The sequence below is a fragment of the Maricaulis sp. genome (assembly GCF_015665295.1).
In the GTDB taxonomy this organism is placed as follows: Bacteria; Pseudomonadota; Alphaproteobacteria; order Caulobacterales; family Maricaulaceae; genus Maricaulis.
In genome coordinates, this window is record NZ_JADFAJ010000014.1 from 1 (window position 1) to 108,979 (window position 108,979).

Consider the following 108,979-nt stretch of genomic DNA (forward strand, 5'->3'; position numbering starts at 1 on the left):
GCACCGATATGGGCACGATCGGCCGGGCCCGCGTGGAATAGCGCCAGACCGGCCGCCCGCCATCACCCCGCAATCCGGCATGGCAGGCATGTGCATTCGGCCGAAGGAATGTCTTGATTTTGTTTCGCGGACGCGTATTTTCCGCCGCTTCCCAACCGGCGCGCCTATAGCTCAGTTGGTAGAGCAGCTGACTCTTAATCAGCGGGTCCTAGGTTCGAATCCTAGTGGGCGCACCAATTACCTCCTGACCAGAATGACCGTTTGCCGGCACATCCCGGCGTTGACCGCGCGGCCCGTCTTCGATGATGGTGCGTGGCACAAATGGATTGCCAGCCTGGCGAGCCGCCGGAGTACCACCTTGTCCCGACCCTCGCCCCTTTTCCTCCTCCTCCTCTCTGCCCTGACCCTGCTCGCGGGCTGCGCCAGTGCGCCGGCGCATTTGCCTATCGTGGATGCCGGACTGGTGGCCGGGCGGAGTGAGCCAATCCTGATAGCGACCACACGCATGCCTAGCGCGGATCCCGATGTCCGGCTGACGCCGGACCGCGGCGCGCTGCACTTCGCACACGCCGATGTCTGGGTTCCGTCAAACCGGCTGGCCGGCGAGATCATCTATCCGTCCAGACAGGTCGATCCCGCGCGCGAGTTCGCCCTGACCGGCTACCAGCCCGATATCGGGCGTGCCGCCTTCGCGCAAAGGCTTGACCGCCGACTGTCGGCCCTGCCGCTGGCCGAGCGGCATGTGTTTGTCTTTGTGCACGGATTCAACACGCCCTTCTCCGAGGGACTCTACCTCAATGCCCAGATCCTCAATGATTTCGGGGTTCGAACCGTGGCCGTGCATTATGCCTGGCCGTCAGCCGGCCAATGGCCGGCCTATCTCTATGACCGCGACAGCGCGCAATTCGCACGTGACGGCCTGGCCGATACGCTGGAGCAGGTCGCCAACAGCCCCGCCATTTCGATCACCATCCTCGCGCATTCCATGGGGTCGCTGGTGACGATGGAGGCGTTGCGCCAACTCAGCCTTGAGGGCCGCACGGATGTCCTGGCCAAGATTGACCCGGTCATCCTGGCCTCGCCGGACATTGATTTCGACGTCTTCCTGAACCAGCTCGATTCCCTCGACCCGCCCCCCGGCCACATGACCGTTCTGGTCTCCGGTCGCGACCGGGCCCTGGCCCTGTCCGACACGCTGCGCGGTGGCGGTCAGACACGGCTCGGGATCGGACGCCAGCGCGATACGCTGATTGAACGCGGCATTGCAGTAATCGATCTGACCGGACTGCAGGACGGCACCCTGCTCGGCCATATCGATTTTGCGGCTTCGGAGACATTGATGCAGCTGGCCGCGAACGGCGCCCTGTCACAGGCGCTGAACGGCGAAATGGGTCAGTCGCGCAAAAGCGGGCTTGGCGCGCTGTCCGACATTGCCGCCCGGATCATCTACCTGCCGGCGCGGGCACTCGGCGAACGCTGACGCCTTGCCGGACGGCCAAACAAAAAGCGCCCGGACCGAGGGGGGAGAGGGTCCGGGCGCCTGTGTTGCGGGGCGACATCAAGGGGGGAGAGATCAGCCAGCCTCGCGAACCTCGGTGAGGAAGGTTTCAACCGTGGAATTCAGTTTCTCGGCACGTTCGGACACGGTCCGCACGGCGCGCAGCACGTCCTGTGAGGCATCGCCGGTCTGACGGGCCGAACGCGACACGACATCGACATTGTCCGAGACCGCCCGGGCACTGGTCGCCGCATGGGCCACCGAGCTCGAGATCTCGCGGGTCGAGGCGCTCTGTTCTTCCGCAGCGGCGGCAATCGCGGAGGCCGAGCGGGAGATTTCGCCGACCGCGCGGGTCACATCCTCGATCGAGGCGGACGAGGAGGCGGCGGCTTCCTGGATCGCCTGGATCTGGTCGCGGATATCGTCCGTGGCCTTGGCGGTCTGGGCGGCGAGTGATTTGACCTCCGACGCCACGACCGCGAAACCCTTGCCGGCTTCACCGGCGCGAGCCGCCTCGATGGTGGCGTTGAGCGCCAGAAGGTTGGTCTGCTCGGAAATGTCATTGATCAGCTGGACCACATTGCCGATCTCCTGCGCCGCAGCGCCGAGATTGTCGACCACGGCGCGAACCGACTTGGCCCGCTCGTCAGCCTGGCTGGCCATGTCGGAGGAGCCCTGGATCTGCTGGGTCACTTCGGCGATCGAGGCGGTCAGCTCTTCGGACGCCGCAGCGACGGATTCGACATTGGCCGAGGCCTGCGCGGCTGAAGACGCCATCTGGCCGGACTGCTCGGAGCCCTCGGTTGCGGCCTGGGACAGCTGTTCGGCGATGGCAGACATCGAGGAGCAGGCCTCGTTGACTTCGCCCAGCATCGACATGACTTCGGCATCGAAGGCCTGGGCCAGATCATTGAGTCTGGCTGCGCGGCGCTCATTGGCTTCCGCCTGGGCACGCTGCTCGGTCTCGAGTGCTTCGGCCTGCAGGCCCTTGTCGCGGAAACGGCTGAGGCTCTGAACCACGGCACCCAACTCGTCCGAGCGTTCCAGGGCGGCAATATCAAGGCTGTAATCGCCGTCGGCCAGGGTTTCAGTCGCCGCGGCGATCTTGCGTACAGAGGACGAGATCTGGCGACCAAACAGAACGGCCAGGGCGATCAGGGCGACGCCGACACCAATGGTCATTCCGACGAACAGGATGATCGAATTGCGCACGCCGGTCTCGGTGGCAGCCGCATCCATGCGCGCCAGCGAGGCGCCTTCGAGCGCGAGATCATCAAGGTCGGCGCTGATTTCGGCGAACACGGCATCAAACGGCTGCAGGAAGGCGACCGAGCTGGCGAAGTCCAGTTCGAGCATCTGGCCGACAAAATCCAGGGCGTCCTTGTAGAGTGCCAGCTGCTCGACAAGGCTGCTGAACGTATCCGTACCATCGGCGATGTCGGCGCCGGAGCTCTGCAATTCGCTGATCCGGACCGAGAGGCCGTCGACGCGTGTACCGACGGCGTCAAACGAGGCCATCACGTCAATCGGATTGCCCGCGGCCTGGGCAGTCACGACGGCAAGGACTTCGCTGTTGATGGATTGCAGTTCGGACTTGAGGTCTGTGAGTTCGAGCGCGGCATTCATTTCCCGCATCGCACGCTGCTGGCTGTCCGATCCATTCTGCAGCGACCAGGCGCCAAGACCGGCGACCGCGATCAGCGCGATAATGGCGGCGATCGGCGCAACCGCGAAGGATTGCGCGATGGTCAGCCTGAAGAGTGAAGTAGCCTTGCCCATTTTAGTCTCCCAATTGACATCACCGGTCGGCGGCTATGTCGTCCGGCGAATAGTCTGCCCGAATCGCTGAAGTCAGGGTTAACGCCCCGGTGCCGAACGGCACCGGAGCGCTCATTTCGTATTAGAAGCTGCTGGACAGCCCGAACCAGACACGTGACTCGCCCTGGGCGTTCACGCCGGTGTCTTCACCGTCGCCGAAATTGGCGTTCTGGGCGTTCACCGAGACAGCGATATGATCGTTGAAACGGTAACCGGCGCGCAGCGAGACCGCGACATAGGCGTCGAGATCGACTTGCGTCGGGAGACCGAAGACCGGCTGCAGCGGGCTGGTGGTTTCCGCGACATAGTTCACGAAACCGTCCAGCGTCAGGTGCTCGCCCGTCCAGCCGAGATGGCCGTTGAACATATGGGCCGGCGTGGCACCCTCGAAGTTCTGGACGTGGCCGAGGCCGAACGTGCCATCCAGATCATCTTCGGTCTTTTGGTAGGTGTAGTTCGCATCCCAGTCCCAGTGACCTTCCGGATTGCCGGCGAGGCCGAATTCGAAACCGGTCGTGGTGGTGTCACCGCGATTGTCGAACAGCAGGGTCGGGATCGTCACGGCCGGCGGCAGCAGGTCCGGGAAGAGACCGAACTGGCCACGCACGTCTGACGTGTCCTGCATGAACACCGCCGCACGCATGTCAATGCTCGGGGTCAGGCTGCGGTCATAGGCGACCTCGAAACTGTCCACGATCGACGGGATCATGTCCGGATTGCCCGACAGGATGATCGGATTGCCACCGGCGGTCGTCTGCAGGGTGAAGCCGATATCGAAGGAGGTCGGCGCCTGGATGCCGCGCCCCGCCATGAAGCGCATCGAACCACCGAAGGACGGACGCCAGACGAGAGCAGCGTTGTAGGAGTATTCCTCGAAGGAGACCGAGTAATCATCCTGGGTGAAGGCGTAGAGCGCGCTTGGCGCACCGTCGCGGCTCCAGTCAACGACATCATAGCGGCCGGCCAGGGTCAGGTCCCAGGTGTTGGAGAACTTGTGGTTCCACATCACCGAAGCGGCCATCGACTCATAGCCGAAATCGCCATTGCCCGGATCCGGGAAGGAGGCGGTCTGACCGTCGCGGAATTCGACGCCGACACGGAAAGTGTCATTGGTGCCGACCTTGAACAGGTCCTGGATACGGAAGGTCGTCAGCTCGGCGCTGAGTGGACCGAAGCTGTAGGCAATCTCGCTCTCATTGCGATAAACGAGGGCGGAGATCACGCCGAAATCCGTGTCGGCATCCAGCCCGACCTTGTAGGAGCGCAGCTCATAGAGGGCGCGGGCCGAGGAATAGACCGAGGTCATTTCCGACTGGTCGACATTGGTGAAGGTGGCTTCAGCGGTCAGGTTGACCTTGTTGGTCAGGGCAAAACGCCCTTCGATCGCACCGGTTTCGCGCGTGAAGTCCTGCTGGGCAAGGCCCACCGCGTCGATCGTGTTGAGACCGGCCGGCAGTTCGGCGCTTTCGCCATTGCCGTAGCTGATGCGGACGGCGGCGCGATCCCCAAACTGGCGAGCCGCGACGAAGGCGGCGTCGAAACCGCCATCGGTCTCGGCGTTGACGCGGGCGGTGGCATAGTCACCGTGCTGCGGGTTGCGGGTGATGATGTTGACCACACCGGCGACCGCGTTGAAGCCATAGAGAGCCGACTGGGCGCCCTTGACGACTTCGATCTGCTGGATCTCTTCCAGCTGGACCGGCAGGGTCGACCAGGCGGTATAGCCATAGCTGTCGAGATAGACTTCACGGCCGTTCACCAGCACCAGGAGGCGCGGCGAGTACGGGGTGGCGGCGCCACGGATCGAGATCTGGCCGTCGCCGTAACCATAGCGGTTGTAATCGATACCGGCATAGTGACGCAGGATGCCCGGGATGTCGTATTCCGGGAAGCGTTCGATATCGTCCTGGGTGATGATGATCATCGTGGCCGGGACATCCGATGCGCGTTGCGGGGCGCCCGTGGCGCCGGCCGTGACCGGCTCGCCGAACAGGTCGCTCATGGCGGTGTAGTCCAGGGTTTGCGCGGCGGTCGCGGCGGAGAAGGCGAAGCTCAGCGCAAGCACCGAGATCGACGTTGTGAGGAATTGGGTCTTCATGGCAGTTACTCTCTCAAATCTCGGAATACGCTTAGATTTCTTCAATCATCATGGCGAAGGCAGCGGCGAAGGAGACAGACGAGCTGTCGGCTGCGCTGCGATTGACGACAATGCGTACCGACGGTGCGCTCTGGACACCCATCACGCAGCGGGCGCTCTCAACGCAGCCCATGTCTGTGGAAACGGTCATCACGCCCGCCGAGCTGGCGGCACCGTAAACTCCGGCATCACCGGCAGCCGAGCCGAGCAGTACGGCGGCGTCCGCGCCACCGATCGAGCCGGTATCAGCCATCGGGACGAGGCGCGCATTGAGCGTGACGCGGCCGGCGGACAAGCCACCGGACATCGCGGATGCCAGCGCCTGGGCTTCAGCTTCACTCGCTGCGTCGAAAACAATCGCGACCGTCCGGTCAGATCCACTGGCGCCTTCAACGAAGCCGAGGGCCCGACCTATGACTTCCAGATCGCGCTGCGTCGTCTCGGCCACCGCCGGTGTTGTCATGAGAAGTCCGGCCAGAGCCGGCAAAATAAACTTGTGCATTGGGGACACCCCGTCCTGTTCCACTGTCACCGCATTGCGGCGTATGGCGTCGAACTAGGGGAAGGGTATTAACCACGCATTTCGCTGGGGTAATTGGATATTACCTGTACTTGCAATACCGCATGCCCAGCCAAGCCTCTATATGTCTGCGAGGCATTGCCCCGCGCCCCAAAGAAAAAACCGCCAGCAAGCCAAGTATAGTTTGGCCAGGCGCTGCGGTAGCCGGTGCCGCAAAAATCGCCACGGGCGCCGCTTTTTGGCCGCCTTCTCCGGGCTGGATTGCTGTCATGCAAACGCAGGAAAATTTCAGGCCCGATGCCTTGGCGACCGGATTGCTGGTGATCGCGAGCGCCCTTCTGGGTCCCGGCTTGCTGCTTCCGGCCCTGGAAACCCGGCATCTGGGACTATGGGGCGACGAACATTCCATCCTGTCCCTGGGCCTGACCCTGGCCGCCGAGCAGGAATGGATGCTGGCCCTGATCGTCCTGACCTTCTCGGTCGGCTTTCCCCTCGCCAAGCTCGGCTGGATGTGGCGCATGCAAGTGTCCGACACGCTGCCGGAAACCTTCCGGCAGCCCGGCGCACTGCGCTGGCTGGAACGCCTGGGCAAATGGTCGATGGCGGATGTGCTGGTGATGGCGCTGGTGGTCTTCAGCCTGCGCGGCAATCTCATGCTCGAAGCGCGACCCTTGATCGGCGCCTACTGCTTCGCCCTGTCAACCATACTGGCCATGCTCGCCGCCGGTCGCATCATCGCTGCCAACCGGCGACCGGCCGGAGCGAGCTAGCCAGTCGCCGACGGATCAGGTGCCGACGGATCAGGTGCCGGTCCGGCCAGCAATTCGGCAGCCCGGTGGCGCACCTTGTCCAGAACGCCGGCCAGCACGGCAATCTCGCTGTCGTCCAGCCCGGTGAGGAGATCGGCTTCCGCGCCCAGCGCCACGGGCGTGATCTCGCGATAGGTCTGGCGTCCGGCCCCGGTCAGCCGCAGATCGCGCGAGCGTCGGTCCGCCTCGCGTTCTGCCCGGTGGACAAGGCCGCGCTCGACCAGCGCCTTCACGGCCCGGCTCACCGACACCTTGTCCATCGCGGCAATGTCGGACAAGGCCTGCGCCGTCATCGGCTCGGCTTCACCCAGAAGCGCAATGACGCGCCATTCCCAGATCGAAAGGCCGAACCGGTCCTGATAGGCGCGCGCCACCAGCCGGCTCACCTGGTTGGAGGTCACGGCGAGGCGGTAGGGCATGTAGTCGCGCAGGCTCAGCGCGGGCGGGAGCGGGTTCGCATCGGTCATGTCCAAGAGGTGCCGGATGCCGGCAACAGCTGCAAGGCGTTTGTTGGCTCGACGACGCGCTGCCCGGTCGGCTATCGATAACGCATGAATGATCTCGTCACCGCCCCCGCCCCGCCCCGTCTCGCCCTTGATGGCGACAGCCGGACTTTTCCGGTCGCCCGGATTTTCTGCATTGGTCGCAATTACGCGGATCATGCCAAGGAGATGGGTGAGGCGGCCGAAGCGATCTTCTTCACCAAACCGGCCAGCGCGATCTCGACCGCAGCAAGCCTGCCCTACCCGACCGAGACCGCAGATCTGCACCATGAAGTCGAACTGGTCCTCGCCCTGGGCGAAGCCGGCGCCATCGTGGCCTGTGGTACCGGCGTCGATCTCACCAAACGCGACCTGCAGGCCCGGCTGAAGGCGAAGTCCGCGCCATGGGAGATTGCCAAGGGTTTTGATGCCTCGGCCCCCATGGGCAAGCTGAAGCTGGGGCCACCACCGGCCAATGGCACCATCGGGCTGTCGGTCAATGGCAGCGTGCGCCAGTCCGGTGACCTGTCGCAGATGATACTGCCGCCCGCCGCCCTGCTGACAGAGTTGGGACGCTATTTCACCCTGGGCGCCGGCGACCTTGTTTTCACCGGCACACCGGCCGGTGTCAGCGCCCTGCAACCGGGTGACCGGGTGGCAGCCCGGATCGAGGGGCTGCCTCCGCTTGATTTTTCCCTGACAGAACGGAGCTAGTCCGGTCATGACGACGACACTGTATGGTTATTGGCGCTCCAGCGCCGCCTACCGGCTTCGCATCGCGCTCAATCTCAAGGGCGTCAGCTACGACCAGGTGGCGGTCAATCTGAAAGCGGGCGAACAGACCGGCGCCGGCTGGCTGGCCATCCAGCCGCAAGGCCTGGTCCCGGTGCTGGAGCATGATGGTGAGCGGCTCCTGCAATCGCCAGCCATCCTGGAATGGATCGACGAGACCTGGCCGGACCCCGCTTTCCTGCCACGGGACGCGACCGGACGCTGCCGCATACGTGGCTGGGCCTCGATCATCGGCTGTGACATCCACCCGCTGCAGAATCTGCGCGTGCTGAAAGCCGTCGCCGGCGATCTGGGCCAGGGCCCGGACGGCATGAAGGCCTGGGCACAGCGCTGGATGAAAGCGGGTCTCGATGCGCTGGAGACCCTGGTCCGCGCGGCACCGAGGACGGGCGAGTATCTTGGCGGACAACATCCGGGACTGGCCGACATCTACCTGGTCCCGCAGGCCTATAATGCCCGCCGGTGGGGGCTCGACATGGCCGACTGGCCGGCGCTGGCAGCCGCAGACGCGGCCTGCCAGGCCCTGCCGGCCTTTCGCGATGCCGCGCCGCAAAACCAGCCCGACGCGGAAAGCTAGACCGGACGCGTTTCCCAGAAGCTGTTGACGATCCGCCATTCACCCGCGACCCGCAGCAGCAAGACCCACTCGGTCCTGTCAGCCGCCTCGATACGGGCCGCACCGGTTGCCCGGGTCGCCTCGAACACGGTGACGCGCGATGGCGCAGTCGCGACACCCCGGGCGTCAAGACGCATGGCGATCGTCTCGAGGGTTTCCGGGGCCAGATATTCGCGATCGCCGCTGCGATCCACATGACGGCGGTCGAAATCAGGGTAGACGGCGGCGACCACCGCGTCAGCGTCGCCGGCATCCCAGGCTTCGGCGTAGCGCGCCACCACCCCACCGATCAGCTCGATATCATTTGCCCGGTCAGGATTGTCGATCCACTCGAAAGCGCCATAGGCGCAGTTCACCAGGACCCATTCGCCATTGATGCGCGTGCCGACAAAGAAATCATACCAGTCAGCATCTGCGGTGAGCTGGAACAGGCCGGTGTCCGACGTTGTGTCGAAGAAGCGTACATCGACGGTGGAGGTCACCGGATCGAGACGACCGTCTGCATTGTAGAGCTCACCGAGGATTTGCAAATCACCAGGCGTGAGGTTTTCTATCGTCATCCGGCCGAGGCCCTGAAAATCCGGCCGCAAACCCAGCTTGGACAATTCGGGATGGACGGTCGACAGGACCTGTCCGGGGTCGCGCGCATAAAATCCGCGGGCAAAACGATCGGCGAGCGGTTCGAGCGCGGCCTCGGTGGCCGGATCGTCGGCCACGGCGCCGGCGGCAGCTGTGAAATGGAGAATGGCGGCTGCCAATAGCATGCGGATCATCTGTGTCCCCTGTGAAAACCGAGCGCCTTGTTTGCCACGGCGGGACGCGGCGATGAGTTTCAAGTGGGCAAGGTCGTTCACTTGGCCGTGATCAGCGCCGCAGCGGTGCAAAGCGGCGGTGCGCGAGGCCTTCAAGCAGCCACTCCACGGGCCCGGCCCGCAAATACCGGTCGCACAGCCAGATCAGGCCGGACTGCAGCACGCACAGCCCCAGTCCAAGCGCAAACAGGCCGAGCGGCCCGATCCGGCCATACAGGGCAAGGCCGGGCAGGCCGGAGAAGAGCAGGGTCAAGACCAGGATCTGGCCGACTACGACTGACAGCCAGAGATGGCCGGCGCGGATCAGCAGCAATTGCACCGGTTCGGCCAGCCTGAAGCGGACTGCAAGCACGACAAGCGCGGCATAGCCGTAGGCCGTCAACAGCGCCCCGGCTGCATGGGCGGCCATGCCCCGGCTGACCTGCGACGGGGCAAAATCACTGCCCAGCGCGAGCAGCGCCGCCCAGCCATTGAGCGGCAGCCCGATGCCCAGGGTCACGGCGGCGCTGAACACCAGCGGCATGACAGGCCACCGCCCGCCCCAGAAATTGCGCTCGACCAGCTCCATGCCGAGCAGGATCAGTCCGAGCACACCGCCGCCGAGAAAGAACATCTCGACCAGGTGGAATTGCAGCGCCGTGGCCATGTTGTCCGGCAGCCGCGCGAGGAAGCCGGACTGGTGCGAGGCCTCGACCGCCAGGATCCGCGCGGCGTCCAGGCCGAGCAGGTCGGCGAGGCCCATTGTGTCGGGCAGAAGGGCCAGTATGCCGGCACCGGCCAGCAGAATGAGGAATGTCCCGCCGATCAGGGCGCCGAGCGTCATCCAGCGGGTGGCCGGCTGCAGCGCCTGCATCGGCCGTGCAATCATTCCTGCAAGCGCCATCACGGTGATCAGTTCGCCATGCCAGAACAGATAGGCGGCCACCAGGCCGAGCAGGCACATCCAGCCCAGCGTGCCGCGCTCGCCGACCTCTGCGCCCAGCGCCAGGGACGACCCGAACAGGACGACGAGCAGAATATTGAATACCCAGGAAGCGAAGGTCTGGCCGAACCACCAGGCCAGCTGGTCGGCCGGTCCCGGATCAGCGGCCTGCAGCGGCAGCAGGTCGGCCGCCGCCCAGACATGGGCGTAGCCGGGAAGATTGGCGCACAGCAGACCGAAAACGGTCAGGCCAAGCATGATCAGGACACCCGCCTCATCGCTTTCGCTCGCCTGGCTCATGCCGCCTTCCCCGGGGGACCCGCCCCATTTCCGCCATCTTCTTACAAACTCTTCACAAACTTCTCATGTTTGGTGAATTGCGCTCACCGTATGCAGGTAGCAGGCATATGTTCAATACATTCGGGACCCAGGGGCGCACCTGACATGGTCGAATTCATCATCGCCATAATCGAATGGTTCGCCGTGGTCGCCCTGTCCTCGATGGGAATCGAGACGTTGGAGGCCGGCAATTGCGCCGCCGATTCAACCGGGCGGCCCGCCGAATACCGTGAAGCCGCACTGCTGGTGAGTGACGCCGATGCCAAGCTCGGCTGGGCTCGAATTCGCAGCGATGGCTGCAATCAGTGGATGCCTGTTCGCGACGCTCAGGAAATGCCGGAATTGCTCTCGCCTCCGCTGGTCTATAACAGCTGATACGCCGAGCGGCCGTCAATCCACGCGACCTTTCCGCTGCAAATATTGAATTTGCATAGATTATCTGTGTGCCTCACGCGCATCTCCCCCTATTCTCTGTCATGATATCCAGCTCCGGCAGGCGCGCCCGCGCGCCGGCGGGAGGCCGACAGCAGCCAGCCAGGCCCGAAATGACCGAGACCAGCCAAGACCACACGATCGAACTCGCGGAGATGACCATGGCCGACGAGGACAGCAAGCAACCGATCACCGAGACCGGCACCACGGCACTGACCGCGCAGGCCGCACCGGAGGCGAATGCCGGCGACGCACCGCCGCGTGGTGGCAACTGGCTGGTCTGGCTGGGCAATTGCTTTGCGCTGTTCTGGGTCGGTGGCGCCAGCGCCTTCCTTTGGGGCTATCTGGGCATCCAGTCGCTCGAGGCGCTGGGCGGTTACGGCTTCGGCCAGCTGACCGGCCTGTCGGTCTTTGCCCTCCTGCCGGCCCTCATCTTCATCATCGCCGGCATGATGGCGCGCGAGATCGTGCGCAATTCCGCCAATACGCGCCGCGTCGAGATTGCCATCCGCAAACTCTCGGAACCGGCGCAATATGCCCGGCACGAAGTGCAGACCCTGTCCGACGCCGTCTCCGGCGAGGTCGAGCGGATCAATACCGCGCTGGAAAGCGCCCTCGCCCGCCTCGCGGCGATGGAAGAAGTCATCAGCCATCACGCGGAATCGCTCGAGCAATCGGCCAGCGATGCCCGCGACCGCACCGAACACCTGCTCAAGGGGCTGCGCACAGAGCGCCTGCGCCTCGGCGAGGTATCGGAATCGCTCGACGACAAGGCCGCCCTGATCGCCGCCGCGATTTCCGACCAGTCCAAGATGGTTGCTGCTGCCGCCGAACTGGCTGCCAGCCAAGCTTCGGACAGTGAGCGCCGTATCCGCGCCAGCGTCGCGGGCCTCAATGAGGCCGGCAGTGCGGTCACCGAGCGCAGCGATGCCGCAGCCCTTGTGATCGCCGAACGCACGGGCCATCTGCGCGAACTCTCGGACGGGCTCAAGGAGCGTTCGGAAAATCTCGACGCAGCCTATGTGAAACACCGCCAGCGCCTGTCCGACGCCAGTGAGGCGCTGCGCAAGGAGCAGGAAAAGATCGCCGCCGCCCTCGACTTCCACAAGGCCGAGCTGGAAGTCATGGCATCGACCGCCCGCGACGGCGCCGACGCGCTCAATTCCGCTGCCTCCAACGGCGCTGTGGCCTTCCGCGAAGCCGTCGAGGCTGCAATCGAGCGCGCCGACGGCATGGCCGGCCGGGTCCGCGCCGAGACCGAAAGCGCCGCCCAGGAACATGAATCCGCCCTGGCCCGCCTGATCGCTTCGGCCCAGGAAGCCAAGGCCGTGTCCGACGCCGCAATCGACGCGATCGAGGCCCAGGCTGATATCGTCGCCAGCAAGGTCGAGTTGACCAATGAGGCCGCGTATGAAGCCGCCCGTCGCTCGGACGAGGCGTTCGAACTGCGCCTGGCAGAAGCCGACAAGCTGACCAAGCGCGCCTCGGTCGCCGCCGACGAGGCTGCCGAATCCGTCCGCAAGCGCCTCGAATCCGTCCTGGCGTCGGCCCGTTCGGAAACCCAGACCGTCGAGCGCCATATCGATACGATGATCGAACGCCTTGGCGAAATGCCCGGCATGGCGCGTGATCGCGCCCAGGAAGCGGCAGACACGCTGCGTCGCGGGCTTGAGGGCCTCAATGCGGCCGCCATGGCCGCCGCCGAGGAAGCGCAGGAAATCGATGCCGCCTTCCAGGCCCGCATCCGCCAAAACTATGAATTGCTGTCCGATTTCATGTTGCGCATGGGATCGGTCGCGGGCGGGCGCCGGGCGCCGGAGCTGGCGACCAATGAACTGCCTGACCCGCTGGCCGGTCGCAAGGCGCGTCGCGCACCGGCCGAGTCGGCTGAGACGCCGCAAGCCGGGCCGGACAGTGGCGAGCATGACGACATGACCCGTCCGCTTGGCCATAGCGAAGCCTCGACCCAGCCGCGCGCCGACAATGCCGTCGGCTTCCCGGAACGCGGTGGGCGCCGCAACAGCTCAGCGTCCAGCGAGCCAGGCTGGCGCTGGAAGGACCTGCTGTCCTCGATGCCGGAAGACGATGACACCCCGCCGGCCAAGCGCGGCCGGGGCGGGCGCAAGGACAAGGACGGGTCGGAGGACTGATCGCCGGGGCAGCGCGCCCGGTCGGTCAGAACCCCGCCTTGCCGGGACTCATTGTTCGGCGAGGATCCGCGTCCGCTCGGCCGTCCAGTCCGCGATTTCGCGACTGGCGCCACTTGTCGCCTCGTCAAAAGCCGCGATGATGGCAGAGGTCCGGTTGGCATGGGCCCGCACGTCAACCGTCACCACACGGGCACCGGCAAAGCGGCGCCCCTGTTCAGCGACCAGACGCGCGGCGATACGCACCCGCACAAGCGGGACCGTGTCCGGACCTTGATCATAGACAGCCTCGAACTCCTGCAGATCGAGACGCAGCTCATAATCGGCCCGAACGCCGTCATCGGCGCGCGTCGGTGCAAGCCGGCGGTCCTCGGCATTGAAGGTATCAATCATCAGCGACTGGACCAGGCGTGGCGCCGGCGAAATCCACCGCGCCTCCCCGATATAGGCAAGGCTGCCACCGTCCTGCATGACGGCGATCTGGTCACCGGACAGCCCCCGCGGCGCGTTCGGCGTGTCGATCTCGATGATCACCCAGTCCTCACCCGCCAGCTCGACCGGCTGGGGCGATGACAGGCGATAGACGCTGACCGGCTCGGACGCCGGCAACAGCGAGACACAGGCCGAGACCGACAAGGCACCCAAACCGACCAGGGCGGCCCGGACATGGCGTGATCCGTTCATTGCGGCACCTCCACGGTTTCGCGGGGCGCTCCGGCAATGAAGCCGCCCGGATTGCTTTCCACTTCCGACGTGATCCGCTCGAGTGAAGCCACGACGCGGCGCAGATCGGACAGCGTACGATTGAGATCCTCGATACCGCTGTCGGCGAGACTTTCAAGCGCCGGCTGCAAGGTCAGGACGATCTGGTTGGTGTCGGCTGCGGCCTGGTTCACGGCCATCGCCGCCAGCGTCGTCTCATTCGTCGCAAGCGTCATCTCATTGTTGAGGAAGGCATCCGCCGTATCACCGAATTGTTGCAGGGAGGCCGCCGCTTGCGACATGTCACGGGCGGCCGTGTCAATGCTCGCCAGGGTGCGCCGCATGTCCGAGATCAGCGCTTCTTCCTCGGACAGGCGGTCGGTGATCTCGCGGAGATTGGTGAGCGTCGCCGAGACCTCGCCGACATTCTGCTCGCTGAGCAGGGCGGTCAGGCGAAACAGGGCTGACTGGGCAGCATCCAGCACGTCTTCCGAGCCCTCGACAAGGCCTTCCAGCTGGGCGCGCCGGGCAAAGATGCGCGGCGGCGGACGCCCCGCCTCGCTGCGCAGGCGCTCGGCTTCAGGCGTGCCGCCGGTAATCAGGATGTAGGACAGGCCGGTCAGACCCTGCGGCTCAAGCTGGGCGAAACTGTCGACCCGGACCGGGGTCTGGGCCAGCACCTGGATGCGCGCGATGACCCGGCTCTGGTCGTCCAGCTCCAGATCCGTGACCTCGCCGACCTGGATGCCGTTGAAGCGGACCTCGCCGCTTTCGCGCAACCCGCGCACCGGGCCATCGAAGACGATGTCATAGATGGCATAGTCCTCGTCAAAGGAGACCTTGCCGAGCCACAGCGCGAAAAAGCCGCCGGCCGCCAGCAGGAGCACGGCGAACAGGCCGACCAGGGCGTGATGGGCTTTGGTTTCCATGTCCTAGTTCTCCTTGCCGGCCATCGCGGCACGTCCGCGCGGCCCGTGGAAGTATGCCTTGATCCAGGGATGCGGGTTGTTCAACAAGTCCCTGATTGGCGCCACGGCTTCAACCCGCTTGTCGGCCAAAACGGCAACCCGGTCGCAAATCGAGTACAGACTGTCGAGATCGTGCGTGATCATGACCACAGTCAGGCCCAGGGCCTGCGACAATTCCAGGATCAGACTGTCGAAAGCCGCCGCCCCGATCGGATCAAGCCCGGCGGTCGGCTCGTCGAGAAACAGGATTTCCGGATCAAGCGCGAGGGCGCGCGCCAGCGCCGCGCGCTTGCGCATGCCGCCGGACAGTTCAGACGGGAAGCGATCGGCCGCGCTCGGGTCAAGCCCGGCAAGGCCTATTTTCATGCCGGCGATCTCCTCCATCAGCGAGATCGGCATGTCGATATGCTCGCGAAGCGGCGCCATCACGTTCTCCAGAACAGAGAGCGAGGTGAACAACGCGCCGTTCTGGAAGAGGACGCCAAGCCGGCTGTCGATACGCCGGCGTTCACGCTCGGACATTTCCGCCAGGCGCTGGCCGTTGAGCAGGATGTCGCCACCCTCTGGCCGTTTGAGGCCGAGAATGGTGTTGAGCAGCACCGTCTTGCCGGTTCCCGATCCGCCGACGATTCCGAGAATCTCGCCACGCCGCACATCAAGGTCGAGATGCTCGTGCACGACATGCGACCCGAAGGCGCTGCGCAGATTGCGCACCGAGATGAGGATGTCGTCGCTCAAATCCCCAGCTCCAGATACATCATGGCAAACAGGGCTTCGAGCACGATCACGGCGAAGATTGACTGCACCACGGAGGCCGTCACCCGGCGCCCCAGGGATTCCACATCGCCCTTCACCTGCATGCCCTGACGGCAGCCGATGATGGCGACGACGAGGCCGAAGACGGGTGCCTTCGACATGCCGACCCAGAAATGGCTGATATCGAGTTCGCTGTGCAGGCGGGTGAAGAAAAGCGCCGGCGAGATGTCCTGGGCCGACCAGGCCACCAGCATGCCCCCGAAAATACCGGCCACCATCGCCCCGAAGGTCAACAAGGGCGCCATCAGCACGCAGGCGACGACGCGCGGCAGGACCAGCGCCTCGAACGGGTCGAGACCGAGTACGCGCATCGCATCGACCTCCTGCTGCATCTTCATGGCGCCGATCGAGGCGGTGAAGGCACTGTCAGATCGTCCTGCCAGCATGATGGCGGTGATCAGCACGCCGAACTCACGCAGCACGGAAATCCCGACCAGCTCGACGGTGAAAACCGAAAATCCGACGCTCTGCAGCAGGTTGGCGCCCATATAGGCAACCACCGACCCGATGAAGAAGGACAGCACGGCAACGATCGGCAGGGCGTTGACGCCGACCTCTTCCATCGCCCAGACGGTCGGAGTGAGCCGAAAGCGCCAGGGCTGGAGAAAGCAACGCATCCCGGTGGTCAGCGTCTTGCCGAAAAAAGCGAAGGTGTCGACGGCTTCGAGATAGGCGGCTTCCAGGCCAGCGCCGATGCGCGCCATGGCCTTCATGAAGCCGAAGGTGGGCACTTCCTCGGGGCCGCAGACCTGGGTGCGCTGGCGCACTTCCTCGATCAGGCGGCGGGCGGTGCGGTGGCTGCCGACAAAATGGAAATCCGCGTCGGGCGTCGGGCAGCGCCGTGTCGCCCGTCCCAGCAGATAGGCCCCCGCCGTATCGACGCGGCCGAGATGGGTGAGGTCGACGATGATGTCGCAGGGATCATTCGAGCGTTCAACGGCACGGATGGCGCTGTCATGCCGGCCGATCGTATCGACGACCCAATCGCCATGGGGTTCGAGGATCGTGCGCTTGCCTTGCTCGCGCACAACCAGTTCGGCTCTCGCCGGCGATTCGTCCCGCATTCCCCTCATGGCCCCGATCCTAGTCGATATCTTTGTGCGGCGGGAGTGAAGAAACACGATGCAGCAGAAAGGCTGCACCCAGTCCCAACAGGCCCGGAAGCGTCATGAAAGCGAAACCGGCAATCCCGAATTGCGCGAACGCATATCCCGACACCGTCGACATCGCTGCCAGTATGATCCCGCCGGACAAGGCCGAATTGAGGCCTTGCGACAACGCCGTCTGATCGTCTGGCATGTCCTGCGCGGTGAAGCGCAGGAAGCCGACATAGGTGGCGGCGAAGGTCAGCGCGTGCAAGGCCTGCAGCGGAAAAAGCACCCACAGGGGCGGCGCCAGCGCGGTCAGCCCCCAGCGCACCAGCGAGGCGGCGCCACCGATCATCATCAGTTTCGCCGGGCTCAACCGGCCCAGCCAGCCGCGGCCGGACAGCCACAGGAAGGCGATCTCGAAAGCCACGGCAAAGGCCCAGAGCGTGCCGATCATGGCGCCGCTGATACCGGACTGCGACCAGGCATTGGCGGAAACGACATAGTAGAAGGCATGACCGGACTGGGTGAGCGCCGACGCTGCAAGGGCGAGACCGAGCGGGCCGGCCAGCTGGCGGCCGAGCTGTTTCCACTCATCCGGCCGCGGCAGGTGAGCCGAGGGTCGGTGTCCGGGCGGCAACCAGGCTGCGGCCAGCGCCATCAGCCCGCCGGCAATGATGATCCAGGCCAGAACGCTCTCGGTCCCGGTCCGGTCGATGAGCGCGCCGGCGGCAAAATTGGCGACAATGAACAGGCCGGACCCGAAGGCCCGAACGGGACCGAACTCAAAGGCATGATCACGTGCCGCACGCATCGCAAAGGCATCGGTCACCGGGATCTGTCCGAACACCAGCGCGCCGGCGGCAAAGGACAGGACCAGCAGGAGCCACGGCGTCGAGACTGGCAGGTGCAGGGCGAAGACAAGCACGCTGCCGATCGCAAAGGCGAGAATGGGGTCACGATGGCGCACCGCGCGATCCGCCCAGCGCGCACCGATGGGAGACACCAGGGTCCGCCCGATCATGCCGGCGGCGAGGATCCAGCCAATCCATTCCGGCGACACGCCGCGACCGTCCAGCCAGCGCGGGAAATACGGCAGGAAGGCCCCGAACATCAAATAGAAGGCGCCGTAATATGTCGCGAAGCGCAGGGCTGTCGGTTTGACCATCATCTTGTCCCGATCGCGCGCTTCGCTGCAGCGCCGCAATTACCGGCAGGAGCGGCTTGGCGAACAATGTTCACTTCTATAGGTTCGCCGTTCAATTGCCACCGCCGGAATCACGCGTCATGGATGGACATAACCTTGTTTCCGCACAGATGGAAAAGGCGCGTGACACGACGCCCGTGCGGCCCTTGCGCGTGCTGGTCACCGGCTATCGCTCGCATCCCCATGTCGGCGGCCAGGGCGTCTATCTGCGCGAGCTGACACGCGCCCTGGCAGCGCTTGGTCATGAGGTGTCGGTCGCGTCCGGCCCGCCCTATCCCGAGCTTGATCCCGGCATTGCCCTTCACACGCTCCCCTCGCTTGACCTGTTCGCCGAGGACAATGCCTTCCTCGCCTTCCGGCCGCGCCACCTGACCTCCTGGGCCGACCTGTCGGAATGGCTGGCCCATAATTCCGGTGCGTTTGGTGAACCCTATGCCTTCGGGCGAAGGCTGGACCGTTTCCTCAAGGCGCATGACGGCGCGTTCGACGTGATCCATGACAACCAGACGCTCGCCGCCCCGATGCTGCGCATCAACAACCGCATCCCGGTCATCACCACCCTGCACCATCCGATCGCGATCGACCGCGATTACGCCATTGCCGCCGGACGCAAGTGGTGGGAACGGCTTCTGACCCGGCGCTGGTATCGCTTTATCGGCATGCAGGCGCGGACCGCCCGCGCCCTGCCGCGCCATCTCGCCGTCTCGGACGCCGCCCGTCAGACCCATGCCGAGCAATATGGCGTCGACGCGGCACGTGTCCGCGTTGCCTTCAACGGGCTTGATCACGAGACTTTCCGGCCCGCCCCGTCAGTGTCCCGCGAGACCGGCCTGATCGTCACGACGGCGAGCGCCGATGTGCCGATCAAGGGGCTGGACGTGCTGATCGAGGCGCTCGGCCGCGTCGCCGCCGCCCGGCCCACGGCCCGCCTGCACATTATCGGCACGCTGCGTGATGGCCCGGCCAAGCGCATGCTGGCTGCCCATGGCCTGGCCGACCGGGTAACGACCTCCTCCGATCTCACCCGTGCCGAAGTTGCCGGGCTTTACCACCGGGCCCATATCGTGGCCTGCCCGGCCCGCTTCGAAGGCTTCGGCTTCCCGGCCGCCGAGGCCATGGCGTGCGGCGCTGCGGTGGTGGCCAGTGATGGCGGTGCCCTGCCGGAAGTGATTGGCGATGCCGGCCTGGTCTCGCCGGCGGGCGAGGCCGGTGCTATGGCGGAGAACCTGGCGCGCCTGCTCGACGATCCCGAAGCGGCAGCGCGGCTCGGGCAGAAAGCGGCCCTGCGTGCCCGTCGCGAATTCGACTGGTCGAAACACGCCCTCGCCGCCTCGCACCTCTATGTCGAGGCCCTGGCAGAACAGGGCAGGACCTGATCGATGCAAACCATCCGGACTGAAAACCTGGCGCTGGAGCCAGGCATGCGTGTTCTTGATCTGGGCTGCGGTCAGGGCCGGCACCTGCACGGGCTCTACTGGGACGCAACGCCGGTCACCGCCGTCGGGCTGGACCTGTGTTATGAGGACGTCGTCATCGCGCTCGACAAATTCTTCGAACTGCCGCCGCCCGAACCCGCCTCGCCATTGCGCAATGCCGTGCTGACCACCGGTACCGGCGAGAAACTGCCCTTCCCCGACAACACATTCGATCGTGTGATCTGTTCGGAAGTCCTGGAACACGTGCCGGACCCGGAGCTTTTCCTTGCCGAGATCCGCCGTGTTCTGAGACCCGACGGCATTTTCGCCGCCTCGGTGCCGCGTTACTGGACCGAGGCGATCTGCTGGTGGCTATCGGTGGGATATCAGAACTCGCCGGGCGGCCATGTCCGCATATTCCGGTCTGACGGGCTGCGGCGGGATGTTGAGAAGCACGGCTTTCGACGCTTCCGCCGCCATTGGGCGCACGCCCTGCACAGCCCCTATTGGTGGCTGCGCTGCGCCGTCTGGAATCGCCAGGAAGAAAGCCGCCTGGTCGCGCTGTACCGCCGCTTCCTGGAATGGGACCTGATCAAGCGCCCCTGGCTGACGCAGGCCATGGAATGGCTGCTCGACCCGATCCTGGGCAAGTCGGTCGTGATGTATTTCAGGAAGACAAGCTGATGAGCCAACTGGTCGACATCCAGGCCTGCGCCGGTCACATCGCCTCCCTGCAACGCGGCGACGGCACGATCCCGTGGATCGAGGCCGGGGTCTGGGACGCCTGGAACCACGGCGAGGCGACGATGGGCCTGGCAATCGCCGGCCGTGAAGCCGAGACCCTGCGCGCCCTCACCGCCCTGATGGACCGCCAGGAAGCCGATGGCGGCTGGACCGGCGATCTCGGTGCCTCGGTCCCGCTCGACGATGCCAACCGGCGCCTCGTCCCCGGCACGCCAAAGACGGCGCGCGACACCAATTTTACCGGCTATGTCGCGGTTACCGTGCTGCGCAGCCTGCTCGCCCTGAAGGCACTCGACACCCTGCCGCGCTACTGGCCGATGGTCGAAGCAGCAACAAATTTTGTGCTGGCCCACCAGACGTCCCATGGCGACATTGTCTGGCGCGCCCGCGGTGACGAACAGACGCTGACGGAGATCGACAGCCTGCGAGCCGGCAATGCCAGCCTCTACAAGGCGCTGGAATGCGCCTGCCTGATGGGACGCCGCCTTGGCAAGCCGGTCGAGACCTGGCTCGAGGCGCGGCGCCGCATCGGCGCGGCCCTGCGCGAAAATGATGCCCGTTTTGATCGCAAGGGCACCGATCGGCGCGGCTTTGCCATGGACTGGTATTATCCTGCCCTGGCCGGCGTCTTGCCGACCGATATCGGTCGGGCCCGCCTCTATGCGCGCTGGACCGAATTCGTCGAGCCGGGACTGGGTTGTCGCTGCGTTTCGCACGAACCCTGGGTGACGGCTGCCGAGACGGCGGAACTGGCGATGGCTTGCCACGCCGTCGGCAAGACCGAACAGGCCCGCGAGCTGATTGCCAACCTGGCGCCCCTGATCGCCCGCGATGGCGGATACTGGATGGGCTGGCAGTTCGGGGAATCGATCATCTGGCCGCGCGAACGCCCGTCCTGGACGTCCGGTGCGCTGATCATGGCCGCCGATGCGATCGAGGGGCTGAGCCGGGGCAGCGACCTGCTGGTCGCCAATCACCTGCCGGAGTATCCGGCGCCTAGAGCCGCCGCAAGACTTCCAGCGTTCCTGTACGCCTGACCGTCTCGTACAGGCCCGAGGCACAGGCCAGCTTCCAGATCTCGTAGGGCGGACGTCCGCCATCGGCCGGATCCGGAAAGACGTCGTGGATGGCCAGGATGCCGCCCGCAACGACCCGGCCAGCCCAGCCACGATAATCGGCCAGGGCGGCGTCCATGGAATGCCCGCCATCAATGAAAGCCATGCCGAGCGGCGTGGTCCAGTTGGCCGCAATCACCGCCGAGCGCCCGACCAGCGGGATGACACAGTCTTCCAGCCCGGCCCGGAACAGGGTCTCACGCAGGGCCGGCAATGTCTCGACGGCACCCAGCCTGGCATTGAACAGCTCGGGATCGTGATATTCCTCGCCCGGCTGGTGCTCCTCGGACCCGCGGTGATGGTCGAGCGTGTAGAGCACCGTTCCGGCCTGGCGGGCTGCCGGGCCGAGATACAGCGCCGACTTGCCACAATAGGAGCCGATCTCCAGCACCGGGCCAAGACGCCCCGCCTCCACAGCGAGACTTGCCAGCTCGCGGCCTTCCTCAGGATCGAGAAAGCCTTTGACCTCATCGGGATGGAGCATCAGGAGATGGACGGGTTGCGCAGCTGGCGCCGCAATTCGGCCAATTCGTCGGCCCGGTCGCGCAGATCATTGATACGCAGCGCCAGAAGATCGCGCTCGAGGCGCACACCGCTGAGCGCGGGCGCGTCGTGCAAGGCGGTGAGGTCCAGCAGGGCTGTTTCAAACACTGACTGGGCCGTCTGTGCGTGCGCCATCGCGGTCTCGACCGAGCCAAGCGCGTCGGTCACATCCGAGCGCCGCAAACCGGCACCTTCTGTCACAAGGGCCCGCGAGGCCGCATCAATGGCTGCCGCACCCTGCCAGGCGCGGACAATATCGGCGCGGATGAGCTCGGGTGCGCGCGCATCGACAAGGTCGATCCCGCCGACCTCCAGATACAGGGCCAACCCGTCCGGGCCTGATGCATCGGACTGACCGGCCAACTCGTTCATCCAGCGCATGGCAGTCGCCATCGAGCCGGCTTCGCGGATCAGGCCACGATGTTCGAGCTGGTGGGTGAATTCATCGACGGCGGTATCAAGCTGGCGATGCGCCGGCGTCATCGCGGCGCCGGAGCCCGGCAGGCTCGCCGCGGCAATCGATATCGGCGCACTGGCGCAAGCGGAGGCAAGACTGCAAAAACAGATGGCTAGCACGGCTCGCCGAAATGCGCTCATCACACAGAAAATCCCAAGATCGATTGTAAGCCCCAAACCGGACTGGACGATACAGAGCGAAGTCCTGCTAGGCTATGGTTTATTGTGTTTAGGACTGGCTAACGGCACAGTGTCTGACATGGATGCCTCCTACTCCCGCCGCCTTCTCTATCCGCCAATCCGGCCTGCACAGGCTTCGAGGCTGGCAGTCGGGGACGGCCACGACCTCTATGTCGAGGAATGCGGACGCCCCGACGGGCTTCCGGTGGTCACCCTGCATGGAGGTCCCGGCGGCGGCGCTTCGCCGGCCCTGCGCCGGTTTTTCGATCCACGCCGCTATCGCATCATCCTGTTCGATCAGCGCGGCTGCGGGCGTTCGACACCGCATGGCTGTCTGGAACACAATACGACGCAGGACCTGATCGACGATATCGAACGCATTCGCGTGGCGATGGGGGTCGAGAAATGGGTGGTGTTTGGCGGATCCTGGGGCGCGACCCTGGCCCTCGCCTATGCCCGTGCCCATCCGGACCGCTGTGTCGGCCTCATCCTGCGCGGCATCTTCACCTGCACCCAGCGCGAGCTCGACTGGTTTTACAGGGACGGCGCCAACATGCTCTTCCCGGACGCCTGGGAGCGTCTCGTTGACCCGCTGAGCCCGGAAGAGCGCGATGATATCATCCGCGCCTATTACGAGCGCCTGGCAGAGCCTGACATCATTCGTCGCCGTCCCGATGCGCTGGCCTGGTCACGCTGGGAAAGTGCGCTGATCTCGATGACCGGCGACCCGGCCGCGCCGCTGGCCGATCCGGTTCGCGCCGACGCGCTGGCGCGGCTGGAGAGCCACTACTTCTTCCACCGGGGTTTCTTCGAGCGCGACGGCGAGCTGCTCGAGGATGCCGAGCGCTATAACCACCTGCCCGGCGTCATCGTGCAGGGCCGCTATGACGTGGTCACCCCGCCGCAAACGGCATGGAGCCTCGCCCGGGCTTGGCCGCGAGCGAGGCTCCACATGATTGGCGATGCCGGCCATGCGGCCGGCGAGCCGGGCGTGGTCGACGCACTGGTGCGCGCGACCGACGCCTTTGCCGACAAGTTCGGCTAGCCGAGACCCAGCAACGAGCCGAAGGCGCCACCGTTGAACTTGGCATCAAGACCAAGCAACAGGATGAAACCGATCGCCGGCGGCACGACAAACTTCACACAGAAGTGGAAGAAGGCGAACAGCCCGTTCGAAGCGTGGCTCAACTCGGCTCGCATGATCGCCTTGGGAATGACCCAGCCGGTGAAGACCGCAACCAGCAAACCGCCGAGCGGAAGCAGGAAGCTGCCCGAGAGCCAGTCAACGAAGACCCCGCCGAATTCCGACGACCACACCGCGCCGGCGCCGATCATGAAGGCGAAAAAGCCCAGCAGCCAGGCTGCGGTCGGTCGCGAAAAGGAGGAATGCTCCTCGATGAAGGCCACGGTGCCTTCCAGCAGAGAGATCGAGGAGGTGATGGCAGCGATGAAGGCCAGTGCGAAGAAGGCACCGCCGATGATATTGCCGGCCGGCATGTCGGCGAACACGGCGGGCAGCGCGGTGAAGATCAGGCCCAGGCCTTCAGCCGGGTCCATGCCAACCATGAAAACGATCGGGAAGATCATCAGGCCGGCGATCAGCGCAACGGCAGTATCGGCACCGGCGATGATGACCGAGGACGAACCGATATTGGTGTCCTTGGACAGGTAGGAGCCATAGGTGATCATGATGGCCGAAGCGACCGAGACCGAGAAGAAGGCCTGGCCGAGCGCCGCCACAAAGGTCTGCCCGGTCACAGCCGAGAAGTCCGGCGTGAACAGGTAGGCAATCGCCTCACCCGCAGCACCGGTGGTCAGCGAGTAGATGGTCAGGCCGATCAGCATCACGAAGAAAAGCGGCATGAGGATCGTTGCGACCTGCTCGATCCCGCCCTTCAGGCCACGGGCCACGATCAGGACGGTGATCAGCATGAAGCCGGCGTGCCAGGCCAGCTGCGTGAATTCGCCCTGGTAGAAGAGATTGGCACCGTCCGGCTGGCCAAAGCCGCCGGCAAAACCCGCCGCGGAATAGGCCATGACCTGTCCGGCGATCACCGAATAGGTGGTCAGGATGAGAAAACCACCGGCTGTGCAGACCCAGCCGACGACCGCCCAATTGGCGGACTTGCCTGCTTCCTGGGCCATCTTGCGCGTCGATGAAATGGCCGATTGCTGGGCGTGGCGACCGATCGCGATTTCCGCCATCAGCACCGGCAGTGCGAACAGGATCACGCAGCCGATATAGATCAGCACGAAGGCCGAGCCGCCATTCTGGCCCGTCATGAAGGGGAAGCGCCAGAGATTGCCGAGACCAACAGCGGAACCGACCGCTGCGAGAATGAATGCGAAACGCGACGACCAATGCGCGTGCTGACTGGCTGGTGTTGCCGCCATGAGACTCTCCCCTGAAACAGGACGCGTTTGTGCGTCCACCCCTTACTGAATTGCCGCGCACACTTCCCCAACCGGCCCAGCCGGTCAAGCGCGCGACGTTGTTGCAGTGCGGCGCGGCCTCAGCCGAACAGCCCGGCCCCGCGCGGCGGTTCGGCATTGCGATGGATATGGGCGCCGAGGATCAGTCCGAAGCCCGCCATCACCGCGAGTACGACGGTACCGCCATAGGAGATCAGTGGCAGTGGCACGCCGACCACCGGCAGCAATCGCGAGACCATGCCGACATTGATGAAAACATAGGAGGCATAGGTCGTGATGATCCCGATCGTCATCACCCGCAGGAAGGGCGATTTGCAGCTGATCGCGATGATCACGCCCTGTGCCATGATCAGCGCGTTGACGGCCAGCACCGCGATGCCGCCGACAAAACCGAACTCCTCGCCAAGCGCCGTGAAGATATAATCGGTCTGCATCTCCGGCAAATAGCCCAGCTTGGACTGGGTGCCTTCGAGGAAGCCCTTGCCCGTCATGCCGCCCGAGCCGAGTGTGATCACAGCCTGGTTGGGGTGATAATTGATGCCCAGCGGATCGAAATCCGGATTGAGGAAGGCGTGGACGCGGTCCATCTGGTATTCCGCCAGAATGTTCTCAAGACCGTAGAGACCGATCCCGATCACACCGGCGAGACCGACACCGGCCACGATCAGGATGAACCACCAGCTCAAGCCCGCCATGAAGATGACCATCGCGCCGGTCGCCGCCAGCAGAAGCGTCGTGCCCAGATCAGGCTGGCCGACAATCAGCGCGGCCGGCATGCCGATAATCAGCAAGGGCGGCAGGAGGCCGGAGATCGTCGTGACCTTGTCGTCGGGCAGGTCGTGATAGTAACGCGCCAGCGCCAGGACGAGGGCCAGCTTCATGATCTCGGCCGGCTGCATGCGGATCGGGCCGAGATCGACCCAGCGCTGCGAGCCATTGATCGTGACACCATTGACCTCGACCAGGACGAGCAGGATCAGCGCGCCCACATAGACCGGATAGGCTACCCCCATCCAGAAGCGCGGCGGGAACATCGCGATCAGGATCATGCCGACAAAGCCGAGCCCGAAACGGATCACATGATTGATCGCCCAGGGTTCCCAGCTGCCACCGGCGACCGAGTACAACATGCCGACACCGGCCGCGCCGAGCAGCACGAGGAGCAGGACCAGCGTCCAGTTCAGCTCCATCATCTTGCCCGGGATGTCGCGCGGGACGCTCTCGCGGAAGACGGCCATCAGGCACCTCCCGGACGGGCATTGCCGAGATCGGCAAACACGCCGGCCCGGCTCGACGGATCGCGCGCCACGACACGACGCAGGATATCCCGCGCCGGGCGCGTTGCCGACGAGGAACCGCCGCCATGCTCAACCACGACCGAGACCGCGTATCTGGGGTTCTCGACCGGGGCGAAGCAAACGAACAGGCCGTGATCGCGCAGCCGCCAGGGCAGATCCGCCTGCGAGCGGATACCCGCCTCACGCTCGGCCGCGGTGATCGAATAGACCTGCGCCGTCCCGGTCTTGCCGGCCATTTCAACCCCGTCAATCCCGAACGGACTGAGATAGTGGGCCGTTCCGCCGACCTCCTCGACCACGGATCGCAAGCCGCCGCGGACATGGGCCAGTGTCTCGTCACGAAGTCCGATATGCGGGGCGGGCGGCATCATGGCATTGCGGTAGAGCGTCGGCGTCACGGCGCGTCCGGAAGCGACCCGCGACGTCATCACCGCCAGCTGCAGTGGCGAGGCCGTCACATAGCCCTGGCCGATACCGGTATTATAGGTGTCACCGGTCGACCAGCCCTGGTTATACCGGGCCCGTTTCCAGGCCGGGTTGGGCATGTTGCCACGCCGGACACCGGCAATGCCGATATCGAATTCAGCGCCGACCCCCATGCGCGTCGCCATCTCGTAGAGCCGGTCAATGCCGACACGCTGCGCGACTTCATAGAAGTAGATGTCGCAGGAGGTCTGGATCGCGCGATTCATCCCGACAACGCCATGACCCTGCGGGCGCCAGCAATTGAAGGTCCGGTCACCCAGGCGGGTCGATCCGGTGCAGCGCAGGGTCTCGTCGGCGCGGATGACCTCATGCTCGAGAGCCGCGGCCGCCACCACCGCCTTGAAGGTCGAGCCGGGCGGATACGTCCCCTGAATCGCCTTGTGATAGAGCGGGTTGTGGTCATTCTCGCGCAGCGCGGAATAATCCGCCGTCGAGATGCCGCCGACAAACATGTTGGGATCGAAACTGGGCGTGGAGACCAGCGCGATCAGCTCGCCCGTATTGACGTCCATGACCACGGCCGACGCGCTTTCGCTGCCCAGACGCTCATGCGCATAGCGCTGGATGTCGGCATCCAGCGTCAGCACGACATCGCTTCCGGCGACCGGCTGTGTTGATTGTTCGGGCAATTCGCGGATCACGCGGCCACGGGCATTGACCTCGGTTTTCAATGCGCCGGCCTGGCCGCGCAGATCGGCTTCGCGGGCGATCTCCACACCGGTCTTGCCGACCCGGAAACCCGGGTGCCGCAGCAGGCGTTCCGCATCGCGCGGATTATTGGCGATATCCTCGTCATTGGGCGGCTGCACATAGCCGATCACATGGGCAAAGGCGGGGCCATAGGTATAGGACCGCACCTCGCCGACATCCGGTGTGACACCGGCAAGGTCGGGTGCGTTGAGATTGATGGAGGCAAATGTGTTCCAGTCGAGATCGTCAGCAACCGTGATGGCGTGGAAGCTGCGCTGGCTGCGCGCGGTACGCAGGATGCGTTCACGCTCATGATCGTGCAGCGGCAGAAAGGGCTGAAGACGGTCGAGGGCCGAGGCGACATCGCCTGATTGTTCCGGCACCAGCAGGACCCGGTAGCTGTCGCGATTGTCGGCGACCGCCACACCGAAGCGGTCAAGAATGCGGCCGCGCGAAGGTGGCAGGAGGTTGAAATTGAACTGGTTGTCTTCCGACATCAGCCGGTAGCGCTCGGTCTCGAGCACCTGCAGCGAATACAGGCGCGCGCCCAGGCCCAGGAAGGCCAGCCCGCCCGCGCCCGCCATGAGGAGGGCGCGCCGCGTGAATTTCAGATCCTGTTCCTGTCGGTCGGCACGCATGGGCTTGTGTCATCACCCTCCGATAAAGCCGGAGCCACGCGACCGGCGGCGGCGCAGCACCAGATAGGCAGGCAGCGGAAACATCAGGATGGAAGCGATGATCTCGATGATCAATGGCTGCAGGTCGGCCATTTGCTCCAGCGCAAAGCTTCCGGCCGCAAAGGCAATACCGTGCGCCAGCAACAGCGTTGCGCCAAAGCGCAGCAATACCGGCGGCAGATCGCGCGGCATGCCGTCCTCGCCGCGGAAACGGAAGACCGAAATTGCGACCAGATAGGACAGCGCCCACACGCCCATCGGCGCCCCGGTCAGCAGGTCCTGGGTCAGTCCGATGGCAAAGACCGCGACGGGCGGCATGAATTGCGGTCGGACGCCAGCCCACAGGAAAATCGCCATCAGGGTCCAGGTCGGCATGATGGTCAGCCCGTCCACCAGACGCGTCGGCGAGGCCTGCACGATCAGCGCGACCAGGACCGAAGCAATACAGCCGGAAGCCGCCAGCCAGGGCGAGCTGCGTTCTGTCGGCTTTCTCACGGCGCCTCCTCGGTGGCGCTTGCGCCACCCGTATCATCCGCTGCTCCGGCCGGGGCATCGTCGACGTCTTCATCGATGCCGGTCCCGGCATCATCGCCGGTCCCGAGCGTCGGCGGCTGTTCCGGCTCGACCTCCTGGTCCGGCGGGGTCACACGCTCATAGGGCCAGACCCAGACGAAATCGACCGGAGCCTGGTCAGAATAGAGCCGCACCCGCCAGCCGCCATCGCGTGTCGCGACAGCCTCGCCGACCGGCAGGCCGCGCGGCAGGATGCCGTCATCGCCGGACGAGACGATCCGGTCGCCCGGCCGGATGTCCGGTGCCCGGCCGACATAGTCGAGGCGGGGAAATTCCGAATTGTCACCGACCAGGATGGCGCGGGCATTCGAGCGATCGGCCATGACCGGGACGCGGCTGTTCAGGTCGGTGAGCAGCAGGACACGGGCCGAACGGCGGCCGGTCTCATAGACCCGTCCGACCAGGCCATACAGATTGATGACCGGATAACCGTCGCGAATACCGGCCTCGCTGCCGCGGCCGATCAGGCGGGCGCGCACAAAGGGCCCGCGCGGGTCCGCCACGGTCCAGGCACCGATCCGGTCCTCGATGGCGGCGCTTTCAACGTCGAGCGCGTCCTCATAGACCTCGATACGGTCGCGCTGGCGATAGGCGAGATCTTCCCAGTAGCGCGCTTCGATCAATTGCTGGCGCAGCCGGGCGTTTTCCTCGGCCAGCTCCCCCTGCCGGCGCCAGTAGGGACCGATATTCTTTATCCCGCGCAGCGGCTGGGCAGCGAGATCAAGGAGGGGTGCGGCGACGTCGGTAAAGGTGGCGCGGAAGCCGGCGAAAGGTGCGGACCGGGATGCCGGGCGATCAAATGCGATCAACGCGCCGGAGACGACGAGAAGCGCGATGAACAGCGTTCGCGAAAATCGCACGCCGTGCTCAGCATCCTGTCGTGTTGAGCGTCGCGACGCCAACGCCTCACTCCTTCTCCCCCGTTGATGAGGTGGAGATTACACTGCTTCGGAGAGTATGGGACGCCAGATCCGAAGGTCTTCGACGGCCTTGCCACAGCCCAGCACCACACAGGACAGGGCGTCATCGGCCAGGCTGACCGGAAGGCCGGTCCGTTCGCGCAGCTCGGTATCGAGATTGCGCAGCAGCGCCCCGCCACCGGTCAGAACGATGCCCTTGTCGACAATGTCGGCGGCCAGTTCCGGCGGAGTCGCCTCGAGCGCCTGCTTGACCGCTTCAACGATCTGCTCGACCGGCTCGGACAGGCTGTCCGCGATCATCGCTTCCGTCACCGCAATCTCGCGCGGGACGCCATTCATCAGGTCGCGGCCCTTGATATCGAGCGACAGGCCCTCGCCCTTCACCGGCGGCATGGCAGAGCCGATTTCCTTCTTGATCCGCTCGGCCGAGGTCTCGCCGATCAGAAGGTTCGCCGAACGGCGGATATAGTTGATGATGGCTTCGTCCATCTTGTCGCCACCAACGCGGACGGACCGCGAATAGACAATGCCGGAGAGCGACATCACGGCCACCTCGGTCGTGCCGCCGCCGATATCGACGATCATCGATCCGGTCGGCTCGTCGATCGGCAGGCCGGCACCGACGGCAGCCGCCATCGGCTCGTCAATCAGGTAGACCTTGCGGGCACCGGCACCCAGCGCACTTTCGTGGATGGCGCGACGCTCGACGGCCGTGGCACCGGAGGGTACGCAGATCACCACTTGCGGGCTCACCATGGCCCGGCGGTTGTGAACTTTCTGGATGAAATGCTTGATCATTTCCTCGGCGACGTCGAAGTCGGCGATGACGCCGTCGCGCATCGGCCGGATCGCTTCGACATTGCCCGGCGTCTTGCCGAGCATCAGCTTTGCTTCTGCCCCGACCGCTTGCACGTGCTTGCGGCCCTTCTCGATCTTGTAGGCGACGACGGACGGCTCATTGAGGACGACGCCGCGCCCCTTGACGTAGACGAGCGTGTTCGCGGTTCCCAGGTCGATGGCGATATCCGCAGAGAGCAAACCGAAAAGGCTGTTGAGCATGGGGGTGCTGGATCTCGAAATGTGTGGCGGCAAAGCCGCGGTGCAACTGTTTTTCTTGTGCGATGCTCCGCGCGAGATTGCAAGGGGCGCACCGGCATTCAAGCTGATACCCGCCCGGCGTTAACCAGTTTTTGGGAAACAAATACGGGATTGATCGTTTGTCGGCCCGGATTAAGGCTCTTTGGCGGCAGGATCCTGAGACGTCGTGGCGGGAGCGCGGTTCCGGCGCAGCCAGACCCGCGCGACCAGCATGATACCGATCCAGGCGATGGCTGCGGCCGCGAAGGCGATGCCAAGGATGACCTTTCCCTCGGTCAGCATCGAGCGAATGCTCTCACCCATGAGGGCGACGATGAAGATCTTGGGCGCCGATCCCAGTGCCGTGCCGAGTGCAAAGGCCCAATAAGGGGTCCGCGCGACGCCGAACCCCATATTGACGACGATGAAGGGACCGGACGGAACCCAGCGTACCACCATCGACGCCAGCAGGCCGTTTCGGCCGATGAAGTCGGAAATCTTGTTGGCCCAGTCACCGCCATAGCGTTTGAGCAGGCCGGCGCCGAAATAGCGCCCGACAACATAATTCACTCCGGCCGAACACTGGGTGGCGATGAAGGCAAAGACAGCGCCATTGGTCGGTCCGAAGGCGACCAGGGCCGCGGCCATCAAACCGAATTGCGGGGCGCCGAGGAAGGACAAGGCCGTGAAGACGAGAATGGTCAGAGGCAGCGCATACCACTGGCTTGCCGAGGCTTCGAACCAGCTGCCCGCGGCGCCGGGCTCGATTTCGAGCACGAACCGGCCCAGCACGAAGACCAGGCCGACAATCAGGAATAGCGCCACCGACACGCCGATGGCCCGCGCAGCGCGCGCATCCATGCGCAGGATGAAGTCGGTCAGTCTGTTCATCAAAGCGTGAGCCCCGTCAAAACGGCGATCCGCCTAACTAAGCACGCTTTGCGTGACGGGCAATCATGCTGCGCCGTTTTCGCCATCGAGCAGCTGTCCGGCCATGTCGACCGTTTCACCCGAGGCGATGGCCGCCAGTTTCGCGCGCTGGATTGCCAGAACGCCCAATTGCTCGTCGAGCACTTTGAGAATGTCGCGGGCTTCTTCCTGGTCGATCCGGCCCGGGGAGCGCTCGGTCTCGCTCAGGCTTTCCATGATGGCAGAGATATTGCGCGCATTGCGGCGGCTCGCCTCACCGGCCAGGGCCAGCCAGTTGGCATCGTCGGCCTTGGTGATCGGCAGGAAAATGCCGCCGGCGAGGGCCGCAAGATGCTGGGCCGCAGCCGACGCGCCGGACTCGGTCAGCTTGGCGATACGGGCGTAGGAAATCTCATTGGTCGAATCCGGGTCAGCCAGCGCATAGACGCGCGTCCGACTGAGATCGAGCAGCTCCATCACCGAGGGAATGCCGCCGACTTCCTCGAAGACACGCGCCACCACTTCCTTGGGTTCGCCATAGCGCCGAACTTTGACCGGATTGAATGCCATTTCACGCCCCCGCACGCGATTCTTGTTCTGGATACACCTATTACAGGTGGCACGGCTTGTTGGCTATTTCGTGGCACCGTAGATGCGCTTGCGCAAATCCGCGCCGGCCGCCTCGATCGGCAGGTGCCGGTCGGCCGCCCGTTCGGCCTTCATCGCATCGCCCGCCTCATAGGTCTCAACCCATTTGCGCGCAAAGCGGTCGCTCTCGATATCGGCCATGGCGGCGTCGAAGACTGCAGCGAGCTCCGGGCCGGCGATCCGGTCCTCGATCTGGCGGGCGCCGAACTCGGCGGTATCCGAGATCGCCTCATACATGCCGGCAATGCCGCGGGACTGGATCAGGTCCGCCAGGTATTTGATTTCATGAACGCAATCGATATAGGCCATGCGCTCGCTGACGCCGGCGGCGACCAGGCGTGTGAAGCTCGCCTTGGCCAGCGCCACCAGACCGCCGACCAGAACCACCTGCTCGCCGAACAGGTCGGACACCGTCTCCTCGCGGAAACTGGTCGGGAAAATCCCGACCTCGCCCGAGCCGATGGCGGCGAGATAGGCCAGGGCCAGCTCGCGGGCCCGGCCCGAGGCGTCCTGGTGCACGGCCCAGAAGCCGATCAGCCCCTTGCCTTTCTCATACTCCTGACGCACCGCCCCGCCCGGTCCCTTGGCTGCGGCGAGGATGATGTCGGCATCGGCGGGCGGGGTGATCAGCCCGTAATGGATGGAAAACCCGTGACAGACGATCAGCGCCTGGCCGGGCTTGCGAAAGGGTGCGATCGCCTCGGTCCAGATCTGGCGGTGTGCCTCGTCGGCAGCCAGAAGGGAGATGGCATCCGCCCAGGCTGCAGCCTCCGGCACGCTGACCACTGCAAACCCGTCAGCCTCGGCCTTGGCGCGCGAGGGTGAGCCTTCCCGCAACGCGATTCGGATGTCCGCCACGCCGCTGTCGCGCAGGCAAAGCGCGTGCGAGCGCCCGTGATTGCCATAGCCGACAATCGCCAGGCGGCACGTCCTTACAGGCTCCAGATCGATATCGCGCGTATAAAGCGGTTCAGTCGTCTCCACCGTCATCTGCCGACTCACTCCCGGTTTGGCCGGGCTCATAGGACGGGTCATCGGTGCCCATGTCCAGCAGGCCGCGCCAGTCTCCGTCAGCATTGCGATGCCAGACCGTGACATAGGTTCCGCGGGCGACCGGAGCGGACATGTTGTCGCCATCGGTATGGATGCTCCAGACGCCCCAGGTGACGCCGAAATCATCACCGCTGCCGGCAAAGCCTTCCGACGGCTGCCAGTGCAGCAAGGTGTCACCCGTGAAGGGGGCATAAAGCGCCACGAAATTGTCGGTGCCGGTGACCGGCTCGGGCGTGCCGCGAATGAGGCGCCCCTCGCTGGCATCCATCCAGTGGGCAAAGGCGGCTGATGCGCCTTGCTCGGCCGCCATGCTGGCAAAGTCCCGGTCGGCCTGCAGGATGGCCGCGACGGTGTCGTCCGGGCCTTGCGCCAGGGCCGGTGCGGCCAGTGCCAGGGCGAAGCCGGCGCCGGCGAGCAGTGTTTTCATCTTGCGTCCCCCTCGAGAATGGCCGCCAGCGCGTCTCGCGCCACGACCGGATCGAGCGAGGTTATCCGGGCCCAGCTGGCGGCTTGATTACGAAACCATGTCCCCTGCCGCTTGGCGTAGCGGCGGCTGTCGCGCTTGGCGAGCGCGGCCGCCGCCTCCAGCGTCATCTCGCCGCGCAAATGGGCCATGAGTTGTGGCACCCCGAGCGCCTTGCTGGCCGGCAGGTCCGGATCGACACCGCGCGCCGCGAAGGCCGAGACCTCGTCCAGCGCGCCCAGCTCAAGCATGCGGTCAAAGCGTCGGTCGATGCGGGCATAAAGCGCCTCGCGATCCGGTTCGATCACGATGCCGCGCCACGCGCAGCCCGGCAGCGGCGGGACCGTATCGGCCTGGAATTCGCTCAGGGGGCGCCCGGTCTCGAAGACAACTTCGACAATGCGCATCAGACGCTGGCGGTCGGCCGCCTCGACGCGGGAGGCCGCGACCGGATCAAGCCGCAAGGCTTCCGCACGCAGACCCGACAGGCCGGCGATTTCCAGCAAGGCTGCCGTGCGTGCGCGCGCCGCTTCGCCGATCGCCGGTACCGGCGCCAGGCCGCGAACCAGGGCGTTGAAATAGAGGCCCGTTCCACCGACCAGTACGGGCACGCGGCCACGGCCCCGACAGGCCTCGATCCGTGCCAGCGCATCACGCGTCCACTGGCCGACCGAATAGCGCACCTGCGGATCGATCGTGCCAAACAGATGATGCGGCACCCGGGCGCGGTCGTCCGCGTCCGGCTGGGCGGTGATCAGTGGCAGACCGGCATAGACCTGCATGGAGTCGGCATTGATGATCTCGCCACCAAGCCGTTCGGCAGCCGAAATGGACAGGGCTGTCTTGCCCGCCGCTGTGGGGCCCGCGATCAGCAGGCAGGGTGTCACGGCCGGATCGACTGCAGCACGTACTGGCCGCCCCGATTGATCTGGAAACGGACCGGCCCGCCACCATGGCCCGCTATGATCTCCCGGATCGCCTCGACACTGTCGACGCGGGTGAACTCGACCTCTTCGATGACATCCCCCGGACGCACCTTGCCGGCCGCGTCACTTGCAGCATCGACCTCGGTCACCAGCACGCCCTCGGCATCAGGATGGACGCGGAAGCGGCGGCGCGACGCCGTGTCGAGCGCCCCGAACGTCATGCCCATGATTTCATTGCCATTGCCGGTGACCGGCGCCACAACCGCTTCATTCACGGTGTCACCACTCGCGCCGCCCTCAGACAGCTCACCGATCGTGATGCGGATCGTCATCGGCCGGTCACGCCGGATGATGTCGAGCTCGACTTCGCGGCCGATCTCGCTTTCCGCGACCATGCGCGGGAAGGAGCGGCTGTCGCGGACCCGGCGGCCGTCAAATTCCAGCACCAGATCGCCGGTGCGCAAACCGGTATTGGCGGCCGGACCATCCGCCTCGATGCGCGAGACAATCGCGCCATAGGGAGAGGTCAGTTCAAAGCTTTCGGCCAGCTCGGGCGTGACCCGCTGCACCGAGACGCCCAGCCAGCCGCGACGTGTCTCGCCGAATTCGACCAGCTGGTCGACGACGACGCGGGCGAGGTTGGACGGGATGGACAGGGAAATGCCGACGCTGGCGCCGGTCGGCGACAGGATGAGCGTGTTCACGCCGACCACATCGCCATCCATGTTGAACAGGGGGCCGCCGGAATTGCCGGTATTGATCGCGACATCGGTCTGGATGTAATCGTCGTAACGGCCCCCGGCCTCGCGGCCGCGCGCCGAGACCACGCCGGCGGTCAGCGTGCCGCCCAGCCCGAACGGGTTGCCGATCGCGATCACCCAGTCACCGACCCGCGCGGCATCACTGTCGCCAAAGGCAACGAAGGGCATTGGCTCATCGGTCTCCATGCGCAGCACGGCCAGGTCCGTCACGCTGTCGATGCCGACCACTTCGGCGCGAAACACGCGACCGTCCGGCAGGGAAACCTCAACCTCGTCAGCCCCGTCGATGACATGGTTATTGGTTACCACGATGCCGGCGGCATCGATGATGAAGCCCGATCCCAGCGAGTTGGCGATGCGCGGCGCATTGCCGAAAATATCGTTGAAACGTTCCAGCGGCGAGCCTTCGGGAAATTCCGGCAGACCATCCTCACTGTCCAGTCGCTGGGCGGCGGAGATGTTCACGACCGCCGGCGACAGGCGTTCGGCCAGGTCGGCGAAACCGTCCGGGGCCGGATGGGCCTCGACCGCCGGGGTCGCCATCATGGCGAGTGCGGTTGCAAGGCAAAGGGTAAGAACAAGAAGACGCTGCATGGGTATCCGCCGTGTCAGGGATGTGACGTTTCACTGGGTAGGTGCTGACACCGTGAATACCGCCTCGCGAGGGTGTGTCGCAACCGCGCTGACACAATCGTCATGTGCCGGCGTCATGCGCGGGGCCTCACAGGCCGACAGGAAAGAGCCCGGCCCGCTGCTGCGGTGCCGGGCTCGATCATGCCAGAAGGCGGGTCGGCGCTATTCGCCGGCCTGGGTCCGGAAATAGCGGAAGAATTCCGAATCCGGCGGGATCACGATCGGCGTGCCGTCGATGATCGTCTCTTCATAGGCCAGCATGGACCGATAGAAAGTGAAGAATTCCGGGTCGCGATTATACGCCAGGGCGTAAATCTCGTTCCGACGGGCATCGCCGGCGCCACGGATCCGTTCGGCCTCGGCGCGCGCCTCGGCCCGGATGATGGTCGCCTGACGGGTCGCATCGGCCCGGATTTCCGTTGCCAGCTGTTCACCTTCAGCCCGGATACGGGCCGCTTCCTGCTGACGCTCGGAACGCATCCGGTCGAACACGCGGTTGGCGATCTGCTGCGGCAGGTCAGCGCGCAGGATGCGGACATCGATCACTTCAATGCCCAGATCCTGGGTCGCCACCTGGGCTTCAACACGGGTCCGGACCCGCACCATCAGCTCGGCGCGCTGGCCGGAGATGACATCATTGGCCGGGATCGAGGCGATCACGCCGCGCAGGCTGTCATCCATGATCGAACGCAGGCGGGCCTCGGCACCGGCTTCGTTGGTCACGGTCTGGTAGAAGCGCAGCGGATTGGTGATCCTGTAGCGCAGGAAGGCATCAACCACCAGGCGGACCTGGTCGGCGGCCTGGATTTCCTCCGGCTGCATGTCGAATTCCAGGTTGCGCTTGTCGAAGATGATCACATCCATGACGAAGGGCAGCTTGAAGTGCAGGCCGGGATCTTCCTGACCGGGCTGGTTGACGGCACCGACCGGCTCGCCGAGGCGGATCAGCAGGGCCTGTTCGCGCTCGTTGACGGTGTAGACACTCTGCAGGCCGACGAAGACGCCGACGACCAGAATAATGATTCCAAGGGTGCGGATCATCAGTTGTTCCCTCCCGACTGGTTGCGCGTCTGGGTGCGCGGGGCGTCGAGCTGATTGAGCGGCAGGTAAGGCACGGCGCCGGCATCAGCATCCAGGATGGTCAGGTTGGACCGGCCAAGCACGCGTTCCATCGTTTCCAGATACATCCGGCGACGGGTCACTTCCGGAGCCAGCGAGTATTGCTCGTAAATGGCCACGAATCGGTCGGCCTGGCCCTGGGCTTCGGCAATCACGGAGTCGCGATAGCCTTGCGCCGCCTGGGTCAGCTGGGCCGCTTCACCGCGCGCCTGCGGGATGGTCGAGTTGGCAAAGGCGGTTGCCTGCAGGCGGACCTGCTCGGCATCCTGCTCGGCCGCATCCACGTCGCGGAAGGCATCGATAACGCTGGCGGGCGCCTGCGCGGTCTGCAGGTTGACCTGCAGGATCTGGATGCCGGCATTGTATTCGTTCAGCACCGACTGGAGCAGGTCGCGGGTCCGCTGCGAGACCTCGCCACGACCGACCGTGAAGATGAATTCGCGGTCCGAGGTGCCGATCACTTCGCGCATCGCGCTCTGGGCAACATCCTGAACCGTCTTTTGCGGATCACGGACATTGAACAGGAAGGCCCGAACATCAACCACACGCCACTGCACCGAGAAATCGATGTCGACGATGTTCTGGTCGCGGGTCAGCATCTGACCTTCCGAACCCTGGCCGATCGTGACCGTCCGGGTCGCGGTGACATCCTCGATGATCACCGTTTCGACCGGCGAGGGCAGTTTGAAGTGGAAACCGGATCCGGTCGTGCGGGCGAACTCGCCAAAGCGCAGAACCACGCCTTCCTGGCTCGGGCCGACCTGGTACCAGCCGGAGCCCGGCATGATGAACCATATGCCGACCAGGATCAGCAGGATGAGGCCGAAGCCGAACGCCCCTGCCCCGCCGCTGCCGCCGGTTTCGCCATCCTTGCCGGAGCCGCCACCGCCGAACATGCCGCGAATCTTGCGCTGCATGTCGCGGACGACCTCGTCGAGATCGGGACCGTCCGGTCCGCCGCCACCCGGGGGACGCTGTCCCCACGGATTCTGGCCGTTATTATTGTTTCCGCCGGAGCCCCACGGGCCACCGCCGCCTCCACCCTGATTGTCGTTCCACGGCATGTGCTGGATCGATCCTCTCAATTTCCGTTGTGCCTTAAATGAACGCATGCGCGCTGCGGTTCAAGGGTAATCGGGCGGGACCGCGCAGCAGCGCATCCCCCCTTTGCCCCGCAGGCGACCTGTGTCAGGCGCGCTCGAGCGTGCGCAGGATGAAGGCGTGATCATCCCGCTCGCCGGCCGGATGGGCCTCACGCGCCACTTCGCGCCACTCGGCCTCGACAATCTCGGGCAGGCGGGCATCGCCCTCGGGCGCAGCGTCCACCTCGGTGAGATAGAGCCGTTCGACCAGGTTCATCATCGCAGCATAGATCTGCGCCCCGCCGATCACACACACCTCGGTGACACGATCCTGCCGGGCCTGGTCGAAGGCCGCATTCATGGCCTCGCCCGGATCGGGCACCACGCAGGCGCCCTCGGCCTGATAGCCGGCCTGGCGCGTGATCACGATATTGAGCCGCCCGGGCAGCGGCCGCCGCGGCAGGCTCTCCCAGGTCTTGCGCCCCATGATGATCGGCTTGCCGGTGGTGATCGCCTTGAAGCGCCGGAGGTCGGACGACAGGCGCCAGGGCAAATCCCCGTCCGCACCGATGACGCCGTTGGCCCCACGCGCGACGACGAAGGCGATCCTGGGAATGATGGTGACCATGGCTCAGCCCTCCCCCGGTTCCAGCACCGCACTGTCGCGATCCAGCCAGTGCAGCCATTTATCCTGCATGGCCTGGTCCATATCGATGCCCTCGGCCTTGGCCATGATCAACAGCATGCCCAGCGCATCGGCCATTTCCAGTGCCAGCTGCTTGCGCGCCGCCGCGTCGGCGGGACGGCGGGTGCGGCCAGTGGTGGTGAGATAGGCCTGGGTCAGCTCGCCGATCTCCTCCTGGAGTTTCAGCAGCGGCCAGTCGCCGGAACGATCAATCCCGAAATGCGCGGCATAGATATCGGAGACCCGGACGATCCTGTCGGCCAGCGCGTCGAGCGGTCCGGACATCGCGCCCGCCCCTAGACAGCGACCGGGGCGGCAATCCGCGGATGCGGGTCATACCCTTCCAGCGCGATGTCCTCATACTCGAACGCAAACAGGTCTGTCGCCTCCGGGTTGAGCCTGAGCTGCGGCAGGGCGCGCGGCTCACGCGAGAGCTGTTCGCGGACCTGGTCCATATGGTTGGAATAGATGTGGGCGTCACCGAAAGTGTGGATGTATTCGCCCGGCTCGAGCCCGCACACCTGCGCCACCATCGCCGTCAACAGCGCATAGGAGGCGATGTTGAAGGGCACGCCGAGGAACATGTCGGCCGAACGCTGATAGAGCTGGCAGCTCAGCTTCCCGCCCGCGACATTGAACTGGTAGAGCGTGTGGCAGGGCGGCAGCGCCATGTTGGGCACATCGGCCGGGTTCCAGCCCGACACGATCAGCCGCCGCGAGGCGGGATTGTTCCTGATCTGCTCGAGGATATTGGCCAGCTGGTCGATCTCGGTGCCGTCCGGCCCCTCCCAGCGGCGCCATTGCTTGCCATAGACCGGGCCGAGATCACCATTCTCGTCCGCCCACTCATCCCAGATCCTGACGCCGCGCTCCTGCAGCCAGCGCACATTGGTCTCGCCGCGCAGGAACCACAAAAGCTCGATGGCGATCGACTTGAAATGGACCTTCTTGGTGGTCAGGAGCGGAAAGCCCTTGGAGAGGTCACAGCGCAGCTGGCGCCCGAACACCGAGACCGTCCCGACCCCGGTCCGGTCGGCCTGCTCGGTGCCGCTTTCCAGGATATCGCGCAGGAGGTCGAGATAGGCGCGCTCGACGTCCGAACCCGCCGTCCCGGCCCGCGCCGCCGCAAAGCTCTCGCTGTCGATAACCGCCATGTCGCTCTCCCGGTGATTCTGCGGTTCGCAGCATGACAGGGAAGCCGGAACGATTGAACCAGCGAGGCCAGATCAGCCGGGGATAGCGGCGGCAAGTGATTGGCGGGGTTGCGGCAAAATGGATCCGACCGCCTTTCTGCCCCCGTTTGCGGGGGAAGTGGACCGGCGCGAAGCGACGGGCCGAAGGGGGCCGGGATTAAACGGGGACACGTATTAAGCGGGGACACGCAGTGAGGGGGAGCGTGCCAGACCGCCTGCGGCCGCCCCTCCGTCTCGCCCTGCCAGGCGCGACGCCTCCCCACGATGCGGGGAGGAAAGGCCGACGTGAGGGGCCTTAGTTGCCGGCGCGCGAGCGCGGGCTCATCCATACCCCATTCTCAGCTAGCCAGACGTATGCTGGCAAGGGATGTATGGGTAGGGGTGCGCCTGCGGCCGCTACCGCCGGCCTCTCGCCTCGCCCGCCCCCCATCGACACGGCGCCGAAGCGCCGCGTCGATCAGCGTGCGACCTAACCGCCCATATAGAATACGTTCAGCTTGTTGCCGTCCGGGTCGCGGAAATAGCCGGCGTAGAAAGTGTCGCCGCGCGGGCCGGCGGGGCCTTCGCAGGTCGCGCCGAGCTCTTCGACGGCCAGCTTGTAGACCTTGTCGACCTGTTCCTTGCTGTCGGCCTGGAAGGCGGCCATGACGCCATTGCCGACAGTGGCCGGCTCGCCATTGAAGGGTTTGGTCAGGCCGATACCGGCGCCGCCGCCGGGCTTGCCCCAGGCGATGAAATTCTCGTCGCCCATCATCCGGCCGACGCCGAATTCGGCGCACAGCTTGTCGTAGAAGGCAGCCGCCTTCTCGATGTCATTCGTCCCGAGTGTCACATAGCCGATCATATCATCCTCCAAAACCGGTCGCATGTTCATATTTTGTTCCGGCGCGATTTTAGCAAAGCCGGACCGGCTGGCAAGGGAGAAATCGGGGTCGGCGGGATCAAGCTTTTGTGACGGCCCGGGGTGGCGCTAACAAGCCCCTACCCCGCCAGCGCCTCGAAGAAATGCATGCGACAGAGCGAGAAATAGTCGGATTTTTCCACGGCGACCTGTGCGCCTTCGGCGATGGCGCGCCCGTCGGGCTGGCGCCGCAGATTCATCGTCGCCTTGCGGCCGCAATGGCAGACGGTGCGGATCTCGCGCAGATGGTCGGCCAGGGCCAGGAGTTCGGCCGAGCCGGCGAAGAGGTCACCGCGAAAATCGGTGCGCAGCCCGTAACACAGGACCGGCAGGCCGAGCACATCGACGGCGCGGGCAAGCTCGCGGACCTGGGCGGCGGTGAGAAATTGCGCCTCGTCAAGAAAGACGGCGCCCAGCGGTCCGGCCGCCTGGCGCGCCGCGATGGCGGCAAACATGCCGGTCTCGGGTCGATAGATATGCGCCGGCGCACGCAGGCCGATGCGGGACTCGATCTCGCCGCGCTCGTCAGCCGGGTCGGCCGCATGGTGGACCGAGGTCCACAACATGACCTGCATGCCGCGTTCGCGGTAATTGTGGGCCGCCTGCAGGAGGATGGCCGACTTGCCCGCATTCATGGCCGAATAATGGAAGTAGAGCTTGGACATGACACCTTGCTAGCGCGATTCCGGGGCGGGGAAATCCGGTCGCTCAGGGGGCGCGCCGCCGAGCCTGCTGCCTCGTGTGCCAGCGAAGCGGGCCGGATCGCACCGGTTTTCCCCGCTATCGCCGACGCTTGCTCAGGCCGCCTGCTCATTCAGCGATTGGGCCGCCAGCGAAATCTCGTCCGCCGAAGCCTGCAGCGCCTCATTGCCACGGGCGATATCGGACATCGCCTCGGAGACCTGTGACACATCCGAGGCCGCCTCGCCCATATTGCGGCTGATATCGCGGGTCACCGCGACCTGCTCCTCGACCGCAGCGGAAATGCCCGAGGCGATCTCCTCGATCTGGCCGATCACGCCGCCAATCCGCGTGATGGCCTCGACCGCTCCGGCGGTATTGTCCTGCACGGCCGTAATCTGTTCGGTGATGCTGACGATGGCGCTGGCGGTCTGGCCGGCGAGATTCTTGACCTCTGAGGCCACGACCGCGAACCCCTTGCCCGCCTCGCCGGCCCGCGCCGCCTCGATGGTGGCATTGAGGGCCAGAAGATTGGTCTGTTCGGCGATCGAGTTGATCAGTTCGACGACCTGGCCGATCGACTGGGCTGCCGTGGACAGCGTGTCCATGACAGTGGCGGTCTGCTTGGTCTCGGACACCGCATCCTTGGCGACATTGAGCGCACCGGAGACCTGCTGGCCGACCTCCTGGAAGGAGGCCGACAATTCCTCGGCGGCGGCAGCAACGCTCTGAACCATGCTGGCGGCCTTGCCGGACGCGTTGGAAGCCTGATCGGTCTTGTGGCCGGCATCGGCAATATTGCGACTGACCGATTCCAGCCCGCGCCCGACCTGCTCGCGCACTTCATTGCGGCGCAGACGCGCCCTGACCGATGCCGTCACATCAATCGCCAGCTTGACCACGCTGGTCGGATTGCCGTCGAAGTCGAACACCGGATTATAGGTCGCCTGGAGCCAGATCTCCGCGCCACCCTTGCGGAAACGCTTGAATTCGCCCGCCTGGAACTTGCCGGCCCGGAGCTGGTCCCAGAAGTCCGTGTAGGCCTGTGTCCGGACCATCTCCGGATCGCAGAACATCGAGTGGTGCTTGCCTTCGACTTCTTTTGCCGAATAGCCCATGGCTTCACCAAACACATCATTGGCAGCCAGTATGTTGCCCTGCATATCAAAGCGGATCAGGGCCTGGGAGCGCTCGATCGCGTCCATCGTGCTCTGATATCTGAAGCGGCGCACCCGGCGTTCGGTGATATCGGAGGCCAGCTTGACGATGCGAACGACCTTGCCCGCCCCGTCCTTCACCGGGTTGTAGGTCGCCTGGATCCAGACGGTTTCGCCGCCCTTGCGGATGCGGCTGAATTCTTCAGTATGGAAGATGCCGGCGCGCAAATCATCCCAGAATTTCCGGTAATCCGCGCCGTCCGCCTCACCCCCGGCGAGGAACATCCGGTGCTTCTTGCCAACCACCTCAGCCGGCGCATAGCCCATCACCTGACAGAAATTGTCGTTCACCTCGAGAATGGTGCCGTCAGGTTTGAAACTGATCATGGCATAGGATTTTTGGATCGCGTCCAGTACGGACGTGTCCCGGGAGTTGAAGATATTCATGGTCGTCAGCCTCGCTGGGTTGCCGAACAGCTTGCCCCTTGCCCCCAAGCAGCGCCGGTTAACCATAACCTAGGCGCGTGTCTGGAAACGAAATGTGAAGACACCGCGCAAATCGCGCCGCCTCATAAGATATGATCGGCCGCCCTTGATCAGGCATTGCTGGCAAGGTGGAGAGCGCTTTCGGCTTCACAACAGGCGCATCGAAAACAACCTCCGGTAATCTCGCCCTGTTCCGGGACCCGCTCGCTCCGACCTTGCTGCCCGCCCCTCCGGTTCCGGGTGGAAGAGCGCCGTGCGGACGCGCTGGGCCGCCCCCTTCAATGTCGGCGCCATATCGCCTATATTGAGGATGTCGGCTTGCCGACTATGGCGATAAACGCGCTTGTAATAACCGGACCGGACCCGGGGGCAGTACCCGGCGGCTCCACCATAACTGTTCCGCGTTGGCGGACATGCCTGGGGCCGAAACAGGATCGACGGACGGGTAAAGAAGATGGCTTTCGCCGGGGTGAGGCCCCTTACAGGCTCATTTTCAGAGTTGCCAACGACAACTTTGCTGAAGAGGTCGCTCTCGCTGCGTAGTCAGCGCGGGTAATCTCGCACTAAACTCCTATACCCTTTAGCCGGTATAGGCGGGGCCCGGAGGCGCCTGGCAACAGAAGCCTCCACTCATTCCCCCTCGCCGCGCGCCTGCGCCCGGACCCGCCTCGGGTCACCCGGCCCGTTGCCGCACCGCGCCTGATTCGGGTCCTAAGGAAGAATGAACGCGCAGGCGCATAAACCATGACACGGGGATCGCGCGCCCGCGTGCGATGGACAGTACGGTAAAAAAACCAGATACCAAGCCTGTCATCCCTCCGGCCCGTGAGTTCGCGCAATGGGGCAATCCCGCCCGCATATTGACCGTCTGGAAGACAGCGTCCTGCAGCTGCGTTTCGACAGTGATGCGGACTGGGCCGACCTCCTGACAGGCGTCGAAGGCCTGTCCGAACGCAACCTCTCGGGCAGTCCCCTGAACTATCTTCTGGAGTTTGCCGGTCGTGTGACCTTCTCCAACCAGGGCCGGGCCGAGAATATCGCGGAATTCTTTATCCAGTTTATCCCCGCACGCTCGGCTGTCGCCATCGTGCGCCCCGGCGATCTGGCCGACACGCCCGGCGCTGCCGTCTTCCGCACGCGCCTCGCCGAGGCGGGCTTTCTGACCTGCTGTTTTGACAACAGCGAGGCGGCGCGCTTCTGGCTCGCCCTGCACCCGCCGCATTGCGGAAGCTCCGCCAGCCCTTGCGGACCGGACTGCGATCGCGCGCTCTCCTCCGACTGCCCGCCCATACAGTACGGCTAACGCCCCCGGGAACGGTGTCGCCATGTGTATTGGCGCCGCCCTTCCTCGTTGACGTCGATGCGGCTTGGAGTACCTTTCACGGGGGATACCGGGGGAGTAGGTGATGGCCAAGGATCTGATGCGTTATGACCTGATGGCGCAGGATGCGCTGCGGGGCGTCGTGCGCCAGGCGCTGCTCAAGGCCGCGGCGCCTGAAGGCCTGCCCGGTCCGCACCATTTCTATATCACCTTCCGGACCACCGCGCCGGGCGTCGATATCGACCCGACCCTGCTGGAAAAATACCCGGAAGAAATGACGATCGTGCTCGAGCACCAGTTCTGGGACCTCAATGTCACCGAGACCGGGTTCGAGGTGACGCTGAAATTCTCCGGCGTGCCGAAATACCTGAAAATGCCCTATTCCGCGATCTCGCGCTTCCACGACCCCAGCGTCGGCTTTCACCTGCAGTTCGAGCATGAAGGCACAGAGGACGAGACCGGTTTTCCGGGCGATGATCCCAAGCCGAAAAAGGGCAAGGGCGGCTCCGCCGGCAACCCGTCCGGCGATGCCGGAGATGGCGCCCAGGTCGTCAGCCTCGACAGTTTCCGCAAGAAGTGACCGACCGGTCGCATCTGGTCGCGCCCGATCTGGCCGGTGGTCCGCCGCCGGACCCGCTCGGCGATATCCAGATACGCGAGCGGCTTTCTCTGCGCGGTTCGCGCACCAATGTCTCGACGCTCCTGGGCTTCGAGCTCGTCGATTTTTCGGTTGAGGCGCGCTGGATCGAGGCCGGTTTCAGGCCAACCGCGCAACTCGCCAATCTGCGCGGCAGCGTCCAGGGCGGTATCATCACGGCCATGCTGGACGAGGTGATGTCGCTCTCCGTCCTTGTCGCCGAGCGCTTCACCTGCGGGGTGCCGACGCTGGAAATCAAGACCAGCTATTACCACCCCCTGCCGATCGAGCCCTGCCGGGCCCGCGGTCAGGCGGTGCGGATTGGTGGCCGGATTGCCTTCATGGAGGGCACCGTCTGGACCGCCGCCGGCGAGATCGCCGCCAAGGCGAGCGCGACCTGCCAGGTCCGCCGGGTAAAGCCTGCCGCCAAACCGTGACGGCGACCCCGCCCCTGCCCGCCCCGCTGGCCGGCAAGGTCGCCGCGCTTTGCCTCATTGCCGCCGCCCAGGTACTCGCCCTGTCCGTCTGGTTTGCCGGTGCGGCAGCCCTGCCCGCCCTGGTCGCCGCCAGCGAGATCGGCCCCCTCAAACAGGCCGGCCTGACCAGCAGCGTGCAGCTCGGCTTTGTGATCGGCGCCGTCGCCAGTGCCGTGCTTGGCCTGGCCGACCGGATCACCCCGCAGCGCCTGTTCGCCGCCGGAGCCATCACGGCCGCCCTTGCCAATCTGGTCGCCCTGGCGCTGGAGCCCGGCAGCCTGGCGATGATCGCCAGCCGGGCCGTTGCCGGAGCCGCACTGGCACTGGTCTATCCGGTCGGGATGAAGCTGGCGGCCAGCTGGGCGCGCGGCGATGCCGGCCTGCTGGTCGGCCTGCTGGTCGGCGCCCTGACCCTGGGCTCGGCCCTGCCCTTTGCCTTCAATCTGGCCGACACCGTGCCTGACTGGCGCCTGCCCTTTGCCGCCTCGGCGCTGGCGGCGCTCATCGCCGCCGGTCTCATCCTGTTTGCCCGCGGCGGCCCCGGCCTGCGACCGGCGGCTCCCTTCGACCCGGCCGCAGCGCTGCTCGCCGTGCGCGATCCGGCCCTGCGCCTGACCAATCTGGGTTATCTCGGCCATATGTGGGAACTCTATGCCATGTGGGCCTGGATCGGGCCCTTCTCCCACGCCTATTGGCTGAGCCGCGGCGGCAGCGCCCGCCTGGGCGATCTGACCGCCTTCGCAGTGGTCGCCAGCGGCGCCATTGCCTGCCTCGCGGCCGGCCGCCTTGCCGACCGGCTCGGCCGCACCCGGATCACCATGATCGCCTTGGCAATCTCCGGCGGGTGCGCCTTGCTGGCGGGCCCCGGCTTTACCCTCACACCGTGGATCCTGATTCCGCTTCTGATTATCTGGGGCATGGCGGTGATCGCCGACAGTGCCCAGTTCTCCGCCGCCATCACCGAGCTCGCCCCGCCCGAGCGCACCGGCACCCTCCTGACCCTGCAAACCGCCATGGGTTTTGCGCTGACCGTGATCATGGTGCAGGCGCTCGGCGTCTGGATCGACCGGGTCGGCTGGACATGGGCCTTCACGCCGCTGGCCATCGGGCCGGCGATCGGTATCTGGGCGATGGCGCGGCTGCGGGCCCGCCCGGAAGCAGCCCGGCTGGCCGGCGGACGCGGTTAGGCCGGACCGACGTCAGTAAGCGCGCCGCGTTGATCCATTTTCAAGCGCCGCGTCGAGGCCGGGAGAGGCCGCGTCGACGACCCAGATCTCGCCGCGCGCGCAGTCGAAATCAGGGGCCAGCCGATCTGCCATCTCGCGGGCGATCGCGTTGGCATTCGGCACGGCAGTCGCATCGACATAGCCGACATGGCAGGAGGTCGGGGTTTCGCCGGACCGCAGTGTCGTCACGATCAGGGTTTCCTGACGTTCCGCATCGCCGGTCTCGAAGGTTGCCGAAACATAGCGATGGATGGTCGCATAGGGCGCCCCGGCCAGTCCGACCCGCCACTCGATCACCGTGTGATACTCACCGAAATTGCCGATATAGCCGCCATACTGGCCACCCACATCGGGGTCCTGCCGGTCACTGAATCGCGAGGACTGGCCATGCTCGCCGGAGACCGAATACCAGGTCCAGCCGCCCACCCCGTCGCAGGCCTGGACATAGCTGGCCCGCTCATCCTCGGACGTCAATAGCTGGCCGGAGCAGCTGCCGCGCTCATCGGTGTAGGTGTAGACGGCATCCTGTGCCATGGCGATCGCGCCCAGACCGACGCCCGCCGCGAGACCGGCAGCCAAACTCATACGTTTCATGACACATTTCCCCCTGTTGCCTGCAGCAAAGCAAAGCTGCGTGCCGGTGGCAAGGGCGGGCGAGCAAAGCGAACGGGAGTCGATGGCTTCTGGACATGCGAGCATGAAAGCGGCACCGAAATTTCCGAGTGGGTGCCTGGTGCGAATAGTCACCGCTGCCTCATCCACGCCTGCGTCCGCGGGACGCTCAACCATCCGGGCACAGGTCGCGCCCTGTAGCGGCTTCATGGGCGCCGAGACCGGCGCGGGCCTGAATGATCATGGTGCGCCGTTCATCGCGCTGGAATCCTCATGACACGCGATGCACTGGATACACAAGGCAACACAAGCAAGGCAACACAAGACCGCGTCTGTCCTGCGCTGTGCGCCTCCGCCTTCTCGCCCGGGAGACGGCGGCCCGGAGGGCTGGATAAGGAGGAATTTCTCCTGCATTCACCAGGACTTGCCCCTCACCCTGCGCCGCTCCCGGAAAACCGGGGAAAGCCGCTCAATCAAAAAAACCAGCCAAATTTGTCCGCCCCCTCCGCCATGCCGGATAATGGCTTTGGTTTTCGGGACGACAGGCACGGGCTCAGTCACTTGTGCCCGGAAGCGTGCGGACGCACACCCGCATGGCTTGCCGGAACACAGGCTGCCGCTTGCCAAGCATGTTGCAAAACACAACACTCTGACCCAGGACAAGGACATCTGGTGACGGAGTTCGTCATGAGCTTTGAGACCCACTACCACTCGGATGCACAATATTACGAGACTCGTATCCGCGACCGGATCGACGCCGACGGCGTCATCGCGCTGGACCGGTCCATTCTCGAATCACCGCATTGGGATGGCGGACGGCCGCGCCTGGTCATGGTGGACTATAATGTCGACCTGGCCGAGATCGACATGGCGGTCCTCGCCGAACGCATCCTGCCCCACCTGGAGGAGACCCGCGGCCGGCGCACGCGGCGCGAGCGGATCGCCTGGGTGGTTCCCAATGATCTCAGCCGGTCCATCGTCGATGTATGGGAATTGATGCCCGACAAGGACGGCCTCCAGGCCTTCAGGAGTTTCCGTACCCGCGAGGAGGCCATGGACTGGTTGCTGGACGCAGACAGCGAAAGCTGAACCGGCTTTCAGACGTCTTCCAGAACCCGGACTTCCTGCATGGGCCGCGCAGTCACGGAGATGCGCTGGCGGTCGCCCTCCGTCTTGGTGACCAGAAGGCGTTCGACCTGGCTGTCATCATGAAAGACGACACCGGTAAGTGCGTCGAGAACGGCCTTGGCGACATTGTCGACATCATGGGTGGAACTGTCAGGGGTGCGCTGGATCTCGATGCAGACTTCATAAGGTCCCCATTTCGGGCGCGCGCGCTTGAATTCGAGCCGGAAGAACTCGCCGATCAGCGACTTGAAGCGCCGCGTCTGCGTCGTGACCGCGTCCACCCGCAGATTGAGTTCATCGCCAGACATGATCGCCTGAGCCTTCCTCTCGGGCACATGGCCCTGTCCAACCCGGATTTGCGCCATGCCCCCCGGCGATGCGCATCATCATCTTGATCGCTCATGTGCGAGTGATACACGTTCGAATCAACCGTCACCATCATCGACCCGCGCCCATGGCGCTGCAAGGAGCCTCCCCTGATGAGCGAGATGCGCACCGAAACCGACAGCTTTGGCCCGCTTGAAGTCCCGTCCGAAAAACTCTTTGGCGCGCAGACCGCCCGCTCGCTGATCAACTTCCCGATCGGCACGGAGACCATGCCGGTGCCGCTGATCCGGGCGCTCGGCATCGTCAAGCGCTCCGCCGCCCTGGCCAACAAGAAGCTGGGCAATATGGAGGCCCGCGAGGCCGACGCGATCGCCGCTGCCGCGCTCGAGGTCGCCGAGGGCAAGTGGAATGACCATTTCCCCTTGTCTGTCTGGCAAACCGGCTCGGGCACCCAGTCCAACATGAACACCAATGAAGTGGTCTCCAACCGCGCCATCCAGATGCTCGGTGGCGTGGTCGGCTCGAAGGACCCGATCCACCCGAATGACCATGTAAACCGCTCACAGTCCTCGAACGACACCTTCCCGACGGCCATGCATATCGCGGCGGCCGAAGAGATCACGCACGCCCTGCTGCCGGCCTTGCAGAAGCTGCACAATGCACTCAACGACAAGGCGAATGCCTTCAAGGACATCATCAAGATCGGCCGGACCCATCTGCAGGACGCCACCCCGCTGACACTGGGCCAGGAATTCTCCGGCTATGTCGCCATGGTCGGCAATGCGATCCGTCGCATCGAGGCAGCCCTGCCCGCCCTGCTGGAGCTGGCGCAAGGCGGCACGGCCGTCGGGACGGGTCTCAACACCCTGCCCGGCTTCGCCGAAACATTTGCAGAGGAAGTCGCGGCGCTCACCAAGCTGAACTTCATCACCGCGCCGAACAAGTTCGAGGCACTGGCGACCAAGGACGGCCTGGTCGAGGCGCATGGCACGCTCAACTCGGCCGCCGTCTCCCTGTTCAAGATCGCCAATGATATCCGCCTTCTGGGCTCCGGCCCGCGCTCGGGCCTGGGCGAGCTGGCCCTGCCGGAAAACGAGCCCGGCTCCTCGATCATGCCGGGCAAGGTCAATCCGACCCAGTGCGAGGCCATGACCATGGTCTGCGCCCAGGTCATGGGCAACAACACCACGGTGAGCTTTGCCGGCAGCCAGGGGCATTTCGAGCTCAATGTCTTCAAGCCGGTGATCATCTTCAACGTGCTGCAATCGATCCGACTGCTGGCCGACGCCGCCAACACTTTCACCGACAAATGCGTGGTCGGCATCGAGGCGCGCGAGGACAATATCCGGGCCCTGATGGAGCGCTCGCTCATGCTGGTGACCGCGCTCAACTCGACGATCGGCTATGACAACGCCACCATCGTCGCCAAGACCGCCCACAAGAACGGCACCACGCTGCGCGAGGAAGCGGTCAAGCTGGGCTTTGTCACCGGCGAACAGTTCGACGCGATCGTGCGTCCGGAGAAAATGATCGGCCCGAAAGCCTGAGGCTCGGGGTCAAGGCCCCGGCATGAACCCGTCTGCGACATGAAAAGGGCGGCACCCCAGGGTGCCGCCCTCCTCGTTGCAGGGCCGGATGTCAGGGCCGGGCTTCAGGGCCGGGCTTCAGGGCCGGGTTGAGGCTCGGACGCCTCGATCGCGCGGATCGCCTCGAGCGCCGGGTCGCGTCCGGCCTGATAGGCTTGCCAGGTCAGGGGCGCGGCAATGTCGACATCGAGATCGTCCACGATCACGGGGAAAATGTGCAAACTGCCCCAGGGACAGACAAAGAGGCCCTCGCAACCATTCTGCAGGTCATAAAACCCTGTCGAATAACGCGCCCGAAAGCCTGAATTGGGCAGCGAGAACCACCAGCCTTCGGCCCAGAATTGCAATCGGTCACCAATCGGCTCGCCGACGAGACGGGTCTGCTCCGGCGCCGCTTCCTTGGCCATCGCCAGATTGACGATCCCGGCCGAGAAAGTGCTGCCGCTGGTCAGCAGGTATATCCGGCCCCGCGGCCCGACAATCTCTCCGAGCCGGCGCATCAGGGACGCCGTGATGGTCAGGTCGCCACCGCCATTGAGGCGCTGGTCAAGGATGAGGACCGACGGTGAGAGGGCAGCCATCTCTTCACCGGCCCGAACAATGAAGTCGACCAGCCGCTCGCCGCTGTCATCATCATAATTGCGGGCAAGATTGAGATAGACGGCATCAAGGTCCGGTACCGGCTCAAACCAGTAGCCGCGATCGGTGTGCTGCAGGTAGAGCGGCTCGCCCTGCGGCAGGACACTGAGCCAGTCATCCGTCTCGCGCCGGCCTGGCAGGATGAAATCAGCGGAATAATGGCGCGCAGCGCCCGCAACCGCAGGCACCGCGCCGAGCTGCCGCTCTTCCAAGCGTCCGTCGTCAAGGCGGAAACGCAGGCTGGGCGTATTGATCCCGATCGCGGCGAGATAATCCGGCGTTTCCAGCAGCAGCGGCGCGAAAGTGAAAAAACTGGCATCAACACCGCCAAAGGCATCGCGGAAACGCAAGAGCACCTCGGCGGCAGGCAGCCCGTTGATATGGGTCAGCTCGGCACCCAGCAGATCCGCCTGCTCCGGCAGTGCGCGCAGGACACGCAATTCACCATCCATCCAGGTGGTGCGGATCGGCCATCGGTCGAAGGGCTGGACCATGCGGGTGGCGGACCCGTTGGAATGGCCATTGTCGATCACCGCCTGAACCCGCGCCAGAGCCAATTGGAACTCGGCGTCGGTGAGGTCGGGCGCCGCCTGTTCGAGCCTGGCGACGGCCGCATCAAAGCGCTCTTGCATGTCCGGATCCATCGAGCGCTCATTGCGTCGCACATGCCGGAAATGCCGCATGTCCTGGGCGCGCGCCTCGGCCACGGTTTCCGGCTCGCCCTGGAAAATCGGCGGGACGGGGATCGGGTGAAAGGCAAGAATGGTTGCGGCGATCAGCAGAAAATTGCGCCCGAACCAGGCGAGAACGGCGGCAATCGCGAGCCAGCCATACCAGGGTACAAGTCTGAAGGGCGCCGTCAGGACGCGGAAGGTTTGAGCCAGCATGGAATAGTCCTTATCGAACGCACGAGCCGTTGATAGGATGCTTCCGAATTGCATCTGGATGCAGACGAACTGTGCAAGTGTTCCGCGAGGCCTGGATGACCAAACCCGTCAATCTGCGTCAGTACCGCAAACAGAAGGCGCGCCAGGACAAGGCCAGGGCGGCGGAAGCCAATCGCGTCCTGCACGGCACGCCCAGGTCCCTGCGCGACCAGGCCGAAGCCGAACAGGCCCGTCGCCAAGCCGAGCTCGACGGCAAAAAGCGCGACTGAGCGGTCTCGTCAATAAGGCGAATTCATCACCGGCGGACGGCCGTTCTTGCGCTTGTAGGCGGCGATGAGCCGCTGCGCCTCCTCGGCATCGGCCCATGTTTCGGCAAACATCATCGCCTGTGGATGCAGGCCACGCCCCTTGTCCGGTATGGCCAGCTCGCGCTCAAACATGACGCGCAAGGACCGCGTCGGCCCGATCTTCAGCACGCTTGAGATATCATCGGGGTCGCGCAGCAGCACATAGACACCCGGCAGGTCCGGGACGTCCTTGATGCGGAGCTTCGAGATCGGAACAGGCTTGTACCAGCGCAACATGGGGCCAACTTCTCCAAGAGTCGGGATGCTATCGCATTGATTCAAATTTTCATCAAAATCCAAACGCAAGAGTCAGCGCCTCGCCAGCGCCTAACCGACGCTCAGCGCGAGCACGCGGCTGACCTCGCTTTGCGAGCAGCGCCCCTCTTTCGCCCAGGCCGAAATCGCGGCTGCCGATCTGGCGATCGCCGCCTTCGACGTCGGCGGCCTGTCGACCACGCCCTCGCGCACGAGAGCTGCGCCGACATCACCGGACAGGATCCAGGCATCCCAGCCGGATGCGCGCAGAAAGTACTGCCCCGTCATGCCCGACAGCCTTGAGCCGCGCGCCTTGAACAGGGCCAGGAGGCCAGCCTGGTCGTCCCCGGGCCAGTTCGCCATGAAGGTGCCAAACCCGCCATGTTCGGCCGACAGGTCGGCGACCATGCGGGCGTTTTCGACGGTGGCTGTAATCTTCTGCCCATTGCGCACAATGCGTTCATCCGAAACCAGGCGGGCAATGTCATCATCCGAGAAGACACTGATCCGGTTCGGATCAAACCCTTCAAAAGCCGCTTCGAATCCGTCCCACTTGGCCTCGATAACCTTCCAGACAAATCCGGCCTGGAAGACGCAGCGTGTCATCTGGGCCAACCAGCGATCATCCGGGACGGCCTTGAGGGCATCTGCGGATTTTGGCCCGTCATGGACGGCCAGGCGGTCCTCAAGATCAGGATGGTGCTGCCTGGCCAGTTCGCGGATGGTGTCAAACGTGTTCATCGCGGTCTCCCCTCGCCCACTAGATGGCGATAGAAACGGACAAGACAAGTCGCCCTCGCGGCTGCGCCAAGATTGCGTGGCAGAAAATGCACCATTAGGGTTGCAGGCGGAAGATCGCCCAAACCTTGCCACTGCTATCGGATATCCACGTCACCATCATGTCGCTGATCAAACGCTCACTCTCCCTCGCCGGACACCGCACGTCGATTTCGCTGGAGCCGGATTTCTGGGCAGAGCTCGACCGCCTTGCCCGCGCGGAAGGCCGCTCGCTGGCCAGCCTGGTCGGCGAGATCGATGCAGGTCGCGAGGACGAGCCCCTGGCCTCTTCGGTGCGGGTCTGGGTGTTGCGGCAGCTTCGCCACACGGCCTTGCAAAAGGACTGATTATTTGAGGCGAACCGTCGCGAGATAGGCGTCCACCGACTCCATGTCAGCGCCAAAACGGATCACCTCATTGCCGCAATCCCATCCGCGTGACAGGCGATCCGTGACATCTCGGGCAATCTGGTTGGCGTCGGGCAGGGCCGATGCGTCGATGTAGGCAACCGGGCAGGCCGTAAAACCACCCTCAGCCGCAAGCGCCGTGACAATCAGCGTATTGGGTTGTGCAACACCGCCCATGGTATCGAGCAATTCTGGCGGGTTTTCGTGGACATAGCGGTGGATGGTCGCGAAGGCCTCGCCGTGCTCCAGCCGCCATTCAAGGACAGGGTGGAATCCGCCATACAGGCCGCGCATCGGGGCATTGACGAATTCGGACCGGACTCCGTCCGGCCCGACATAGGCCACCGCGGCGCCGTGTTCGCCCGTGAGTATGTCGAGCGTCCAGGTTCCATGACCGGGGCAGGCCGTTTCGTACACCGGCTCATCGGGCAATTGCCGCGTGGTACAGCCTTCGTCGATCCGCGTGTACTCACTGTCGAGCCCCGGCTCCTGCATCGCCACCGCGCTGCCGGACAGGGTGAAGGCGGCCAAGCTCGCCAGAAACGTGACTAATCCAGACATGTTGCCCCCGTGCCAAGCCATCAATCTACCGGCTCGACACAGGGGCACAAGGGCCAGGTCAGGCCGGTAGGGTTGCGATCTCCAGCACAGCCGTCCGAAGCTTGCCGAAATGCTCGTCCCAGCCGGCATCATGGTCACACAGGCTGTCGAAGACATCGACCTTGGCGCCTTCAAATCCGTCATGGACCAGTCTGAGCAAGGTACCCTCGGCAAGGGCGACCAGCGTCCACTCGACACGGGTCTTGTGCCCCTCCAGCCATTTATGGGTGAAGCTGTAGACCAGACGCGTCGGCGGTTCGGCTTCCAGCACATTGCCCCAGCACACTTTCGATCCGTCCCCGCTATTGCTGAGCAGCGCAAAGGCCGCATCCGGCACCAGCCCGGTATCGGCCGGATGGAACCATCGGGCCAGGAGTTCCGGCCGGGTGAGATAATCCCAGACCCGTTCCGGGCTTGCCTTGAGGAAGACCGATTTTTCGATGCGGGCTTCAGTCATGGGTCGTTTCCACTTCTTTCTTGAGAGCTGCGAGGCGCTGATCCCAGAACACCTCGAACCGGGCGACCCATTCGGCCACCTGCGCCAGCGGCTCCGGATTAAGACGATTGATGCGCTCGCGACCGCGCGCCTCAACCGTGACCAGACCGCCATCGCCGAGCACTTTGAGATGCTTGGCGACGGCGGGCCGGGTCATGTCGAACCGGCTCGCCACCTCGCCCACCGTCCGGTCGCCCTCTGCGAGCAGCAGGAGAATGGACCGGCGGGTCGGGTCTGCGAGCGCCCTGAACACGGGATCGGGGAGTGTCATAACCACCTCATGAAACCAACTGGTTTCGCTTATATGATACCGTTCGGTTTCATGTCAAGGCTTGCCGGTGAATTCCCTCGCTTGACCCCGACCGGCGACCCGCGCCACACCGGAAACAGGATTGAGTCGTCCAGGCGAAAGATGTGATCAACCGGATCGGACAAGCCATTCGCGACGGACGTGGCCCGGCCCTTTGGGCATTGGCCATCGTGGTCGGCATCTGTGCCGGCTATGCGACGCTGGGCCTGCGTCTCGGCATTGGCTGGGTCGAACAATTCGCCTTTGGCGCGACCGAGGAACGCCTTGCCAGTTCCGCCGCCGGCCTGCCGGGCTGGCGACTGGTCCTGATCCCGGTCATCACCGGCATCATCGTCGCCATCATGCTGGGCCTTGGACGCCGCTTCGGCCTGTCCCCGGACGGGCGCGGTCTGGGCGTCGCCGACGTCCTGGAGGCCCGGGCGGTGAAGTCCGGCCGGATCGATCTCCGCTCGGGACTGTATTCGGCGCTTTTGTCGGCGGTCTCCCTTGGCGGGGGCGCCAGTGCCGGACGGGAAGGTCCCGCCGTGCATCTCGGCGCGACACTGGCCGGCTTCATCGGCAGCCGGATCGGCATGGCCGCACGCGGCTCGCGCATCCTGTTGGCCTGCGGCGCAGCGGCCGCCGTCTCGGCCAGCTTCAATGCGCCGGTCGCCGGAGCGCTGTTCGCCTTCGAGGTCGTGCTGGGCCATTACGCGCTGCGGTCGATCGCGCCGGTGGCGACGGCGAGCGTGGTCGGCGCTCTCATCGTGCGCTTCCATTTCGGCCAGGCCCCGGTTTTCGGTGTTCCTGAAATGGCCGCGGCCAGCCTGTGGGACTTCCCGGCTGCCGCCGTGCTCGGTGTCGCGGCAGCCGGCCTGGCGATCCTCTTCAATCGCGGCACACTGCACTTGCCGACGCTGGTCTCGGGCTGGGCCGACCGCGCGGGAATGCCGACCTGGCTGCTGCCCGTTCCCGGCGGGCTGGCTGTCGGCCTCATCGCCCTGGTCGCGCCGGAAATACTCGGTGTCGGCTATGAAGCGACCTCAAACGCCCTGGCCACGCAGTACACATTCTGGCTGCTCATCCTGCTGATCGGGCTGAAGACCCTGGCGACCCTGGTCTCGCTGGCCTGCCGCTTTGCCGGCGGGGTGTTCTCACCCTCGCTCTATCTCGGCGCCATGCTGGGCTCTGCCTTCGGGATCGCACTCGCCGCCCTCGCCGGTGAACAGACCGCCGGGCCGGGCTTCTTCGCCGTGATCGGGATGGGCGCAATGGCCGGCGCCGTGCTCGGTGCGCCGCTCTCGACCACGCTGATCGTGTTCGAACTGACCACCAGTTACGAAGCCTCGGTCGCAGTGCTGGTCGCGGTCTCGCTGGCCACCATTCTGAGCCAGTCAGCGCTCGGCGGCTCGCTCTTCCAGCTGCAGATGCAGCGGCGCGGCTATGACATTGCCGGCGGCGCCGCCCGCCTTGTGCTGCAGATGGTGCGGGTGCGCGACGTGATGGAACCGCTGGGCGACTGGAGCAAGTCCGAAGTCCCTGACGGAACCTGCGTCTATGAGGACGACACGCTGGGCCGCGCCTTGGCCGTGCTCGATGCCGAACAGATCGACAGCGCTGTCGTGCGCGAACGGTCGGACGCCCAGGCCGTCACCGGCATCATTACCAAGGCCGATGCCCAGGCGGCCTATGCCCGCCGCCTCGCCGAGATCAGCGAGGAAGAACATCGCTGACGCCATCCATCCGGCTTCAGTCCGGTTATTGCTCTGGAAAGAATGTCGCGGATAAGGTCGCACGATGGAACCGAACGGGTTTGATACCTCTGCCAGCGAGCGCGCCGTGCTCGGCGAAGCGCCTCTGTCTCCGGAAGCGTTGCGCGCGGCCAATATCAATCCGGTGACCGGTCTGGCGACAGACTATCTCAACCACTTCAACGAGGTGGTCATGCTGATGGAAATGCTGCCCGACATGCCCGATTGCGCCGAGGACGTGCTCGACTGGGCACCGGCGGACTATCCCAGCCATTTCGCCAACTCCTCCTTCAAGGACAAGGAGCTGGCCATTCTCGCCTATCGCGCTGCGCCGAATGCGGTGCGGGCGCATCTGGAAACCCTGATCCTGCAGATCAATGGCGAGGTCGAGCGGGCCCAGTCCGTGCTGCGTGAAACCACCAGCCCCGAGGCCTGCGCCCATATCGCCGAACTCGCGAGCGAGGAAATCCGCCCCCTGATCTCCGCCGCCTCCGGCACCATCCATGGCGGCTCCCCCACCGAAGACGAACTCGACGACGAAGCCGCCCAGGCCAATGTGGATGCGCTGTTCGGGTGAGGCCCGGTTGCCTGGCGTCTCGGCAAGACGACTTCAGCCGCGGCCAAAAGCATTTTCGGGGCAGATGCATTTTCGGGACAGATGCAACGGGCGCTGCGCTCGGCCGGACATCTAGCGAAACTCCGTCAGGTCAACTTGCAGTACGAGTTCGGCATCCTGCCTGTCCGGGTCGAATAATTCGTCCGGAACTTCATAAGTGAGCCAAAACCCCGCTCGCGACTGGGTCGGCAAAGAAAACCCACGCAGGATGAGCCATGAATTCATCAAGGCCGAAGGCATCCGTAGCGCAAACTCGCGGCGCCCATCATCGTCCAGGTCGAACGCGTAAATCTGATCCGGCTGCCAGTCTGGCAGATAGAAATACACCTGTTCAGACTGACCGTCGCGACGTTGGAGAACAGGAAGCTGAACGGCGAGTACCGGACCGTTTTCGCTTCTGACAACGCCGACCCTGGCCCCCGCCCCGGGGTCAACCCGGACATTCTCCACCAGGACGATCTGCGAAGACAGGCGCGACTCCAACTCCGCTTGCTCGGCTTGCCATCGAGCCATGTGTGATTGAGTCGCGCACCCGGAGAGCCCAAATGCCGACACGACCAGCGCGAACAAAAAACGAACAATCACACATCCCTCCCTTGGGATCAGGCGCCAATCGGTCCAGTATGGCGCACTGAATCGGTTCGACAAACAGGGGTGGCCCCCGCCGTCCAAGCAGCAGGGAATTGCATGTCCGGTCTTTCCATCTCCGACATGGCGCGCCCCGCGCCGCCGACGCCCTATCTGGAAGGGCTCAATGCCGAACAGCGCGCGGCCGTGGAAGCGATGGACGGGCCGGTCCTGGTACTGGCCGGGGCCGGTACCGGCAAGACCCGCGTCCTGACCACCCGCCTCGCCCATATCCTCGCCACCGGCCGTGCCCGGCCGTGGGAAATTCTCGCCGTCACCTTCACCAACAAGGCGGCGCGCGAGATGAAGGAGCGGGTCGGCAAGATCATCGGCGAGGCGGTCGAGGGCGTGCCCTGGCTGGGCACATTCCACTCGGTTTCGGCCCAGATCCTGCGCCGCCATGCCGAGCTGGTGGATCTGAAATCCTCCTTCACCATCCTCGACACGGACGACCAGCTGCGTCTGCTCAAACAGATCATCCAGGCGGAAAATATCGACGAGAAACGCTGGACACCGCGCCATCTCGCCAGCCTGATCGATGGCTGGAAAAATCGTGGCCTGATGCCGGCCCAGCTCGGCGAGGAGGACAAATGGGCCTTCGCCGAAGGGCGCGGCCAGGGCCTCTACCAGATCTACCAGGAGCGCCTGAAAACGCTCAATGCCTGCGATTTCGGCGACCTGCTGCTGCACACGCTGCACATCTTCAAGGACAATCCGGATGTCCTGAAACTCTATCACCAGAAATTCCGCTACCTGCTCGTCGACGAATACCAGGACACCAATATCGCCCAGTATCTCTGGCTGCGCCTCCTGGCCCAGGGCACGGGGAATATCTGCTGCGTGGGCGATGACGACCAGTCGATCTATGGCTGGCGCGGCGCCGAGGTCGACAACATATTGCGCTTCGAAAAGGATTTTTCCGGCGCCGAAGTGATCCGGCTGGAGCGCAATTACCGCTCGACCGCGCATATATTGGGCGCCGCCTCGGGCCTGATCGCGGCCAATCGCTCGCGCCTTGGCAAGACCTTGTGGACCGATGATGCCGATGGCGAAAAGGTCCAGGTCCGCGGCATCTGGGATGGCGAGGCGGAAGCGCGTTTCGTCGCCGAGGAGATCGAGAACTGGGTGTCGGGCGGCCGCGCCTATTCCGACAGTGCCGTCCTCGTCCGCGCGGCCTGGCAGATGCGTGCCTTTGAAGACCGTTTCATCATGCTGGGCCTGCCCTACAAGGTGATCGGCGGACCGCGCTTCTTCGAGCGCGCCGAAGTCCGCGACGCCCACGCCTATCTGCGCCTGGTCCGCTCGCCCGAGGACGATCTGGCCTTCGAGCGTATCGTCAATGTGCCCAAGCGCGGCATTGGCGACACCACGGTGCAGAAGATCGCCATGACCGCCCGGGCGATGGGTGTGCCGATGACCGAGGCGACGCGCGTCATGCTGGGCACGGACGAGATCCGCGGCAAGGCGCGCACCGCCCTCGGCGTTTTCCTGCGCGATATCGAGCGCTGGCGGGAACAGTCCGAACAGAGCCGGCTCGACGAGCTGGCCGAGATCATTCTCGACGAGAGCGGCTATACCGCCATGTGGCGCGAGGACAAGACACCCCAGGCTGCCGGCAAGCTGGAAAACCTCAAGGAACTGGTCCGCTCCATGGGCGAGTACGACACGCTGGAGGCCTATCTCGAGCATGTCGCGCTTCTGACCGATGCCGACCGCCAGCCCGATGAGGACGAGATTTCCCTGATGACGCTGCACGGCGCCAAGGGTCTGGAATTCCCGCTCGTCTTCCTGCCGGGCTGGGAAGAGACCGTCTTCCCCTCCCAGCGCTCGCTGGACGAGGGTGGCACGCGCTCGCTCGAGGAGGAACGCCGCCTCGCCTATGTCGGCATCACCCGCGCCCGCGAGCGCGCCATCATCACCTTCACTGCCAATCGCATGATCTATGGCCGCTGGCAGACGGTCATCCCGTCCCGCTTCATCGATGAAATGCCGATCGACCATGTCGAGGCACGCTCGGAGACCGGCTATTATGACAGCGGCCCGGGCTTTGAAAGCGTCAGCCAGCAGCCCGACGCCATGGCCTCGAGCTATTCCAGCCCCGGCTGGAAGCGCTACCAGGCCAACCAGCAATCCGGCCGCAAGTCCGCCCCGCCCACCATCAATGCCAAGGCCACGCTCATCGAGAGCGGCGGCTCGGACACGCAAGGCACCTGGCGCGCCGGCGACCGCGTCTTCCACGACAAATTCGGCTACGGCACGGTGAAAAAGGCCGATGGCTCGAAGTACACCGTGAAATTCGACAAGGCCGGCGAGAAGAAGGTGGTGGAGAATTTCTTGCGGGAATTGCCTTAGGGGGGCGGGTGAGGTGATCAGTTTTGCGGTCGCGCTGGGCCTGCTAGCCGTCGAGGAATGGTCGCTGCCGATAGAGCGCCGCGTCTGCGAAGGGCTGTCCTACGGAGTCTGGAGTGAACCGGATGCCAATGGACGGATGGTGCCGGGAGCACCGGACAGCTCGAGTTTCGAAGCTCATTTTCCTGTTGACGGATTTGATGATCGGCAGACCTGCACTTGGTACACGCACCAGCTTTCGGCGCTTGATGAACGCCGCCTGCCCTCGCCCGCTCGCGGCACGGAGTTTCGTCTGACCTGGCTACGTAGCTTCCATCATCCGATGAGCTTTCGTGTGTTCGTCGACGCGCAGGCGCGACAGGCCAGGCTGGAGTGGCGTGAGGCGGACGGTGCTGGCGGCTATGATCCTGGTCAATTGGCCCGTCATGACGTTGTTTTACTAGACGATGCCGCGACGGCATCCTTCCTTGCTCGCTTGCAGGAAGCCGACATCTGCGCCGCGACACGGCAGGTCGATGGCGGCGAGGATGGTGCGCAATGGATATTCGAAAGCTCCGGGTCGGACACCTACTGCCTGCACGATGCCTGGTCACCCGGCGGCGCCTTGCGCGAGCTGGGACACTTCCTGTTCGACTACGCGAGTGTGCCCGACGACGAACGGTACTGACCACGAGGCCCTCGCCCAGACAAGGCGAGGTGGATCGCCGCTTAGCGGCGAGACGGAGTGGGTGATGGGCGATCAATGGCAGAACGCTGACGCGTTTCACCCCGTCCAGCCCGGATTCATTCCGGGGCATCCTCCCCATCAAGGGAAGGGGCTTTTTATACATTGGACTCCCCTCACACTCCGTCATCCCACGGGGAGCGCGCAGCGCTCATCCGGGGGACCTCGTCACGGACGTCTGGCGGATGGGTGAGGTCCCCCGGACAAGCCGGGGGATGACGGTGGTTACGTGGAGAGGACGCCGTTTCAAGCGTACCCGTTTACAGGTCTTCGGTCTCGGCAATCCACGTCCCCGCACGCGGGCAAGAAATCCTCAGCTCGCCCGATGACAAAACACCCGTTTCGCGGAAAGTTGGTCGCTCCAGCCACCCTGTGAGCCGCCATGTTCCGTCTGCATCGCCTTTCTGTCCTCCTTGCGGCCATGACTGCCCTCGCCGCCTGTCAGGCAGAGGCCCCCGCGCCGGGCTTCACCGATCCGCATGCCGAGGCCCGACCGATTGCCTGGAATGAACTCCTCGATCGTCCCCGCGAGACGGCGACGGCGCGCCTTGCCTTTGGCGAGGGCGAGCTGGAGTTTGGTGAGTTGTGGCTGCCCGAGGGCGAGGGGCCCTTCCCGGTCGTGGCCATGGTGCATGGCGGGTGCTGGCTATCGCAGATACCCGGCACGATCCTGCAGGATTATATCGCCGCCGATCTGCGTGATCACGGGATTGCGGTCTGGAATCTCGAATATGCCCGTATCGGGCATGAGACCGGCGGTTGGCCGGGCACGTTCGAGGATATCGCCGACGGGATGGATCACCTCCGCGTGGTCGCGGCGGACTATCCGCTCGATCTCGACCGTCTGGTTCTCACCGGTCATTCCGCTGGCGGACATCTCGCCCTGTGGGCGGCGGCGCGCGGCGGCCTGTCCGAGGACAGTCCAGCCTGGCGGGCCGACCCGCTGCTGCCCGATGCCGTCGTCACCCTGGCCGGGATCAATGACCTCGCCGATTATCGCGCCCACGGGCCGGGGCGCTGCGGTGAGCCGGACACGGTGGATAATCTCATTGGCCCGGTCGAGGGTCAGACGCGCGAGCTAATGGCCCAGGTCTCGCCCGGCTCGATGGCCGGGATCGCGGTGGACCAGGTCATCATCTCCGGCGAGCTCGACCCGATCGTCCCGCCGGTGCTGGGCGCGCGCTACACCCTCCTCGCCGGTGCGCGGGGTGACACGGTGCGCCATGTCGTACTGCCCGCAGCGGGCCATTTCGAGCTGATCGATCCGACCGCGCCGGCCTGGCAGGATATCCGCGCCGTGCTGGTTGAGGCGCTGCAGGCAGATTAGGCAGCGGCACAAATGTGCCCAGTCATGCTTATCTGTCTTTCCGGCAGACAGCCGCATCCGCTTCGTCAGCTCAAGGGTGAAACCGCGGAGCGGCGGCTTCGCCGCCCTTGACCTGACGAAGCGGATGCGGCGCACTGGCTGGCATGACAATCAAGGTCTTTTCCCGAGCTTTCGCTCGTGTCCGGACCCACAGCACCCGCCCCCCACACCCTCCCCGCTTGATTTCCGCGCCGTCAGCGTCCACACCGCCCGCCTGATCCGGAGAGCTTCCCATGACCACGCTTTGGCGCCTGACTGCCCTGTCCGATTTTGCCACGCTTGCCGATGTCGTCGAGCGGCTCGACGCGGTCTTTCCGCCGGTTGCGCTCAGCTGGGCGATCTTTGAGGAGGGCGAGACAGCGCGCCTCGACGTGCTGTTCCAGGCGATGCCCGATGAAGCCGCCTTCCGCGCCGCTTCGGGTCTGAGCGAGGATATCCTGGTCGAATTCGGCCCGCTGCCGGAAGAGGACTGGGTGCGCCTGTCGCTGCAGGGCCTCAAGCCGATTGTCGCCGGACGCTTCACCCTGTTTGGCGCGCATGACCGAGACGCGGTCGAAACGGGCCAGATCGGTATCGAGATCGAGGCCGGACCGGCTTTCGGCACCGGTCATCACGGCACCACGCGCGGCTGCCTGATCGCCTTCTCGGAAATGCTCGATGCCGGCGCGGCGCCGGCGACGGTTTTCGACCTGGGTTGCGGCACGGCCGTCCTGGCGATCGCCGCCGCCAAGGTCCTGCCCGAGGCCGAGGTGCTGGCCTCGGATATCGATCCGGAAGCCATCGAGGAAAGCCTCGAGAACTGCACCAAGAACGCCACCCCCGGCATCGACTGTTTCGTCGCCGAGGGCCTCGACCATGCCAAGCTGGCCGGTCGCCGGTTCGAGCTGGTCTTTGCCAATATCCTGGCCGGACCGCTGGTCGAACTGGCCCCGGGTGTCGCGGAGATTCTGGCGCCCGGCGGCAAGGTCATCCTGTCCGGCCTGCTGACCGAACAGGAAACCCTGGTCCGCGCCGCCTATGAAGCCGCCGGCCTCAGCGTCCACCGCCAACCGCCCCTGGAAGGCTGGGAGACGCTGGTCGCCAGCAAGACAGGCTGAGCCGCTAGTCTTCTGCCGGCGCCTCGCCAGTAAAGCCGGCAAAAAGATCGGCGAGCCGGATGGAAAGAGCCTGCAAATTCTCGCTGTCGGCATTTCCGGTCAGCGCGACAGAGACCCCGGGCTCGACATAGACCAGCAGGAAAGACCGCCCGCCCGGCGAACCGCCCGAGTGCGCGGCATAGTGCAGGTCCAGTCCGGCATCATGGCCCGCCCACGGGCCCGGGAGGTCGCCCCAGCTTGCCAGGTCGACGATATCACCCGCTGCGAGCGCCGCGCCCATGGCCGCCAGTTCGCGCGAACTCATCAACAGCCCGCCCGCGCCGAACTTGCACTCGGCCGACAGGCCCGCGACGATCTCCGGCCCCGACCCGACATCCACCCAATTGCGGGCCTTGTCGGCCAGCTCGCTGTCGCGGCGGGCCAGATAGACCGCCTCGCCCAGCACATGCGTCATGGCAGCGTCGAAGTTTTCCGTGCCGGTGAGCTGCACCAGTAGATGGCTCAACAACACATAGCCATAGGTCGAGTAGCTCATCTCGCCTTCGACCGGCGGGCTCAAGGGGTCAGCGATGAAATGCCCGAGCGCATCGGCCGGGGTCTCGCAACGCCGGTCGGAAAAGGCGATCCAGTCCTCCCGCGAGGTGTAGTGTCGCACACCGGCTGTGTGCTCGAGCAAGGCGCGCAGGGTAACGGCGTCATAGGCCGCCGGAAGCGTGGCATCGATGGCGCGGACCGGCATGTCGAGGTCCAGCCCCTCGGTTTCCGCAAGACGGGCATAGGCCAGCGCCGTGAACATCTTGGCGACCGAGTAGACATTATAGGCCTGGGTCACCCCATCCGCCGCGTCACGCGCGGTGCCGCCTTCGGCCTCCCAGACAATCTCGCCCTCCACCATGATGGTGGCGTTGAGGGCGGGGTAGTGGGCCGCCATCTCGTCAAAGGCGGCGCGCGCTTCGTCAGCGCTATCGGATGCGGCAACCGCGGCGGCGCCACTCAGCCAGAGGCTTGCGGCCAGTGCGGTTCCGGTGAAAAAACGTCCAATCGTCAGCATGGGTCTCTCTGTTGTTGACTTGCCCCCCGGCACGCCTTCCGCTTGCCGTTCCCGGCACGCACTCACCACAGCAAAAGGACGAATGGCTCACATGACGGCTGGATGGCTCAAGGCAATGGCAGCACGCCGGGCGGGACTGGAAAGCCTCGCCCTGATGCTGCTGGCCCTTGCTGTCCTCCTGCTGGCTCCCCGGCAGGGACTCGAAGCCCGCATGCCGGCCAGCGTGCGCTATATCGATGCCGATATCGGGCTTGATGCTGCGGCGGCGCCGGAAACCGGTAGCCCTATCGGCTATCGCGCCATCGGCCGCCCCGTCAGCGCCGGGTGGCTGGTTTGGGATGCGGTCCCGATCTCGCCGGACGGACCGCCGCCGGCGATTTCCACCTCGGGCCCCTTCTCCGCAACCCTGTGGTTCAATGGCGTCCGGATCGGTCAGAAAGGTGAGCCGGCAAGTACGGCAGCAGACGAGCAGGCCGGACCGATCGACAGCCTGTTCTCCGTGCCGACCGCGCTGATCCGTCCCGAGGGCAATCAGCTGGTCATGCGCCTGTCCAGTCACAGGGCCGGCTATACACCGTCCAGTGTTGTCCAGTCCCTGTTTGTGACGCCCTACAGCGCCGACACGCGGCGACCGGTTCGCTACTACCTGCCCCTGGCGGTTTTCGGGGTCAGCCTTGTCGCGCTGGCAGTCGGCTTTGGCCTGCGGGCGCGGCGGATCGGAGACGGGCGCGGCCTGCGGCTATCGCTGGCCCTGGCCGGTCTGACCCTGGCCGGTGCCGCGGAATTCTCCCGCGCGCTGATCAATTATCCCTATGACTGGCACCAGCCCCGGCAAGCCATCAGCCTGATCGGACTGGCCGTTTTCGGGCTCGCCATGCTGCGCTTTTCCCAGCTTCGCTGGCCCGCCTCGCCGCGCCTCGCGCAGGCCTGGCTGGCAATATCCGCCGCCCTGGCGTTGATCGGGGCCTTCCTTGTCACCGGCTATGACGGGAAATCAGCCGCGGTGACCGCCTGCCTGACCTCGTCCCTTTCGGTATGGATCGGCTGGCGCGGTCGGGGGGCGGCGCGGGTGCTGGCGTTCGGCTTTGCCGCCCTGCCGCTCTATGCGCTTTGGTTACCGGCCGATCTTATCGACCGCGGCATTTATGTGCTGGTTGTCGGGCTGCTGGCGCTGCCCGCCATCCGCTTTCCGGCTTTGCTTCAACCGGTTCCGGAGGCCCCGGCGGCGACACTGGCCCTGCAGGCCACCGGACGGCTGACCCGGATCGCCCATGCGGACATTTCCCACCTGGTCGCGGCCGGCAATTACACAGAGGTGCACACGACGCGCGGCGTCCACCATCTGGACAATCGGAATCTGAGCGCCCTGCTGGGCCTGTTACCCAAGCAATTTGTCCGCATTCACCGGTCACACGCCGTCAATCTCGACGAGGCGGAGACGCTGACCAACGCACCGGGCAGCAAATACGAACTCCTGCTCAGCTCCGGCGCCCGCATTCCCGTCAGCCGCAGCGAAGTGGACGGCCTGCGTGAACGCCTGGCCGGCCGAACGACCTGATCAGGCGCGCTTGCCCTTGAGGCCGAAACTGGCGAGGAAGGCGTTGACATCGGTATTGCGCGGCATGCGACGGACACCGGCGCGTTCGCGATTGCGGTCGAGCGACCGGTTCAGCATGTCGTTGGCGTTCATCGAGCGCCAGTCATCAATCCCGTACAGCATGGGAAACTCCTCAAAATTCACGGCGCTTTAGCCATGAATTGCTGCGGCTGCGAAGCGGCGCTTCAGCAAGCCAGCACTGCGCAAATGCATGGCCTCGCCAACGCGTCATGCCCGTGACCCTGTCGGGTGGCTTTGGCCTGCCTGTGCAGGCCCCGTTCACAGGCATTGAACCGGCTTCACGGGAAGCATACCTTGCGGCCCATGACCCAGATGATTTCACAGACTTTCGACGTTAAGGGCGGCCCGCATTATGGCCGCGAGAACCTGCCCAAGCTGCGCGCCGCGCTGAAGACGCTGGGCCTGGATGGCTTCCTCGTTCCGCACGAGGACGAATACGACAATGAATACCTGCCGGACTGCAATGAGCGGCTCCTTTGGGCGACCGGCTTTTCCGGCTCTGCCGGGGCCGCCATTGTCATGCTCGACCGTGCGGCCCTGCTGGTTGACGGCCGCTACACCGCGCAAGGCCGCCAGCAAACAGACACCAGCCTGTTCGAGCAGTGCGACCTGGTCGGCCTGGGCCTTTACGGCTGGATCGAGGAAAATGGCCGCAAGGGTGAGAAGATCGGTTATGACGCCCGTCTGCACAGCCCGGCCGCGCTTGATCTTCTGAAGACCGCCGCCATGCGCGCCGGTGTCGAGCTCGTGTCGGTCGAGACCAATCCGATCGATGTCGCCTGGACCGACCGTCCGGCGGCCCCGAAGGCCGACATCATTCCGCACCCCATCGAGTTTGCCGGCGAGGATCACGCCTCCAAGCGCCAGCGTATCGGCATTGCCATCGAACGCGGCGGTGCCGACGCGGCGGTCATCACGGCCCCGCCCTCGATCGCCTGGCTCTTCAATGTCCGCGGCGGCGACGTCTCGCGCTCGCCGCTGCCCTTGTCCGCCGCCCTGATCAGCAAGGACGGCACCGCGACCTTCTTCGTCGATCCCGACAAGCTGACCGACGAAACCCGCTCCCATCTCGGCAATGAAATCGCCGTGCGCCCGGAGAGCGAGTTTGGTGCCGGCCTGGCCGAGCTTGAAGGCAAAAAGGTCCGCGTCGACCCGACCACGGCCTCGGCCTGGGTGTTCGAGACGCTCAAGGCCGGCGGCGCCGAGGTGCAGTCGCTGGAAGACCCGGTCATGCGTCCCAAGGCGGCCAAGAATCCGGCCGAAGTGGAAGGCTCGCGCCAGGCCCATATCCGTGATGGCGGTGCGATCACGCGCTTCCTGCACTGGCTCGATACCGAGGCCCAGTCGGGCGAGGTCGACGAGATCCAGGCCGCCCAGAAGCTGGAAAGCCTGCGCAAGGAATTGCCGGAACTGCGGGATTTGTCCTTCGATACAATCTCCGGCGCCCAGGGCAATGCCGCCTTCGCGCATTACCGCGTGTCGGAAGCCTCCAACCTCAAACTGACCCCGGGTTCGCTCTTCCTGGTCGATAGTGGCGGCCAGTATCCGGACGGAACAACCGACATCACGCGGACCGTGCCGATCGGCGATCCGACGGCCGAGATGAAGACGCAATATACCCGCGTCCTCAAGGGTCATATTGCCCTCTCGATGGTGCGTTTCCCGAAGGGCACCACGGGTACCCAACTCGACATTCTCGCCCGCTTTCCGCTCTGGCAGGCCGGCTTCGACTATGATCACGGCACCGGCCATGGCGTCGGCAGTTTCCTCGGCGTGCACGAAGGACCGCAGCGGATCTCCAAGGCCCCCAATGCGGTCGCGCTGGAGCCGGGCATGATCCTGTCCAACGAGCCGGGCTACTACAAGGAAGACGGGTTCGGCATCCGGATCGAGAACCTGCAGGTCGTCACCCCGGCCGCGGACATTCGCGGCGGTGAGCGTCCGATGCTCGGCTTCGAAACGCTGACCGTCGCGCCGATCCACAAGGGTCTGATCGACACCCACCTCCTGACCGGCGACGAGATCGCCTGGCTTGACAGCTATCACGCCATGGTGCGGGAGAAAGTCCTGCCGCTGGTCGAGGGCGCGGTCGCCGACTGGCTGATCAGGGCCACCGAGCCGATCGCGGGAGCCACGCCCTAGTGCGCCTGCCCGTATCCATACTGATTGCAGCCGCCTTTCTGGGCGGCTGCTTTTATTCCGAGGATGCCCTCATCGCGCGAGGCCAGGCCGACTTCCCGCTGGAAGAAGGCACCTACAGCCACACCCCCTATCTCGCCGACGGCGTCACACCGTTCGACCGTCCCGCCTGGACCGGCGAGATCGAGCGCAGCTGGGGTCGCTATGTCTCGGATGATGAGGGTTTCCCGCATGACGGGATGCGGCTGAAACAGATCGCGGACGGGCTGTTCATTGCCATGAAACGCGATGACGAGAATTGGAGCTACGGCCTCGTCCGGGTCTTCCCCGGCGGCATTGCCACCTATCACGCCCCGGAATGCAGCAATGTCGAAGGCGACATTCTCGAACGCTATGACGTCACCGAACATGAAACCGAGCGCGGCTATTGCCAGGTAACCGACTGGGACCGTCTGGTCGGCGTGATGCTGAGCTATGTCGATGCCATGGGCGAAAACATGCCGATCGACGGGGTGTATCGCCGGGTCGACTAGGCAGTTTTCCTTAACCATCCTTCCCCTATCCTCGCTGCAATCGGGGAGACAGGGCGCTGAGCAACTGGACACTAATCGACCGTTTCCACGGATGCGAAGACTCCGGTGATCTGACGCGGATGCTGCGCACGCGGCTCGCCTTCACGTTCTCGGTCCTGCTGATGCTTATCGCGCTGGGCAATACGGGGATATTGCTGCTCAGCCCGGACACGCGGCCCGGCATGATCATACTGGGCATTGTGGCCGTCGCCGCGATCGCCGGTAGCGGCCTGGCCGGGGCCTGGTTGCGCAAGCCTTCGGCGACCATGGTCCTGATCGCGATCTTCACCGTCCTGATCCTGAGCGGCGCCATTTACGGCAATCGGGGCGGCATTCCGCCCGCCTTTGCCTACCTGCCCTGCATCATGCTGGGATTCTATCAATTCTGGGGTCCGCGCAGCCTGCTGGTTTCAGCCCCCGCCGTGGCTATCGGGTTCGCGGCGGTATTCTACCTCGCCGCCACGCATGATGTGTCGACGCCCTATCCGATCATGGCCATGAGCGCTGCGCTTTGCTTCTCCTGCTTCTGGCTCATCTGCCTGGCCGCTGTTTTCAACTCCGTCCAGCGCCTCACCGAAGAGCGGCTTAAACAGACCAATCACAGCCTGCTCGCCGCGCTTGATGCGAGCCATGCGGCACAGCGCGCCAAGAGCGAGTTTCTCGCCAATGTCGGACACGAGGTGCGCACGCCCCTTAACGGTGTGCTCGGCATGGCCGATGTCATGCACCGCGTCGGCGGACTGCCGCCCGACCAGGCCGAGCGGCTCGACCTGATCCGCGAGAGCGGAGCCACGCTGCTGGAATTGCTCAACGAGATTCTCGATCAGTCCAAAATCGAAACCGGTCAGGTCGTAACAGAATCCGTCGACTTCAGCCTGCCCTCCCTGATCGAGAAAACTGCGGCAAGCTGGCGGCCCGAAGCCGAGAGTCGCGGGCTGGACCTGCATGTCGATCTGGCCGGCCTGGAACAGGCCGACCTGCAGGGAGATCCGCTGCGCCTGCGCCAGATCCTCAATAATCTGGTGTCCAATGCGCTGAAATTTACTGCCGCCGGCCAGGTCACGCTGAGCACCAGCCAGGTCCGCGAGACCGGCAATGATGTCTGGCTGACCCGGCTCGAAGTCAGCGATACCGGCACCGGCATTCCCGAAGACAAGCTGGAGAGTATTTTCGAAGCCTTCCAACAGGCCGACGCCTCGATCACCCGGCGCTATGGCGGCACCGGCCTGGGCCTGTCAATCAGTCGCCAGCTGGCGCGTCTGATGGGCGGCGAGCTTGCCGTGCGGCCCAATCCGGAAGGCGGCAGCTGCTTCTGCCTCACTGTACCGCTGGCGCAGGGCATGCCGGTCGCGGCCGCGGCTGCCGACGACGCACACTGTGGCAATCCGGGTCTCGACCTCGACACCCCGGTCAGCATCCTGTCTGTCGATGACGTGGCGACCAATCACATCGTGCTGCGAGCCTTGCTGGAACAGGTCATGGGCGGATGCGAGCTGACGATCGACACGGCCCTTTCCGGTCCCGCCGCAATCGAGGCGGTGCGGCAAAACCGCTATGACCTGATCTTCATGGATATCCAGATGCCGGAAATGGACGGCATGACTGCGGCGCGCCTGATCCGGGATGAAGCGGGCGGAGCCGATATTCCCGTCATCGCTGTCTCCGCGCTGGAAGCCGACCAGAGCGAGCGCATCCTGCCGACGGATCTGTTCGCCGACATCCTCGGCAAGCCCACCTCGCTGAAGGCGCTGCAGCAGGTCCTTCTGGCCTGGCAGCAAGGGCGGCTGGCTTGACGGCCGGCCATCATCGCTGAGCCAGACGCAGCAGCTACGCCCCGATCAGTGTAAACCACTCATCCTCGGTCAGTATGGTCACGCCCAGATCGGCGGCCTTCTTCGCTTTGGAGCCAGCCCCGGGTCCTGCCACCAGATAGTCCGTCTTGCCTGACACCGAACCGGCCACCTTGGCGCCCAGAGACTGAGCCTTGGCCTTGGCCTCGTCGCGGGTCATGCGTTCCAGCGCGCCGGTGAAGACCACCGTCTTGCCGGCGACCGGGCTGTCATGGGCGACGGCCTCGGCGTCCTCGATGGTGAGCTGGGCAACGAGCCGGTCGAGCAGTTCGCGATTGTGGGCTTCGCTGAAATACTGGTCGAGCGCCTCGACAGCGGCATTGCCGATCCCGTCAATGCCCAGCATCTCGGCCCGCACGCTCTCGTCCGCCAGGTTTTCCGCGGCGGCCCGAAAGCCCGTCCAGCTGCCATAGGTCCGGGCAAACAGGGCCGCGGTATTCTCGCCGACATGGCGAATGCCGAGCGCATTGAGGAAGCGTGCCAGGGGGATGGTCCGGCGCTCTTCGATCGAGGTGAAGAGATTGCGGATCGAGGTCTCGCCAAACCCCTCGCGCTCCTGCAATGGCGGCGAGATTTCGCCGGCCTCGTTGCGGGCCTTCAGCGTGAAGATGGCAGCAGGCTCGGTGATCAGCCCCTCCTGGTGGAAAGCCTCGATCTGCTTGGTGCCGAGGCCTTCAATATCGAAGGCCTTGCGCGACACGAAATGCTTGAGCCGCTCCTTGAGCTGGGCACCGCAGATCAGGCCGCCGGTGCAGCGGCGGATCGCATCCAGCTTGCCGGTCTTCTCGTCATGCTCGCGCACGGCCTGGCTGCCGCAGACCGGACACTCCGTCGGGAAGTCAAACGGCGCGGAGCGGCCCGCCCGGTCTGGATCCACGACGCGCACGACTTGCGGGATGACGTCTCCGGCGCGCTGGATAACGACCGTGTCACCGACACGGATATCCTTGCGCTCGATCTCGTCCTGATTGTGCAGGGTGGCATTGGTCACCACGACCCCGCCGACCGTGACCGGCGTCAGGCGCGCCACAGGCGTCAGTGCGCCGGTACGACCAACCTGGATGTCGATCGCTTCGAGCAGGGTGGTCGCCTGTTCGGCGGGAAACTTGTGCGCGATGGCCCAGCGCGGGGCGCGGGCGACAAAGCCCAGCCGCTCCTGCCAGTCCAGCCGGTCAACCTTGTAGACCACGCCGTCAATGTCATAGCCGAGGCCGGCCCGCTTCGCCTCGATATCGCGATAGACGGCGAGCAGCGCCTCAACGCTTTCGCACCGGACCATCAGCGGATTGACGGGAAAGCCCATCGCGCCGAGGCGCGCGACCGCACCCATCTGGGTGTCCGACAGCGGCGCCGAGACCTCGCCCCAGGCATAGGCGAAGAATTTGAGCGGGCGCTGGGCCGTCATCGCCGGATCGATCTGGCGCAGCGAGCCGGCCGCCGCATTGCGCGGATTCTTGTAGGCGTCCTTGCCGGCCTCGGCCTGGCGTTCATTCAAGGCGGCGAAATCGGCGTGCGACATGTAGACCTCGCCGCGCACCTCCACCACATCCGGCCAGTCACCGGACGGCAGGCTTTCGGGGATGTCGTCGAGCGTGAGCAGGTTGCGCGTCACATCCTCGCCGGTCTGGCCATCACCGCGCGTCGCGCCGCTGATCAGCTGACCCCGCTCATAGCGCAGGCTGGCCGACAGGCCGTCAATCTTGGGTTCGGCCGTAATGGCGACAATCTCGTCGTCGCCAAGACCCAGGAAACGCCGGATGCGACCGACAAAATCGGCCACATCCTCGTCCTTGAAGGCATTGCCCAGCGACAGCATGGGCACGGCATGGCGGATCTCGCCGAACTTGCCGGACGGGGCAGCGCCGATCCGCTGGGTCGGGCTCAAAAGATCAACAAGCTGCGGGAAGCGCGTCTCGATCGCCTCGACCTTCCGGCGCAGGGCGTCATAGGCCGCATCCGAGATCTTCGGCCTGTCATCCTGATAGTAAGCCCGGTCATGCGCCGCGATTTCACGGGCCAGACGCGCATGTTCGGCACGCGCCTCTTTCTCGGTCAGCTGGTCGACATCCTTGAGTGCGCTCATCAGTCCTGCCCTGCGGAATCAAATCAGACCGGCAGTTTACGCCTCGACGGCCATCAGGGCATCGGCCTGGGCCCGTGCGGCATCAGTAATGTCAGCGCCGGACAGCATGCGGGCAATCTCCTCGCGGCGGGCCGCGCCATCCAGCTTTACCAGCGTGGTCCGCACCCCGCCCTTGCCATCATCCGACTTGACGATCTGCCAGTGATGGTCGGCCAGCGCTGCGACCTGCGGCGAGTGGGTGACAACCAGCGTCTGCCCCTTGGCAGCGAGGCGTTTCAGCCGGCGACCGACCGCATCGGCGACCGCCCCGCCGACGCCCTGGTCGACCTCGTCAAACACCAGGACCAGACCGGCATCATCGCCGGCCAGCGCCACTTTCAGGGCCAGTCCGAAACGCGACAGCTCACCGCCCGAAGCGATCTTGTCGAGCGCCCCGAAGGGCGAGCCGGGATTGGTGGCAACCTCAAAGACAACATGGTCACGCCCGTCCGGCCCGGCGCGGTCGTCATCACTGGTGATGGAGACCCGGAAACGGGCCTTGTCCATTTTCAGCGGTGGCAGTTCGGCAGCAACCGCCTCGGCGAGCGCCTTGCCGGCAGTCTCGCGACTGCGGCTCAACGCATGGGCGGCATCGTCATACCGCGCCCGCGCTGCCTTCACGGCCTTCTCCGCCTCGGCAATCCGGTCAGCCGCATTCTCGATCCCGTCGAGCTGGTCGGTCAGGCGGCCATGCAGCTCGGCCAGCTCGTCCGGCGCGACGTGGTGCTTTCGTGACAGGGCACGCAGGGCGAAGAGACGCTCCTCAACCTCATTGAGGCGGCCCGGTTCGACCTCAAAGGCGCGCGCGGCATCACCGAGCGCGTCCTCGGCTTCGGCAAACTCGATCAGGGCGCGGTCGATCGCCGTCGAGGCGCGTTCCAGCGCCGGACCGGCATCGCCGCCGCCGGTACCGATATGGTCGCGCACGCGTTCCAGCCCTCTCAGGGCCGCATTGAGACGCGCCTCGAGACCACCGCCCTCGCCGGCCAGGGCCTGCTGGGCATCCTGAAGATCGCCCAGGGCGCGCTCTGCGCCTTGCAGGAACTGGCGTTCCTCGGCGAGTTCCGCCTCTTCGCCGGGTCGCGGATCGAGCCGGTCGAGCTCTTCCAGCGCATGACGCAGAAATTCCTGCTCACTGTCGGAGGCCTGGTTTGCGGCAATCAGCGCGTCGTATTGCCTGCGCGCCCCGGCCAGGGCGCGCCAGGTCTCACGGCAGGCGGCAAGCTTGTCATCATGGCCCGCGAAACTGTCGAGATAGCCGCGATGGCTCTTGGGATCCATCAGACCGCGACCGTCGTGCTGACCATGCACTTCAACAAGTACATCGCCGAGGCTGCGCAACAGGCCGATGCTGGCGGCCTGGTCATTGACATGGGCCCGGCTGCGGCCGTCCTCGCCGAGGCGGCGGCGCAGGATGAGCGGCTCTCCCGGTTCGACCACGAGCCCGGCCTCGTCCAGCAGGGCCCAGGCCGGATGCCCGGCCGGCAGCTCAAACTCGGCAATTGCCTGAGCTTCCTCGGCGCCACTGCGAACCTGGGCCCGATCCGCGCGTTCACCGGCTGCGAGGCCGAGCGCGCCGAGCAGGATCGACTTGCCGGCACCGGTCTCACCGGTCAGCGCGCACAATCCCCCTTCGAACAACGCATCAAGCGCGTCGATCAGGACCACATTTCGAATGGAGAGGGAGAGCAGCATTCAGCGCTTTGTCACCCCCGGACCGGATCAGCCGAACAAACGTTGCATGGCCCGCTCAAGGAAGGTCGGGTCAGCTTGCTCGATCGCGTCGCCGATCGAAATCCCCTCACGGGTGAGGAGATCATAGCTGTCCTCATACCATTCACTGCCCGGGAAATTGTATCCAAGGACCGCAGCGACCTGGCGGGCTTCCTCGTCGATGCCCAGCGCGACATAGGCCTCGACCAGGCGGTGCAGCGCTTCCGGCACATGGCTGGTATTGCCGTATTCGCGCAGCACGTTCTGAAAGCGGTTGATGGCGGCGAGATGATAGCCGCGACGCAGATACCAGCGCCCGACCGTCATTTCCTTGCCGGCGAGATGGTCGCGCGTCATGTCGATCTTCAGGCGCGCATCGGTGGCGTATCGGCTCTCCGGGAAACGGCGCACAACCTGCTCCAGCGCGGCAAGTGCCTGCTGGGTCGCGGCCTGGTCTCGTCCGACATCCATGATCTGCTCGAAATGGCTGACGGCGATCAGGTAGTAGGCGTAGGCCGCATTGCGATTGCCCGGGTGCAGCGAGATGAAGCGCTGGGCGTCCGAGATCGCTTCTTCATAATTGCTGGATTCGTAATTGGCGTAGGCCGCCATCAACATCGAGCGACGGGCCCATTCCGAATAGGGATGCTGGCGCTCGACCTCGTCGAACTGGGCGGCCGCCAGCGGATATTGGCGACGGTCCAGCGACTCGAAAGCCGTTGCGTAAATCGTCTCGGCCGGTCGCTCGACATAGGCGACGGAATTGTCCGGACCATTGGCACAGGATGCCAGGAGGGCAGACAGGAGAAGCGGAAAGACAAAACGCGACTTAAGGGTCATGAAAGCACGGCTCAACAGCTCTGGCAGCCGGAAGGGCCACCCGTTCGAATAGGTTTGTAGCGGATGATTGCCTCGGGCAAAAGGCCGCTGTCAGGTGATGACGGAATTGAGCGGCACACGCCTCGGCCCGGGAACACCATCACACCGGCGGGGCTGACAAAATGACGATCGCCCGGACACGCTGGGCGCGCGGTATCGATCAAAAACCGGCCTGTCTGACACGGTGAGTCGCGAACCGGCTAGCGCGCCATCGCCATGGCGCCGGCTTCGACATCGCGCAGATTGACCCATTTCCAGCTGGTCGGATCATCCAGCAGGGCCCGCACGGCGGCATTGTTGATCGCATGGCCCGGCCGGGCAGCGCGATAACAGCCGAGGATCGGAGCGCCGGCCAGGGCGATATCGCCGAGCGCGTCGAGCGCCTTGTGACGCACGAACTCATCCTTGAAGCGCAGGCCTTCCGGATTGGCGATTCCGTCATCGTCGAGCACGACGGCATTGTCCATTGAACCGCCACGGGCGAGACCGGCAGCCAGAAGGGCTTCATAATCCTTGCGGAAACCGAAGGTTCGGGCCGAGGCGATATCGTCGCTGAAAATGTCCGGCGCAATATCGAACGCACAGGATTGTCGACCGACGCAAGCGTGCTCGAAGCTGATCTCGATTTCGATCGACGGCTTGAGCGCCGGCAGGAAACCGGCACTGCGCTCATCATCCTCGATCATCACGGGACGCAGGACCTGGATCGCGCGGCGCGGCATGGCGTGGGATTTCAGGCCGACCTGGCGGATCAGCTTGACGAAGGGTGCGGAGGAGCCGTCCATGACGGGGACTTCCGAACCTTCGACTTCAATGATCGCATCGTCGACACCGAGGCCGGCCAGAGCGGCCATCAGGTGTTCGATCGTGGCAACCGAGACGCCAGCCTCATTGGTGATGGTGGTGCCAAGGCGGACTTCATTGACATTGTGGGCCCGCGCCGCGATGCGATTGTCGAGGTCGGTGATATCCGAGCGCACAAAGATGATGCCGGCGCCGGCGCTGGCCGGTTGCAACACCATGCGGACCCGTTCGCCGGTGTGAAGACCGATACCCGCGAAAACAACGGGAGCCGCCAATGTGTGCCGGTTAATCACTGTAACACGCCATCTTGCTTGTGGTTTACGCCCAATCCGGATGACAAGCCGTCACCCGTCCCTGTCTGCAGTGAACGACAGGGAGCGTCTGCTTTCAATTAAAGCATTGTTGCCGTTTGTTACGCGCTTGCAACAAAAGGGCGGCCCCTGTGAGCCGCCCTTTTTATTGTTGCAGAACAATGCGTTGAAAAGGTTCAGTTGGCCTGGCGACGCAGGAAGGCCGGGATCTCCAGATCACCCTCCTCCAGACTGTCGCCGAACAGGTCGCCCGACGCCGCACGCGGTGCCGACTGGACCGGTGCGGTCTTGGTGACCGGTGCGGCCTTCGGCGCCGGTTCCACCGGCTTCTTGCGGCGACCGAAGAGCGAGAATCCGCGCTTCTCTTCCTTTGCCTCGGACTGCGGCGTCGCCGATCCGGAGCGCCGTTCTTCATAACGCTGGTTCAGGCGCGCGGCCTCTTCGGCGAGACGGGCCTGATCCTGCACGACCTGCGGCGCTTCGGCGCGCATCTCGGTGTGCGTTGTGCGTACTTCGGAGACATAGGGGTCACGTTCGACATTGACCGAGCTGGTGGCGATCGCGTCGGAGAGATCCTCGGCACCCACGGCCCGCTTCATCGGCTCGACCTGGAACTCATGCTCGTTGTGAGTATCCGGCTGCACATGCTCACGGGCGGGCGCCTCGCGGCGCGGCTCGAGCGAACGCGACTCTGCCTGGCGCGGTTCTGGCTGACGCGGCTCAGGCTGGCGCGGCTCGCTGAAACGCGGCTCCGCCGCACGATCCGCCGCAACCCGGCCGGGGCGGTCCGAATTGGTCCGCTTCCAGGGCAGGATGGCATCGTTCGGGCTCGACTGGGCCGGCGCGGCATTGCTGCGCTGGCGCGCCCGCGGATCGGCCTGGACCATGATCTCGGCGTCGATCCCGGTCGCCACGACCGAAACGCGCATCGAGCCTTCCATGGTCTCGTCGAAGGTGGAGCCGACAATGATATTGGCGTCCGGGTCGACTTCGGCACGGATTTCATTGGCCGCTTCATCAACTTCATAGAGCGTCATGTCATAGCCGCCGGTGATGTTGATCAGCACGCCGGTGGCGCCCTTCATCGAGACATCATCGAGCAGCGGATTGGAGATCGCGGCCTGGGCGGCTTCCACGGCGCGCTTTTCGCCGCCGGCTTCGCCCGTGCCCATCATGGCCTTGCCCATCTCGTTCATCACCGCACGCACGTCGGCGAAGTCGAGATTGATCAGGCCGGGCATGACCATCAGGTCGGTAATTCCGCGCACACCGGAATGCAGCACCTGGTCCGCCATCGAGAAGGCTTCGGCGAACGTGGTCTTTTCGGTCGCGATGCGGAAGAGATTCTGGTTCGGGATCACGATCAGCGTGTCGACATGATCCTGGAGCTGATCGATACCGCTCTCGGCCAGCTTCATGCGGCGCGAGCCCTCGAAGTGGAACGGCTTGGTCACGACGCCGACGGTCAGAATGCCCATCTCGCGGGCCGCGCGCGCCACGACGGGCGCTGCACCGGTTCCCGTACCACCGCCCATGCCGGCGGTGATGAAGACCATGTGGGCGCCGCCCAGATGCTCACGGATTTCCTCGATCGAATCCTCGGCCGACTGCTCGCCGACTTCCGGCCGGGCCCCGGCGCCCAGACCTTCGGTGATCGCAGCGCCCATCTGGACCCGCTTCTCCGCCTGCGAGCGCTGCAAGGCCTGCGCGTCCGTATTGGCGACCACGAAATCCACGCCCTCGAGCTTGGCCTCGATCATGTTGTTGACCGCATTGCCCCCGGCGCCCCCGACACCAAAGACGACAATACGCGGCCGCAATTCGGTCGTTTCAGGGATTGAGAGGTTCAGCGTCATGGGAGACCCCGTGCTCGGTACTGGAGTTAACATCGATTCACCATGAAGTTTGCCGCCAAGACGCTTAAGCAGGCGTTAAACTGGCGGGCATTCGGTCAGGGAAGTGGTCACGATTTGCACACGGCCCGGTGATCCGGTCAGCCGTTGACCGTCCGCTTGAGCGGCCCGTCGAGCCAGGTCCGGCGGTCATCGGCATTGCGCAGGAATGCTACCGGGTGGCCCAATTCACACAGCGTGTTGGCAAACAGGCCGATCACGGCCGCATCATGCTCATCGTTCGGCAATATGACCGAGACCGACTTCATCGAGGTGACAAAGGAGTCAAAGAATTTCGCGAGTTCCGGCGCTTCTACAAGCGAAATCCGCAAATTGATCTTTGTGTAGTCAATCAGGATGCGCGACCAATTGCGGGCCTCTGCCATCTCTGTCATCTCGACAATGGCGTCGGTCGCACTGTCCCAGTCCTCGTAACCATCAATGATGGCCTCGACACAGGCATGGTCCGGCAGGGCTGAAACTCGGTTGAAGGACATGACGCTCTTGATACGACCTAGGGTGATAGATCTAGGGGACGCACCACTGCTTGTCCTTAATGCAGCCGGTAATTGATTATGAAATGCCAGAAGGGCCGGACGCGGGTCCGACAGGGGGCGGAACCGGTTCAGAAGCTCTCTGCGAACCAGCGCCACATCGACGACGCACGACCGCCGCCTGCCTCGATACGGGTCCGGCGCGGCACCAGCGGCAGCCCGCTCAGGCGCGGCGGCCCGGCGATCGCTTCCGCAGCCCCCCGGGTCTCGCGGCGCACCACGCCGGCCACCGCGCTGAAGGCCGGTCCGGAGACCGCATCACCCAGCCCGCTGACACCGCAGGGCCCGGCGATACGGACCTGCTTGCCGAACACACGCGCCGCCAGCTCGGCAGCGCCGGGCAATTGTGCCCCGCCACCGGTCAGGACCAAGCGGCGCCCGGACGTCTTGCCGACGCCGGCCGCATCCAGGCGGTCGCGGATCAGTTCGAAGGTTTCTTCCAGGCGCGGCCGGATGATGGAATTGAGCAGCGAGCGCGGCGCGCTGTCATAAATCGCACCATGTTCGCCGGAAACCGAGGGGACCTCGATCATCTGCTGATCATCTTCCGGACTGTCCAGCGCCGAGCCGTACAGCGTCTTCAGGCGTTCGGCGGCGGCCAGCGGCGTCGACAGGCCGCGCGCGACATCCGAGGTCACATGGGAACCGCCGACGGGCACCGCGTCGATATGCAAGAGCGCGCCTTCGGCGAAGACGGCCGCCGTGGTGGCGCCGGCACCCATGTCGATCAGGGTTGCGCCGAGCTTGACCTCGTCGTCAGCCAGGGCCGACAGGCCGGAGGCATAAGGCGTCGCAACAACACCTTTGAGGTCGAGATGGCAGCGCTCGATACAGGTCGACAGATTGCGCAGCGGGCCGATGGCGGCCGTGATTACATGCACTTCCACGCCCAGCGTCTTGCCGAACATGCCGCGCGGATCCTTTATGCCGCGATGATCATCGACCGACCAGGACAGCGGAATGGCGTGCAGGACCACGCGGTCCTCCAGTTCGAATTCGGCCAGCGCGCCATCGAGCAGGCGACGCGGTTCGCGCTCGGTGATCTCGCGCTGCGGCAGATCGATCTCGGCGGCCAGGCGCGTCGAGGCCGGCTGACCGGCAGACAGCGTCACGGTGACGGCATTGACGGCAATACCGGCCATGCGCTCGGCCTGTTCAACGGCGGACCGGATCGCTTCGGCGGCAGCATCCATGTCAACCACGGCGCCGGCGCGAACGCCGCGCGAGGACTGGTGGCCGACACCGATCACGCGCGGGCGCGGCCCGGCGATGGTCTGGTCGGTACGGGCAATGAAGCAGGCGATCTTGGACGAGCCGACGTCGAGCGCGGCACACACGCCCTGGGATTTTGAACCGCTGACAGCACTGGGCTGACGCGACCGGAACAGATCGAACACACTCACGCTTCACGCTCCCGCATACCGGCCGCCGCTGCCCGGTCAGGCAGGGCCCGGACGATCAGATCGCCCTCGCCGCGTAGGTCAAAACTCTCGGCAGCCAGGCGCAATACACCCCGCTCGGCCTGGAGGCGGGCCAGGATGGCGATCGAGGCCATCACATCGCTCTCCGGCAATTTCACATCGGCACCGCTGTCGAGGCGCAGATTCCAGCGCCGCTCGCCGACCCGAACGGCCCCGACAACACGGCCGGCAACCTCGGGATAGTGGCTCAACGCGTCGACGATCTCCGTCGCCGAGCTGTTGGCACCCTCGGCCACGACCAAAGGAAGGTCCGGTGGATTCATCACATCGGCATCGGCGATCACGACGCCCGCGCGATCGATGACGTGCAGCCCGCCCTCGACCTGCCACAGGGCAAAGGCCTCACGGGTTTCCACCACGATGGCGATCCGGTTTGGCAGCAGCCGCGCCACACGGGCCCGCCGGATCATCGGCATGGCTTCGATACGGGTCCGGATGTCTTCGGGATCAATGGAAAAGATCGACTGGCCGTCATGGATTTCCGAGGCCAGCACAATGGCGTGCGCCATTTCGCCGGCCGCACCGGTCACATCAACCGCCCGGACGGCAAAGCCGGATGCAGCGAGCTGGCGCTCGACCCGGTCGCCGGCCCAGCCGGCGACATCATCGAGCTGTCCAAAAAGCGCAAGCCCGCCCAGCGTGACCGCCGACAGGGCAGCCACCGCCAGCCCGCCGAAACGGGCTGCATTCGCCATACGGTACCTGACACCCCGGACCTGGGCCTCGGCCCAGTTACGCAAACGCCGCGGTGCGGACACCGCGGCGGACTGGGGTTTGGTCTTGCGACGGACCGCCTTACGCGATCCGGCACGCCTCACCTTCGACACGACGCATTCTCCGCCATCCATGCAACGAGATCGGAAAACGCGATCCCGCAATACTGCGCCTGTTCTGGCGCTAGTGATGTGGGAGTCATGCCCGGTTGGGTGTTAATTTCGAGTAACCATAGTGGTGTATCGGCAGCCGAATCATAACGGAAATCCGACCGCGTCAGGCCACGGCATCCCAAGGCCTGATGGGCCCTGACGGCCAGATCCTTGGCCAGTTCGGCGATTTCGTCGGAAACCGGAGCTGGTAAAATATGATCCGATCCGCCGGCAGAGTATTTCGCCTCGTAATCGTAGAAGGTCGTGTTCGGCTTGATTTCGGTGACGCACAGCGCCCGGTCTTCCATGACGGCAACGGTCAGCTCGCGACCGGGAATATAGCGTTCGATCAGGATCTCGTCGCCCAGCGCCCAGGCCGTCGACCCCAGCTCGGCCGGCGGCCGGTTGGCGCCTTCCAGCACGATATGCACGCCGACCGACGAGCCCTGTGCATTCGGCTTGGCGACATAGGGCGGTTTCATGATGTGGGATTTGGCAGCCTCGAACCGGTTGGCAATCACGCCTTCCGGGCACGGTATGCCGGCCGCGCGCAGCACGTCCTTGGCCTTCTGCTTGTCCATGGCGAGCGCCGAGGCGAGCACGCCGGAATGGGTGTAGGGCCTGCCGAAATGCTCGAGCACGCCCTGGACCAGACCGTCCTCGCCCCATTCGCCATGCAGTGCATTGAAGACAATGTCCGGATCGGCATCGGCGAGTTGCTGCGAGAGCTGGCGACCGGCATCGATCTCGACAACCTCGTAGCCGGCCGCGCGAAGGCCTTTGGCACAGGCCGCGCCGGAAACCAGGGAAACATCCCGTTCCGGCGACAGGCCACCGAGAAGAACCGCAACACGCTTGCTCATGCTTGCTCCTGCCCTGCCCGACCAATGCGCCGGACTTCCCAGCGCAGGTCGATCGTGTGGTGTTCGCGAACCCGGGCCCGCACGTCTTCGCCAACCTGTTCGAGGTCGGCCGCGCTGGCCGTGCCGTCATTGATCAGGAAATTGCAGTGCTGCTCGGAAAAATGCGCCCCGCCGACGCGATAGCCGCGACCACCGACACTGTCGATCAGCTGCCAGGACTTGCGCTGGCCCGGCGTGCCGGGCGGATCGGGGTTGGCGAAGGTCGAGCCGGAGGTCTTCTCGCGGATCGGCTGCGTGCTTTCGCGCCGCGCGGTGATCGCGTTCATGCGTTCGGTGATCGCCTCGGGCGCATCGGCATGGCCCTGGAAGACCGCCTCGGTGAAGATCCAGTCCTCCGGCGCCGAGCAATGGCGATAGCTGTAGGCCAGCTCGTCCGGCGTGGCGATGATCCGACGCCCCATGCGATCCAGCGCGATGACCTCGACCAGCACGTCGGCTGTTTCCTGGTCATAGCAGCCGGCATTCATGCGCAAGGCGCCGCCGATCGTGCCCGGCACACCGACGAGATACTCCAGCCCGGCAATCCCGGCCTTGGCCGCGGCCTTGGCCACCATCTTGTCCAGCGCTCCGGCGCCCGCGCGCAGGCGATGCCCGTCCAGCGCCTCGGTTTTCGCGAAGGCGCCGGCGAGACGGATCACCACGCCCGCCACCCCGCCATCACGCACCAGCGTGTTCGACCCGGCACCCAGCACGGTCACCGGTATCTCGTCCGGCGTTTCAGCCAGGAAGCGGCACAGGTCGGACTCGTCAGCCGGCAGGTAAAGCACGTCCGCCGGGCCACCGACCCGCAACCAGGTCAGGTCCTTGAGCGGCGCCTGCTCGACATATTTGCCGCGAACGGGCGGGAGCTGGGCGAGAAGGCTCAACCCAGCGCCTCCAGCTCGCCCGGCAGGGCGTAGGCCCATTGGGTGATGTCGCCGGCGCCGAGGCAGACCACGACATCGCCCTCGCCGGCCCGCTTGGCGACGTCGGCGGCCACGCTCTCGCGCGTGGTGGCCCCGGCATCGCGGTGGCCATGGGCGCGCAGGCTTTCGACCAGGTGAGCCTGGTCGGCGCCCTCGATCGGGCTTTCCCCGGCGGTATAGACCGGGGCAACCAGCACGCTGTCGGCATCGTTGAAACAGGTCGAGAACTCGTCGAACAGATCGTGCAGGCGGGTATAGCGGTGCGGCTGCATGACCGCGATCACCTTGCCGGTCGCGGCCTGGCGGGCGGCCTTGAGGACGGCCGCGATCTCGACCGGGTGGTGGCCGTAATCATCGATGATGGCCGCGCCCTTCCACGCGCCGGTACGGGTGAAGCGACGCTTGACCCCGCCGAACTGGGCAAGCGCTGCCTTCGCCCCCTCTTCGGTCAGGCCGAGCTCGCGCGCGGTGGCCAGCGCGGCGACCGTGTTGAGCACATTGTGTTCGCCCATCATCGGCAGATAGATATCGCGCCACAGCGTCTCGTCCTGGCCGCGCAGGCGGAAGCGGACGTCGAAGCGGGCGCCGGACGGATCCATGCGAAGGTTTTCCAGCCGGGCATCGGCCTGCGGATTCTTGCCATAGGTGATGACACGGCGGTCCTCGACCCGGCTGGCCAGGGACTGGACCTCCGGATGGTCCGTGCACAACACCGCAAACCCGTAGAAGGGCAGGTTCTCGACAAACTGGAAGAAGGCCTGGCGCAGCACATCGAACGTGCCGTAGTGCTCCATGTGTTCCGGGTCGATATTGGTGACAATGGCCACCGTCGAGCGCAGCTTGAGGAAGGAGCCGTCGCTCTCATCCGCCTCGACCGCCATCCAGTCGCCCAGACCCATCTTGGCGTTCGAGCCATAGGCGGAAATGATACCGCCATTGATCACCGTCGGATCGACCCCGGCCGCATCCATCAGCACAGAGACCAGCGAGGTCGTCGTGGTCTTGCCATGGGTGCCGCCCACCGCAACCGCGAATTTCAGGCGCATCAGCTCGGCCAGCATCTCGGCCCGGCGCACGACCGGGATCTTGGCGGCGCGGGCGGCGACCAGTTCGGGATTGTCCGGCTTGATCGCCGAGGAGACGACAATGGCGCCGGCGCCCGCGACATTCTCTGCCGTGTGACCGATGGCGATCGTGGCGCCCAGACCGGTCAGACGCTCGACATTGGGATTCGCCTTGATGTCGGAACCCTGCACCTTGTAGCCCAGATTGAGCATGACTTCGGCGATGCCGGACATGCCGATCCCGCCGATACCGACGAAATGGACAGGACCGACTTCAAACGGCAGGGCGGTGAATTTCATACGAGGGCTCCGGTGACCAGGCCGTCGACCGCCCGGGCCAGCGCATCGGCGGCATCCGGTCGGCCCAGCGCGCGCGCCGAGGCGGCGCGACCGGCAAGGTCGTCAGGGTTGGACAAACGGGTTTCAATCAGGGCGGCGATCCTGTCGGCGGTAAACTCGCCCTCATGGACCACGTCACAGGCGACCGCCTGGACGAGACCATCAACATTGGCCGACTGGTGGTCATCGGCGGCAATCGCCAGCGGGCAGAAAATCGCCGGGCGACCGACACCGGCGACTTCCGACACCGTCGAGGCCCCGGCCCGGCCGATCACCAGGTGGCTGGCCGCATAGAGCGCGCCGACATCCTCGAAGAAGGGTTCGCAGCGGGCCTTGATGCCGGCGTTCTCGTAGATCTCGCGTGCCATGGGGAGGGATTCCTCGCGGGTCTGTTGGACCACATCAAGGCGGGAACGGAGCTTTTCCGGGATTTGAGCCAGCGCCTGCGGCACGGTCTCGGAGAGAATGCGGGCACCGAGCGAGCCGCCGAGCACGAGAATGTTGAAGCGCGCCTCCGCGCTGATCGCCGGATAGCCGGCCGCGCGGGCGGCAATGATCGGTGCACGCAGCGGATTGCCGGTCAGGATATGGCGTTTTTTCGCCCGGGCAGGCAGACGGTCAAGCCGCTCGAAACCGGAGGCGACAAAACCGGCCTTGGCCGCAAAGACGCGATTGACCCGGCCCAGCACGGCGTTCTGCTCATGGATGGCAAAGGGAATGCCCGAGGCACGCGCCACGGCGAGCGCCGGAAAGGCCGGATAGCCGCCAAAACCGGCCACGACATCGGGCTTCCACCTGCCGATAATGGCGCGGGCCTGGGCAAAGCCCTGGGTCAGCTCGATCGCTGCTTTCGCGAGCTTGATCGGGTTCCTGGTCGACGGGCTGGCGGCATGGATCTCGTCCACCGCGACGGCCGGAAAGCCGGTCGCGTGACGCAGGCCGCGCGCATCGGTGACCAGCCGGACCTGCCAGCCGCGCGCGATCAGCGCCTCTGCGGCGGCGCGCGCAGGAAACATGTGCCCGCCGGTTCCCCCGGCGGCAATCAGGCAGCGACGCGGTGTCATGCGGCGTAGCGCGGCGTGTAGGCGCCGGGGCGGCGGCGCGTGAAAGCCAGAAGGAGGCCGGCACCGAAAGCCAGGGCGAGCATGGAAGACCCTCCATAGGACACGAAGGGCAAGGTCATGCCCTTGGGCGGAATGAGGTTCAAGTTTACGGCGATATTGACCAGGCTTTGCAGTCCGAATTGCAGCGCAAGTCCAGCAACGGCCAGCTGGGCGAATCCGTCCTGCAGCCGCATCACCTGCATCCAGGCCCGTGTCACCAGGATCGCGAACAGGCCGATGATCGCGAGCGAGGCCATGAGGCCGAACTCCTCGGCCGCGACGGAGAAGATGAAATCCGTATGCGCATCCGGCAGGAGATGCTTGACCTCGCCCTCACCCGGACCGACGCCGGCGATACCGCCGCGCGAGATGGCTTCGGTGGCGCGGTCGATCTGATAGGTATCGCCGCTCTCGGGGTTGAGGAAACGGTCCACCCGCGAGGCAATGTGCGGGAAGGTGAAATAGGCCAGGGTCGAACCGGACGCGGCCAGTCCGCCCAGAACCGCGACCCAGATCCACGACAGGCCGGAAGCAAAGAAGATACCGCCGAAACACAGGGTGAGCAGCACCGACTGGCCAAAGTCCGGCTGCATCATCAACAGGCCGATCGCGACCGCAAACAGCGCGAAGGCAATAATGCGCCCCGGCACCGGCGCGCCGCGCTTTTCTTCCGAGAACAGCCAGGCGGCCGTGACCAGCAGGGCCGGTTTGAGGAATTCGGACGGCTGCAGCGAGAACGGCCCGAAGCGCAACCAGCGCGTTGCGCCCTTGACCTCATAGCCAATGAACAGCGTCGCGATCATGAGGAGGAAAGCCCCCGCCATGGCGACCACGGCCAGCCGTCGGGCCCCCTTCGGCGACAGGCTCGAAATGGCCAGCAGGCCGATCAGGCTCAGCCCGGCAAACACGCTCTGGCGGTAGAGAAAATAGAAGGGATCATCAATGCCCAGGCGCTCGGAGGCCGCAGGGCTCGCAGCCATCGACAGCACAAGGCCGGTCACGATAAGGGCGAGGATGACGAAGAGCAGTGTGCGGTCGATACCCCGCCACCACATGCCCAGCGCCCGCGGGACGCTCTGGATCACGCGACACCCTCCGCGACAGGTGCGGCCGGAGCGAGCGCGCCAACGAGCTGGCGGAACGCATCGCCGCGCGCCTCATAGCTGGCAAACTGGTCGAAGGACGCCGCCGCCGGCGAGAGCAGGATGATCTGGCCCGGCACCGGATCGGCGCTGGCATCGCGGGTCGCGGCTGCCAGGGCGCCTGCCAGGTCGCCGCAGCTTTCGCACACGACACTGCCATCCAGTTCGCCTGCGAAACGCTCGGCCGCCTCGCCGATCAGATAGGCTTTCTCGACGCGGTGGAACTGGCTGCGCGCGGCGGCCAGCCCGCCCTCCTTGGCCCGACCGCCGACAATCCAGCGAATCCGGTCATAACAGCCCAGCGCCTGGACGGCGGCTTCGGCATTGGTGGCCTTGGAGTCATTGATATAGGTGATGCCATTGACCGTCGCGATCCGCTCCTGGCGGTGGGCGAGGCCGGGGAAGCTGGCTATCGCATCGGCCGCAGCACGACCGGCCACGCCGAGTGCGCGCACGACCGCCAGAGCGGCGGCCGCGTTCTGGGCATTGTGACGACCCGGCAGGCCTGGCGACCGGGCGAGATCGACGACCGGGTGCGAGGCGCAATCGAGCGCATCATAGACCCGGTCTCCCAGGGCATAGACACCGCGCGCAAATACCCGCCCGGCCGAGATCGGGATGACCTCCTCCTCGCGGCGCAGCTTGCGCAAGGATGAGTAGAAGGCCGAGGTCTCATTGTCATCGATTCCGATCACCGCGATACCGCCCGGCTCCTGCATTTCGAACAGGCGCTGCTTGGCCCGGAAATAGCCTTCGAAATCGCCATGCCGGTCGATATGGTCCGGCGAGATGTTGAGCAGGACCGCGACATCGCAGGCGAGGCTCCGGGTCAGGTCGATCTGGTAGGAAGACAGTTCGAGCACGTAGAAACTGCCCGGACGCGGCGGCGCCTGGGCCAGGATGGCGTCGCCGATATTGCCGCCCACCACCACATTGCGCCCGGTCGCGCGCAGGACATGGCCGATCAGCGCCGTCGTCGTCGACTTGCCATTGGTACCGGTGATGCCGATCACCTTGGGACGGCGCTTTTCCGGCAAATCCGCAATCGCCATCGCGAACAGCTCGATATCGCCGATCACCGGCGCATCAACCGCCCGGGCCAGCTCGACCACATGATGGGGTTTGGGATGGGTCAGCGGGATGCCGGGCGACAGGATGAGGGCAGCGATATCGCCCCAGTCGCGCCGGTTGAGATCGTCCAGGGTCAGGCCCTCGGCCTCGGCACGCACGCGCGAAGGCTCGGCGTCGTCCCAGCACGATACCGTTGCGCCGCCTGCCTCGAGGGCCTTTGCCGTGGCTATGCCTGTGCGCCCCAATCCGAACACAGCCACACGGCGGCCTTCATATGCATGGATCGGGATCATGAAGGCCTACCCTACCTCAATTTCAGCGTCGCGAGTCCGATTAATGCGAGAATGACCGCAATAATCCAGAAGCGGATGACGATGGTCGGCTCGGCCCATCCCTTCTTTTCGAAATGATGGTGGATCGGTGCCATGCGGAAGACCCGCTTGCCGAACAGTTTGAAACTCGCGACCTGGACCATGACCGAAACCAGTTCGAGGACGAACAGGCCACCCACGATCGCCAGCACCAGCTCATGTTTGATGGCCACCGCGATCGTGCCCAGCGCGCCGCCCAGGGAGAGCGAGCCCGTATCGCCCATGAAGACCATGGCCGGCGGCGCATTCCACCACAAAAAGCCGATCCCGGCGCCGATCAGGGCACCGCAGAAGATCAGGATCTCGCCCGCCCCGGCGGTGTAGTGGACCTGCAGGTATTCGGCAAAATCGACCCGTCCGACGACATAGGCGATGACGCCGAACGTCCCGGCCGCAATCATCACCGGCACGATGGCCAGACCGTCCAGCCCGTCAGTCATGTTCACCGCATTGCCCGACCCGACAATCACGATACAGCCGAAGACGAAGAAGAGCGGCCCGATATTGATCATCAGGTCCTTGAAGAAGGGAAAGGCGATCGAGGTCTCGATGCCCGGCTCGACACCAAGGGCGCGGGCGGTATGGGTCGCCCAGACCACCGCCACCAGGGCGATGGCAAACTCGCCGACCAGCTTGAACCGGCCGCCGAACCCCGCCGTGGTCTGCTTGGTCACCTTGAGATAGTCGTCGATGAAACCGATCACGCCGAAACCGGCGGTCACGAAGATGACGATCCAGACGTAGGAATTGGACAGGTCAGCCCACAACAATGTGCCAACCATGACGCCGAGCAGGATGAGGAAGCCGCCCATGGTCGGCGTGCCGGCCTTTTCAACCACGTGACGCTCGATGCCCTCGGCGCGGATCGGTTGACCCTTGCCCTGCTTGCGGCGCAACCAGCCGATCATCGGCTTGCCGAAAATGAACGCGATCAGCATCGCCGTCATCAAGGCCCCGCCGGTGCGGAAGGTGATGTAGCGGAACAGGTTCGCCAGCTGCAGGTCGTCAGCCAGCGGCGCAAACAGCAAATAGAGCATGGGCGGATCAGGCCTCCGTCAATCCGAATGCGGTACCATCGACAAGAACCGAGGCAATCCTGTGGAGCCCGGAAGCATTGGAGCCCTTGATGAGCACCACATCCCCCGGACCTACCAGCGACTTGACCTGATCCAGCCCCCCGGCCGCGTCTTCCGCATAGCCCGCGCGAACATTGTTCGGCAAGGCATCATGCAGATGCTTCATGCGACGACCGCAGGGCAGGACCGCGTCCACAGCTGCAGCGGCGAGATTGTCAGCCAGCGCAGCGTGCAGGCGGTTTTCATCCGGGCCGAGTTCGAGCATGTCGCCCAGCACCGCGATCCGGCGACCGCTGCCTTGCGGCGAGGCGGAGCCGAGGGCTTCAATGGCTGCCGCCATCGAGACCGGGTTGGCGTTGTAGGCATCGTCCAGCAGCGTGAAATCGCCACCGCCCGGCAAGGCGATCCGCACGGCGCGTCCACGGCCAGGCTCGGCGCCGACCCCGCACAGGGCTTCGGCGACATCGCGGGCATCGAGACCCGCTCCGGCGCAGGCGGCGAAGATCGCGCCGGCATTCCAGGCCCAGTGGGCACCGGTTGCCGCGAGGCGAAAAGGTGCGCGCACGCCCAGGACATTGGCAACGCCGCGCGAGCCGTCGAGCCCGGTTTCAAACGCCTCGATCCGGACCGCAGCCGTCGCGGCCGTTCCGAAATCGAGCATGAAGGCGGCGCAGGAATGCCTGGCGTGACGGGCCAGTCGTTCGGCATGGGCGTCATTGGACGGGTAGATGGCAACGCCGTCCTGCTCAAGCCCTTCGAAGATTTCCGACTTGGCGTCGGCAATGGCCTCGATCGTGCCGAGATGTTCCAGATGGGCCGGCGCGATGCGCGTGATCAGCGCGACGTGCGGGCGCACGAGGGAGGACAGGTCGCGGATTTCGCCGGCATGGTTCATGCCGAGCTCGAATACGGCACGCGTCGTCTCGCGCGGCATGCGGGCCAGGGTCAGGGGCACGCCCCAGTGATTATTGTAGGATTTGACGCTCCAATGGGCCGGACCGGCAGCGCGGAACACCGCTGCGATGGCCTCCTTCACACTGGTCTTGCCGACACTGCCCGTCACCGCGACGCGAATGGCAGCGCTGCGATCCCGCGCGGCGGTCCCCAGGGTGCGCAGCGCCTCAAGCGCGTCCTTGACCAGCAGCGCAGGCTCGACGCCGGTGTTTCCGCGCTCGACCAGACAGGCCGCCGCGCCCTTTTCCATGGCGGTCTTCACAAAGTCATGACCGTCGCGGACATCCCTGAGGGCCACGAAAAGATCTCCCGCTTCCAGGCTGCGGGTGTCGATCGAGATGCCGGTCGCGGTCCAGCCGGGCTCCCCGATCAGCATGCCGCCGGTCGCCGCCATGGCCTGGCCCGAGGTCCAGAGCTGTGACTTGTGGGTTTCAGACACCGGCGGCCTCCCTGCCGGCAAGGGCCAGCCGGCCCTGTTCCCGGTCGTCAAACGGATGCACGACATCGCCCACGGTCTGGCCGGTTTCGTGCCCCTTGCCGGCAATCAGCAGGCAGTCACCGGCGCGCAACATGGCGACGCCCTTGCGGATCGCTGTGGCCCGGTCGGCAATCTCCTCGGCGCCGGGACACCCCTTGAGAACAGCGGCGCGGATCGCGGCCGGGTCTTCCGAGCGCGGATTGTCGTCGGTGACGATGACATGATCGGCCTGGTTGGCCGCGATCACGCCCATTTTCGAGCGCTTGGTGGCGTCGCGGTCGCCGCCACAGCCGAAGATCACGATGACCCGGCCGCGGGTGTGCGGGCGGGCCGCTCTGAGCAGCTTGTCGAGCCCGTCAGGCGTATGGGCATAATCCACCAGGACCGGGGCCGCCTCGGCCGTCTCGCCAACCTTCTCCAGCCGACCCGGTACGCCGGTCAGTGTCCGCAGCGTGGCCAGCACGCTGGCTTCATCGACACCGTCAGCGAGCGCGATCGCGGCGGCACCGAGGGCATTGAGGATCTGGAATTCGCCGACCAGCGGAATGTCAAGCGCGTGCTCCCGGCCTCTCCAGGCAAAGACGACGCTCTGGCTGGCCGGGCGCGGCGTGATCTCGCGGATGGCGAGGTCGGACCCGCGCCAGCCAATGGTCAGGACCTCAAGCCCGCGCGCCCTCGCCGCCTCGGCCATCTTGCCACCCCACTCGCTATCGACATTGATCACGGCGCGGCCATCGACCGGCAATCGCTCGGTGAACAGTTTTAGTTTGGATGCGTAGTAATCAGCGAAATCGGGGTGATAATCGAGATGGTCCTGGGTCAGATTGGTGAAGGCGCCGACCTTCAGCCGGACCCCGTCCATGCGATGTTGCTTGAGGCCATGGCTGGACGCTTCCATGCCGAGATGGGTGACACCCTCACCGGCCAGCCGGTCGAGCGCCGCCTGCAGCGCGACGGCATCGGGCGTGGTGTAACCCGTCACTTCGATGGAATTGCCGCGCGTCACGCCCAGCGTTCCGAGGCAAGCGGCTTCGAGACCGGCCCCGGCCCAGATCTGGCGCAGGAATTCCACCGTCGAGCTCTTGCCATTGGTGCCGGTGATGGCGACAACATGCGCGGGCTGACGCGGATAGAAGCGCGCAGCCATGCGGGCCAGGAGGGCCGCCGGCTCGTCAACCAGGATGACCGGCACCGGCGCCTCGACCGGCGCGTCGGTCACGATGGCCGACGCCCCGGCGGCGAGCGCCTTGGGGATGAAATCGCGGCCATGCACCTTCACACCCGGCAGGGCGGCAAAAACGAAACCCGGCCCGACCTTGCGACTGTCCAGCGTCAATCCGCGCACGGTGAAGTCGGCGCGATCAATTGCCAGGCCTTCATCGCGCAAGAGCTCGTTCAGGGTCACGGGATCATCTCCGGCATCAGGGCAGCACGAACAAGGGCGGCGCGACCGACCGGATCTTCATTCGACCGTTCGACACCGAGAATGGGCGCGATCCGCGCCACGATCTCGCCCACCGCGGGCGCGGCAACCCGCCCGCCGGTGGGGCGCAGATAGGTCGGTTCAGGCATTTGCGGTTCATCGAGCAGCACGAGGATTGCGTATTGCGGATCATTGGCCGGGAAAATCGCCGAAAATGAGGAGATGAGCCGACTGGTATCATAGCCGCCGCGCGAGGGCTTGTCGGCGGTTCCGGTCTTGCCGGCGACAAGATAACCCACCGCCTCGGCATTACCACCGGTCCCGCCCACCACATTTTCGCGCATCAGGGCAAGCACGTCGCGCGCCACATCGGAGCGCATGACGCGCTCGCCGAGAATGGTCTCGTCGGCAGCGACGGGCAGCAGGGTCGGCGGCACATAGATGCCGTCATTGGCGATCGCCGCAAAGGCGGCAATGGTCGCGATCGGACTGACGGCGATGCCGTGGCCGTAGGAGATGGTCACCGTCTCGGTCGGCCCCCATTGCCGTGGCAGCAGCGGATCTGCGCTCTCGGCCAGCTCGATCGGCGCGCGCTCGAGCAGGCGCAGATCACCAAGGAAGCCGCGCTGGGACTCGGCACCGACTTCCAGCGCCATGTGGCCGGAGCCAATATTGGAGGAATGAGTAAAGATCTCCGGCACGGTCAGCCAGCGCTCTTCGCCGTGATAGTCCGAGATACTGTAGCCACCCACGGCCAATGGCGCCCGCGCATCATACCGGCTTTCAAGCGTGGCCGTACCTTCTTCCAGCGCCACCGCGACCGTAAAAGCCTTGAAGGTGGATCCCATCTCGTAGACCGACTGGGCGGCCCGGTTGAGGCGTTCGCCAGGGCTGGCATCGGCGGGACGGTTGGGGTCGAAATCCGGCAGCGACACCATGCCGAGGATTTCACCGGTGCGCACATTCATGACGATACCGGTTGCCGCCAGCGCGCGGTATTCCGCCATCGTCGCCCGCAGGACCTCATCGACATGGAATTGCACCGCCATGTCGATCGACAGGGCGACCGGCCGGCCATCGCCGGACATCAGCGCGCTGTCGAAGGCGCGCTCGGCGCCGGCCAGCCCGTCCATGTCGCGATTGGTGTAGCCGACGACGTGGGAGGCGAGACGGCCACGCGGATAGACGCGATGCGGCTCGGTCCGAAATTCCAGTCCCGGCAGGCCGAGCGCAAACACGGCCTGGCGCTGGCGCGGCGTGAGATTGCGTCGAACCCAGACAAAGCGGCGACGTGAATCCAGCTGCTCGGTGAGCGCCCCGATATCGATATCGGGCAGCACGGTCGCGAGCATTTGCGCTGTCTCCCGGGCATCCCAGACCAGGGCCGGATCGGCGTAGAGGGAGTGGGTTTCCAGCGTGGTGGCGAGCACCTGACCGGTCCGGTCGAACAGGTCACCGCGCGAATTGTCGACCGCAGCCTGGCGAATCGGCGAGGCCGCATGGGCAGGCCCGGCGACGGCGATCTCGACCGCGCGGCCGGCGAGGATGGCAAAGCCCAGCGCCATCGACAGCCCCATCACGCGAAGCCGACCACGCGAGGATTCCATCGCCCGGGTCTCGTCACTTTCGATGCGGAGCAGGCGCTGCATGTCGGCCGGCGCAGCTTCTGCCAGCGGCGGCGGGCCCAGGGTGCGCGCCTCGGCCGATACCGGCTTGCGGAACGGCCACAGACGCATCAGTCCGGACCTCCCACCTGTGTCGGCTCGGCCATCGCCATGGCACCTTCCGCCTGGCGCGCAAGGGTCTGGTCACGGCGCATGCCGGTCTCCTCGGGCCGGGCATCGGCGAGCAGCGGCAGATCGCTCAACTCGACCTCCCGGGACGGATCCAGCGGCTCGAAACCGAGATAGCGCCGGGCCAGGGCGCGCAGGCGCTCCGGGTCTTCCAGATGGGCAATCTCGACATTGAGCACATTGATCTGACGACGTTCCTCGGCGAGCTGGGCCTGGATATCCTCGAGCCGCTCCTGCGAACTCTTGGCCTCGGCCTTGGCGATGTAGAGCGCGACAGCGAGGGCTGCGGCAACGACGAACGCAATCGCATTGAGCGTGCGGATCATAGCGCGGCCTCCAGACGGGCGAGCGAGACAATACTCGTGTGAAGCTCCGGACTGTCTGACCAGGCAGGCGCTTCGGTGCGAATGGCGGCTCGCAGCTTGGCGGAACGGGCACGCGGATTGTCCGCGGCCTCCGCATCGCTGGCCGCCACGGCACGACGGGTCAGCAGGGAGAAGCTCGGCGCGGGACCGGCCTCAACCGCCGGCTCGTAGCGCGAACCACCACCTCCGGCGAGGCCGGCACGGCTCCGCAGGAAGGTCTTGACCATGCGGTCTTCCAGTGAATGGAAGGTAACCACGACAAGCCGCCCCAGAGGCGCCAGCAATTGCTCGGCGGCTTCCAGCGCGCGGGCCAATTCGCCCAGCTCGTCATTCACGAAAATGCGCAGCGCCTGGAAGACTTTGGTCGCGGGATGAATCTTGGAATGTTTTCCGCCCGTTGCGCGCGTGACGATGTCGGCGAGCCGATCCGTCGTCTCGATTTTCGCCTCGGCGCGCGCTGAACAAATGAATTTTGCGATCCGGCGCGAGCGGCGCTCCTCGCCGTACACATAAAATATGTCGGCGAGCTCTGACTCCTTGAGCCGGTTCACCGCATCGGCGGCAGTCGGGCCGGAGGCCGCCATGCGCATGTCGAGCGGCCCCTTGCGCATGAAGGAGAAACCGCGCTCGGCCTGGTCGATCTGCATCGAGGAAACGCCGATATCCAGAACAATTCCGTCCACATGGTCGATACCACGGGCTGCCAGAATCTCGGCCATGGCGGAGAAAGGCGCCTCGGCGAAGGAGAAGCGTCCGCCGGACGCCTGCACCAGCTGGGTCGCGGCCGGCTGGACCGACGGGTCACGATCAATGCCGATCAGCTTGCAGGCGGCCGCCGACAGGATGCCGCGCGAATAGCCGCCGGCGCCGAAAGTGCCATCAATGAACAAGGCCCCGTCGCGCGGTTCGAGCGCGTGCAGAACCTCACCGAGCATGACAGGAATGTGCGAAGCCTGGCTCATCACACGCCCCCTGTCCGGGGCGGGAGCCTGAGGGATTTCTTGTTGTCGCGCGCGAAATTGCGGGCAGAGGCCTTGCGTTCGGCAAGACGGTCCGGATCCCAGATCTCGAAGCGCGCGCCGAGACCGACAAAGGCGGCCTTGCCGCCCAGCCCGGCATGGTCGATCAGATCCCTGGGAAGGCTGACACGGCCCGTGCCGTCAAAGGCCAGGCCGCGCGTGTCGCCGAAAATGGTCTGCTCGAAGGCCGCGCGGGCGTCGTCATAGGGATCCATTTCCTCCATGAGCGCCAGATAGCGGTCAAGCAGCGCCTGCCCGCCGCCCTCCAGATAACCACCCTCGAAGGACGGCCAGACAAAAATCTTCTCTTCGGGGTCATTCCTGACGACCGCGCGGAAGCCGGCGGGAACGGAAACCCGCCCCTTGGCATCAACACCATTGATCGTCGTTGACAGAAACACGCTCGAAACCCCCGGAGCCATGAGACCCGTCCCTCATGGTTAACGATGGGATAACATGGGATCGGATGGGAAACAATGACGAAAGGGTCGTTTTTCATGGATTAGCGCGCCTCTAGAAGTATTCGAATATGAGAAAAACAAGAACAGGAAGAGAACATTAAGTTAATATCCACAGGCGCCGGTTCGGCTGATCCTTGGAATCCCGGAAAATTCTCGAAAACCGGGGATTGTTTCCGGAATGGCAAAAGCGGTCGCTTCGAAAGACCGGATCCGGTGAACGGGCAGCTGCCAGCGGACTGGCGGCGAGATTGATGCCGAAATGGAAATGACACCCGCGGGGGGCCTGGGCGGCCCGCAGCGAAGCCCTGCCCGCTAGCTGCGCGAATCATGGGCGACTGCGCCGGGGTACGGCCTTTTCCGAAAGACCTGAAACGCGACGTCCGCGCCGCTCCCCGGCAGAGCCTTGCCGGCCATATCGTCTTCTGAAACGGGAAATGTGATCAGGCGGCCTGTAAGCCGGGTCTTGTCCCCCGGCGAACCGGGGTGACGATCATTCATCTGCGATCGTGCTTGCACACGACCTGTTGCGACCTACCCGGACAGCATGCGGAGGCGCACGTGCAGCCCGAAAGCTGCGGTCTGTCCCTATTCGGTCTTGCTCCAGGTGGGGCTTGCCTAGCCCTCTTCCTTGCGGTCGAGGCGGTGCGCTCTTACCGCACCGTTTCACCCTTGCCTGGCCCGAAGGCCCGGCGGTCTGTTCTCTGCTGCGCTTTCCCTGGGGTCACCCCCGCCGGACGCTATCCGGCACCTTGCCTCCGTGGAGCCCGGACTTTCCTCGACAACACCGTTTCCGGCCCAGTTGCCGCGACCGCCCAGCCACCTGATCGCGCTTTAATTCGTCCAGTCTCGGCCCAGCGTCAAGCGCCGGCTGCCTGCGGCACGGTCGCCGGCCCGCTCAATCATCGCCCTGGGTTGCGAGACGGGCGATCAGGCCACGCGTCTCGTCATCCAGCACGCCATCGACCCGGCTTGGCCGCCAGCGCCGCTGGAAAGCCTCGACCACGGCCTCCAGGCCGGGTTCGAGCGAATAGCCGATCCGGCCGAGATACTCCGCCATATCGCCCCCGGCTCCGGGCTCGGCCGGCATGGCACGGGCACAGCCGGCTGCCACCAGCTCGCCCCACGGGAAATGCTCGCCTGGATCCTGCTTGCGGCCTGGCGCGACATCGGAATGGCCGATGACACGGTCGGGACCCAGCGTGTGGCGGCTCATCAGGTCCCGCACCAGGGCGATCACGCTCTCGATCTGTTCGGGCGGGTAGCCGGGCAGGTTGAAGTCATGGCCGCCATTGACGATCTCGATGCCGATCGAGGCGGAATTGATGTCGGTCTCGCCCTGCCAGCGGCCAACGCCGGCGTGCCAGGCGCGCTTGTCCTCACCGACCAGCTGGAAAATCCGCCCATCCTCCTCGACCAGGTAATGAGCGCTGACCTGGGCCTGCGGATCGCGCAGGCGCATCAGCGCCGCCTCGCCGCTGTGCATGCCGGTATAGTGCAACAGGATGAGGCTGATCGCGGCCTTGCGGTCATTGAAATTGAGAGACGGCGCTGCCGTCACATCGAGCGTCACAATGTCTTCTCCCGAGCCAGTGCGGCGGCAGGCAGCTTCCTGTTCTGGCGCAGGGCTATGATCCCGACCCCGACCAGCGTCAGGGCGCCACCGACATACAGGCGCCAGCCGGTCGGGTCACCGGTCAGCAGAATGCCCGATACAACGCCGACCAGCGGCGCCAGCAAGGTGATCGGGGCAATCAATGTTGCATCATAGCGCTGGAGCAGGTTGTAGAAAACGCCATGGCCGAAGATATTGACCAGCACCACGGTGATCAGCAGCGCCAGCCCGAAGGCCCAGCCACCTGACAGGACGCCGGCCATCTGGTTGGTCTCGAAAGTCAGCGACAGGAGAAGCAGGGGCGGCCAGGAGATCAGTCCGATCCAGGCCTGCATGCGGATCGAGTCCATCGGCAAGCGCTTGACCAGGATCATGCCCAGCGAGGCGACGAAGGCCGCGCCGACGCCGAGCAGCATGCCAAACGACATGTCGACAGCCTCGGGATTGAAGATCACCAGCATCACCCCGGCAAAGGCCAGCGTCATGCCGGCAATGCGCGGCAGGCCGACCGTCTCCTTGAGGAAAATGACCGACAGGATGGTGGCGAAGGGCACGCCCATCTGCACCGCGATCGCCATGCCCGACGGGCTCGCCCAGCGCATGCCGAGAAACATCAGCGCATACTGCAGCGCACCCATGCACAGGGCGACACCGATCATTGTCTTGATATCGGTCGGGCGCGGTCTCAGCCATGGCGCCAGGAAGGCGTAGAGCAGGGCAAAGCGAAGAAAGGCGAAGAAGATCGGGGGCACGCCATCAAAACCCGGCACCCAGCCCGGCGAGCCGGTCACGGCGAATTTGGCCACCACGAAGTTGAAACCCCAGACGACACAGACCGCGACGAGAAGAAGGAAGTCCTTGAGACGCATGCAATACTCATGAACGCCGCCGCGAAAGGCGGCAAGTGCTTATTGCGAATAGCCGAAATGCGCGTCGAGAAATTCCAGGAAGGCATTCCAGTCCGATGACTGCACGCCATGCAGGCCGCGCCGCATGAAAACAGCGAGGTCGGCCTCGGCATCAAACCCGGCCAGTCGCGACTGGCGCAGCCCGTCCGAGCCGTAGAGCTCGTAGACCGGCATAGCACCCCGGGCGGCCCGGAAACTGCCCTGCGGATCCGACCAGGCATCGCGCCAGCCCCCCCCGATCAGCAAGGGGCGCGGCGCCATGAGCGCGATCAGCTGATGCTGATCGAGCGGTATGGCCGCCTCGTTGTCCGCGTAGCCGGCATAGGTCTGGTTGAACCAGTAGGGATAGGTTTCGGTGATCTGGGCAACGCTCTCGCCAGCATCGCTTCGGGTCAGCGTGGTGCCCCCGGTCCCGGCCTGATGGGCCAGCACAAGATCAATACGCGGATCGAAGGCGGCAGCGACGAGGGCTGACTTGGCATTGCGCGAATGCCCCCACACTGCCATGCGCTGCGGGTCGAAACGCGGATCGCTCTCCAGCGCGTCGATTGCGCGGGCATAGCCCCAGGCCCAGGCGATAATGGCACCGGTTTCGCGGCCCGGCGTCAGCGCCTCAAGGGCTGGCGGTGCACCGGCCGGATTGTCCGGCACAATGTCGCCGGGATGCAGGAAGGCGAGCGCATACCCGCGATCAAGGATTTGCTCGAAAGGCGGCGCGGCGATGTATCGCCCGAAGATCGCGCCCATCAAATACCCCTGCCAGCCATTGTCCTGACCACATTCGCGGGCCGAGGGGTTCGTCGGCGGTGACAGATCGGCCCGACCGCCGAAGGCTGTGCGTGTCCCGCAGAAAGTCTGCATGACGATCACCGGGACCGGCTCCACGGCCGCATTGGGCAGAACCACGACGAGATGGGTCCGGACCGGCCCCATCACGACATCCCATTCCTCGATCCGACCCCGGCCTTCAAAGGCATCGGCCTCGACCAGGCGCGTCCCTGTGACCTCGGCCGGTTCATCGCCGGGCCAGGCGCCATAGACCTCGGCCTCGAAGCGGGCGAGCCGCTCGGCGCGGCCGGCTTCCCAGGCAGCCCGTGTCAGATTTCCGGTTTCAATAGGAGGGGTTGCGGCCGGGCCCGACATTTCGGTCGTGACCCGTGGCAGCACCATCGACACACAGCCAACGAGCATCATCGGCAGGGCAATGCCGATCAGGAAAAGAAACGCACGGATCATGAAGAAGGTCGCCCCGACTGGTTGAGCATCACGAGAGCCTAGCTGCAGCCCCCGCCCGGCCCAATCACAATTCCGTGTCGTTCAACGGCAGGCTTGCGTGGAGCAGCAGAAACCGCCTTGCCTCAGCGCGACGACGGCCCGACGCCATCAACGGTCCAGCCTTCCGGGCCCCGCGTCGCGACGAGGATTTCAGGGCCGTTTGACCGCGTCTGGGACGGGCCGGTCGAGGCCCGGCCACCGCGCAGCTTGCGCCAGACCCAGAAACCGGCAGCCGCGAGAACGGCAATACCGGCGACGACCAGGAAGGCGGCGGTCAGCATGGCGGCGAGGAAAATAACAAGTCCCACCACGGCCAGCGCGATGAAGGCTGCGAGAATATCGCGAACCACCCGGCCGGCACGTCCGGAGAAACCTGATGCGAATGTGTGTCGAGCGTCCGTCATGAACCTCTTTCCGTTTTCGCCCCCGCTTGCCTTACATGTTGGCATCAATGCGCCAAAGGTCAATTGGCAAGCGGTGTGACCAATCCGCGTTGCGCCAGGATCTCGCCGTAAGCGGCATTGATCGCAGCCATTTTCTCATCGGCGAGGCGCTGGATTTCCAACGGCGCGCCGCGCGCGATCAGGCGGTCAGGGTGATTCTGCGAGGCGATGCGGCGATAGGCCTTGCGCAGGTCGAGATCGGAAATGCCCGCCTCGATTCCCAGAATGACGTAGGGGTCCTTGTCATCCGGCTCGACATGGCCGGCCAGGATGCGGCGGAATTCTGTTTCCGAGAAGCCGAAAATATCCGCCACGCGGCCCAGATAATTCATCTCGTCCGGCGTGATGGATCCATCTGCCTTGGCCACGTGAAACAGCCCGTCCAGCACGTCTTCCAGGATCGCCGGGTAACAGCGAAAGCGGCGCGCCAGACGGCGCGCATACCCGTCAAAGCCAAGCGTGGTCTGCATCGCCAGTTCGAACGCCCGGTCGAGCGCATCGCGGCCTTCCGGTGGTGGTTTGAAGACTTCGTAGAAGGCCCGTATCTCGCTGCGCGAGACGATGCCGTCGGCCTTGGCCATCTTGGCGCCCAGCCCGATCAGGGCCATGGCGAAATCGGCATCATTGACCTGGTGCATGGCAGCGCGCTCGTCGCAACCATCGCATTCAAGGAAACAATCGCGACCGCTGATACGGTCGGCCAGATTTCGCCAAAATCCCATACGCGTCACCCTCCGGTCGCCCATGTAGGAAGCGCGCACTCAAAGCGCGAGTGTCCGGGGCCGGTCCTGAGCAGTCCATCTCCAGCTTAAGCCGGTTGCACCCTGCCATGCCATGCTTAACCTCCGCGCGATCAGGCAATGAGGTCCAAGACATGAGCGAGCGGACGCGTGAGGCGTGGGAATTCTGGATCGACCGGGGCGGCACCTTCACCGATGTGATCGGTCGCGCGCCCGACGGTCGCCTGCATGCGCTCAAACTGCTCTCGGAAAGCCCGGACTATCGCGACGCCGCGACCGAGGGCGTGCGGCGCCTTTCGGCGGGCGCACCGGTCAGCGCGGTCAAGATGGGCACGACCGTCGCAACCAATGCGCTGCTGGAGCGCAAGGGTGCCCCCACCCTCTTCCTGGTCACCCGCGGCTTCGCCGACCTTCTGGTCATCGGCGACCAGACCCGTCCCGACATCTTCGCCCTGGACCTCAAACGCCCGCGCCCGCTCTATGACCGCGTGGTCGAGATCGACGCGCGGCTGGATGCGAACGGAGCGGTCCTCACCCCGCTCGACGAGGACATCGCCCGCAACGTATTGGAGGCGGCCCGGGCTGCGGGTCTCAAAACGGTCGCCATCGCGCTGATGCATGCCTATGGCAATGACGCGCACGAAGCCCGGCTGGAAACCCTCGCCCGCGAGGCCGGTTTTGCCACCGTCATCCGCTCCTCCATCGCCTCGCCGCTGGTCAAGATCGTGCCGCGCGCCTCGACCACCGTTCTGGATGCCTATCTGACACCGGTTCTGCGTGACTATGTCGACCGGGTCGATCGCGGTCTGGACGGCACCCCGCTCTTTTTCATGCAGTCCTCCGGCGGGCTGGCGCCGGCCGGCGCCTTCCATGCCCGCGACGCCGTCCTGTCGGGCCCGGCCGGCGGCGTGGTCGGCATGGCCAAGACGGCGAAGCAGGCCGGCCATCCCAAGGTCATCGGCTTCGACATGGGCGGCACCTCGACCGATGTTTCGCGCTATGACGGCGACCATTACGACCGTGTCCAGGAGACTCTGGTCGCCGGCCATCGCCTGCGCGCACCGATGATGGCCGTGCATACTGTCGCCGCCGGCGGCGGGTCGATCCTCACCTTTGACGGCGAACGCGCCCGGGTCGGACCGGACAGTGCCGGCGCCATGCCGGGACCGGCCGGCTATGGCCGCGGCGGACCGGCCGCCGTCACCGACGCCAATATCGTGCTCGGCCGCATCCAGCCGGACTGGTTCCCGCATGTCTTCGGCGACACCGCCGACCAGCCGCTCGATGTCGAGGCCTCGCGCGCCGCGCTGCGAGACCTGGCCGAGGCCATGGGCCTGGACACACCGGAAGCCGCCGCCGAGGGCTTCCTCGCGGTTGCCGTGGAGAGCATGGCCCAGGCGATCAAGCAGATCTCCATCGGCCAGGGTGTCAATCCGTCCGCCTATGCCCTCGCCGCCTTTGGCGGAGCCGGCGCCCAGCATGCCTGCCGGGTCGCCGATGCGCTGGGCATGACCACGGTTCTGATCCACCCCTATGGCGGCCTGCTCTCGGCGCTGGGCATCGGCCTCGCCGATATTCGCGAGACCCGTCTGGCCGCCGTGGAAGCGGATTTCATTGACGCGTTCGACACCGCCAGCGCCCTCGCCGACCGCCTGTCCGACGAGGCGCGCGAGGTGCTCGCGGACCAGGGCCTGCCGCTCGCCAAGATGCGCGTGAGCCGGGAATGGCGACTCAAAGTCTCCGGTTCCGACACGTCCATCCCGGTGCCCGCCGATACGGCGTCGGCCATGGCCGCCCATTTCCGCGCCGCCCATGAACGCCTGTTCGGCTTTGTCCCCGAGGGTGATCTGGTCATCGAGTCGGTGACCGCCGAGGCCGAATGTGCCCCGCCCGGCGCTGGTGACTGGTCCGTGGACATGCCGTCTGCAACCGCCGGCACGCCGCGCCCGACCGGGCTTGCCCGCATGTTTGATCAGGGCAGCTGGCAGAATGTGCCGGTTTACACGCTCGACCAGTTCGGACCCGGCAGCGAGGAGATCGGCCCGACCCTGATCATGGATCCCAATGCGACCATCGTGGTCGATGCCGGCTGGAAGGCGGTCCGGCTGGAAGACGGGACGCTGTCGCTCCAGCGCGCGGTTGCTGCCGCCGAGGCCGGCGGCGATACGGCGCTCGACCCGATCCGGCTGGAATTGTTCAACAAGCGTTTCATGTCCGTCGCCGAACAGATGGGCGTTGCCCTGGAACGCACGGCCCACTCGGTCAACATAAAGGAAAGGCTCGACTTTTCCTGCGCAGTCTTTGACGCGGATGGCGGCCTGGTCGCCAATGCGCCGCACATGCCGGTCCATCTCGGCTCGATGTCGGCCTCGGTCCGTGCTGCCGCCGCCGCCCATCCCGATCTCGGCCCCGGCGACGCCGTCGCGGTCAATGCGCCCTATGATGGCGGCACGCATTTGCCCGACATCACCCTGGTCACCCCGGTGCATGATCGCGAGACCGGGACACGCATCTTCTATGTCGCCGCGCGCGGCCATCATGCCGATGTCGGCGGCATCGCGCCGGGCTCCATGCCACCGTTTTCGACCTCGATCGAGGACGAGGGCGTGCAGTTCCGCAATGTGAAGGTGATGGAGAAGGGCCGCTTCCTCGATGAGGTCGTCAAGGGCGTGCTCGCCTCCGGCCCCCACCCGGCCCGCAAACCGTCCCAGAATATCGCCGACATGAAGGCCCAGCTGGCCGCCTGCGCCAAGGGGGCGGGCGAGCTGCACCGGCTGGTCGCGGACAATGGGCTGGCGGTCGTGAAAGCCTATATGGGCCATGTCCAGGACAATGCCGAACGCGCCGTGCGGCGGGTCATCGACGCCCTGACGGACGGATCGCACACGGTGCGGCTGGATGACGGGGCGGAGATCCGTGTCGCCATCCGGGTCAATCGCGAGGCGCGCTCGGCGATCATTGATTTCACCGGCACCGCCCCCCAGCGACCGAGCAATTTCAACGCGCCGGCCTCGGTTGCCCGCGCCGCCGTGCTTTACGTGTTCCGCTGTCTGGTAGGCGATTCCATCCCGCTCAACGAAGGCTGTCTCAAGCCGATCGAAATCATCCTGCCCGAGGCCTGCCTGCTCAATCCGCAGCCGCCGGCCGCGGTGGTCGCCGGCAATGTCGAGACCAGCCAGCTGGTCGTCGACGCCCTGTTCGGCGCCACCGGCCGCCTCGCAGCCAGCCAGGGCACGATGAACAATCTCACCTTCGGCAATGACCGGCACCAGTATTACGAGACGATCTGCGGCGGCGCCGGCGCCGGTCTCGACACCCAGGGCAAGCCCTTTGCCGGCGAGAACGCCATCCACACCCACATGACCAATTCGCGCATGACCGACCCGGAAGTGCTGGAACGCCGCTTCCCGGTCCGCCTCGAGCATCATCGCATCCGCGACGGCTCCGGCGGCAAGGGCAAGGCCAGCGGCGGCAACGGGTCGGTGCGCCGGCTGACCTTCCTCGAACCGATGGAAGTCGCCCTCCTCTCCTCGCGCCGCATCGAACGCCCTTTCGGGCTGGATGGCGGCAGCGACGCCCTCAGCGGCACGCAGCGCGTCATCCGGGCGAGTGGCAAGGCCGAGGATCTTCCCGGCCTGTTCCGGATCGATGTCGAGGCAGGCGACAGCGTGGAGATCGAGACGCCGGGGGGTGGCGGGATGGGCGCATAGACCCGACCCGGCGGGCATGGCGCCCGGGCGTCAGGCCGGCTTGCGCGGCCAGCCCGCCCACAGGAAGAGCGCCAGGAAGCTGGAATTATAGACGACATTCATTGCCCCGCCGGCGAGGACAGATGCGGTCGAGTCAGCGAAAAACCAGGCTACGCCACCGCAAAGGAGGGCGAAACGGGCTGTCTTTCCGCGCGCCAGCGCCAGAAAGGCAACACCCCAGCCGACCATGAGCCCGCCCATGATACCGAACAGCAAGCGTTCGGCTGCCGTCGTGATGCTTTGGGCACCGTCCAGCGGCAGGAAAACGAGGTCCAGAAAGATGTCTGCCCCGGCATCGATAGCCGGCACGGCGCCGGTCGCGGTGCTCAGCCCGACCAGGATCAGGACCCAGGCGGCAAGATGGAGGCGGTGATCGGTCATGCGCAAATACCTTTTCCTCTTCGATGCAGGCAGGTTCATGCCCTTTCTGGCGCAAAACAATTACCTTGGAGGTCATGGTACAGGCGCAGGCGTCATGGCAAGCTGTGACCATGCCAACGTCGATATCCCATGCCCAAGCACGAGCCCGGTCCGATTTCGGCAACCTGCTGCGCAGCTGGCGTCAACGCCGCCGTTACAGCCAGCTCAGCCTGTCGCTCGCAGCTGGCGTTTCCTCCCGTCATCTCAGCTTCCTTGAAAGCGGGCGCTCGGCGCCGAGCCGGGCGATGGCGCTGCTGCTGGCCGACTGTCTCGAAATACCGCCAGAAGCGCGCAATGCCCTGCTGAACTCGGCAGGCTTCGCGCCGATTTACACCCGCACCCCGCTGGACGCAGAACAGCTTGCGCCGATCCGGGAGGCCTTGACCGGCATGATGCACGCCAGCAGCCCGGCACCCGCCTTCCTGCTCGATACCTACTGGAATGTGATCGATGCCAACCAGGCCGGAACCCTCCTGCTCGGCGGCGACAGGAAACCCGGTAGCAGCTTGATTGAACGTCTGGTTGATGAGCCAGCCTTGCGGGCGCCCATCCTCAACTGGCCGGAGGTGGCGGCCGTCATGATGAACCGCCTGCTCTGCGAATCCCGCCATGAGGGCGGCAATCCGAGATTGGAGGCACTGGCCCTGCGGCTCTGCGACCATGCCGCCGATCCGCTGAGCCTCGACCCGAGCGATGCGATCCTGACCCTTCACTACCAGACCCCGTTGGGAGACATCACACTGTTCACAACGATCGCCGAGCTGTCTTCAGCCCAGGACCTGACCCTGCGGGAATTGCGCCTCGAGATCTTTTTCCCCGCCAATGCCGAGAGCCGCACACGCCTTCAACACCTCGCCACCGCGCAAGATTAAGCTTCGGACAGATTTGATCCAAAACCGGATGGGGGCCGTAACCTCGTCTGTCACATGCATGAGACGACCCTCCAGTGATCCGGTGGCGGCCGCCGCCGGTGATCACCCCAAACGAACAAGGGAGCGCACACATGCGTCTCGTCTCTCTGGCTGCCCTGACCGCAGCCCTGATTTCTGCCCCGGCCCTTGCGTCTGACGCGCACGGAACCGGCAAGACCAAGTTCGATCATCATGGTGGTGGCCACAGCGCCATGACCCAGGCCGACATTGTCGACACAGCGGTCGCGGCCGGCCAGTTCAACACGCTCGTCGCCGCCGTCCAGGCCGCCGGCCTGGTCGACACGCTCAAGGGCGATGGCCCGTTCACGGTCTTCGCTCCCGTGGATTCCGCCTTTGCCGGCCTGCCGCACGGTGAGCTCGAGCGCCTGCTGATGCCGGAAAACCGGCACGAGCTGGCCGGCATCCTGACCTATCACGTGGTTCCGGGCGCCATCACCTCGGACCAGTTGAGCGGCCAGATCCTGTCGGTCGAGACGGTGGAAGGCTCGAGCGTGCTGATCGATGCCACGGACGGTGTCCGTGTTGGCAATGCCCAGGTCGTCCAGGCCGATATTGCAACCTCGAACGGCATCATCCACGTCGTCGACCGGGTCCTGATCCCGACCGGCTGACCGGATATCGCGGGTTCGGGCAGGCCCCAGGGCCTGCCCGCCCTGCCTAGATAATCTCGTCCTCGTCAAACAACGGGTCATTGCTCAGGGCTTCGCCGAGCTGAACCATGGGTTCTTCATTGCGTCGCTTGAGGATTTCCGCGATGTGGACGACGGCGTCCCCCTCATTGACGATGGGCAGGACGGTGCGGCCGATGATCAGCCCGTCGCAGGGCGCGGTGATCTCGACCTCGGTGGTGCCGAGCGGGTCGCTCAGTGTGGCAATCAGCGTGCCTTCCCCGACATGCTCGCCGCAATCACGGTGCATGCGCAAGACGCCGCCCATCGGGGCGCGGGCCCAGCTCGACTTGTTGCCGATCTCCGAGCGCAAGGTCGCCTTGATGCGCTTGTCGGCGCGGATCATGCCGAGATTGCCGAGCACGCGCAGAATGCCCTTCACGCCCATGCGCAGCGCCGTCTCGTCAAAGCGCAGCGCCTCACCGCTTTCATAGACGATCACCGGAATGTCGCGCTTCTGTGCGGCCTCGCGCAGCGAGCCGTCGCGCAGCGAGGAGTGGACGATCACCGGGGCGGCGAATTCCTGGGCCAGTTCCAGCGCCTTGGGCACTTTCGTATCGACCCGGATCTGCGGCAGGTTGGTGCGATTGACGGCGGCGGAGTGGAGATCGATCCCGGCCTCGCAACGCTCCACGATCTCGGTCATGAAGATGTCGGCCAGCCGCGCCGCCAGCGAGCCCATGGGCGCGCCGGGGAAGGAGCGGTTGAGATCGCGCCGGTCGGGCAGGTATCGCGAATGGGTGATGAAGCCATAGGTATTGACCACGGGCACACAGATCAGCGTGCCGGCGATCGAGCGCATCTGCGGCGTGCGGATCAGGCGGCGGATCATCTCGACACCGATGATCTCGTCGCCATGGATGGCGGCTGACACAAAGACGACCGGCCCCGGTCGCTTGCCGTGCAGGACCTGCACAGACAGCGACATCGGGGTATGATCGGACAGCACCGAGACTGGAATCTGCACGATTTTCCTCGTACCGGGCGCAACCTTTTCGCCGGCAATCTCGAAGGACGTCCGCGTCATCCGGTGCCGCGGGTCTTTGTCTTGCCGGGCACGGCCGTCTTCTCGACGAAATCAATGATGATGTCGGCCACATCGACACCGGTCGAGGCTTCGATGCCCTCGAGGCCCGGCGAGGAGTTCACTTCCATGATGAGCGGGCCGTGATTGCCGCGCAGCATGTCGACGCCGGCGACATTGAGACCCATCACCTTGGCGGCGCGTACGGCCGTCGAGCGCTCTTCCGGGGTCAGCTTGATCTTGGTTGCCGAGCCGCCGCGATGCAGGTTGGAGCGGAAATCACCCTCGGCGCCCTGGCGCTTCATGGCCGCAACAACCTTGCCACCGACCACGATGGTGCGGATGTCGGCACCGCCGGCCTCCTTGATGAATTCCTGGACCAGGATATTCACCTTGGCGCCGCGGAAGGCCTCGATCACCGACTTGGCCGAGCGACGGGTTTCCGCCAGCACGACCCCGACGCCCTGGGTGCCCTCAAGCAGCTTGATCACGACCGGTTCGCCGCCGGCAATGTCGAGCACATCATCCGTCATCGCGGTGTCGTGGGCAAAGGCGGTGACCGGCAGGCCGAGCCCGGCGCGGGAGAGGAGCTGCAGCGAGCGCAGCTTGTCGCGCGAGCGACCGATGGCGACCGATTCATTGGCCGACCACACACCCATCATCTCGAACTGGCGGACCACGGCCATGCCGTAATTGGTGATCGAGGCCCCGATCCGCGGAATGATCGCGTCATAGCCGGTCAGCACACGCCCCTGATAGCGCACCTCGGGGCGATGCGAGGTGATGTTCATATACATCTTGAGCGTATCGTAGATATCGATCTCGTGGCCGCGCGCCTCGGCCGCCTCAACCAGCCTCTTGTGCGAGTAGAGGTTGGGATTGCGGGCCAGCATGAGCAGTTTCATCAGAATCTTCTCCGG

At 65.1% G+C, this 108,979-nt stretch carries 104 protein-coding genes, 1 tRNA gene, 2 other RNA genes and 1 pseudogene; 33 read left to right on the forward strand and 75 right to left on the reverse strand.

The window, feature by feature from the left end; translation table 11 throughout:
- Positions 1-160 precede the first annotated feature (160 nt).
- Positions 161-236 (forward strand) — tRNA-Lys (locus QZZ02_RS07070).
- Positions 237-505: 269 nt separating this feature from the next.
- Positions 506-1,480 carry an alpha/beta hydrolase gene (locus QZZ02_RS07075; RefSeq protein WP_291843302.1) on the forward strand — a complete coding sequence of 325 codons (975 nt, stop codon included), beginning with the start codon at positions 506-508 and terminating at the stop codon, positions 1,478-1,480.
- Positions 1,481-1,573: 93 nt separating this feature from the next.
- Here the strand turns inward: QZZ02_RS07075 and QZZ02_RS07080 are convergent, their stop codons facing one another.
- From QZZ02_RS07080 to QZZ02_RS07090, 3 genes are all read right to left on the reverse strand, one after another.
- Positions 1,574-3,277 (reverse strand): methyl-accepting chemotaxis protein, encoded by a 1,704-nt coding sequence (locus QZZ02_RS07080; protein ID WP_291843303.1) that lies wholly within the window; start codon positions 3,275-3,277, stop codon positions 1,574-1,576.
- Between the two features lie 121 nt (positions 3,278-3,398).
- Complete coding sequence (locus QZZ02_RS07085) at positions 3,399-5,414, reverse strand: TonB-dependent receptor (RefSeq protein WP_291843304.1); 2,016 nt, start codon at positions 5,412-5,414, stop codon at positions 3,399-3,401.
- A 31-nt stretch (positions 5,415-5,445) separates the two neighbouring features.
- A complete protein-coding gene (locus tag QZZ02_RS07090; RefSeq protein ID WP_291843305.1) occupies positions 5,446-5,955 on the reverse strand; it encodes a hypothetical protein in 510 nt (169 codons plus the stop codon).
- 287 nt (positions 5,956-6,242) lie between these two features.
- Here QZZ02_RS07090 and QZZ02_RS07095 point away from each other — a divergent pair, with 287 nt between their 5' ends.
- The gene (locus QZZ02_RS07095) at positions 6,243-6,743 is read left to right on the forward strand and encodes a paraquat-inducible protein A (protein WP_291843306.1); all 501 of its coding nucleotides are present in this window, start codon (positions 6,243-6,245) and stop codon (positions 6,741-6,743) included.
- Here the strand turns inward: QZZ02_RS07095 and QZZ02_RS07100 are convergent.
- Positions 6,740-7,249 carry a MarR family transcriptional regulator gene (locus QZZ02_RS07100; RefSeq protein WP_291843307.1) on the reverse strand — a complete coding sequence of 170 codons (510 nt, stop codon included), beginning with the start codon at positions 7,247-7,249 and terminating at the stop codon, positions 6,740-6,742. The genes QZZ02_RS07095 and QZZ02_RS07100 overlap by 4 nt on opposite strands.
- Before the next feature lie 84 nt (positions 7,250-7,333).
- Here QZZ02_RS07100 and QZZ02_RS07105 point away from each other — a divergent pair, with 84 nt between their 5' ends.
- Together QZZ02_RS07105 and maiA are read left to right on the forward strand one after the other, a co-directional pair.
- Entirely contained in the window at positions 7,334-7,978 is a 645-nt protein-coding gene (locus QZZ02_RS07105; protein WP_291843308.1) for a fumarylacetoacetate hydrolase family protein, read from the forward strand.
- Between the two features lie 7 nt (positions 7,979-7,985).
- Positions 7,986-8,633 carry a maleylacetoacetate isomerase gene (gene maiA / locus QZZ02_RS07110; RefSeq protein ID WP_291843309.1) on the forward strand — a complete coding sequence of 216 codons (648 nt, stop codon included), beginning with the start codon at positions 7,986-7,988 and terminating at the stop codon, positions 8,631-8,633.
- On the opposite strand, the gene QZZ02_RS07115 is transcribed toward maiA, so the two are convergent.
- Entirely contained in the window at positions 8,630-9,445 is an 816-nt protein-coding gene (locus QZZ02_RS07115; RefSeq protein WP_291843311.1) for a nuclear transport factor 2 family protein, read from the reverse strand. The two genes, maiA and QZZ02_RS07115, sit on opposite strands and share 4 nt — an antisense overlap.
- Before the next feature lie 91 nt (positions 9,446-9,536).
- Positions 9,537-10,706, reverse strand: a complete 1,170-nt coding sequence (locus QZZ02_RS07120) for a DUF418 domain-containing protein (protein WP_291843312.1) — start codon at positions 10,704-10,706, stop codon at positions 9,537-9,539.
- A gap of 144 nt (positions 10,707-10,850) precedes the next feature.
- On the opposite strand from QZZ02_RS07120, the gene QZZ02_RS07125 reads away from it, so the two are divergent.
- Positions 10,851-11,120 (forward strand): hypothetical protein, encoded by a 270-nt coding sequence (locus QZZ02_RS07125; RefSeq protein WP_291843313.1) that lies wholly within the window; start codon positions 10,851-10,853, stop codon positions 11,118-11,120.
- Positions 11,121-11,290: 170 nt separating this feature from the next.
- The gene (locus QZZ02_RS07130) at positions 11,291-13,327 is read left to right on the forward strand and encodes a hypothetical protein (protein ID WP_291843314.1); all 2,037 of its coding nucleotides are present in this window, start codon (positions 11,291-11,293) and stop codon (positions 13,325-13,327) included.
- Between the two features lie 48 nt (positions 13,328-13,375).
- On the opposite strand, the gene QZZ02_RS07135 is transcribed toward QZZ02_RS07130, so the two are convergent.
- From QZZ02_RS07135 to QZZ02_RS07155, 5 genes are read right to left on the reverse strand one after another with little or no spacing between them, the layout of a single operon-like run.
- Positions 13,376-14,008 carry an ABC-type transport auxiliary lipoprotein family protein gene (locus QZZ02_RS07135; protein WP_291843315.1) on the reverse strand — a complete coding sequence of 211 codons (633 nt, stop codon included), beginning with the start codon at positions 14,006-14,008 and terminating at the stop codon, positions 13,376-13,378.
- Positions 14,005-14,955 carry an MlaD family protein gene (locus tag QZZ02_RS07140; RefSeq protein WP_291843316.1) on the reverse strand — a complete coding sequence of 317 codons (951 nt, stop codon included), beginning with the start codon at positions 14,953-14,955 and terminating at the stop codon, positions 14,005-14,007. Before QZZ02_RS07140 ends, QZZ02_RS07135 begins: the two co-directional genes overlap by 4 nt.
- Positions 14,956-14,958: 3 nt before the next feature.
- On the reverse strand, positions 14,959-15,732 hold the full coding sequence (locus QZZ02_RS07145; RefSeq protein ID WP_291843317.1) for an ATP-binding cassette domain-containing protein: 774 nt from the start codon (positions 15,730-15,732) through the stop codon (positions 14,959-14,961).
- The gene (locus QZZ02_RS07150; RefSeq protein ID WP_291843319.1) at positions 15,729-16,883 is read right to left on the reverse strand and encodes an ABC transporter permease; all 1,155 of its coding nucleotides are present in this window, start codon (positions 16,881-16,883) and stop codon (positions 15,729-15,731) included. Before QZZ02_RS07150 ends, QZZ02_RS07145 begins: the two co-directional genes overlap by 4 nt.
- A gap of 10 nt (positions 16,884-16,893) precedes the next feature.
- Positions 16,894-18,066 (reverse strand): MFS transporter, encoded by a 1,173-nt coding sequence (locus QZZ02_RS07155; protein WP_291843320.1) that lies wholly within the window; start codon positions 18,064-18,066, stop codon positions 16,894-16,896.
- Positions 18,067-18,185: 119 nt separating this feature from the next.
- Between QZZ02_RS07155 and QZZ02_RS07160 the strand changes: the two genes are divergently transcribed.
- The 3 genes from QZZ02_RS07160 to QZZ02_RS07170 are packed head-to-tail and all read left to right on the forward strand — an operon-like array spanning position 18,186 to position 21,301.
- The gene (locus tag QZZ02_RS07160) at positions 18,186-19,481 is read left to right on the forward strand and encodes a glycosyltransferase family 4 protein (protein WP_291843321.1); all 1,296 of its coding nucleotides are present in this window, start codon (positions 18,186-18,188) and stop codon (positions 19,479-19,481) included.
- Between the two features lie 3 nt (positions 19,482-19,484).
- Complete coding sequence (locus QZZ02_RS07165; protein WP_291843322.1) at positions 19,485-20,204, forward strand: methyltransferase domain-containing protein; 720 nt, start codon at positions 19,485-19,487, stop codon at positions 20,202-20,204.
- Positions 20,204-21,301, forward strand: coding sequence for a hypothetical protein (locus tag QZZ02_RS07170; RefSeq protein ID WP_291843323.1), 1,098 nt, complete (start codon positions 20,204-20,206; stop codon positions 21,299-21,301). Before QZZ02_RS07165 ends, QZZ02_RS07170 begins: the two co-directional genes overlap by 1 nt.
- Here the strand turns inward: QZZ02_RS07170 and QZZ02_RS07175 are convergent.
- Both QZZ02_RS07175 and QZZ02_RS07180 read right to left on the reverse strand, forming a co-directional pair.
- Positions 21,261-21,863, reverse strand: coding sequence for a class I SAM-dependent methyltransferase (locus QZZ02_RS07175; protein ID WP_291843324.1), 603 nt, complete (start codon positions 21,861-21,863; stop codon positions 21,261-21,263). The genes QZZ02_RS07170 and QZZ02_RS07175 overlap by 41 nt on opposite strands.
- Complete coding sequence (locus QZZ02_RS07180; protein ID WP_291843325.1) at positions 21,863-22,519, reverse strand: hypothetical protein; 657 nt, start codon at positions 22,517-22,519, stop codon at positions 21,863-21,865. Before QZZ02_RS07180 ends, QZZ02_RS07175 begins: the two co-directional genes overlap by 1 nt.
- A 118-nt stretch (positions 22,520-22,637) precedes the next feature.
- Here QZZ02_RS07180 and pip point away from each other — a divergent pair, with 118 nt between their 5' ends.
- Positions 22,638-23,603 (forward strand): prolyl aminopeptidase, encoded by a 966-nt coding sequence (pip, locus tag QZZ02_RS07185; protein WP_291843422.1) that lies wholly within the window; start codon positions 22,638-22,640, stop codon positions 23,601-23,603.
- Here pip and QZZ02_RS07190 read toward each other — a convergent pair.
- The 20 genes from QZZ02_RS07190 to QZZ02_RS07285 form a co-directional block, all read right to left on the reverse strand.
- Complete coding sequence (locus tag QZZ02_RS07190; protein ID WP_291843326.1) at positions 23,600-24,952, reverse strand: sodium-dependent transporter; 1,353 nt, start codon at positions 24,950-24,952, stop codon at positions 23,600-23,602. The genes pip and QZZ02_RS07190 overlap by 4 nt on opposite strands.
- Positions 24,953-25,071: 119 nt before the next feature.
- On the reverse strand, positions 25,072-26,229 hold the full coding sequence (gene rodA / locus QZZ02_RS07195; protein WP_291843327.1) for a rod shape-determining protein RodA: 1,158 nt from the start codon (positions 26,227-26,229) through the stop codon (positions 25,072-25,074).
- Positions 26,229-28,103, reverse strand: a complete 1,875-nt coding sequence (gene mrdA / locus QZZ02_RS07200) for a penicillin-binding protein 2 (protein ID WP_291843330.1) — start codon at positions 28,101-28,103, stop codon at positions 26,229-26,231. Before mrdA ends, rodA begins: the two co-directional genes overlap by 1 nt.
- 12 nt (positions 28,104-28,115) lie before the next feature.
- A complete protein-coding gene (gene mreD / locus QZZ02_RS07205; RefSeq protein ID WP_291843331.1) occupies positions 28,116-28,637 on the reverse strand; it encodes a rod shape-determining protein MreD in 522 nt (173 codons plus the stop codon).
- On the reverse strand, positions 28,634-29,575 hold the full coding sequence (gene mreC / locus QZZ02_RS07210; protein WP_291843332.1) for a rod shape-determining protein MreC: 942 nt from the start codon (positions 29,573-29,575) through the stop codon (positions 28,634-28,636). Before mreC ends, mreD begins: the two co-directional genes overlap by 4 nt.
- A 78-nt stretch (positions 29,576-29,653) precedes the next feature.
- Entirely contained in the window at positions 29,654-30,694 is a 1,041-nt protein-coding gene (locus QZZ02_RS07215) for a rod shape-determining protein (protein ID WP_075190414.1), read from the reverse strand.
- 171 nt (positions 30,695-30,865) lie between these two features.
- On the reverse strand, positions 30,866-31,603 hold the full coding sequence (locus QZZ02_RS07220) for a VTT domain-containing protein (RefSeq protein ID WP_291843334.1): 738 nt from the start codon (positions 31,601-31,603) through the stop codon (positions 30,866-30,868).
- Positions 31,604-31,666: 63 nt separating this feature from the next.
- Complete coding sequence (locus QZZ02_RS07225) at positions 31,667-32,191, reverse strand: hypothetical protein (RefSeq protein WP_291843335.1); 525 nt, start codon at positions 32,189-32,191, stop codon at positions 31,667-31,669.
- Between the two features lie 63 nt (positions 32,192-32,254).
- The gene (gene ilvC / locus QZZ02_RS07230) at positions 32,255-33,259 is read right to left on the reverse strand and encodes a ketol-acid reductoisomerase (RefSeq protein ID WP_291843336.1); all 1,005 of its coding nucleotides are present in this window, start codon (positions 33,257-33,259) and stop codon (positions 32,255-32,257) included.
- Positions 33,240-33,749 carry a hypothetical protein gene (locus QZZ02_RS07235; protein WP_291843337.1) on the reverse strand — a complete coding sequence of 170 codons (510 nt, stop codon included), beginning with the start codon at positions 33,747-33,749 and terminating at the stop codon, positions 33,240-33,242. The genes ilvC and QZZ02_RS07235 overlap by 20 nt, the downstream gene beginning before the upstream one ends.
- The gene (miaA, locus tag QZZ02_RS07240) at positions 33,746-34,672 is read right to left on the reverse strand and encodes a tRNA (adenosine(37)-N6)-dimethylallyltransferase MiaA (RefSeq protein ID WP_291843338.1); all 927 of its coding nucleotides are present in this window, start codon (positions 34,670-34,672) and stop codon (positions 33,746-33,748) included. The genes QZZ02_RS07235 and miaA overlap by 4 nt, the downstream gene beginning before the upstream one ends.
- Entirely contained in the window at positions 34,669-36,066 is a 1,398-nt protein-coding gene (locus QZZ02_RS07245; RefSeq protein ID WP_291843339.1) for a Do family serine endopeptidase, read from the reverse strand. The genes miaA and QZZ02_RS07245 overlap by 4 nt, the downstream gene beginning before the upstream one ends.
- Positions 36,067-36,267: 201 nt before the next feature.
- Complete coding sequence (locus tag QZZ02_RS07250; protein ID WP_291843341.1) at positions 36,268-37,146, reverse strand: protease modulator HflC; 879 nt, start codon at positions 37,144-37,146, stop codon at positions 36,268-36,270.
- Complete coding sequence (gene hflK / locus QZZ02_RS07255; protein WP_291843342.1) at positions 37,146-38,288, reverse strand: FtsH protease activity modulator HflK; 1,143 nt, start codon at positions 38,286-38,288, stop codon at positions 37,146-37,148. Before hflK ends, QZZ02_RS07250 begins: the two co-directional genes overlap by 1 nt.
- A gap of 124 nt (positions 38,289-38,412) precedes the next feature.
- Positions 38,413-38,934: a dihydrofolate reductase gene (locus QZZ02_RS07260; protein ID WP_291843343.1), complete on the reverse strand. Its 522-nt coding sequence runs from the start codon at positions 38,932-38,934 to the stop codon at positions 38,413-38,415.
- Positions 38,935-38,937: 3 nt separating this feature from the next.
- A complete protein-coding gene (locus QZZ02_RS07265; protein ID WP_291843344.1) occupies positions 38,938-39,276 on the reverse strand; it encodes a phosphoribosyl-ATP pyrophosphohydrolase in 339 nt (112 codons plus the stop codon).
- Positions 39,277-39,287: 11 nt separating this feature from the next.
- Complete coding sequence (locus QZZ02_RS07270) at positions 39,288-40,145, reverse strand: thymidylate synthase (protein WP_291843345.1); 858 nt, start codon at positions 40,143-40,145, stop codon at positions 39,288-39,290.
- Positions 40,146-40,653: 508 nt separating this feature from the next.
- On the reverse strand, positions 40,654-41,028 hold the full coding sequence (locus QZZ02_RS07275) for a VOC family protein (protein WP_291843346.1): 375 nt from the start codon (positions 41,026-41,028) through the stop codon (positions 40,654-40,656).
- A 137-nt stretch (positions 41,029-41,165) separates the two neighbouring features.
- Positions 41,166-41,750 carry a thymidine kinase gene (locus QZZ02_RS07280; protein ID WP_291843347.1) on the reverse strand — a complete coding sequence of 195 codons (585 nt, stop codon included), beginning with the start codon at positions 41,748-41,750 and terminating at the stop codon, positions 41,166-41,168.
- Positions 41,751-41,882: 132 nt separating this feature from the next.
- Positions 41,883-43,370, reverse strand: coding sequence for a PAS domain-containing methyl-accepting chemotaxis protein (locus QZZ02_RS07285; protein WP_291843348.1), 1,488 nt, complete (start codon positions 43,368-43,370; stop codon positions 41,883-41,885).
- Between the two features lie 312 nt (positions 43,371-43,682).
- Between QZZ02_RS07285 and ssrA the strand changes: the two genes are divergently transcribed.
- The 5 genes from ssrA (at position 43,683) to QZZ02_RS07310 (ending at position 47,030) form a co-directional block, all read left to right on the forward strand.
- Positions 43,683-44,040: a transfer-messenger RNA gene (gene ssrA / locus QZZ02_RS07290) on the forward strand.
- Between the two features lie 207 nt (positions 44,041-44,247).
- Positions 44,248-44,712, forward strand: a complete 465-nt coding sequence (locus tag QZZ02_RS07295) for a hypothetical protein (protein WP_291843352.1) — start codon at positions 44,248-44,250, stop codon at positions 44,710-44,712.
- A 103-nt stretch (positions 44,713-44,815) separates the two neighbouring features.
- Positions 44,816-45,310, forward strand: coding sequence for a ClpXP protease specificity-enhancing factor SspB (locus QZZ02_RS07300; protein ID WP_291843353.1), 495 nt, complete (start codon positions 44,816-44,818; stop codon positions 45,308-45,310).
- Positions 45,307-45,804, forward strand: a complete 498-nt coding sequence (locus QZZ02_RS07305; protein WP_291843354.1) for a PaaI family thioesterase — start codon at positions 45,307-45,309, stop codon at positions 45,802-45,804. Before QZZ02_RS07300 ends, QZZ02_RS07305 begins: the two co-directional genes overlap by 4 nt.
- Complete coding sequence (locus QZZ02_RS07310; RefSeq protein WP_291843355.1) at positions 45,801-47,030, forward strand: MFS transporter; 1,230 nt, start codon at positions 45,801-45,803, stop codon at positions 47,028-47,030. The genes QZZ02_RS07305 and QZZ02_RS07310 overlap by 4 nt, the downstream gene beginning before the upstream one ends.
- Before the next feature lie 12 nt (positions 47,031-47,042).
- On the opposite strand, the gene QZZ02_RS07315 is transcribed toward QZZ02_RS07310, so the two are convergent.
- Both QZZ02_RS07315 and QZZ02_RS15050 read right to left on the reverse strand, forming a co-directional pair.
- The gene (locus QZZ02_RS07315) at positions 47,043-47,663 is read right to left on the reverse strand and encodes a hypothetical protein (protein WP_291843356.1); all 621 of its coding nucleotides are present in this window, start codon (positions 47,661-47,663) and stop codon (positions 47,043-47,045) included.
- An 81-nt stretch (positions 47,664-47,744) separates the two neighbouring features.
- Positions 47,745-47,891, reverse strand: a pseudogene (locus tag QZZ02_RS15050) (DUF6471 domain-containing protein); the annotation flags it as partial.
- A 477-nt stretch (positions 47,892-48,368) separates the two neighbouring features.
- Here QZZ02_RS15050 and QZZ02_RS07320 point away from each other — a divergent pair.
- Positions 48,369-48,770, forward strand: a complete 402-nt coding sequence (locus QZZ02_RS07320; protein WP_291843357.1) for a hypothetical protein — start codon at positions 48,369-48,371, stop codon at positions 48,768-48,770.
- An 8-nt stretch (positions 48,771-48,778) separates the two neighbouring features.
- Here the strand turns inward: QZZ02_RS07320 and QZZ02_RS07325 are convergent, their stop codons facing one another.
- Entirely contained in the window at positions 48,779-49,117 is a 339-nt protein-coding gene (locus QZZ02_RS07325) for a RusA family crossover junction endodeoxyribonuclease (RefSeq protein ID WP_291843358.1), read from the reverse strand.
- Positions 49,118-49,288: 171 nt separating this feature from the next.
- On the opposite strand from QZZ02_RS07325, the gene fumC reads away from it, so the two are divergent.
- The gene (fumC, locus tag QZZ02_RS07330; RefSeq protein WP_291843359.1) at positions 49,289-50,683 is read left to right on the forward strand and encodes a class II fumarate hydratase; all 1,395 of its coding nucleotides are present in this window, start codon (positions 49,289-49,291) and stop codon (positions 50,681-50,683) included.
- Between the two features lie 104 nt (positions 50,684-50,787).
- On the opposite strand, the gene QZZ02_RS07335 is transcribed toward fumC, so the two are convergent.
- Positions 50,788-52,248, reverse strand: coding sequence for a hypothetical protein (locus QZZ02_RS07335; RefSeq protein WP_291843360.1), 1,461 nt, complete (start codon positions 52,246-52,248; stop codon positions 50,788-50,790).
- A 95-nt stretch (positions 52,249-52,343) separates the two neighbouring features.
- On the opposite strand from QZZ02_RS07335, the gene QZZ02_RS07340 reads away from it, so the two are divergent.
- Positions 52,344-52,517: a DUF4169 family protein gene (locus tag QZZ02_RS07340; protein WP_291843361.1), complete on the forward strand. Its 174-nt coding sequence runs from the start codon at positions 52,344-52,346 to the stop codon at positions 52,515-52,517.
- 9 nt (positions 52,518-52,526) lie between these two features.
- On the opposite strand, the gene QZZ02_RS07345 is transcribed toward QZZ02_RS07340, so the two are convergent.
- Positions 52,527-52,901, reverse strand: coding sequence for a hypothetical protein (locus QZZ02_RS07345; RefSeq protein WP_291843362.1), 375 nt, complete (start codon positions 52,899-52,901; stop codon positions 52,527-52,529).
- A 21-nt stretch (positions 52,902-52,922) separates the two neighbouring features.
- Positions 52,923-53,591, reverse strand: coding sequence for a DNA-3-methyladenine glycosylase I (locus tag QZZ02_RS07350; protein ID WP_291843363.1), 669 nt, complete (start codon positions 53,589-53,591; stop codon positions 52,923-52,925).
- Between the two features lie 158 nt (positions 53,592-53,749).
- Between QZZ02_RS07350 and QZZ02_RS07355 the strand changes: the two genes are divergently transcribed.
- Positions 53,750-53,974 (forward strand): ribbon-helix-helix domain-containing protein, encoded by a 225-nt coding sequence (locus QZZ02_RS07355; RefSeq protein ID WP_366511513.1) that lies wholly within the window; start codon positions 53,750-53,752, stop codon positions 53,972-53,974.
- Here QZZ02_RS07355 and QZZ02_RS07360 read toward each other — a convergent pair whose 3' ends face one another.
- Genes QZZ02_RS07360 through QZZ02_RS07370 form a run of 3 tightly spaced genes read right to left on the reverse strand, consistent with a single transcriptional unit; the run spans position 53,975 to position 55,401 of the window.
- Positions 53,975-54,595: a hypothetical protein gene (locus tag QZZ02_RS07360; RefSeq protein ID WP_291843365.1), complete on the reverse strand. Its 621-nt coding sequence runs from the start codon at positions 54,593-54,595 to the stop codon at positions 53,975-53,977.
- Positions 54,596-54,653: 58 nt separating this feature from the next.
- Positions 54,654-55,091 (reverse strand): SRPBCC domain-containing protein, encoded by a 438-nt coding sequence (locus QZZ02_RS07365; RefSeq protein ID WP_291843366.1) that lies wholly within the window; start codon positions 55,089-55,091, stop codon positions 54,654-54,656.
- Complete coding sequence (locus QZZ02_RS07370; protein WP_291843367.1) at positions 55,084-55,401, reverse strand: metalloregulator ArsR/SmtB family transcription factor; 318 nt, start codon at positions 55,399-55,401, stop codon at positions 55,084-55,086. The genes QZZ02_RS07365 and QZZ02_RS07370 overlap by 8 nt, the downstream gene beginning before the upstream one ends.
- A gap of 143 nt (positions 55,402-55,544) precedes the next feature.
- On the opposite strand from QZZ02_RS07370, the gene QZZ02_RS07375 reads away from it, so the two are divergent.
- Both QZZ02_RS07375 and QZZ02_RS07380 read left to right on the forward strand, forming a co-directional pair.
- Positions 55,545-57,152: a chloride channel protein gene (locus QZZ02_RS07375; RefSeq protein ID WP_291843368.1), complete on the forward strand. Its 1,608-nt coding sequence runs from the start codon at positions 55,545-55,547 to the stop codon at positions 57,150-57,152.
- A gap of 64 nt (positions 57,153-57,216) precedes the next feature.
- Positions 57,217-57,747, forward strand: a complete 531-nt coding sequence (locus QZZ02_RS07380; RefSeq protein ID WP_291843369.1) for a hypothetical protein — start codon at positions 57,217-57,219, stop codon at positions 57,745-57,747.
- 111 nt (positions 57,748-57,858) lie between these two features.
- Here QZZ02_RS07380 and QZZ02_RS07385 read toward each other — a convergent pair whose 3' ends face one another.
- Positions 57,859-58,371 (reverse strand): hypothetical protein, encoded by a 513-nt coding sequence (locus QZZ02_RS07385; protein WP_291843371.1) that lies wholly within the window; start codon positions 58,369-58,371, stop codon positions 57,859-57,861.
- A gap of 102 nt (positions 58,372-58,473) precedes the next feature.
- Here QZZ02_RS07385 and QZZ02_RS07390 point away from each other — a divergent pair, with 102 nt between their 5' ends.
- The 4 genes from QZZ02_RS07390 to QZZ02_RS07405 all read left to right on the forward strand — a co-directional run bounded on the left by QZZ02_RS07390 (position 58,474) and on the right by QZZ02_RS07405 (position 63,949).
- Positions 58,474-60,765 carry a UvrD-helicase domain-containing protein gene (locus tag QZZ02_RS07390; protein ID WP_291843372.1) on the forward strand — a complete coding sequence of 764 codons (2,292 nt, stop codon included), beginning with the start codon at positions 58,474-58,476 and terminating at the stop codon, positions 60,763-60,765.
- A gap of 13 nt (positions 60,766-60,778) precedes the next feature.
- Positions 60,779-61,429: a hypothetical protein gene (locus QZZ02_RS07395; protein WP_291843373.1), complete on the forward strand. Its 651-nt coding sequence runs from the start codon at positions 60,779-60,781 to the stop codon at positions 61,427-61,429.
- A gap of 439 nt (positions 61,430-61,868) precedes the next feature.
- On the forward strand, positions 61,869-62,813 hold the full coding sequence (locus QZZ02_RS07400; protein WP_291843374.1) for an alpha/beta hydrolase: 945 nt from the start codon (positions 61,869-61,871) through the stop codon (positions 62,811-62,813).
- A gap of 272 nt (positions 62,814-63,085) precedes the next feature.
- Positions 63,086-63,949, forward strand: a complete 864-nt coding sequence (locus QZZ02_RS07405) for a 50S ribosomal protein L11 methyltransferase (protein WP_291843375.1) — start codon at positions 63,086-63,088, stop codon at positions 63,947-63,949.
- 4 nt (positions 63,950-63,953) lie between these two features.
- On the opposite strand, the gene QZZ02_RS07410 is transcribed toward QZZ02_RS07405, so the two are convergent.
- The gene (locus QZZ02_RS07410; RefSeq protein WP_291843376.1) at positions 63,954-65,000 is read right to left on the reverse strand and encodes a serine hydrolase domain-containing protein; all 1,047 of its coding nucleotides are present in this window, start codon (positions 64,998-65,000) and stop codon (positions 63,954-63,956) included.
- 91 nt (positions 65,001-65,091) lie between these two features.
- On the opposite strand from QZZ02_RS07410, the gene QZZ02_RS07415 reads away from it, so the two are divergent.
- Entirely contained in the window at positions 65,092-66,558 is a 1,467-nt protein-coding gene (locus QZZ02_RS07415; protein ID WP_291843377.1) for a LytTR family transcriptional regulator DNA-binding domain-containing protein, read from the forward strand.
- Here QZZ02_RS07415 and QZZ02_RS07420 read toward each other — a convergent pair whose 3' ends face one another.
- A complete protein-coding gene (locus QZZ02_RS07420) occupies positions 66,559-66,720 on the reverse strand; it encodes a hypothetical protein (RefSeq protein WP_291843379.1) in 162 nt (53 codons plus the stop codon).
- A 201-nt stretch (positions 66,721-66,921) separates the two neighbouring features.
- On the opposite strand from QZZ02_RS07420, the gene QZZ02_RS07425 reads away from it, so the two are divergent.
- The 3 genes from QZZ02_RS07425 to QZZ02_RS07435 all read left to right on the forward strand — a co-directional run bounded on the left by QZZ02_RS07425 (position 66,922) and on the right by QZZ02_RS07435 (position 71,122).
- Positions 66,922-68,760, forward strand: a complete 1,839-nt coding sequence (locus QZZ02_RS07425) for an aminopeptidase P family protein (RefSeq protein ID WP_291843380.1) — start codon at positions 66,922-66,924, stop codon at positions 68,758-68,760.
- Positions 68,760-69,290 carry a hypothetical protein gene (locus tag QZZ02_RS07430; RefSeq protein WP_291843381.1) on the forward strand — a complete coding sequence of 177 codons (531 nt, stop codon included), beginning with the start codon at positions 68,760-68,762 and terminating at the stop codon, positions 69,288-69,290. Before QZZ02_RS07425 ends, QZZ02_RS07430 begins: the two co-directional genes overlap by 1 nt.
- 119 nt (positions 69,291-69,409) lie before the next feature.
- Positions 69,410-71,122, forward strand: coding sequence for an ATP-binding protein (locus QZZ02_RS07435; RefSeq protein ID WP_291843382.1), 1,713 nt, complete (start codon positions 69,410-69,412; stop codon positions 71,120-71,122).
- A gap of 34 nt (positions 71,123-71,156) precedes the next feature.
- On the opposite strand, the gene ligA is transcribed toward QZZ02_RS07435, so the two are convergent.
- From ligA to QZZ02_RS07570, 27 genes are all read right to left on the reverse strand, one after another.
- Positions 71,157-73,262: an NAD-dependent DNA ligase LigA gene (gene ligA, locus QZZ02_RS07440; RefSeq protein ID WP_291843383.1), complete on the reverse strand. Its 2,106-nt coding sequence runs from the start codon at positions 73,260-73,262 to the stop codon at positions 71,157-71,159.
- A 36-nt stretch (positions 73,263-73,298) separates the two neighbouring features.
- On the reverse strand, positions 73,299-74,996 hold the full coding sequence (recN, locus tag QZZ02_RS07445; RefSeq protein ID WP_291843384.1) for a DNA repair protein RecN: 1,698 nt from the start codon (positions 74,994-74,996) through the stop codon (positions 73,299-73,301).
- Between the two features lie 27 nt (positions 74,997-75,023).
- The gene (locus tag QZZ02_RS07450) at positions 75,024-75,854 is read right to left on the reverse strand and encodes an outer membrane protein assembly factor BamD (protein ID WP_291843385.1); all 831 of its coding nucleotides are present in this window, start codon (positions 75,852-75,854) and stop codon (positions 75,024-75,026) included.
- A 239-nt stretch (positions 75,855-76,093) separates the two neighbouring features.
- On the reverse strand, positions 76,094-76,990 hold the full coding sequence (gene lpxC / locus QZZ02_RS07455; RefSeq protein WP_291843386.1) for a UDP-3-O-acyl-N-acetylglucosamine deacetylase: 897 nt from the start codon (positions 76,988-76,990) through the stop codon (positions 76,094-76,096).
- 194 nt (positions 76,991-77,184) lie between these two features.
- Positions 77,185-78,864, reverse strand: coding sequence for a cell division protein FtsZ (gene ftsZ, locus QZZ02_RS07460; RefSeq protein ID WP_291843388.1), 1,680 nt, complete (start codon positions 78,862-78,864; stop codon positions 77,185-77,187).
- A gap of 137 nt (positions 78,865-79,001) precedes the next feature.
- Entirely contained in the window at positions 79,002-79,397 is a 396-nt protein-coding gene (locus QZZ02_RS07465; RefSeq protein ID WP_291843389.1) for a hypothetical protein, read from the reverse strand.
- A gap of 128 nt (positions 79,398-79,525) precedes the next feature.
- Positions 79,526-80,857 carry a cell division protein FtsA gene (gene ftsA, locus QZZ02_RS07470; protein ID WP_291843390.1) on the reverse strand — a complete coding sequence of 444 codons (1,332 nt, stop codon included), beginning with the start codon at positions 80,855-80,857 and terminating at the stop codon, positions 79,526-79,528.
- Complete coding sequence (locus QZZ02_RS07475) at positions 80,854-81,630, reverse strand: cell division protein FtsQ/DivIB (protein ID WP_291843391.1); 777 nt, start codon at positions 81,628-81,630, stop codon at positions 80,854-80,856. Before QZZ02_RS07475 ends, ftsA begins: the two co-directional genes overlap by 4 nt.
- A gap of 119 nt (positions 81,631-81,749) precedes the next feature.
- On the reverse strand, positions 81,750-82,664 hold the full coding sequence (locus QZZ02_RS07480) for a D-alanine--D-alanine ligase (RefSeq protein ID WP_291843392.1): 915 nt from the start codon (positions 82,662-82,664) through the stop codon (positions 81,750-81,752).
- A complete protein-coding gene (gene murB / locus QZZ02_RS07485; RefSeq protein WP_291843393.1) occupies positions 82,661-83,590 on the reverse strand; it encodes a UDP-N-acetylmuramate dehydrogenase in 930 nt (309 codons plus the stop codon). Before murB ends, QZZ02_RS07480 begins: the two co-directional genes overlap by 4 nt.
- Positions 83,587-84,993, reverse strand: coding sequence for a UDP-N-acetylmuramate--L-alanine ligase (gene murC / locus QZZ02_RS07490; RefSeq protein WP_291843395.1), 1,407 nt, complete (start codon positions 84,991-84,993; stop codon positions 83,587-83,589). Before murC ends, murB begins: the two co-directional genes overlap by 4 nt.
- Positions 84,990-86,096, reverse strand: coding sequence for an undecaprenyldiphospho-muramoylpentapeptide beta-N-acetylglucosaminyltransferase (gene murG, locus QZZ02_RS07495; protein WP_291843396.1), 1,107 nt, complete (start codon positions 86,094-86,096; stop codon positions 84,990-84,992). The genes murC and murG overlap by 4 nt, the downstream gene beginning before the upstream one ends.
- Entirely contained in the window at positions 86,093-87,220 is a 1,128-nt protein-coding gene (ftsW, locus tag QZZ02_RS07500; RefSeq protein ID WP_291843399.1) for a putative lipid II flippase FtsW, read from the reverse strand. Before ftsW ends, murG begins: the two co-directional genes overlap by 4 nt.
- The gene (murD, locus tag QZZ02_RS07505) at positions 87,217-88,641 is read right to left on the reverse strand and encodes a UDP-N-acetylmuramoyl-L-alanine--D-glutamate ligase (RefSeq protein ID WP_291843400.1); all 1,425 of its coding nucleotides are present in this window, start codon (positions 88,639-88,641) and stop codon (positions 87,217-87,219) included. Before murD ends, ftsW begins: the two co-directional genes overlap by 4 nt.
- An 11-nt stretch (positions 88,642-88,652) precedes the next feature.
- A complete protein-coding gene (gene mraY, locus QZZ02_RS07510) occupies positions 88,653-89,756 on the reverse strand; it encodes a phospho-N-acetylmuramoyl-pentapeptide-transferase (RefSeq protein ID WP_291843401.1) in 1,104 nt (367 codons plus the stop codon).
- A 7-nt stretch (positions 89,757-89,763) separates the two neighbouring features.
- Entirely contained in the window at positions 89,764-91,188 is a 1,425-nt protein-coding gene (murF, locus tag QZZ02_RS07515; RefSeq protein WP_291843402.1) for a UDP-N-acetylmuramoyl-tripeptide--D-alanyl-D-alanine ligase, read from the reverse strand.
- Positions 91,181-92,632, reverse strand: coding sequence for a UDP-N-acetylmuramoyl-L-alanyl-D-glutamate--2,6-diaminopimelate ligase (locus QZZ02_RS07520; RefSeq protein WP_291843403.1), 1,452 nt, complete (start codon positions 92,630-92,632; stop codon positions 91,181-91,183). The genes murF and QZZ02_RS07520 overlap by 8 nt, the downstream gene beginning before the upstream one ends.
- Complete coding sequence (locus QZZ02_RS07525) at positions 92,629-94,386, reverse strand: penicillin-binding protein 2 (RefSeq protein WP_291843404.1); 1,758 nt, start codon at positions 94,384-94,386, stop codon at positions 92,629-92,631. The genes QZZ02_RS07520 and QZZ02_RS07525 overlap by 4 nt, the downstream gene beginning before the upstream one ends.
- Positions 94,386-94,769, reverse strand: coding sequence for a hypothetical protein (locus QZZ02_RS07530; RefSeq protein ID WP_291843405.1), 384 nt, complete (start codon positions 94,767-94,769; stop codon positions 94,386-94,388). Before QZZ02_RS07530 ends, QZZ02_RS07525 begins: the two co-directional genes overlap by 1 nt.
- A complete protein-coding gene (rsmH, locus tag QZZ02_RS07535) occupies positions 94,766-95,770 on the reverse strand; it encodes a 16S rRNA (cytosine(1402)-N(4))-methyltransferase RsmH (RefSeq protein WP_291843406.1) in 1,005 nt (334 codons plus the stop codon). The genes QZZ02_RS07530 and rsmH overlap by 4 nt, the downstream gene beginning before the upstream one ends.
- Positions 95,770-96,228 carry a division/cell wall cluster transcriptional repressor MraZ gene (locus QZZ02_RS07540; RefSeq protein WP_291843408.1) on the reverse strand — a complete coding sequence of 153 codons (459 nt, stop codon included), beginning with the start codon at positions 96,226-96,228 and terminating at the stop codon, positions 95,770-95,772. The genes rsmH and QZZ02_RS07540 overlap by 1 nt, the downstream gene beginning before the upstream one ends.
- Positions 96,229-96,724: 496 nt before the next feature.
- An RNA gene (gene rnpB / locus QZZ02_RS07545) (RNase P RNA component class A) lies at positions 96,725-97,112 on the reverse strand.
- 71 nt (positions 97,113-97,183) lie between these two features.
- Positions 97,184-97,858 carry an N-acetylmuramoyl-L-alanine amidase gene (locus QZZ02_RS07550; RefSeq protein WP_291843410.1) on the reverse strand — a complete coding sequence of 225 codons (675 nt, stop codon included), beginning with the start codon at positions 97,856-97,858 and terminating at the stop codon, positions 97,184-97,186.
- Entirely contained in the window at positions 97,855-98,769 is a 915-nt protein-coding gene (locus QZZ02_RS07555) for an EamA family transporter (RefSeq protein WP_291843411.1), read from the reverse strand. Before QZZ02_RS07555 ends, QZZ02_RS07550 begins: the two co-directional genes overlap by 4 nt.
- 39 nt (positions 98,770-98,808) lie before the next feature.
- Entirely contained in the window at positions 98,809-100,044 is a 1,236-nt protein-coding gene (locus QZZ02_RS07560; RefSeq protein ID WP_291843412.1) for a hypothetical protein, read from the reverse strand.
- Positions 100,045-100,166: 122 nt separating this feature from the next.
- Entirely contained in the window at positions 100,167-100,487 is a 321-nt protein-coding gene (locus QZZ02_RS07565; RefSeq protein WP_291843413.1) for a hypothetical protein, read from the reverse strand.
- A gap of 59 nt (positions 100,488-100,546) precedes the next feature.
- On the reverse strand, positions 100,547-101,248 hold the full coding sequence (locus tag QZZ02_RS07570; protein ID WP_291843414.1) for a molecular chaperone DjiA: 702 nt from the start codon (positions 101,246-101,248) through the stop codon (positions 100,547-100,549).
- Between the two features lie 152 nt (positions 101,249-101,400).
- Between QZZ02_RS07570 and QZZ02_RS07575 the strand changes: the two genes are divergently transcribed.
- On the forward strand, positions 101,401-104,976 hold the full coding sequence (locus tag QZZ02_RS07575) for a hydantoinase B/oxoprolinase family protein (protein WP_291843415.1): 3,576 nt from the start codon (positions 101,401-101,403) through the stop codon (positions 104,974-104,976).
- Positions 104,977-105,006: 30 nt separating this feature from the next.
- Here QZZ02_RS07575 and QZZ02_RS07580 read toward each other — a convergent pair whose 3' ends face one another.
- Positions 105,007-105,396 (reverse strand): hypothetical protein, encoded by a 390-nt coding sequence (locus tag QZZ02_RS07580; protein WP_291843417.1) that lies wholly within the window; start codon positions 105,394-105,396, stop codon positions 105,007-105,009.
- A gap of 110 nt (positions 105,397-105,506) precedes the next feature.
- Here QZZ02_RS07580 and QZZ02_RS07585 point away from each other — a divergent pair, with 110 nt between their 5' ends.
- Complete coding sequence (locus tag QZZ02_RS07585) at positions 105,507-106,307, forward strand: helix-turn-helix transcriptional regulator (RefSeq protein WP_291843418.1); 801 nt, start codon at positions 105,507-105,509, stop codon at positions 106,305-106,307.
- A gap of 251 nt (positions 106,308-106,558) precedes the next feature.
- The gene (locus QZZ02_RS07590; protein WP_366511514.1) at positions 106,559-106,978 is read left to right on the forward strand and encodes a fasciclin domain-containing protein; all 420 of its coding nucleotides are present in this window, start codon (positions 106,559-106,561) and stop codon (positions 106,976-106,978) included.
- 46 nt (positions 106,979-107,024) lie between these two features.
- On the opposite strand, the gene QZZ02_RS07595 is transcribed toward QZZ02_RS07590, so the two are convergent.
- On the reverse strand, positions 107,025-108,062 hold the full coding sequence (locus tag QZZ02_RS07595; RefSeq protein WP_291843420.1) for a succinylglutamate desuccinylase/aspartoacylase family protein: 1,038 nt from the start codon (positions 108,060-108,062) through the stop codon (positions 107,025-107,027).
- Positions 108,059-108,964, reverse strand: coding sequence for a 30S ribosomal protein S6--L-glutamate ligase (rimK, locus tag QZZ02_RS07600; RefSeq protein WP_366511515.1), 906 nt, complete (start codon positions 108,962-108,964; stop codon positions 108,059-108,061). The genes QZZ02_RS07595 and rimK overlap by 4 nt, the downstream gene beginning before the upstream one ends.
- Positions 108,965-108,979: the final 15 nt, after the last annotated feature.

What these genes read in the sequence shown, in the direction of transcription:
- QZZ02_RS07075 (WP_291843302.1), top strand. Translation starts at nt 506, where the DNA reads ATGCCTAGCGCGGATCCCGATGTCCGGCTGACGCCGGACCGCGGCGCG.
- QZZ02_RS07080 (WP_291843303.1), bottom strand. Translation starts at nt 3,277, where the DNA reads ATGGGCAAGGCTACTTCACTCTTCAGGCTGACCATCGCGCAATCCTTC.
- QZZ02_RS07085 (WP_291843304.1), bottom strand. Translation starts at nt 5,414, where the DNA reads ATGAAGACCCAATTCCTCACAACGTCGATCTCGGTGCTTGCGCTGAGC.
- QZZ02_RS07090 (WP_291843305.1), bottom strand. Translation starts at nt 5,955, where the DNA reads ATGCACAAGTTTATTTTGCCGGCTCTGGCCGGACTTCTCATGACAACA.
- QZZ02_RS07095 (WP_291843306.1), top strand. Translation starts at nt 6,243, where the DNA reads ATGCAAACGCAGGAAAATTTCAGGCCCGATGCCTTGGCGACCGGATTG.
- QZZ02_RS07100 (WP_291843307.1), bottom strand. Translation starts at nt 7,249, where the DNA reads ATGACCGATGCGAACCCGCTCCCGCCCGCGCTGAGCCTGCGCGACTAC.
- QZZ02_RS07105 (WP_291843308.1), top strand. Translation starts at nt 7,334, where the DNA reads ATGAATGATCTCGTCACCGCCCCCGCCCCGCCCCGTCTCGCCCTTGAT.
- maiA (WP_291843309.1), top strand. Translation starts at nt 7,986, where the DNA reads ATGACGACGACACTGTATGGTTATTGGCGCTCCAGCGCCGCCTACCGG.
- QZZ02_RS07115 (WP_291843311.1), bottom strand. Translation starts at nt 9,445, where the DNA reads ATGATCCGCATGCTATTGGCAGCCGCCATTCTCCATTTCACAGCTGCC.
- QZZ02_RS07120 (WP_291843312.1), bottom strand. Translation starts at nt 10,706, where the DNA reads ATGAGCCAGGCGAGCGAAAGCGATGAGGCGGGTGTCCTGATCATGCTT.
- QZZ02_RS07125 (WP_291843313.1), top strand. Translation starts at nt 10,851, where the DNA reads ATGGTCGAATTCATCATCGCCATAATCGAATGGTTCGCCGTGGTCGCC.
- QZZ02_RS07130 (WP_291843314.1), top strand. Translation starts at nt 11,291, where the DNA reads ATGACCGAGACCAGCCAAGACCACACGATCGAACTCGCGGAGATGACC.
- QZZ02_RS07135 (WP_291843315.1), bottom strand. Translation starts at nt 14,008, where the DNA reads ATGAACGGATCACGCCATGTCCGGGCCGCCCTGGTCGGTTTGGGTGCC.
- QZZ02_RS07140 (WP_291843316.1), bottom strand. Translation starts at nt 14,955, where the DNA reads ATGGAAACCAAAGCCCATCACGCCCTGGTCGGCCTGTTCGCCGTGCTC.
- QZZ02_RS07150 (WP_291843319.1), bottom strand. Translation starts at nt 16,883, where the DNA reads ATGAGGGGAATGCGGGACGAATCGCCGGCGAGAGCCGAACTGGTTGTG.
- QZZ02_RS07155 (WP_291843320.1), bottom strand. Translation starts at nt 18,066, where the DNA reads ATGGTCAAACCGACAGCCCTGCGCTTCGCGACATATTACGGCGCCTTC.
- QZZ02_RS07160 (WP_291843321.1), top strand. Translation starts at nt 18,186, where the DNA reads ATGGATGGACATAACCTTGTTTCCGCACAGATGGAAAAGGCGCGTGAC.
- QZZ02_RS07165 (WP_291843322.1), top strand. Translation starts at nt 19,485, where the DNA reads ATGCAAACCATCCGGACTGAAAACCTGGCGCTGGAGCCAGGCATGCGT.
- QZZ02_RS07170 (WP_291843323.1), top strand. Translation starts at nt 20,204, where the DNA reads ATGAGCCAACTGGTCGACATCCAGGCCTGCGCCGGTCACATCGCCTCC.
- QZZ02_RS07175 (WP_291843324.1), bottom strand. Translation starts at nt 21,863, where the DNA reads ATGCTCCATCCCGATGAGGTCAAAGGCTTTCTCGATCCTGAGGAAGGC.
- QZZ02_RS07180 (WP_291843325.1), bottom strand. Translation starts at nt 22,519, where the DNA reads ATGAGCGCATTTCGGCGAGCCGTGCTAGCCATCTGTTTTTGCAGTCTT.
- pip (WP_291843422.1), top strand. Translation starts at nt 22,638, where the DNA reads ATGGATGCCTCCTACTCCCGCCGCCTTCTCTATCCGCCAATCCGGCCT.
- QZZ02_RS07190 (WP_291843326.1), bottom strand. Translation starts at nt 24,952, where the DNA reads ATGGCGGCAACACCAGCCAGTCAGCACGCGCATTGGTCGTCGCGTTTC.
- rodA (WP_291843327.1), bottom strand. Translation starts at nt 26,229, where the DNA reads ATGGCCGTCTTCCGCGAGAGCGTCCCGCGCGACATCCCGGGCAAGATG.
- mrdA (WP_291843330.1), bottom strand. Translation starts at nt 28,103, where the DNA reads ATGCGTGCCGACCGACAGGAACAGGATCTGAAATTCACGCGGCGCGCC.
- QZZ02_RS07215 (WP_075190414.1), bottom strand. Translation starts at nt 30,694, where the DNA reads ATGCTCAACAGCCTTTTCGGTTTGCTCTCTGCGGATATCGCCATCGAC.
- QZZ02_RS07220 (WP_291843334.1), bottom strand. Translation starts at nt 31,603, where the DNA reads ATGAACAGACTGACCGACTTCATCCTGCGCATGGATGCGCGCGCTGCG.
- QZZ02_RS07225 (WP_291843335.1), bottom strand. Translation starts at nt 32,191, where the DNA reads ATGGCATTCAATCCGGTCAAAGTTCGGCGCTATGGCGAACCCAAGGAA.
- ilvC (WP_291843336.1), bottom strand. Translation starts at nt 33,259, where the DNA reads ATGACGGTGGAGACGACTGAACCGCTTTATACGCGCGATATCGATCTG.
- QZZ02_RS07235 (WP_291843337.1), bottom strand. Translation starts at nt 33,749, where the DNA reads ATGAAAACACTGCTCGCCGGCGCCGGCTTCGCCCTGGCACTGGCCGCA.
- QZZ02_RS07245 (WP_291843339.1), bottom strand. Translation starts at nt 36,066, where the DNA reads ATGCAGCGTCTTCTTGTTCTTACCCTTTGCCTTGCAACCGCACTCGCC.
- QZZ02_RS07250 (WP_291843341.1), bottom strand. Translation starts at nt 37,146, where the DNA reads ATGATCCGCACCCTTGGAATCATTATTCTGGTCGTCGGCGTCTTCGTC.
- hflK (WP_291843342.1), bottom strand. Translation starts at nt 38,288, where the DNA reads ATGCCGTGGAACGACAATCAGGGTGGAGGCGGCGGTGGCCCGTGGGGC.
- QZZ02_RS07260 (WP_291843343.1), bottom strand. Translation starts at nt 38,934, where the DNA reads ATGGTCACCATCATTCCCAGGATCGCCTTCGTCGTCGCGCGTGGGGCC.
- QZZ02_RS07265 (WP_291843344.1), bottom strand. Translation starts at nt 39,276, where the DNA reads ATGTCCGGACCGCTCGACGCGCTGGCCGACAGGATCGTCCGGGTCTCC.
- QZZ02_RS07270 (WP_291843345.1), bottom strand. Translation starts at nt 40,145, where the DNA reads ATGGCGGTTATCGACAGCGAGAGCTTTGCGGCGGCGCGGGCCGGGACG.
- QZZ02_RS07275 (WP_291843346.1), bottom strand. Translation starts at nt 41,028, where the DNA reads ATGATCGGCTATGTGACACTCGGGACGAATGACATCGAGAAGGCGGCT.
- QZZ02_RS07280 (WP_291843347.1), bottom strand. Translation starts at nt 41,750, where the DNA reads ATGTCCAAGCTCTACTTCCATTATTCGGCCATGAATGCGGGCAAGTCG.
- QZZ02_RS07285 (WP_291843348.1), bottom strand. Translation starts at nt 43,370, where the DNA reads ATGAATATCTTCAACTCCCGGGACACGTCCGTACTGGACGCGATCCAA.
- QZZ02_RS07295 (WP_291843352.1), top strand. Translation starts at nt 44,248, where the DNA reads ATGGGGCAATCCCGCCCGCATATTGACCGTCTGGAAGACAGCGTCCTG.
- QZZ02_RS07300 (WP_291843353.1), top strand. Translation starts at nt 44,816, where the DNA reads ATGGCCAAGGATCTGATGCGTTATGACCTGATGGCGCAGGATGCGCTG.
- QZZ02_RS07315 (WP_291843356.1), bottom strand. Translation starts at nt 47,663, where the DNA reads ATGAAACGTATGAGTTTGGCTGCCGGTCTCGCGGCGGGCGTCGGTCTG.
- QZZ02_RS07320 (WP_291843357.1), top strand. Translation starts at nt 48,369, where the DNA reads ATGAGCTTTGAGACCCACTACCACTCGGATGCACAATATTACGAGACT.
- QZZ02_RS07325 (WP_291843358.1), bottom strand. Translation starts at nt 49,117, where the DNA reads ATGTCTGGCGATGAACTCAATCTGCGGGTGGACGCGGTCACGACGCAG.
- fumC (WP_291843359.1), top strand. Translation starts at nt 49,289, where the DNA reads ATGAGCGAGATGCGCACCGAAACCGACAGCTTTGGCCCGCTTGAAGTC.
- QZZ02_RS07335 (WP_291843360.1), bottom strand. Translation starts at nt 52,248, where the DNA reads ATGCTGGCTCAAACCTTCCGCGTCCTGACGGCGCCCTTCAGACTTGTA.
- QZZ02_RS07340 (WP_291843361.1), top strand. Translation starts at nt 52,344, where the DNA reads ATGACCAAACCCGTCAATCTGCGTCAGTACCGCAAACAGAAGGCGCGC.
- QZZ02_RS07350 (WP_291843363.1), bottom strand. Translation starts at nt 53,591, where the DNA reads ATGAACACGTTTGACACCATCCGCGAACTGGCCAGGCAGCACCATCCT.
- QZZ02_RS07355 (WP_366511513.1), top strand. Translation starts at nt 53,750, where the DNA reads ATGTCGCTGATCAAACGCTCACTCTCCCTCGCCGGACACCGCACGTCG.
- QZZ02_RS07360 (WP_291843365.1), bottom strand. Translation starts at nt 54,595, where the DNA reads ATGTCTGGATTAGTCACGTTTCTGGCGAGCTTGGCCGCCTTCACCCTG.
- QZZ02_RS07365 (WP_291843366.1), bottom strand. Translation starts at nt 55,091, where the DNA reads ATGACTGAAGCCCGCATCGAAAAATCGGTCTTCCTCAAGGCAAGCCCG.
- QZZ02_RS07370 (WP_291843367.1), bottom strand. Translation starts at nt 55,401, where the DNA reads ATGACACTCCCCGATCCCGTGTTCAGGGCGCTCGCAGACCCGACCCGC.
- QZZ02_RS07380 (WP_291843369.1), top strand. Translation starts at nt 57,217, where the DNA reads ATGGAACCGAACGGGTTTGATACCTCTGCCAGCGAGCGCGCCGTGCTC.
- QZZ02_RS07390 (WP_291843372.1), top strand. Translation starts at nt 58,474, where the DNA reads ATGTCCGGTCTTTCCATCTCCGACATGGCGCGCCCCGCGCCGCCGACG.
- QZZ02_RS07400 (WP_291843374.1), top strand. Translation starts at nt 61,869, where the DNA reads ATGTTCCGTCTGCATCGCCTTTCTGTCCTCCTTGCGGCCATGACTGCC.
- QZZ02_RS07405 (WP_291843375.1), top strand. Translation starts at nt 63,086, where the DNA reads ATGACCACGCTTTGGCGCCTGACTGCCCTGTCCGATTTTGCCACGCTT.
- QZZ02_RS07410 (WP_291843376.1), bottom strand. Translation starts at nt 65,000, where the DNA reads ATGCTGACGATTGGACGTTTTTTCACCGGAACCGCACTGGCCGCAAGC.
- QZZ02_RS07415 (WP_291843377.1), top strand. Translation starts at nt 65,092, where the DNA reads ATGACGGCTGGATGGCTCAAGGCAATGGCAGCACGCCGGGCGGGACTG.
- QZZ02_RS07420 (WP_291843379.1), bottom strand. Translation starts at nt 66,720, where the DNA reads ATGCTGTACGGGATTGATGACTGGCGCTCGATGAACGCCAACGACATG.
- QZZ02_RS07425 (WP_291843380.1), top strand. Translation starts at nt 66,922, where the DNA reads ATGACCCAGATGATTTCACAGACTTTCGACGTTAAGGGCGGCCCGCAT.
- QZZ02_RS07435 (WP_291843382.1), top strand. Translation starts at nt 69,410, where the DNA reads ATGCTGCGCACGCGGCTCGCCTTCACGTTCTCGGTCCTGCTGATGCTT.
- ligA (WP_291843383.1), bottom strand. Translation starts at nt 73,262, where the DNA reads ATGAGCGCACTCAAGGATGTCGACCAGCTGACCGAGAAAGAGGCGCGT.
- recN (WP_291843384.1), bottom strand. Translation starts at nt 74,996, where the DNA reads ATGCTGCTCTCCCTCTCCATTCGAAATGTGGTCCTGATCGACGCGCTT.
- QZZ02_RS07450 (WP_291843385.1), bottom strand. Translation starts at nt 75,854, where the DNA reads ATGACCCTTAAGTCGCGTTTTGTCTTTCCGCTTCTCCTGTCTGCCCTC.
- ftsZ (WP_291843388.1), bottom strand. Translation starts at nt 78,864, where the DNA reads ATGACGCTGAACCTCTCAATCCCTGAAACGACCGAATTGCGGCCGCGT.
- QZZ02_RS07465 (WP_291843389.1), bottom strand. Translation starts at nt 79,397, where the DNA reads ATGTCCTTCAACCGAGTTTCAGCCCTGCCGGACCATGCCTGTGTCGAG.
- QZZ02_RS07475 (WP_291843391.1), bottom strand. Translation starts at nt 81,630, where the DNA reads ATGGCGAATGCAGCCCGTTTCGGCGGGCTGGCGGTGGCTGCCCTGTCG.
- QZZ02_RS07480 (WP_291843392.1), bottom strand. Translation starts at nt 82,664, where the DNA reads ATGAGCAAGCGTGTTGCGGTTCTTCTCGGTGGCCTGTCGCCGGAACGG.
- murC (WP_291843395.1), bottom strand. Translation starts at nt 84,993, where the DNA reads ATGAAATTCACCGCCCTGCCGTTTGAAGTCGGTCCTGTCCATTTCGTC.
- murG (WP_291843396.1), bottom strand. Translation starts at nt 86,096, where the DNA reads ATGACACCGCGTCGCTGCCTGATTGCCGCCGGGGGAACCGGCGGGCAC.
- murD (WP_291843400.1), bottom strand. Translation starts at nt 88,641, where the DNA reads ATGATCCCGATCCATGCATATGAAGGCCGCCGTGTGGCTGTGTTCGGA.
- mraY (WP_291843401.1), bottom strand. Translation starts at nt 89,756, where the DNA reads ATGCTCTATTTGCTGTTTGCGCCGCTGGCTGACGACCTGCAGCTGGCG.
- QZZ02_RS07525 (WP_291843404.1), bottom strand. Translation starts at nt 94,386, where the DNA reads ATGCGTCTGTGGCCGTTCCGCAAGCCGGTATCGGCCGAGGCGCGCACC.
- QZZ02_RS07530 (WP_291843405.1), bottom strand. Translation starts at nt 94,769, where the DNA reads ATGATCCGCACGCTCAATGCGATTGCGTTCGTCGTTGCCGCAGCCCTC.
- rsmH (WP_291843406.1), bottom strand. Translation starts at nt 95,770, where the DNA reads ATGAGCCAGGCTTCGCACATTCCTGTCATGCTCGGTGAGGTTCTGCAC.
- QZZ02_RS07555 (WP_291843411.1), bottom strand. Translation starts at nt 98,769, where the DNA reads ATGCGTCTCAAGGACTTCCTTCTTCTCGTCGCGGTCTGTGTCGTCTGG.
- QZZ02_RS07560 (WP_291843412.1), bottom strand. Translation starts at nt 100,044, where the DNA reads ATGATCCGTGCGTTTCTTTTCCTGATCGGCATTGCCCTGCCGATGATG.
- QZZ02_RS07565 (WP_291843413.1), bottom strand. Translation starts at nt 100,487, where the DNA reads ATGACGGACGCTCGACACACATTCGCATCAGGTTTCTCCGGACGTGCC.
- QZZ02_RS07570 (WP_291843414.1), bottom strand. Translation starts at nt 101,248, where the DNA reads ATGGGATTTTGGCGAAATCTGGCCGACCGTATCAGCGGTCGCGATTGT.
- QZZ02_RS07575 (WP_291843415.1), top strand. Translation starts at nt 101,401, where the DNA reads ATGAGCGAGCGGACGCGTGAGGCGTGGGAATTCTGGATCGACCGGGGC.
- QZZ02_RS07580 (WP_291843417.1), bottom strand. Translation starts at nt 105,396, where the DNA reads ATGACCGATCACCGCCTCCATCTTGCCGCCTGGGTCCTGATCCTGGTC.
- QZZ02_RS07585 (WP_291843418.1), top strand. Translation starts at nt 105,507, where the DNA reads ATGCCAACGTCGATATCCCATGCCCAAGCACGAGCCCGGTCCGATTTC.
- QZZ02_RS07590 (WP_366511514.1), top strand. Translation starts at nt 106,559, where the DNA reads ATGACCCAGGCCGACATTGTCGACACAGCGGTCGCGGCCGGCCAGTTC.
- QZZ02_RS07595 (WP_291843420.1), bottom strand. Translation starts at nt 108,062, where the DNA reads ATGACGCGGACGTCCTTCGAGATTGCCGGCGAAAAGGTTGCGCCCGGT.
- rimK (WP_366511515.1), bottom strand. Translation starts at nt 108,964, where the DNA reads ATGAAACTGCTCATGCTGGCCCGCAATCCCAACCTCTACTCGCACAAG.